At 67.5% G+C, this 115,343-nt stretch carries 98 protein-coding genes and 3 tRNA genes (1 of these 101 cut by a window edge); 36 read left to right on the forward strand and 65 right to left on the reverse strand.

The window, feature by feature from the left end:
- From AC5P98_RS02770 to AC5P98_RS02880, 23 genes are all read right to left on the reverse strand, one after another.
- On the reverse strand, positions 1–375 hold the start of the coding sequence (locus AC5P98_RS02770; protein ID WP_014646488.1) for a hypothetical protein. Its footprint begins 495 nt before the window's first position; 375 of the gene's 870 nt are visible here — the first part of the coding sequence; it begins with the start codon at positions 373–375; its stop codon lies off the left edge, out of view.
- Between the two features lie 64 nt (positions 376–439).
- Positions 440–4,030: a DNA polymerase III subunit alpha gene (dnaE, locus tag AC5P98_RS02775; RefSeq protein ID WP_049405357.1), complete on the reverse strand. Its 3,591-nt coding sequence runs from the start codon at positions 4,028–4,030 to the stop codon at positions 440–442.
- Between the two features lie 237 nt (positions 4,031–4,267).
- Positions 4,268–4,927 carry a ribonuclease HII gene (rnhB, locus tag AC5P98_RS02780; protein WP_014646490.1) on the reverse strand — a complete coding sequence of 220 codons (660 nt, stop codon included), beginning with the start codon at positions 4,925–4,927 and terminating at the stop codon, positions 4,268–4,270.
- Positions 4,924–6,126 carry a lipid-A-disaccharide synthase gene (lpxB, locus tag AC5P98_RS02785; RefSeq protein ID WP_134967132.1) on the reverse strand — a complete coding sequence of 401 codons (1,203 nt, stop codon included), beginning with the start codon at positions 6,124–6,126 and terminating at the stop codon, positions 4,924–4,926. Before lpxB ends, rnhB begins: the two co-directional genes overlap by 4 nt.
- 53 nt (positions 6,127–6,179) lie before the next feature.
- Complete coding sequence (lpxA, locus tag AC5P98_RS02790; protein WP_014646492.1) at positions 6,180–6,971, reverse strand: acyl-ACP--UDP-N-acetylglucosamine O-acyltransferase; 792 nt, start codon at positions 6,969–6,971, stop codon at positions 6,180–6,182.
- A gap of 16 nt (positions 6,972–6,987) precedes the next feature.
- The gene (gene fabZ / locus AC5P98_RS02795) at positions 6,988–7,446 is read right to left on the reverse strand and encodes a 3-hydroxyacyl-ACP dehydratase FabZ (protein ID WP_005415845.1); all 459 of its coding nucleotides are present in this window, start codon (positions 7,444–7,446) and stop codon (positions 6,988–6,990) included.
- Positions 7,443–8,465 (reverse strand): UDP-3-O-(3-hydroxymyristoyl)glucosamine N-acyltransferase, encoded by a 1,023-nt coding sequence (gene lpxD, locus AC5P98_RS02800; protein ID WP_014646493.1) that lies wholly within the window; start codon positions 8,463–8,465, stop codon positions 7,443–7,445. Before lpxD ends, fabZ begins: the two co-directional genes overlap by 4 nt.
- 381 nt (positions 8,466–8,846) lie before the next feature.
- The gene (gene bamA / locus AC5P98_RS02805) at positions 8,847–11,210 is read right to left on the reverse strand and encodes an outer membrane protein assembly factor BamA (RefSeq protein ID WP_032956838.1); all 2,364 of its coding nucleotides are present in this window, start codon (positions 11,208–11,210) and stop codon (positions 8,847–8,849) included.
- A 74-nt stretch (positions 11,211–11,284) separates the two neighbouring features.
- Entirely contained in the window at positions 11,285–12,643 is a 1,359-nt protein-coding gene (rseP, locus tag AC5P98_RS02810) for an RIP metalloprotease RseP (protein ID WP_495229844.1), read from the reverse strand.
- A gap of 55 nt (positions 12,644–12,698) precedes the next feature.
- Positions 12,699–13,889 (reverse strand): 1-deoxy-D-xylulose-5-phosphate reductoisomerase, encoded by a 1,191-nt coding sequence (locus tag AC5P98_RS02815; protein WP_049403801.1) that lies wholly within the window; start codon positions 13,887–13,889, stop codon positions 12,699–12,701.
- Between the two features lie 2 nt (positions 13,890–13,891).
- Entirely contained in the window at positions 13,892–14,728 is an 837-nt protein-coding gene (locus tag AC5P98_RS02820; protein WP_049403803.1) for a phosphatidate cytidylyltransferase, read from the reverse strand.
- Entirely contained in the window at positions 14,725–15,492 is a 768-nt protein-coding gene (gene uppS, locus AC5P98_RS02825; RefSeq protein WP_032956844.1) for a polyprenyl diphosphate synthase, read from the reverse strand. Before uppS ends, AC5P98_RS02820 begins: the two co-directional genes overlap by 4 nt.
- A 5-nt stretch (positions 15,493–15,497) precedes the next feature.
- Entirely contained in the window at positions 15,498–16,052 is a 555-nt protein-coding gene (gene frr / locus AC5P98_RS02830; RefSeq protein ID WP_014646499.1) for a ribosome recycling factor, read from the reverse strand.
- Positions 16,053–16,148: 96 nt separating this feature from the next.
- Positions 16,149–16,877, reverse strand: a complete 729-nt coding sequence (gene pyrH / locus AC5P98_RS02835) for a UMP kinase (RefSeq protein ID WP_014646500.1) — start codon at positions 16,875–16,877, stop codon at positions 16,149–16,151.
- A gap of 121 nt (positions 16,878–16,998) precedes the next feature.
- Positions 16,999–18,537 carry a GGDEF domain-containing protein gene (locus tag AC5P98_RS02840; RefSeq protein ID WP_046429719.1) on the reverse strand — a complete coding sequence of 513 codons (1,539 nt, stop codon included), beginning with the start codon at positions 18,535–18,537 and terminating at the stop codon, positions 16,999–17,001.
- Positions 18,538–18,795: 258 nt separating this feature from the next.
- Entirely contained in the window at positions 18,796–19,671 is an 876-nt protein-coding gene (tsf, locus tag AC5P98_RS02845; protein WP_032956847.1) for a translation elongation factor Ts, read from the reverse strand.
- A gap of 125 nt (positions 19,672–19,796) precedes the next feature.
- A complete protein-coding gene (gene rpsB / locus AC5P98_RS02850) occupies positions 19,797–20,603 on the reverse strand; it encodes a 30S ribosomal protein S2 (RefSeq protein WP_005408748.1) in 807 nt (268 codons plus the stop codon).
- Between the two features lie 220 nt (positions 20,604–20,823).
- Positions 20,824–21,522, reverse strand: coding sequence for a fimbrial biogenesis chaperone (locus AC5P98_RS02855; protein WP_049403809.1), 699 nt, complete (start codon positions 21,520–21,522; stop codon positions 20,824–20,826).
- Positions 21,522–21,737, reverse strand: a complete 216-nt coding sequence (locus AC5P98_RS02860; protein ID WP_049403811.1) for a hypothetical protein — start codon at positions 21,735–21,737, stop codon at positions 21,522–21,524. The genes AC5P98_RS02855 and AC5P98_RS02860 overlap by 1 nt, the downstream gene beginning before the upstream one ends.
- Positions 21,738–21,889: 152 nt before the next feature.
- Positions 21,890–22,927, reverse strand: a complete 1,038-nt coding sequence (locus tag AC5P98_RS02865; protein WP_049403814.1) for a Csu type fimbrial protein — start codon at positions 22,925–22,927, stop codon at positions 21,890–21,892.
- Entirely contained in the window at positions 22,924–25,293 is a 2,370-nt protein-coding gene (locus AC5P98_RS02870; protein ID WP_049403816.1) for a fimbria/pilus outer membrane usher protein, read from the reverse strand. Before AC5P98_RS02870 ends, AC5P98_RS02865 begins: the two co-directional genes overlap by 4 nt.
- A 7-nt stretch (positions 25,294–25,300) precedes the next feature.
- Positions 25,301–26,050: a fimbrial biogenesis chaperone gene (locus AC5P98_RS02875; protein ID WP_049403820.1), complete on the reverse strand. Its 750-nt coding sequence runs from the start codon at positions 26,048–26,050 to the stop codon at positions 25,301–25,303.
- Positions 26,050–26,580 (reverse strand): Csu type fimbrial protein, encoded by a 531-nt coding sequence (locus tag AC5P98_RS02880; protein ID WP_495229845.1) that lies wholly within the window; start codon positions 26,578–26,580, stop codon positions 26,050–26,052. The genes AC5P98_RS02875 and AC5P98_RS02880 overlap by 1 nt, the downstream gene beginning before the upstream one ends.
- A gap of 230 nt (positions 26,581–26,810) precedes the next feature.
- Here AC5P98_RS02880 and map point away from each other — a divergent pair, with 230 nt between their 5' ends.
- The 6 genes from map to dapE are packed head-to-tail and all read left to right on the forward strand — an operon-like array spanning position 26,811 to position 33,701.
- Positions 26,811–27,596 (forward strand): type I methionyl aminopeptidase, encoded by a 786-nt coding sequence (map, locus tag AC5P98_RS02885; protein WP_005412748.1) that lies wholly within the window; start codon positions 26,811–26,813, stop codon positions 27,594–27,596.
- 20 nt (positions 27,597–27,616) lie between these two features.
- Positions 27,617–30,226, forward strand: a complete 2,610-nt coding sequence (locus AC5P98_RS02890; protein ID WP_478433960.1) for a [protein-PII] uridylyltransferase — start codon at positions 27,617–27,619, stop codon at positions 30,224–30,226.
- Complete coding sequence (dapD, locus tag AC5P98_RS02895) at positions 30,226–31,305, forward strand: 2,3,4,5-tetrahydropyridine-2,6-dicarboxylate N-succinyltransferase (protein WP_049403826.1); 1,080 nt, start codon at positions 30,226–30,228, stop codon at positions 31,303–31,305. Before AC5P98_RS02890 ends, dapD begins: the two co-directional genes overlap by 1 nt.
- 2 nt (positions 31,306–31,307) lie before the next feature.
- Positions 31,308–32,174, forward strand: a complete 867-nt coding sequence (locus tag AC5P98_RS02900; protein WP_495229846.1) for a hypothetical protein — start codon at positions 31,308–31,310, stop codon at positions 32,172–32,174.
- 31 nt (positions 32,175–32,205) lie between these two features.
- Positions 32,206–32,577: an arsenate reductase gene (locus tag AC5P98_RS02905; protein ID WP_014646513.1), complete on the forward strand. Its 372-nt coding sequence runs from the start codon at positions 32,206–32,208 to the stop codon at positions 32,575–32,577.
- Positions 32,574–33,701 carry a succinyl-diaminopimelate desuccinylase gene (dapE, locus tag AC5P98_RS02910; RefSeq protein WP_049403828.1) on the forward strand — a complete coding sequence of 376 codons (1,128 nt, stop codon included), beginning with the start codon at positions 32,574–32,576 and terminating at the stop codon, positions 33,699–33,701. Before AC5P98_RS02905 ends, dapE begins: the two co-directional genes overlap by 4 nt.
- Before the next feature lie 120 nt (positions 33,702–33,821).
- Here dapE and AC5P98_RS02915 read toward each other — a convergent pair whose 3' ends face one another.
- Positions 33,822–34,700, reverse strand: coding sequence for a tetratricopeptide repeat protein (locus AC5P98_RS02915; protein ID WP_049403838.1), 879 nt, complete (start codon positions 34,698–34,700; stop codon positions 33,822–33,824).
- Between the two features lie 338 nt (positions 34,701–35,038).
- On the opposite strand from AC5P98_RS02915, the gene asnB reads away from it, so the two are divergent.
- Positions 35,039–36,730 carry an asparagine synthase B gene (asnB, locus tag AC5P98_RS02920; protein WP_014646516.1) on the forward strand — a complete coding sequence of 564 codons (1,692 nt, stop codon included), beginning with the start codon at positions 35,039–35,041 and terminating at the stop codon, positions 36,728–36,730.
- A gap of 101 nt (positions 36,731–36,831) precedes the next feature.
- Positions 36,832–38,220 carry a cation:proton antiporter domain-containing protein gene (locus tag AC5P98_RS02925; protein ID WP_049403830.1) on the forward strand — a complete coding sequence of 463 codons (1,389 nt, stop codon included), beginning with the start codon at positions 36,832–36,834 and terminating at the stop codon, positions 38,218–38,220.
- Positions 38,221–38,302: 82 nt separating this feature from the next.
- On the opposite strand, the gene AC5P98_RS02930 is transcribed toward AC5P98_RS02925, so the two are convergent.
- Entirely contained in the window at positions 38,303–40,630 is a 2,328-nt protein-coding gene (locus AC5P98_RS02930) for a penicillin acylase family protein (protein ID WP_046429734.1), read from the reverse strand.
- A 123-nt stretch (positions 40,631–40,753) separates the two neighbouring features.
- On the opposite strand from AC5P98_RS02930, the gene bfr reads away from it, so the two are divergent.
- Complete coding sequence (gene bfr / locus AC5P98_RS02935) at positions 40,754–41,242, forward strand: bacterioferritin (protein ID WP_005408763.1); 489 nt, start codon at positions 40,754–40,756, stop codon at positions 41,240–41,242.
- A gap of 282 nt (positions 41,243–41,524) precedes the next feature.
- Here the strand turns inward: bfr and parC are convergent, their stop codons facing one another.
- Complete coding sequence (gene parC, locus AC5P98_RS02940; protein WP_049403834.1) at positions 41,525–43,768, reverse strand: DNA topoisomerase IV subunit A; 2,244 nt, start codon at positions 43,766–43,768, stop codon at positions 41,525–41,527.
- A gap of 60 nt (positions 43,769–43,828) precedes the next feature.
- On the reverse strand, positions 43,829–44,710 hold the full coding sequence (locus AC5P98_RS02945) for a helix-turn-helix domain-containing protein (RefSeq protein WP_046429737.1): 882 nt from the start codon (positions 44,708–44,710) through the stop codon (positions 43,829–43,831).
- 172 nt (positions 44,711–44,882) lie between these two features.
- Here AC5P98_RS02945 and emrR point away from each other — a divergent pair, with 172 nt between their 5' ends.
- The 4 genes from emrR to emrB are packed head-to-tail and all read left to right on the forward strand — an operon-like array spanning position 44,883 to position 49,603.
- The gene (emrR, locus tag AC5P98_RS02950) at positions 44,883–45,326 is read left to right on the forward strand and encodes a multidrug efflux system transcriptional regulator EmrR (RefSeq protein WP_014646521.1); all 444 of its coding nucleotides are present in this window, start codon (positions 44,883–44,885) and stop codon (positions 45,324–45,326) included.
- Positions 45,323–46,816, forward strand: coding sequence for a multidrug efflux transporter outer membrane subunit EmrC (emrC, locus tag AC5P98_RS02955; protein ID WP_014646522.1), 1,494 nt, complete (start codon positions 45,323–45,325; stop codon positions 46,814–46,816). The genes emrR and emrC overlap by 4 nt, the downstream gene beginning before the upstream one ends.
- An 11-nt stretch (positions 46,817–46,827) precedes the next feature.
- Positions 46,828–48,009 carry a multidrug efflux MFS transporter periplasmic adaptor subunit EmrA gene (gene emrA / locus AC5P98_RS02960; protein ID WP_032956867.1) on the forward strand — a complete coding sequence of 394 codons (1,182 nt, stop codon included), beginning with the start codon at positions 46,828–46,830 and terminating at the stop codon, positions 48,007–48,009.
- 7 nt (positions 48,010–48,016) lie between these two features.
- Positions 48,017–49,603, forward strand: coding sequence for a multidrug efflux MFS transporter permease subunit EmrB (gene emrB / locus AC5P98_RS02965; RefSeq protein WP_005408769.1), 1,587 nt, complete (start codon positions 48,017–48,019; stop codon positions 49,601–49,603).
- A gap of 153 nt (positions 49,604–49,756) precedes the next feature.
- On the opposite strand, the gene AC5P98_RS02970 is transcribed toward emrB, so the two are convergent.
- A tRNA-Leu gene (locus AC5P98_RS02970) sits at positions 49,757–49,841 on the reverse strand.
- Between the two features lie 50 nt (positions 49,842–49,891).
- On the reverse strand, positions 49,892–50,791 hold the full coding sequence (locus AC5P98_RS02975; RefSeq protein ID WP_049405483.1) for a LysR family transcriptional regulator: 900 nt from the start codon (positions 50,789–50,791) through the stop codon (positions 49,892–49,894).
- A 98-nt stretch (positions 50,792–50,889) separates the two neighbouring features.
- Here AC5P98_RS02975 and AC5P98_RS02980 point away from each other — a divergent pair, with 98 nt between their 5' ends.
- Positions 50,890–51,636: a sulfite exporter TauE/SafE family protein gene (locus AC5P98_RS02980; RefSeq protein WP_049405481.1), complete on the forward strand. Its 747-nt coding sequence runs from the start codon at positions 50,890–50,892 to the stop codon at positions 51,634–51,636.
- A gap of 56 nt (positions 51,637–51,692) precedes the next feature.
- On the opposite strand, the gene AC5P98_RS02985 is transcribed toward AC5P98_RS02980, so the two are convergent.
- Positions 51,693–51,777, reverse strand: a tRNA-Leu gene (locus AC5P98_RS02985).
- A gap of 207 nt (positions 51,778–51,984) precedes the next feature.
- A tRNA-Leu gene (locus tag AC5P98_RS02990) sits at positions 51,985–52,069 on the reverse strand.
- Between the two features lie 128 nt (positions 52,070–52,197).
- Here AC5P98_RS02990 and rnr point away from each other — a divergent pair.
- The 3 genes from rnr (at position 52,198) to rlmB (ending at position 56,129) form a co-directional block, all read left to right on the forward strand.
- Positions 52,198–54,657, forward strand: a complete 2,460-nt coding sequence (gene rnr, locus AC5P98_RS02995; RefSeq protein ID WP_049407967.1) for a ribonuclease R — start codon at positions 52,198–52,200, stop codon at positions 54,655–54,657.
- 84 nt (positions 54,658–54,741) lie between these two features.
- Complete coding sequence (locus AC5P98_RS03000) at positions 54,742–55,224, forward strand: GFA family protein (protein WP_014646528.1); 483 nt, start codon at positions 54,742–54,744, stop codon at positions 55,222–55,224.
- 161 nt (positions 55,225–55,385) lie between these two features.
- Positions 55,386–56,129, forward strand: a complete 744-nt coding sequence (gene rlmB, locus AC5P98_RS03005; RefSeq protein ID WP_005408775.1) for a 23S rRNA (guanosine(2251)-2'-O)-methyltransferase RlmB — start codon at positions 55,386–55,388, stop codon at positions 56,127–56,129.
- Positions 56,130–56,206: 77 nt separating this feature from the next.
- Here the strand turns inward: rlmB and AC5P98_RS03010 are convergent, their stop codons facing one another.
- The 3 genes from AC5P98_RS03010 to AC5P98_RS03020 are packed head-to-tail and all read right to left on the reverse strand — an operon-like array spanning position 56,207 to position 60,839.
- Positions 56,207–57,646: an efflux transporter outer membrane subunit gene (locus tag AC5P98_RS03010; protein WP_049407969.1), complete on the reverse strand. Its 1,440-nt coding sequence runs from the start codon at positions 57,644–57,646 to the stop codon at positions 56,207–56,209.
- The gene (locus tag AC5P98_RS03015) at positions 57,643–59,601 is read right to left on the reverse strand and encodes a MacB family efflux pump subunit (RefSeq protein WP_014646530.1); all 1,959 of its coding nucleotides are present in this window, start codon (positions 59,599–59,601) and stop codon (positions 57,643–57,645) included. The genes AC5P98_RS03010 and AC5P98_RS03015 overlap by 4 nt, the downstream gene beginning before the upstream one ends.
- Positions 59,598–60,839: an efflux RND transporter periplasmic adaptor subunit gene (locus tag AC5P98_RS03020; RefSeq protein ID WP_014646531.1), complete on the reverse strand. Its 1,242-nt coding sequence runs from the start codon at positions 60,837–60,839 to the stop codon at positions 59,598–59,600. Before AC5P98_RS03020 ends, AC5P98_RS03015 begins: the two co-directional genes overlap by 4 nt.
- A gap of 204 nt (positions 60,840–61,043) precedes the next feature.
- On the opposite strand from AC5P98_RS03020, the gene AC5P98_RS03025 reads away from it, so the two are divergent.
- From AC5P98_RS03025 to AC5P98_RS03035, 3 genes are all read left to right on the forward strand, one after another.
- Positions 61,044–61,772, forward strand: a complete 729-nt coding sequence (locus AC5P98_RS03025) for a response regulator (RefSeq protein ID WP_041863210.1) — start codon at positions 61,044–61,046, stop codon at positions 61,770–61,772.
- A 6-nt stretch (positions 61,773–61,778) separates the two neighbouring features.
- Positions 61,779–63,188 carry an ATP-binding protein gene (locus AC5P98_RS03030; protein ID WP_049407970.1) on the forward strand — a complete coding sequence of 470 codons (1,410 nt, stop codon included), beginning with the start codon at positions 61,779–61,781 and terminating at the stop codon, positions 63,186–63,188.
- Between the two features lie 176 nt (positions 63,189–63,364).
- Entirely contained in the window at positions 63,365–66,220 is a 2,856-nt protein-coding gene (locus tag AC5P98_RS03035) for a two-component regulator propeller domain-containing protein (protein WP_495229847.1), read from the forward strand.
- A gap of 161 nt (positions 66,221–66,381) precedes the next feature.
- Here the strand turns inward: AC5P98_RS03035 and rnt are convergent, their stop codons facing one another.
- From rnt to pstS (AC5P98_RS03090), 11 genes are all read right to left on the reverse strand, one after another.
- Positions 66,382–67,032, reverse strand: a complete 651-nt coding sequence (rnt, locus tag AC5P98_RS03040; RefSeq protein WP_049407974.1) for a ribonuclease T — start codon at positions 67,030–67,032, stop codon at positions 66,382–66,384.
- A 131-nt stretch (positions 67,033–67,163) separates the two neighbouring features.
- On the reverse strand, positions 67,164–67,685 hold the full coding sequence (locus AC5P98_RS03045; protein WP_014646534.1) for an HvfX family Cu-binding RiPP maturation protein: 522 nt from the start codon (positions 67,683–67,685) through the stop codon (positions 67,164–67,166).
- A 24-nt stretch (positions 67,686–67,709) separates the two neighbouring features.
- Positions 67,710–68,465: an HvfC family RiPP maturation protein gene (locus tag AC5P98_RS03050; RefSeq protein ID WP_049407976.1), complete on the reverse strand. Its 756-nt coding sequence runs from the start codon at positions 68,463–68,465 to the stop codon at positions 67,710–67,712.
- Complete coding sequence (locus AC5P98_RS03055) at positions 68,458–69,333, reverse strand: HvfB family MNIO-type RiPP peptide maturase (RefSeq protein WP_041863215.1); 876 nt, start codon at positions 69,331–69,333, stop codon at positions 68,458–68,460. Before AC5P98_RS03055 ends, AC5P98_RS03050 begins: the two co-directional genes overlap by 8 nt.
- Positions 69,320–69,673, reverse strand: coding sequence for an HvfA family oxazolone/thioamide-modified RiPP metallophore (locus AC5P98_RS03060; RefSeq protein WP_014646537.1), 354 nt, complete (start codon positions 69,671–69,673; stop codon positions 69,320–69,322). The genes AC5P98_RS03055 and AC5P98_RS03060 overlap by 14 nt, the downstream gene beginning before the upstream one ends.
- A gap of 237 nt (positions 69,674–69,910) precedes the next feature.
- Positions 69,911–70,618 (reverse strand): phosphate signaling complex protein PhoU, encoded by a 708-nt coding sequence (phoU, locus tag AC5P98_RS03065; protein ID WP_005408787.1) that lies wholly within the window; start codon positions 70,616–70,618, stop codon positions 69,911–69,913.
- Between the two features lie 76 nt (positions 70,619–70,694).
- On the reverse strand, positions 70,695–71,525 hold the full coding sequence (gene pstB / locus AC5P98_RS03070; protein WP_495229848.1) for a phosphate ABC transporter ATP-binding protein PstB: 831 nt from the start codon (positions 71,523–71,525) through the stop codon (positions 70,695–70,697).
- Between the two features lie 19 nt (positions 71,526–71,544).
- Positions 71,545–72,408: a phosphate ABC transporter permease PstA gene (gene pstA / locus AC5P98_RS03075; RefSeq protein WP_014646538.1), complete on the reverse strand. Its 864-nt coding sequence runs from the start codon at positions 72,406–72,408 to the stop codon at positions 71,545–71,547.
- On the reverse strand, positions 72,408–73,376 hold the full coding sequence (pstC, locus tag AC5P98_RS03080; RefSeq protein WP_005412771.1) for a phosphate ABC transporter permease subunit PstC: 969 nt from the start codon (positions 73,374–73,376) through the stop codon (positions 72,408–72,410). The genes pstA and pstC overlap by 1 nt, the downstream gene beginning before the upstream one ends.
- Before the next feature lie 79 nt (positions 73,377–73,455).
- Entirely contained in the window at positions 73,456–74,544 is a 1,089-nt protein-coding gene (pstS, locus tag AC5P98_RS03085; protein WP_014646539.1) for a phosphate ABC transporter substrate-binding protein PstS, read from the reverse strand.
- Between the two features lie 416 nt (positions 74,545–74,960).
- Positions 74,961–75,977 (reverse strand): phosphate ABC transporter substrate-binding protein PstS, encoded by a 1,017-nt coding sequence (gene pstS, locus AC5P98_RS03090; protein ID WP_049405778.1) that lies wholly within the window; start codon positions 75,975–75,977, stop codon positions 74,961–74,963.
- A 554-nt stretch (positions 75,978–76,531) separates the two neighbouring features.
- Here pstS (AC5P98_RS03090) and AC5P98_RS03095 point away from each other — a divergent pair.
- Positions 76,532–77,764 carry a porin gene (locus tag AC5P98_RS03095; RefSeq protein WP_014646541.1) on the forward strand — a complete coding sequence of 411 codons (1,233 nt, stop codon included), beginning with the start codon at positions 76,532–76,534 and terminating at the stop codon, positions 77,762–77,764.
- An 81-nt stretch (positions 77,765–77,845) separates the two neighbouring features.
- Here the strand turns inward: AC5P98_RS03095 and nth are convergent, their stop codons facing one another.
- The 3 genes from nth to AC5P98_RS03110 are packed head-to-tail and all read right to left on the reverse strand — an operon-like array spanning position 77,846 to position 79,678.
- The gene (gene nth, locus AC5P98_RS03100; RefSeq protein WP_049477322.1) at positions 77,846–78,538 is read right to left on the reverse strand and encodes an endonuclease III; all 693 of its coding nucleotides are present in this window, start codon (positions 78,536–78,538) and stop codon (positions 77,846–77,848) included.
- Positions 78,538–78,891 (reverse strand): hypothetical protein, encoded by a 354-nt coding sequence (locus AC5P98_RS03105; RefSeq protein ID WP_049407490.1) that lies wholly within the window; start codon positions 78,889–78,891, stop codon positions 78,538–78,540. Before AC5P98_RS03105 ends, nth begins: the two co-directional genes overlap by 1 nt.
- A 4-nt stretch (positions 78,892–78,895) precedes the next feature.
- The gene (locus tag AC5P98_RS03110; protein ID WP_049407492.1) at positions 78,896–79,678 is read right to left on the reverse strand and encodes an enoyl-CoA hydratase/isomerase family protein; all 783 of its coding nucleotides are present in this window, start codon (positions 79,676–79,678) and stop codon (positions 78,896–78,898) included.
- Positions 79,679–79,845: 167 nt separating this feature from the next.
- On the opposite strand from AC5P98_RS03110, the gene AC5P98_RS03115 reads away from it, so the two are divergent.
- The 3 genes from AC5P98_RS03115 (at position 79,846) to AC5P98_RS03125 (ending at position 82,427) form a co-directional block, all read left to right on the forward strand.
- Positions 79,846–80,547, forward strand: a complete 702-nt coding sequence (locus tag AC5P98_RS03115) for an FKBP-type peptidyl-prolyl cis-trans isomerase (RefSeq protein ID WP_014646545.1) — start codon at positions 79,846–79,848, stop codon at positions 80,545–80,547.
- Between the two features lie 177 nt (positions 80,548–80,724).
- Entirely contained in the window at positions 80,725–81,528 is an 804-nt protein-coding gene (locus tag AC5P98_RS03120) for a CoA pyrophosphatase (RefSeq protein WP_495229849.1), read from the forward strand.
- Positions 81,525–82,427 (forward strand): sulfurtransferase, encoded by a 903-nt coding sequence (locus AC5P98_RS03125; protein ID WP_049407495.1) that lies wholly within the window; start codon positions 81,525–81,527, stop codon positions 82,425–82,427. Before AC5P98_RS03120 ends, AC5P98_RS03125 begins: the two co-directional genes overlap by 4 nt.
- A gap of 250 nt (positions 82,428–82,677) precedes the next feature.
- On the opposite strand, the gene AC5P98_RS03130 is transcribed toward AC5P98_RS03125, so the two are convergent.
- Entirely contained in the window at positions 82,678–83,244 is a 567-nt protein-coding gene (locus AC5P98_RS03130) for an N-acetylmuramoyl-L-alanine amidase (RefSeq protein WP_049405919.1), read from the reverse strand.
- A 72-nt stretch (positions 83,245–83,316) separates the two neighbouring features.
- Between AC5P98_RS03130 and AC5P98_RS03135 the strand changes: the two genes are divergently transcribed.
- Positions 83,317–83,844 carry an alpha/beta hydrolase gene (locus tag AC5P98_RS03135; protein WP_032961606.1) on the forward strand — a complete coding sequence of 176 codons (528 nt, stop codon included), beginning with the start codon at positions 83,317–83,319 and terminating at the stop codon, positions 83,842–83,844.
- Positions 83,845–83,989: 145 nt separating this feature from the next.
- Entirely contained in the window at positions 83,990–86,128 is a 2,139-nt protein-coding gene (gene rlmKL, locus AC5P98_RS03140; protein WP_049405921.1) for a bifunctional 23S rRNA (guanine(2069)-N(7))-methyltransferase RlmK/23S rRNA (guanine(2445)-N(2))-methyltransferase RlmL, read from the forward strand.
- A 120-nt stretch (positions 86,129–86,248) separates the two neighbouring features.
- On the opposite strand, the gene AC5P98_RS03145 is transcribed toward rlmKL, so the two are convergent.
- The 6 genes from AC5P98_RS03145 to aptA all read right to left on the reverse strand — a co-directional run bounded on the left by AC5P98_RS03145 (position 86,249) and on the right by aptA (position 92,469).
- The gene (locus tag AC5P98_RS03145) at positions 86,249–86,578 is read right to left on the reverse strand and encodes a DUF3325 domain-containing protein (RefSeq protein ID WP_032961601.1); all 330 of its coding nucleotides are present in this window, start codon (positions 86,576–86,578) and stop codon (positions 86,249–86,251) included.
- A complete protein-coding gene (locus AC5P98_RS03150; RefSeq protein ID WP_049405924.1) occupies positions 86,575–88,212 on the reverse strand; it encodes a PepSY-associated TM helix domain-containing protein in 1,638 nt (545 codons plus the stop codon). Before AC5P98_RS03150 ends, AC5P98_RS03145 begins: the two co-directional genes overlap by 4 nt.
- Entirely contained in the window at positions 88,209–88,523 is a 315-nt protein-coding gene (locus AC5P98_RS03155) for a DUF3649 domain-containing protein (RefSeq protein ID WP_046429774.1), read from the reverse strand. Before AC5P98_RS03155 ends, AC5P98_RS03150 begins: the two co-directional genes overlap by 4 nt.
- Before the next feature lie 246 nt (positions 88,524–88,769).
- The gene (locus tag AC5P98_RS03160) at positions 88,770–90,056 is read right to left on the reverse strand and encodes a DUF445 domain-containing protein (RefSeq protein ID WP_049405926.1); all 1,287 of its coding nucleotides are present in this window, start codon (positions 90,054–90,056) and stop codon (positions 88,770–88,772) included.
- 118 nt (positions 90,057–90,174) lie between these two features.
- On the reverse strand, positions 90,175–91,053 hold the full coding sequence (locus AC5P98_RS03165; RefSeq protein ID WP_049419089.1) for a ParB N-terminal domain-containing protein: 879 nt from the start codon (positions 91,051–91,053) through the stop codon (positions 90,175–90,177).
- Between the two features lie 63 nt (positions 91,054–91,116).
- Positions 91,117–92,469, reverse strand: a complete 1,353-nt coding sequence (aptA, locus tag AC5P98_RS03170; protein WP_014646556.1) for an omega-aminotransferase AptA — start codon at positions 92,467–92,469, stop codon at positions 91,117–91,119.
- 103 nt (positions 92,470–92,572) lie between these two features.
- On the opposite strand from aptA, the gene AC5P98_RS03175 reads away from it, so the two are divergent.
- Complete coding sequence (locus AC5P98_RS03175; RefSeq protein ID WP_049405528.1) at positions 92,573–94,069, forward strand: aldehyde dehydrogenase; 1,497 nt, start codon at positions 92,573–92,575, stop codon at positions 94,067–94,069.
- 199 nt (positions 94,070–94,268) lie between these two features.
- A complete protein-coding gene (locus tag AC5P98_RS03180) occupies positions 94,269–95,570 on the forward strand; it encodes an MFS transporter (RefSeq protein WP_049405530.1) in 1,302 nt (433 codons plus the stop codon).
- On the opposite strand, the gene AC5P98_RS03185 is transcribed toward AC5P98_RS03180, so the two are convergent.
- The 4 genes from AC5P98_RS03185 to AC5P98_RS03200 form a co-directional block, all read right to left on the reverse strand.
- Complete coding sequence (locus AC5P98_RS03185) at positions 95,551–96,012, reverse strand: bacteriohemerythrin (RefSeq protein ID WP_004151683.1); 462 nt, start codon at positions 96,010–96,012, stop codon at positions 95,551–95,553. The genes AC5P98_RS03180 and AC5P98_RS03185 overlap by 20 nt on opposite strands.
- 85 nt (positions 96,013–96,097) lie before the next feature.
- Entirely contained in the window at positions 96,098–97,441 is a 1,344-nt protein-coding gene (locus AC5P98_RS03190) for a diguanylate cyclase (protein ID WP_049405533.1), read from the reverse strand.
- Positions 97,442–97,537: 96 nt separating this feature from the next.
- A complete protein-coding gene (locus tag AC5P98_RS03195) occupies positions 97,538–99,100 on the reverse strand; it encodes an MASE1 domain-containing protein (protein WP_049405535.1) in 1,563 nt (520 codons plus the stop codon).
- Positions 99,101–99,234: 134 nt separating this feature from the next.
- On the reverse strand, positions 99,235–99,402 hold the full coding sequence (locus tag AC5P98_RS03200) for a hypothetical protein (protein WP_154583325.1): 168 nt from the start codon (positions 99,400–99,402) through the stop codon (positions 99,235–99,237).
- Positions 99,403–99,589: 187 nt separating this feature from the next.
- On the opposite strand from AC5P98_RS03200, the gene AC5P98_RS03205 reads away from it, so the two are divergent.
- On the forward strand, positions 99,590–100,048 hold the full coding sequence (locus AC5P98_RS03205) for a hypothetical protein (protein WP_229767378.1): 459 nt from the start codon (positions 99,590–99,592) through the stop codon (positions 100,046–100,048).
- A gap of 158 nt (positions 100,049–100,206) precedes the next feature.
- Here the strand turns inward: AC5P98_RS03205 and AC5P98_RS03210 are convergent, their stop codons facing one another.
- Both AC5P98_RS03210 and AC5P98_RS03215 read right to left on the reverse strand, forming a co-directional pair.
- Complete coding sequence (locus AC5P98_RS03210; RefSeq protein WP_049405548.1) at positions 100,207–101,799, reverse strand: MASE1 domain-containing protein; 1,593 nt, start codon at positions 101,797–101,799, stop codon at positions 100,207–100,209.
- 225 nt (positions 101,800–102,024) lie between these two features.
- Positions 102,025–103,302 carry an NAD(P)/FAD-dependent oxidoreductase gene (locus tag AC5P98_RS03215; RefSeq protein ID WP_414934984.1) on the reverse strand — a complete coding sequence of 426 codons (1,278 nt, stop codon included), beginning with the start codon at positions 103,300–103,302 and terminating at the stop codon, positions 102,025–102,027.
- Between the two features lie 161 nt (positions 103,303–103,463).
- Between AC5P98_RS03215 and AC5P98_RS03220 the strand changes: the two genes are divergently transcribed.
- The 7 genes from AC5P98_RS03220 (at position 103,464) to AC5P98_RS03250 (ending at position 111,363) form a co-directional block, all read left to right on the forward strand.
- Entirely contained in the window at positions 103,464–104,225 is a 762-nt protein-coding gene (locus tag AC5P98_RS03220; protein WP_014646563.1) for a gamma-glutamyl-gamma-aminobutyrate hydrolase family protein, read from the forward strand.
- Positions 104,222–105,619 (forward strand): glutamine synthetase family protein, encoded by a 1,398-nt coding sequence (locus AC5P98_RS03225; protein ID WP_032960938.1) that lies wholly within the window; start codon positions 104,222–104,224, stop codon positions 105,617–105,619. The genes AC5P98_RS03220 and AC5P98_RS03225 overlap by 4 nt, the downstream gene beginning before the upstream one ends.
- Positions 105,620–105,711: 92 nt before the next feature.
- Positions 105,712–106,821, forward strand: coding sequence for a polyamine ABC transporter substrate-binding protein (locus AC5P98_RS03230; protein ID WP_014036578.1), 1,110 nt, complete (start codon positions 105,712–105,714; stop codon positions 106,819–106,821).
- A 189-nt stretch (positions 106,822–107,010) separates the two neighbouring features.
- The gene (locus AC5P98_RS03235; protein WP_032960935.1) at positions 107,011–108,147 is read left to right on the forward strand and encodes an ABC transporter ATP-binding protein; all 1,137 of its coding nucleotides are present in this window, start codon (positions 107,011–107,013) and stop codon (positions 108,145–108,147) included.
- Entirely contained in the window at positions 108,144–109,076 is a 933-nt protein-coding gene (locus AC5P98_RS03240) for an ABC transporter permease subunit (RefSeq protein WP_049408077.1), read from the forward strand. The genes AC5P98_RS03235 and AC5P98_RS03240 overlap by 4 nt, the downstream gene beginning before the upstream one ends.
- Complete coding sequence (locus AC5P98_RS03245; protein WP_005415928.1) at positions 109,073–109,915, forward strand: ABC transporter permease subunit; 843 nt, start codon at positions 109,073–109,075, stop codon at positions 109,913–109,915. The genes AC5P98_RS03240 and AC5P98_RS03245 overlap by 4 nt, the downstream gene beginning before the upstream one ends.
- Positions 109,916–109,998: 83 nt before the next feature.
- Positions 109,999–111,363 (forward strand): NAD-dependent succinate-semialdehyde dehydrogenase, encoded by a 1,365-nt coding sequence (locus tag AC5P98_RS03250; protein WP_049408076.1) that lies wholly within the window; start codon positions 109,999–110,001, stop codon positions 111,361–111,363.
- A 166-nt stretch (positions 111,364–111,529) separates the two neighbouring features.
- Here AC5P98_RS03250 and AC5P98_RS03255 read toward each other — a convergent pair whose 3' ends face one another.
- The 4 genes from AC5P98_RS03255 to AC5P98_RS03270 all read right to left on the reverse strand — a co-directional run bounded on the left by AC5P98_RS03255 (position 111,530) and on the right by AC5P98_RS03270 (position 115,327).
- A complete protein-coding gene (locus AC5P98_RS03255; RefSeq protein WP_014646569.1) occupies positions 111,530–112,552 on the reverse strand; it encodes a magnesium and cobalt transport protein CorA in 1,023 nt (340 codons plus the stop codon).
- A gap of 6 nt (positions 112,553–112,558) precedes the next feature.
- Entirely contained in the window at positions 112,559–113,818 is a 1,260-nt protein-coding gene (locus tag AC5P98_RS03260; protein ID WP_049408075.1) for a lipoprotein N-acyltransferase Lnb domain-containing protein, read from the reverse strand.
- Positions 113,815–114,696, reverse strand: coding sequence for a CorC family transporter (locus AC5P98_RS03265; protein ID WP_014036584.1), 882 nt, complete (start codon positions 114,694–114,696; stop codon positions 113,815–113,817). Before AC5P98_RS03265 ends, AC5P98_RS03260 begins: the two co-directional genes overlap by 4 nt.
- Positions 114,697–114,760: 64 nt before the next feature.
- Complete coding sequence (locus AC5P98_RS03270) at positions 114,761–115,327, reverse strand: hypothetical protein (protein ID WP_014646571.1); 567 nt, start codon at positions 115,325–115,327, stop codon at positions 114,761–114,763.
- Between the last annotated feature and the right edge of the window lie 16 nt (positions 115,328–115,343).

Below are 115,343 nucleotides of genomic sequence, written 5' to 3' on the forward strand. Positions count from 1 at the left end.
GAACGGGCCTTCGAAGTCGACGCCGCCGAGCTGGATACCGCTGTTGCCGACGCCGAAGTTCTTCACCTTGCTCTCGTCGGTGACGTAGATCTCGCGGGCGATCACATACTCGCTGAGGGTCGGATTGATCAGCCCGCCACGACCGTCGACGTAGACGATGAAGCGCACATCACCGAGCTTGTCGGTATGCAGGCGATGCTCGCCGACAGCGAGCGAGACCGGGCGCGAGCCCTGTGCGGCCACCGGCAGGTCCTGGCCGTCGATGCTCAACGCCAGCGGCGTGTCGGTCGGGTTGTCGATCTGGAACTCGATCTTCGACGGGGAGCAGGCGGCCAGGGCCAGTGCGGCAGCGAACGGGAACAGCAGGGTCTTCATCGGCAATCGTCCTTGATACTTGGAACGGGGAAACAGGGGAGACAGGACAGTGAGGGAGCCAGCCTCAGCTGGCCCATGGCGGGCTGTAGCGCACCTTCAGCGTGCGCACGGCCGGGTCGGCGCGCAGCGCCTCCATCAGCTTGGAATCGATGCGTACCGCGCTCTGCCCGGACACATCGAGCATGCCGGCGACGCCGCCGTGCGGCCCCTTCAGCAGCAGGTCCAGGCGCAGTGGCGTCCGTCCCGGGCGATGGCGGTCGAGCAGCGCATCGATGCGCTCCCAGACCGGGCGCTGCTGGCGCAGGTCCAGGCGCAGCGACAGCCGCGTGGCGTAGTTGGCGCAGACCTCATCGAAGTCCCAGCACTGGCGGATGCGCAGCGCGAAGCCGCCATTGAACTCGTCCTCGCGCAGGCCGCCCTTGACCACCAGGATGCGGTCCTTGGTCATCAGGTGGCCGAACTCGGCCATCGCGTCGGAGAACGCGCTGCACTCGACGCGGCCACGTCCGTCCTCAAGCTGGATGAAGATCTGGCTCTCGCCCTTGCGGCGCACGCCGACCACCTGGCCGGCCAGCACCGTCTGCACTTCCGGGCGCCAGCGCTTTTCGCCGCCGGCGCCACCACCGCTGTTGGCGCTCCAGATCTTCTCCACCGAACCCAGGTCGTTGCCGACCAGATCGCGCACATCGTCGCGCCAGGGATCGAACGGGTGGCCACTGAGATAGAAGCCCAGCGTGTCGCGCTCGCCGTTCAGGCGCTGCAGCAGCGGCCACTCCTCGGCTTCGGGCAGGTCCAGCTGGATCGTGGTCGCGCTCGGGTCCGGGCCACCGAACAACGAGTTCTGTCCCGAAGCCCGCTCGCGGGCCATCTGGTCGGTAGCCTTGATCACCTCCGGCAGCTGCAGCATCAGCGAGGCACGGTTGCGGCCGAGCTCGTCCAACGCACCACAGTTGATCATCGCTTCCAGCGTGCGCCTGTTGAGCTTGGCCGAACCAACGCGCGTGCAGAAGTCGAGCAGGTCCTTGAACGGGCCGCCCTTCAGCCGCTCCTCGACCACCGCCTCGCAGGCACCCTGGCCGACGCCCTTGATCGCCCCAAGGCCGTACTGGATGGTGTCCGGCGTCACCGCTTCGAACATGAAGGCCGACTGGTTCACCTTGGGCGGCAGCACGGTCAGGCCGAGGTTGCGCACCTCGTCGAGGAAGCCGACCACTTTGTCGGTGTTGTCCAGATCGGACGACAGCGTGGCCGCCATGAACTCAGCCGGGTAATGGCGTTTCAGCCAGGCGGTCTGGTAGCTGACCAGCGCGTAGGCAGCGGCGTGCGACTTGTTGAAGCCGTAGCCGGCGAACTTCTCCATCAGGTCGAAGATTTCGTCGGCCTTGGGGCCATCGACGCCGCCCTTGGCTGCACCTTCGCGGAAGATCTCGCGGTGCTTGGCCATTTCGGCCGGTACCTTCTTGCCCATCGCGCGGCGCAGCAGGTCGGCGCCGCCCAGCGAGTAGCCGCCGACGATCTGCGCCATCTGCATGACCTGCTCCTGGTACACCATGATGCCGTAGGTGTCCTTCAGGATGGCTTCGGTGCGCGGATCGGGATAGATGATCTCTTCCTGGCCGTGCTTACGCGCATTGAAGGAGGGAATCAGGTCCATCGGGCCGGGGCGGTACAGCGACACCAGCGCGATCAGGTCTTCGAAACGGTCGGGGCGCGCGTCCTTCAGCAGGCGGCGCATGCCCGAGGATTCGAACTGGAACACCGCGCCGGTATTGCCGTTGGCGAAGATGTCCCTGTAGGTGGGCGTGTCGTCCAGCGGGATCGCGGCGATGTCCACCGGCGGGATGCCGGCGCGCTCATGGCGCTTGTTGATCGCCTTCACCGCCCAGTCGATGATGGTCAGCGTGCGCAGGCCCAGGAAGTCGAACTTCACCAGGCCCACTTCTTCCACGTCGTTCTTGTCGAACTGGGTGACCGGATTCTTGCCGAGGCCGTTCTCGTCGTGTTCGGCGTACAGCGGGCAGAACTCGCTCAGCGGCTCGGGCCCGATCACCACGCCACCGGCGTGCTTGCCGGCGTTGCGGGTCAGGTCTTCCAGCTGCAGCGCCAGGTCGATCAGGTCGCGGACATCGTCCTCGGTCTCGTAGCGCTGGATCAGTTCGGCCGACGCCATCTCAGAGCTCGGGCCTTCCTTGCCCTTGCCCAGCGCATCCTTCAGGTGGATGCCCAGAATGTTCGGAATCAGCTTGGAGACGCCGTCGACCAGGCCGTACGGGAAGCCGAGCACGCGGCCGGAGTCGCGCACCACCGCCTTGGCGGCCATGGTGCCGTAGGTGATGATCTGGCTGACGCGCTCGCGCCCGTACTTGCGGGCGACGTAGTCGATCACCTCGTCGCGGCGGTCCATGCAGAAGTCGATGTCGAAGTCGGGCATCGACACGCGTTCCGGGTTCAGGAAGCGCTCGAACAGCAGGTTGTACGGCAGCGGGTCCAGATCGGTGATCTTCAGCGCCCACGCCACCAGCGAACCGGCACCCGAACCACGGCCGGGGCCGATCGGAATACCCTGGTTCTTGCCCCACTGGATGAAGTCGGCCACGATCAGGAAGTAGCCCGGGAAGCCCATCTTGATGATGGTGTTGAGCTCGAATTCCAGGCGCTCGAAATACTCTTCGCGGGTCTTGCCCGGCGCCAGCGGATTCTTCTCCAGGCGCTCTTCCAGGCCATCGCGCGACATCTTCTGGATCCAGGTGTCCAGCGTCTCGTCGTCCGGCACCGGGTAGTTGGGCAGGAAGTAGGTGCCCAGCCGCATCTCGATGTTGCAGCGCTCGGCCAGCGCCAGCGTGTTGTCGATCGCATCGGGGATGTCGGCGAACAGCGCGCACATCTCCTCGGCCGACTTCAGGTACTGCTGGTCGCTGTATTCGCGCGGGCGCTTGGGGTCGTCCAGCACGCGGCCGGTGGAAATGCACACGCGCGCTTCGTGCGCGCTGAAGTCCGACGGCGACAGGAAGCGCACGTCGTTGCTGGCCACCACCGGCAGGCCACGCTGGCCGGCGGCCATCAGCGCGAACTGGTTGAAGGTTTCCTCGCCCTCGCGGCCGGTGCGGGTCAGCTCCAGGTGCAGGCCATCGCCGAACACGCGCTGCCAGTCGGCCAGCTGCTGCTCGGCCAGTTCATGCTTGCCGTCCAGCGCCAGGCGCCCGGCCAGGCTCTGCCGCCCGGCCAATGCGAACAGGTTGGCGTTGCCGGCCTTCAGCCAGTCCGGGTGCACGGCCACGCCGCCCTCGGGGCGATGGCCTTCCATCCAGGCGCGGGTCAGCAGCCGCGACAGGCTCAGGTAACCCTCGCGGTCGCGGCACAGCAGGGTCATCCGCCACGGGTCCTGGCCTTCCTCGGCGATCAGCACGTCGGCACCGGCGATCGGCTTGATGCCCACGCCTTCGGCGGCCTTGTAGAACTTGACCAGGGCGAACAGGTTGTTGAGGTCGGTCACCGCCAGCGCGGGCAGGCCGAGTTCGACCGAGCGCGACAGCAGGTTGGCCTGCTTGGCCTTCTTCGGGTCCGCCTGGTCCGGTTTGGCCGGCACACGGATGGTGGAGTCCGCCAGCGAGAACTCGGTGTGGACGTGGAGATGTACGAAGCGGGAGTTGGACATGCCGGACCAGGTTGGAGCGCGCGGGCCCCGGGTGCTGACGGACGATCGTCGCCGGGGTCGGGAAGCGCTGGAATGCCCGGTCAGGGTAGCGAGGGCAGGGGGTTGCCACAAGGCTTGACAGGGGCACGGCGTGGCGCCGGATTCAGGCGTGCGGGAGGCCGCCTTCTGTAGAGCCGAGCCCATGCTCGGCTGTCCACAGCAGCCGAGCACGGGCTCGGCTCTACAACTCCAGCAGGCTCAGGCGATGGCCGCCGCCTGCGTCAGGCCCAGGCACTCACGCACCGGGGCGAAGCTGCGCCGGTGCTCCATGCAGGGGCCGTGCTCGCGCAGGGCGGCCAGGTGGGCCGGGGTGCCATAGCCCTTGTGCTGTTCGAAGCCGTACTGCGGGTGGCGGGTATGCACGTCCTGCATGTAACGGTCGCGCGAAACCTTGGCCAGGATCGAGGCGGCCATGATCGCGCGGTCGATGCCATCGCCGCCGACCAGCGCCTGCGCCGGCAGCACCAGGCCCTTGGGCACCACGTTGCCATCGATGCGGGCGAAGCCGGCCACATGGGCAACCGCTGCAACGACGTCACGCATGCCCTGCAGGGTGGCCTGGTAGATGTTCAGGCGGTCGATGGTGTCCACGTCCACCAGCACCACGTGCCAGGCCAGGGCACGCTCGATGATGCGGTCATGCAGCTGCTCGCGGCGGGCCGCCGTCAACTGCTTGGAATCGTCCAGGCCGTTGATGCGTGGCCGTGACGGATCGAATACCACCGCCGCCACTGCCACCGGCCCGGCCAGCGGGCCACGTCCGGCCTCGTCGACGCCAGCGACCAGGCGTTCCGGCTCGACCACCGTCGCGCCGTCGAACAGGGCCAGGCTGGCCGCTGCGGCGTGACGGCGGCTCATGCCTGCGCCTGGTCGCGCATCAGCAGTTCGCCGACGGCATCGGCGGCACGCGCCGAAGCATTGCGGCGCAGGCGCTCGTGCAGTCGCACGTACGTGTCCTGCAGGTCGATCACCCGCTGCGGGTGGTCGAACCATTGCTGGATGGCCGCGGCCAGCCTGTCCGGCGTGCAGTCGTGCTGCATCAGCTCCGGCGCCAGGTCCTGGCCGGCCAGGATGTTGGGCAGGGCGAAGCGGTCGACCTTGATCAGGCCCAGCGCCTTGACCAGGCGATAGGTCAGTTCGTTGACGCGGTAACCGACGACCATCGGCCGCTTCACCAGCATGGCTTCCAGGGTCGCGGTGCCGGAGGCCAGCACCACCACGTCGGCGGCGATCATCGCGTTGCGCGCCTGGCCATCCAGCACGTGCGAGTAGGCGACCGGCAATGCCGAGCGCGACAGCTGTTCTTCGATCAGCTGCCGGCAGGCCGGGTTGGCGGCAGGCACCACCACATGCAGGCCCGGAATGCGTTCAGAGACCTGCCAGGCGGCTTCGAAGAAGGGTTCGCCCAGGCGCGAGATCTCGCCCAGGCGGCTGCCCGGCAACACCGCCAGCACCTTGGCCGAGGTCGGCAGCCCGAGCGCGGCACGGGCTTCCTCGCGGTTGCCCTGCAGCGGAATGTCATCGGCCATCGGGTGGCCGACGAAGCGTGCGTCGATGCCGTGCCTGGCATAGATCGGCGGTTCCATCGGGAACAGGCACAGCACCAGGTCCGCGCTGCTGCCGATCTTCTCGGCGCGCTTCTCGCGCCAGGCCCAGACCGAGGGACTGACGTAATGCACGGTGCGCACGCCGCGTTGCTTCAGCCAGCGCTCGATGCCCAGGTTGAAGTCGGGTGCGTCGATGCCGATGAACACGTCCGGCTGCCATTCCAGGGCGCGCTGGCGGAACGCCGAGCGCAGCTTGAGCAGCCGCGGCAGGTGGCGCAGCACTTCGGTCAGGCCCATCACCGCCAGCTCGCTGGCATCGTGCCAGGTCTGGCAGCCGGCGCTGCGCATGGCATCGCCGCCAATGCCGGCGAACTCGGCATTCGGGAAGCGCGCCTTCAGTTCACGCACCAGGCCCGCACCGAGCAGGTCGCCGGACGCTTCGCCGGCAACCAGCGCGATCCGCAACGGGCGCTCGCTGAGCACCCGCTGTGCGGGAACGCTGCCGGCCATCGAGGCCAACGGAATCACCGCGGCGCCGGCCGCCGCCTGGCCGGTCGTGCTGCTCATCGCAGCAAGGGCCTCTCGGCGTGCTCGATGAAGTCCAGCATGGCCTTCACGTCATTGCTGTCACGCGCCTGTTCGGTCAGCTGCTGCTTGGCTTCGGCCAACGGCAGGCCGGCCACGTACAGCGTGCGGTAGGCCCGCTTGATGGCCGAGATGCGGTCGGCGTCGAAGCCGCGGCGCTTCAGGCCTTCGCTGTTGATGCCGCGCGGGCGGCCCAGCGAATCGGTACCGACCATGGTGAACGGCGGTACATCGCCATTGGTCAGCGCGCCCATGCCGAGGAAGGCATGCGCACCGATGCGGCAGAACTGGTGGGCACCGGCGAAGCCGCTGATGATCACGTAGTCGCCCACGGTCACGTGGCCGGCCAGGGTGGTGTTGTTGGAGAACACGCAGAAATTGCCGACATGGCAGTCGTGCGCCACGTGCGTGTAGGCCAGCATCCAGTTGTCGTTGCCGATGGTGGTGATGCCGCCGCCGCCGCCGGTGCCACGGTTGAGCGTGACGAACTCGCGGAACACGTTGCGGTCGCCGATCACCAGTTCGGTGCGCTCACCGGCGAACTTCTTGTCCTGCGGCTCGCCACCGATCGCGGCATGACCGACGAAGCGGTTGTCGCGGCCGATCCGGGTCGGGCCGTGGATGCTGCAATGGGGGCCCACCACCGTGCCGGCGCCGATTTCAACATCGGGGCCGATCAGGGTGAAGGCGCCCACCTGCACATCGTCGGCCAGGCGCGCGGCCGGATCGATGACGGCGGTGGGGTGGATCCGCGGTGCGTTGTCAGTCATTGCTGCCTCCAGTGGATCAGCCCTTGGCGCCGGCGCACATGACCTCGGCCGACGCGACGACTTCGCCGTTGACCTTGGCTTCGCCGTAGTACCAGCCCATGTTGCGGATCAGGCGCTTCATCTGCACGTCCAGCATCAGCACGTCGCCGGGCACGACCTGCTTGTTGAAGCGGGCGTTTTCCACCTTGACCATGTAGAACAGCTTGGACTGCGCATCGCGGCCGAGCGTGAGCTGGGTCATGACGCCGCCGGCCTGCGCCAGCGCTTCGATGATCAGCACGCCGGGCATGATTGGGCGGCCCGGGAAGTGGCCCTGGAAGAACGGCTCGTTGATGCTGACGTTCTTCTGCGCCAGGATGCGCTTGGCCTCGACGTCGAGTTCAAGCACCCGGTCCACCAGCAGGAACGGGTAGCGGTGCGGAAGCAGTTCCTGGATCTGGCAGACATCGATCGGAAGCTGCAGCGAATCGTTCATTCTTTCTCCTTGCCAGCAGCCAGGACGCGGCGAGCCAATGCGTCCAGCTGCTTGAAGCGCGCGGCGTTCTTGCGCCACGTGCGGTTGTCGGTCAACGGGGTGCCGGACGAGTACTCGCCTGGCTCATGGATGGAGTTGCGGACCACCGACTTGCCGGTGATCACGACCTTGTCACAGATTTCGAGGTGGCCGACCACGCCAACGTGGCCGCCAAGCAGGCAGTAGCGGCCGATCTTGGCGCTGCCGGCGATGCCGGTGCAGCCGGCGATGGCCGAATGCGCGCCGATCTGCACGTTGTGGGCGATCTGCACCAGGTTGTCCAGGCGCACATCCTCGTCCAGCACGGTGTCTTCCAGCGCGCCGCGGTCGACGCAGGTATTGGCGCCGATCTCGCAATCGTCGCCGATGCGGACGCCGCCGAGCTGCGGCACCTTGATCCACTTGCCAGCGTCCATCGCCAGGCCGAAACCGTCGGCGCCGAGCACGGCACCGGGATGCACGCGCACGCGCTTGCCCAACGTGACCCGGGTGACCAGGGTCACGCGGGCGATCAGTTCACAGCCGGCGTCCAGGCTGCAGTCCTCGCCGATCACGCTGCCGGTGCCGATGATGCAGTTCTCGCCGACCACGCTGCGCGCACCGACCGAAACGAACGGGCCGATATGGGCGCTGGCGGCCACCTGGGCGCTGGGGTCGATGACTGCGCTTGGGTGGATGCCCGGTGGGCGGGTCGGCGCGATGTCGAACAGCGCGGCGATCTTGGCGAACGCGGTGTACGGGTCCTTGGCGACGAGCGCAGTGCCCGGGGCGGCCTCGGCGTCGTCGGCACGCAGGACCACCAGCGAGGCCTGGCTGTCGGCCAGCTGGGCGCGGTAGCGCGGGTTGGCAAGGAAGGTCAGCTGGCCAGGGCCGGCATGGGCGAGGGTGGCCACGCCATGGATGGCGGTGGCGGGGTCGCCATGGACCTGCAGGCCGAACTGCTCGGCGAGTTGCTGGGCGGTGTAGGTGGGAGTATTCACGGCGGGAGTTTAACGTGTGGCGCCATTTCGGTCATGCGGGGGCAGGGCTTGGCGCCTGCCTGGTACGGGCGGGAGGCGGCGGGTGGCCCTGGCCAGGACACGCAAAACCCCCTCCATGGTGCTCGATGGCGCCATCCATGGCGCCAACGGTCCTGTCCAGGGCCACCCGCCGCCTCTGGACAATTTCCCGCGAGCGCGGCCAAAAGCCCGTGCCGTGCAGTGTCATCTGCAAAACGAAAACGCCGGGCAATGCCCGGCGCTTCGCACCCCGTCTGGTGGAGAGCCCCCCTTTGTTAAGGGGGGCGCGCCAGCGGCGCGGGGGATAGGTGAAATGCGCGGGCAATTCACCGGAGGTGGATCAGTTCTGGGGAACAACGTTCCTCAGAACTGGCCACCGAACGTGAATTGCAGACGCTCGATCTTGTCATCGTCTTCCTTCTTCAGCGGGAAGGCGTAGCTGATCGAGATCGGGCCGACCGGGGCGCGCCACAGCAGGGCCACGCCGGTGGACACGCGCAGCTCGTTGGCCTTGAAGTTCTGGGTGCCATTGTAGACGTTGCCGAAGTCGACGAAGGCCGACACGCGTGCCGACGGGCTGTCGAACAGGCGCGGGAAGTAGGCTTCGACCGAACCGACGGTCTTCAGCGAACCACCCAGCGGCTGGCCTTCCGGATAACCGGTGGTGACTTCGCGCGGGCCGAGGGTGTTGTCCTCGAAGCCGCGCACCGAGTTGGTGCCACCGGCGTAGAAGTTCTCGAAGAACGGCAGGCCGCTGGCGGTGACGGTGCGGGTGGTGCCATCCGGATTGGTCAGCGTACGGGTGTAGTCGTTGCCGTAGGCATCGCCGTAGCCGATTTCCGCGCGGGTGTTGATCACCAGCGACGGCATGATCGGCCAGTACTTGCTGATCTGGTAGTTCAGCTTGTAGTACTCGATGGTCGAACCCGGCAGCGTGGTTTCCAGGCCGATGCGCTGGTAGGTGCCGCGCGTCGGCATGAAGTAGTCGTTGCGCGAGTCGCGCGCCCAGCCCAGCTCGGTGCGCCAAGCGTGGAAGGTGCGCTTACCGACCGCGTTGATGTAGTCGATGATCGACTGCGGGGTCGAGCCCTGGTAGGTGGTGATCTGGTTGCTGTCGATGCCGAACATCAGCGAGACGGTATCGGTCTCGGTCAGCGGCACGCCGAACACCACCTGCGCCGAACCATTGGTGCTGTTGTACTGCGCGGTATTGAAGTCGGAGTAGTCCAGTTCGCGCCAGGACAGGTTATAGCCCAGCGACACGCCGTCATCGGTGAAGTACGGGTTGGTGTAGCTGAAGCCGTAGCGCTGCAGGTAGCTGCTGCGCGAGGCTTCGACCGACACGCGGTTGCCGCCGCCAAGGAAGTTGTTCTGCGACAGCTGCACCGAGGTGGTCATGCCGTAGGACTGCGAGTAGCCCAGGCCGAACACGAAGCTGCCCGAGGTGGTTTCCTTGACGTTGTAGACGACGTCGACCTGGTCGTTGCTGCCGCTGACGGCCGGGGTCTCCACTTCCACCGATTCGAAGTAGCCCAGGCGCTGCAGGCGGATCTTGGAGCGGTCGATCGCGGCCTGCGAGTACCAGCTGTTCTCGAACTGGCGCATTTCGCGGCGCATCACCTCATCGGAGGTGCGGGTATTGCCACGGAACAGGATGCGGCGCACCGACACGCGCGGGCCGGGCACGACCTGCATGTTGATGGCGACGGTCTGCTCGGCGCGGTTGGTGGTCGGGATCGGGTTCACCTTGGCGAACGCGTAGCCGATGTTGGACAGCGAATTGGTGATGGTGTCCGAGCTGAATTCCAGCAGGGCACGCGAGAACGTGTCGCCGGACTTCTGGATCACCATGCGCTCGACGTCCTCCTGCGGGAGGATGGTGTCGCCGCTGACCTTGATCTCGGAGATCTTGTACTGCGCACCCTCGGTCACGCCCGCGGTCAGGAACATGTCGCGCTTGTCGGGGCTGATCGAGACCTGGGTGGAATCGATGCTGAAATCGACGTAGCCGCGGTCCAGGTACCAGGAGTTGAGCTTTTCCAGGTCACCGGACAGCTTTTCCTTGGAGTACTGGTCGTCACGGCGGTACCACGACGCCCAGTTGTGCTCCTTGGACTCCCAGGTCTCCAGGATGTCCTTGCTCTCGAACTTTTCGGTGCCGACCAGGTTGACGTGGCGGATCTTGGCCGCCTTGCCTTCCTTGATGGCGATGGCGATGTCCACGCGGTTGCGGTCCAGCGGGCTCACCGTCGGGGTGATGTCGACGTTGTATTTGCCACGGTCGTTGTACTGGCGGCGCAGTTCCTGGGTCACGCGGTCCAGGCTCAGGCGATCGAAGGTGCCGCCCTCGGTCAGGCCGATGTCGGACAGGCCCTTGAGCAGCTGGTCGGACTTGATGTCCTTGTTGCCGGTCACGGTCAGCTTGTTGATCGCCGGACGTTCCTTGACGGTCACCACCAGGATCGTGCCCTGGCGGTCCAACTGCACGTCTTCGAAGAAGCCGGTCTTGTACAGGGCGCGGATCGTCTCGCCGACCTTGTTGTCGGTAACCGTCTCGCCACGTTCCACCGGCAGGTAGGTGAATACCGTGCCCGAGCTGATGCGCTGCAGGCCATCGACGCGGATGTCGCTGACAGTGAAGGGCTCGGCTGCCTGGGCCAGGGCGGGAGCGCCGGTGACGGCGGCGAGGGCGAGGGCCAGCAGGCGGCGATTGGGGAGTCGCGTCATGTCACGTCCGGTAGGAAGGTCGATTTCATTGGTGCGGGATGCCGACGCTGTAGACGGCAACAACATGGAAAAGTTCATCGCGGGACCAGGCCGAGGATGTCGTTGTAGAACGCCAACCCCATCAGCCCGGCCAGCAACGCCAGGCCGATGTATTGGCCGGCGGCGATGGCACGCTCGCTCAGCGGGCTGCCCTTGACCAACTCGATAAGGTAATACAGCAGGTGGCCGCCGTCCAAGATCGGGATCGGCAGCAGGTTGATGATGCACAGGCTGAGGGACAGCAGGGCAAGGAACTGCAGGAACCAGTCGAGGCCGCGCTTGGCCGAGACATTGGCCACGCGGGCGATGGTGACCGGCCCGGAAACGTTCTGCAGCGAGGCCTTGCCGGTGACGATGCGGCCCATCATGCCCAGCGAGTCGGCCGCCAGGCGCCCGGTTTCGCGTACCGCGACGGTGACCGAGTCCAGGGGGCCGTAGCGCAGGAGGGTGTCGTAGGGGGGGCTGAACTTGGTCGGGAACTGAACGCCGATCTGCCACGTGGGGCCGCCCTTGGCGTCCTGGCCCTTGCGTGGCGTCACTTCCAGCGCCAGGCGCTCGCCGCCACGCAGGACCTCGATCATGCCCGGCCCACCGGCACGGCCCAGCGCCTGGATCTCGCCGATCACCTGGTCGGCGCCGTCGATGCGCTGGCCGTCAATGGCCACGATCAGGTCGCCCGGCTGCAGTTGCCCGGCCACCACGGAGTCCGCGGTGAGCGACTCGACCAGCGCGGGCTGCAGCCACGACTGCCAGTACATGCCAGCCAGGAGCGGCACCCGCCGCTCATCGAAACCCGCCGGCAGCTGCGACAGCGGCAGGGTGCGCGTGCGCACCTGGTCGGCCGTATCCAGCACTTCCAGCTTCACGTCGCGGCGGTCCATCGCAGCCGCGGTCAATGCCATGCTGGCCTCGCCGAGGGTGACCACCTGACGGTCGTCCACGCGCAGCACGCGGTCGCCGCTGGCCAGGCCGGCACTGGCGGCGATGCCGCTGACGCGGCCGACGGTGGGCGAGTAATCCTGCTTGCCGATCACGAACATCGCCCACAGCAGGAGGATGCACAGCAGCAGGTTGGCGATCGGGCCGGCGGCAACGATCGCGATGCGCTGCCAGACCGTCTTGTGGTTGAAGGCCTGGCCGCGCTCGTGCGGGTGGACTTCGACCTCGCGTTCGTCGAGGAACTTCACGTAGCCACCCAGCGGAATGGCGGCGATGGCGAACTCGGTACCATGCCGGTCGCGGCGCGACCACAGCGGCCGGCCGAAGCCGACCGAGAAACGCAGGATCTTGACCCCGCACAGGCGCCCGACCCAGTAATGCCCGAACTCGTGGAACGTGACCAGCAGCCCGAGGCTGACAATCATCCACCAGACCGATCCGATGAAGTCAGTCATGCAGGCTCACAGTGGCGGGCAGGGGCGGCGGCGTCATGCTGGGCGAGGCGGTCGTTCAGGCGGCGTCGATGGCGTTCAGGGTGAGCTGGCGTGCCCGCTGGTCGGCGGACAACAGGACCTCCAGTGTATCGGCTGCTTGCGTCGGCAGTGTTGAAAGAGCGTTAGCAACCAGCGCCGGGATCGTCAGGAAACCGATCCGGCCCTGAAGAAACGCTGAAACCGCCTCCTCGTTGGCAGCATTCAGCACCGCCGGTGCGGTGCCGCCGGCCTGCATGGCCTGCCAGGCCAGGGCCAGGCAGGGGAAGGCGTCGGTGTCCGGGGCCTCGAAATCCAGCCGGCCCTGGGCCAGCAGGTCCAGCCCGGCCACGCCCGATTCGATGCGCTGTGGCCAGCCCAGGCCAACGGCGAGGGTGGTGCGCATGTCCGGCAGGCCCATCTGCGCCAGGGTCGAGCCGTCGACGAACTCGACCAGCGAATGGACCAGGCTCTGCGGGTGCACCAGCACTTCGATGCGTTCACCGGGCACGCCGAACAGGTGGTGGGCCTCGATGACTTCCAGGCCCTTGTTCATCAACGTCGCCGAATCGACCGAGATCTTCGGTCCCATCGACCACTTCGGGTGGGCAACGGCCTGGGCCGGGGTGACCTGGGCCAGTTCGGCGCGGCTGCGGCCACGGAACGGGCCGCCGGAGGCGGTCAGCAGGATCCGGCGCACGCCGGCGCCGTCGACGCTGGCGTCGCGCGAGCGCAGGCACTGGAAGATCGCGCTGTGTTCGCTGTCGATCGGGATGATTTCGGCGCCGGCACGTTCGGCGGTACGGGTCAGCAGTTCGCCGGCCAGCACCAGCGATTCCTTGTTGGCCAGCAGGATGCGCTTGCCGGCGGCGGCCGCGGCCAGGGTCGAGGACAGGCCGGCAGCGCCGACGATGGCCGCGACCACGGTATCGCAGGCGTCGCTGGCGGCCAGCTGGTCCAGCGCGGCATGGCCGGCATGGGCTTCGGTGGCCAGTCCGGCGTCGCGCAGGCCGTCACGCAGTTCGGCGAACAGCGATTCGTCGGCGATCACCGCGTGCGCGGGTTTGTGCTGGCGGCACAACGCCAGCAGCCCCTGCACCTGGCGTCCGGCGGCGAGCACGGTCGCCTGGTAGCGCTGCGGGTGGCGGGCGATCACGTCCAGCGTGGAGGCACCGATCGAGCCGGTGGCGCCGAATACGGCGACCCGGCGCAGGTCTGCAGCAGCATTCATGGTCAGAACCCGAAGATTTCCTTGCCCAGCGCGAACACCGGGACGGCGGCGAGGACGCCGTCGACCCGGTCGAGCACGCCGCCATGGCCCGGGATCAGGTGGCCCGAATCCTTGGCGCCCGCGTGGCGCTTGATGAGGCTCTCGAACAGGTCACCCAGCACCGAGGCGAACACGGCCACGACCGCAGTGATCAGCAGGCCCGGCAGGTGTGCGGTATCGATCCCGGCCAGCCAGCCCAGGCCGACGGCCACGGCGACACCGGCCAGCAGGCCGCCGAACAGGCCTTCCCAGGTCTTGTTGGGGCTGATCCGCGGGGCCAGCTTGTGCTTGCCGAAATGGCGGCCGGCGAAGTAGGCGCCCGAGTCGGCCGCCCACACCAGTGCCAGTGCAGCCAGCAGCCACAGATGGCCCTGCTTGCCCGGCGGATCGCCACCGGCATGGATCAGCACCAGCGCGGCCCAGGCGGGCACGATGGCAAGCGTGCCGGCCAGCATCTTCAGAATGCGCGAGGGCGCCGACGGCTGTGCACCGAAATTGAAGAAGCGCAGCCAGACCAGCGCGGCCAGCCACCAGGCAACGCCGGCCAGCGTGGTTATCTGGAACAGCACCAGCGTACTGCCATCGGCCCAGACCAGCAGCACCATCAGCAGCAGGTTCAGCACCAGAAGTACGGTGCGTGCCAGGGTGTCTTCGATACCGGCCAGCTTCAGCCATTCCCACAGGCCGATCAGCAGCACCGCAGCGGCGGCGGCGGCCAGCCATTGCGTGGGCAGCAGCAGGATCGCCGCAATGGCAATCGGCGCCATGATCAGCGCGGCGAGGACTCGGGTCTTGGTCATGGGCTGGAAGTCTCGGTGGCCAGTGCGGCAATCTGGGCGCTGGTCAGGCCGAAACGACGCTCGCGGCCGGCATAGGCGTCCAGCGCCTGCTGCAGCTGCCCGGCATCGAAGTCCGGCCACAGGGCCTCGGTGAACCACAGCTCGGTGTAGGCCAGCTGCCACAGCAGGAAGTTGCTGATGCGGGTGTCGCCGCCGGTGCGGATGAACAGGTCCGGCGGCGGCAGGTCGGCAAGGGCGACCTGGCTGCCCAGCAGCGATTCGTCGATCTGCTCGGGCAACAGGCGACCGGCCGCCACTTCGACGGCCAGGGCTCGCGCAGCGCGGGCGATGTCCTGGCGGCCGCCATAGCTGGCCGCGATCGACAGGGTCAGGGTGGTGTTGTCGGCGGTGCGCTGTTCGGCCAGCTGCATGCGGCTGACCAGCCCGGCACCGAAGCGCTCGCGTTCGCCGATGAAGCGTACGCGCACGCCGCGCCGGTGCAGCTCGTCCACCTCGCGGTCGAGCGCGCCGAGGAACAGCTTCATCAACGCATCCACTTCCTCCTGCGGCCGGCCCCAGTTCTCGCTGGAGAAGGCGAACAGGGTCAGCGCCGGAATGCCCAGTTCAAGGCAGCGCTCGATGGTGCGGTTGACCGCGCGCGCGCCGGCACGGTGGCCGATCACGCGGGGGCGACGGCGCTGCTGTGCCCAGCGCCCATTGCCATCCATGATGATGGCAATGTGGCGGGGCAGGGCGGCCGGTAACGGAGGCGGGGCTGAAGGCATCGACTTCAGACCGACAGCAGTTCTTTTTCCTTGTCGGCGACGACCTTGTCGACGTCCTTGATGTTGGCGTCGGTCAGCTTCTGGATGTCGTCTTCGCCGCGCTTCTTCTCGTCTTCGCTGATCGCCTTGTCCTTGACCAGCTTGGCGATTTCCTTGTTCGCGTCCTGACGGATGTTGCGGATCGCGATCTTGGCGCCTTCACCTTCCTTCTGCACCTGCTTGGCCAGCTCCTTGCGGCGCTCTTCGGTCGGCGGCGGCATGTTGATGCGGATCGCGGTGCCGAGGGTGTTCGGGGTGAACTCGGCGTTGTAGAGACCCTTTTCGATCTCCTTGATCATGCCCTTGTCGAACGGCGTGACCAGCAGCGAGTGCGCGTCGGCGTTGGAGATCGAGGCAACCTGGTTCAGCGGGGTGCTGGCGTTGCCATAGGCACTGACCGTCACGCGGTCCAGCAGGGCAGGCGTGGCACGCCCGGTCCGGATGGAGGTGAGGGTGTGCTTCAGAGCGTCGATGCTCTTGGCCATGCGCGTCTGCGCGTTGTTCTTGATGTCGTTGAGCATCGCCCGGTCCTGGATGTATCTGGAATCGGGCGATTATAGGCGAATACGGGACGCTGCCGGGCCTGAATCGGCCCGATCGCCGCTTCGCGCTCAGGCTCAGGCCGGGTCGCGGCCCTGGACCAGGGTGCCGATGTTCGCGCCGTTGAGGATCTTCAGCAGCTCGCCCGGCTGGCCCATGTCGAACACGCGCATCGGCAGGTCGCTGTCGCGGGCCAATGCGAAGGCCGCCGTGTCCATCACTTCCAGGCCGCGGCGGATCACTTCGTCGTAGCTCAGGCTGTCGAAGCGGACCGCATCGCTGTGCTTGTTCGGGTCCTTGTCGTACACGCCATCGACCTTGGTGGCCTTCAGCAGCAGGTCGGCGCCGATCTCGATCGCGCGCAGGGCGGCGCCGGAATCGGTGGTGAAGAACGGGCTGCCGACGCCGGCGGCGAAGATCACCAGGCGGCCCTTTTCCAGGTGGCGGATGGCGCGGCGGCGGATGTAGTCCTCGCACACGTCGTTGATCTTGATCGCGCTCATCACGCGGGCCTTGGCGCCCAGCTTCTCGAGGGCATCCTGCATGGCCAGGGCGTTGATGACCGTGGCCAGCATGCCCATCTGGTCGCCGGTGACCCGGTCCATGCCGCCGGCGGCCAGGCCGGCGCCGCGGAAGATGTTGCCGCCGCCGATCACCAGCGCCACTTCGGCACCGGCCTGCTGGGCTTCGATGACCTCGCGGGCCAGGCGATTGATGACCTTCGGGTCGATGCCGTAGTCCTCGTCTCCCATCAGCGCCTCCCCGGACAGTTTCAGAAGGATGCGGCGATAGGCGAGCTTGGACATGAGGACCTCGGGTGCGTGGAAATCGCGGGCGATTCTACGCGCATGCGGCGTCGTGCCAAAGTGTTTTGTGCACTGCGGCGCAGAATCCGGTCGTTCGCCCTGGTCAAACGGGGCTTCCCGTTCAGCCCAGCTCGGCGCCAGCGGTGGCCGACAGCTCGTCATGGCCGAGGGCACCTGGCGAGCGGGCGATCACCCGGTTGCGGCCCAGGTTCTTGGAGCGGTACAGCACGTCGTCGGCTGCGCGCAGCAGGTCCTGCACGTCGGCGAAGCGCTCGTAGCCACCCTGGGTGGCCACGCCGGCGGAGAAGGTGACGAACAGCGGCCCGCCCTCCAGCTCGGCCATCGGCGTGGCGACGATATTGGCCAGCACCCGGCGGATCACGTCCAGGGCCACGCTTTCGCTGGTGTTTGGCAGCAGCGCGACGAATTCCTCGCCGCCGAAGCGGGCGACGGTGTCACTGTTGCGCAGCTGGCCCTGCAGCTTGCCGGCGAAGGCGCGCAGTACCTCGTCGCCGGTCAGGTGGCCGTGGGCGTCGTTGATCTTCTTGAAGTCGTCCAGGTCGATGAAGGCCACCGACAACGGCCAGCCCTGGCGGCCGGCGCGCAGGAATTCCTGCTCCAGCACCGCTTCCAGCTGGCGGCGGTTGAGCACGCCGGTCAACGCGTCACGATGGGCCTGGTCGGCGAGGCGCTTGGCGCGCGCCTCGAACTCGTCGGCGCGGCGTCGTGCCTGGTCGGCGTCCTGCAGTTCGCGCAGGTTGCGCAGCGTGGCCAGCTCCTGCGCGTGATCGATCAGCTCGCGCACCCGCGCCGGTGAATTGAGGCCGGCATCAAACAGGCTGGCGATGTCGGGCAGGGCTTCACTGATGCGGGCGAGGACCTGGTCGAAGCGCGCGCTGTCCAGCTCCAGGCGGTCGTGCACCTGCTGCAGGGCGCGCTCACGCGCGGCGTCGGCGTCGCTGTCCAGCCAGATGTCGGCCACCGCGCCGGACAGCTGCACGCAGGCCTGGAACGGCGATTCGGCGGCGTCCTCGTCCTCGCTGTGGCTGATGCTCTCCACCAGGTAGCGGGGCAGGCCCCATTGCTCGGCCACCCACGCGCCGACCTCGGCATGGCTGCAGCCCAGTTCCTCGCGTTCGCGGGCGACCAGGTCGATGTTGTCGCGTGCCTCGCGCAGCAGCGGCAGGTAGCGCTCCGACTCGGCCTGGGCCAGGCACAGTACGCCCAGGTCCTGCAGCAGGCCGGCCAGCATCAGTTCTTCCAGCCGGCGCAGGCCGCGCGCCTGGCCCAGCTGGCTGGCAGCCAGGGCGCTGAGGATGCTGCGCTTCCACGCGCGCTGGCGCAGGTCGTGGTCGGCGCCGGTGCCGCCGGTCAGGCCCTGGGTGACGGTGAAGCCGAGGGCGAGGCTGATCGTGGCGTTCAGGCCCAGCATGGTCAGCGCCTGGCCGAGGTTCTCGATCCGGCGGCGGCTGGCGTACAGCGGCGAATTGGCGATGCGCAGCATGCGAGCGCTCAGCGCCATGTCGATGGCGATGATGTCGGCAGCGGTGGCGATGTCCGCTTCCGGGTCCTGGGCCAGTTCGATGATGCGCAGGGCAATACCGGGTGGCGAAGGCAGGTTGCGGCAGAGCGCCAGGGCAGCTGTCAGCTCGGGAGGCATGTCGGGTCGTTCAATTCCATTAGGACAAGAATACCTAGGAATGCATCACAGTCCGCGATTTTCGTTCCTGCTAAATGACTGTGGATTCCCTGCGCCGAGTATCGGCTTGATTCGCGCGCAACGCAAAGGTGCCGGGTGTGCGCACCAACGGTGCGCACCCACCGGTGGGCCATGGGTTGATCCCTGGGCCCATGCATAAAAAAAGAGCCGCGGTTTCCCGCGGCTCCTTCTGGTCGCTTCACAGCCGGAAGGCTGGAATCAGACCTGCATCGCCTTGGCAACTTCGGCGGCGTAGTCTTCCACCACCTTCTCGATGCCTTCGCCGACGATCAGCAGCTTGAAGCCTGCCACGTCGGCGCCGGCGGCCTTGACCACCTGCTCGACGGTGGTGTCGCCCAGCACGTAGGTCTGGCCGTACAGGGTCACGTCGCTGACGATCTTGTTGATCTTGCCGCTGATGATCTTTTCCAGGATGTCGGCCGGCTTGGCCTTGTCCTTATCGGTCATCTTGGCCAGCTCGATTTCCTTTTCCTTCTCGACGAACTCGGCCGGGACGTCCGCAGCCTTGTTGTGCGGCGGCTTCAGCGCGGCCACGTGCATGGCCAGGCCACGGGCCAGCTCGACGTCGCCGCCGATCAGGTCGACCAGCACGCCGACCTTGCCGTTGGTGTGGACGTAGGCGCCGATGTTGCCGGTGGTGTCGACCTTGACCATGCGGCGGATCTGGATGTTCTCACCCAGGGTCTGCACGGCGGTGGCGCGGGCTTCCTCGACGGTACGGCCGTCGGCCAGCGTGGCGGCCTTCACGGCTTCGACGTCGTTGGCGCCCGATGCCAGGGCAGCAGCGGCGACGGCGTTGACGAAGGACTTGAAGTTGTCATCGTTGGCGACGAAGTCGGTTTCCGAATTGACTTCGACCAGCACGGCCTTGCCGCCGTCCTGGGCCAGGCCCAGGCGGCCTTCGGCGGCCACGCGGTCAGCCTTCTTGTCGGCCTTGGCGGCGCCGGACTTGCGCATGGCTTCAGCAGCGGCGTTGATGTCGCCGTTGGCTTCGGTAAGCGCCTTCTTGCATTCCATCATGCCGGCGCCGGTGCGCTCGCGCAGTTCCTTGACCAGGGAAGCAGTGATTTCCACGGGATTACCTCACGAAAGAAAGGGGTTGGGCCGGCATGGTGGCCGGCCCGTGTGACACGGTCCTGTCACGCGCCGATGGCTGCGTGCAGGGAGGGTGGACGCCGGGCGTCCACCCGGGGCCTGGATCAGGCCTGGGCGTCGTCGCCCTTCTTGGCAGCCTTCTTGGCCGGAGCGCGGCGGGCCGGCTTCTCTTCGCCTTCAGCAGCGGCTTCAGCGAATTCTTCCTCGCGCACCGAAGCGGCGTGCGGGGCAGCCGCCTTGCCTTCCAGCACGGCGTCGGCAGCGGCGCGGGCGTACAGCTGCACAGCGCGGATGGCGTCGTCGTTGCCCGGGATGGCGTAATCAACCAGTTCCGGGTTGTAGTTGGTGTCGACCACGGCGATGACCGGGATGCCCAGCTTCTTGGCTTCCTTGATCGCGATGTCTTCGTGGCCGATGTCGATCACGAAGATGGCGTCCGGCAGGCGGTTCATGTCCTTGATGCCGCCCAGCGAGGCTTCCAGCTTGTCGCGCTCGCGACGCAGGCCCAGCACTTCGTGCTTGACCAGCTTCTCGAAGGTGCCGTCGGTTTCACCGGCTTCCAGTTCCTTCAGGCGGGCAACCGACTGCTTGACGGTACGGAAGTTGGTCAGGGTGCCGCCCAGCCAACGCTGGTTCATGAACGGCATGCCGCAACGCTCGGCTTCTTCCTTGATGGTTTCGCGGGCGCTGCGCTTGGTGCCCAGGAACAGGACGGTGCCGCGCTTCTGGGCAACCGACGAGATGAAGTTCATCGCGTCGTTGAACAGCGGGACGGTCTTTTCCAGGTTGATGATGTGGATCTTGCCGCGGGCGCCGAAGATGTACGGAGCCATCTTCGGGTTCCAGTAGCGGGTCTGGTGGCCGAAGTGGACGCCGGCTTCCAGCATCTGACGCATGGTGACCTGGGGCATTGCAATACTCCTGATATGGAACCAGCGATTCCGCCCGCGGGGATAGGTATGCGGGACGCGTGGAAGCGCGATCGGTTCCGGGGTTGGGCTTCCCTGTTGCCTCCGTGGCCGAACTCCTTGCGGAGCACCCCGGCACGGATGGGGGCAGCAGGTGTGGATTCACCGGTGACGTCCGGTGTGGACGGGTTCGCGCGCACGCTGGCGGCAGGAATCCGGTCGATTATAGCCCGCTGGGGGCGCTTGCTGCAATTGCAGGGTCAGTTGCGGCCAGATCGACCTCGCGGCCGTCCTGCAGGCGTGCCTGGAAGCGGCCGCCTGCATAGCCATCGGCGCGGGCAGGCAGGGGCCAGCGGCGTTCATGGCCCGCCAGAATGTAGCCGGCCAGGCCAGCCGTCAGCAGCGTTGCCTGGCCGTCCGCCGTGATGAAGCGCAGATCGTGCAGGCGGCCGTGCAGGGTACCGGCATTGCTGAGTCGCAGTACGGCCAGAGACCCGTGGGCCTCGACGCGGCCCAGCAGCCGGGCCTGCAGTGCTGGCCCCGCTGGGCCGCGGAACAGCGGCAGCGAATAGCGCGGCAACCCCGGCAACGTCGGTGCCAGTACGACCCGATAGGCCTGTTCAGCGGCCGCCGCTGGCGGATCGCCTGGCAACAGCCAGACGCGCTGGGTGCTGCCGGGGGCCAGGTCCAGCCGCGCCGGGCTGACCCGGATCTGGTCGCTGGGGTGCAGTCGTTCGGCGTCCAGCTGCTGATCCCACGCCAGCACCTGCACCTGGCCCTGCCAGCGGCCGGGCCCGGGGTTGTGCAACCACAGTTCGGCGCTGCCGCCCTGGGCCGGCAGCTGCAGGGTGGTCGGCAACAGCTCCAGCGCTGCGGCAGGCAGTGCCAGCAGCAGTGCCAGCAGGATCAGCAACGCGCGCATCAGTAGATGAGGGTCACGGAGGGTGTTGCGTTCCCGTCCGTCGCCGGTGGTGCGAGCTCGCGGACCTGGGGCGGCGCCTGGGGTGCGTCACTGCGCTGGTGCGGTGCCGGGCAGCGGATGCCGCCGCCATCGTCGCTGCAGGATTCAACCACGGTCAGCCGGATCTGCAGGGGGCTGCTGGGTTCGGCCCATGCCGGCAGGCTGGCGACCAGCATCGCCCCGATCAGGAATGTGCGAACCACCTGCCATCCACCATGCTGAAAGACTTGCTGCGCGGTATCGGCGGGATGTGCCGGAACTGTAGCGCCGAGCCGGCGCTCGGCACGGCCTTCGTCCGGTGGGTGCCGACCGCTGGTCGGCACGCCGGTCAGTAGGTGATCGTCACCGTCACCTGGTCGTTGTAGGTGCCGGCCGGCGGCTGGCCGCTGACCGGTGGCACCCGGCCATGGATGGTCAATTGCTGCGCGCTGCCGGTACCGGTGCCGCTGGCCGTGTCGACGGTCAGGGTATTGCCCCAGCGCAGGCTCCGCGCCGAGTCCCGGTAGAGCTCGTAGGCGAGGTAATAGGTGCTTCCGCCGAGGGTGGTGGCCATGCGCCGGGTGGTGGTGGCGGTGGGATTGTTCTGGCCGTTGTTGAGGCCGACCTGGAAGGCAGTGTTCTTCAGGCAGGTCAGGGTGAGGGTGGCGGTCCGGTCGATGTTGGCCGGAATGCCGCCGGTGACGTTGCCGAAGTCCATGGTGGTGGTGACGTAGCTGCCACATTGCGGCAGCACGTTGGCGGTGGCGGTGAAGCTGAAGGCTGCACTGGCGCTGTTGGTGCCGGTGGCGCCGCCATTGCAGGTGGCGGGCACGGTGGCGGTACCGAGCAGGACTTCGTTCCAGGCCCAGGTCAGGACCACGTTGGCCCCGCTGAAGGTGCTGCTGTACGCGCCGGAGGCCAGGATCTGGTTGGCCGGGATCTGCCCGAACAGCTGTATGGACTGCGCACCGCTGCCGCCCGTCACCAGCGGCACGTTGTAGGTCATGGTCAGTTCCTGCGCAGGTGGCGTGCCGCGCGGCACCAGTCCGGTGACCTGGCCGAAGCTGGCGTTGTTGTACAGCTGGAAATTCAGGGTGTCACTGCTGGAGGTGGCCATCGTGCGGAAGGTGGAACTGCTGCCGCCGCCACTGCCTGCGCCGATGCCAACGCAGACGCGCACGCCGGTGGTGGCCAGCAGGCTCAGCGCGGCGGTGGTGCAGGTCACCGTGATGTTGAGGTTGGCCGTACTCGGGCCGGGTGCATTGCTGTTGATGTTGCCGAACGGCAGGGTCGGATTGGCGACCGCCGTGCAAACCGCGGTGGCACCGGCGGGCGCCGCTGCCAGCAGGCCGACGCAGAGCAGCAGGACGAGCAGCAGCACCCTCATGGCGCCACCTCCGGGATGCACTGCTGCGGCGCCGGCTTCGGCCGCGCGCCGGACGCCACCACCTTGGGCAGGTCCGGCACTTTCACGCGGCAGGGGCCGCGGCTGGTGGTGACGTACAGCACGCTGCCGGCGGCAACGTCTTCCAGATAGAGCAGGCCGTCGTAGCCGACCGTGGCCTGGCGGCCATCGGGCAACCGCACCTCGCTGCCGACCTCCAGAGGCTGGCCGTCCATTGCCAGCAGGGTCAGGCTCAGTGACGGCCGCGAGCGCAGCTGGAAGGTCACGCGGGTGCCGGCGCGCTGGCGCGGGGTCACCCAGTCCTCGATGCGGTCGGCGCGCATGTCTTCTGGCAGGTCCAGGGTATCGATCGAGACCCGGTTGCGCTGCCAGGACAGCAACGGACTGACCAGCAGCAGGCCGCGATCATCGGTGACGCCGATCAGGCGGTTCTCCAGCCGCACCGGGACGCCGCCGACCCCATTGGTGCTGATCACCGCGAACGCATCGGACACCTCGCGCGTGGCGAAGGTGTGCCCGCCCATCCACACCAGGCTGCCGCTGGCGCTGGCGTAGGCATAGTTGAGTCCACCCTGGCGCGAGGCGCCGAACGAGTAGCGACCGACATCGTTGAGGATGCCGACCTCGGCCAGGCCGCCGTTGCCGTCCTCGCCGTGGCGCAGCTGCGCGCGCCAGCCGACGCCGCCGGCGCTGCCATCGCCCGGCACTGGCTGGGTCACGTCCGCCACCCAGCTCTGGCTGTCGCCGTTGCGCTGGCTCGAAAGGCTGGCCTGGCGGTTGTTGCCCAGGCTGGAAGTCACCGACAGGTAGATGCTGCGGTCGTCGCTGCGGTCCAGGTTCTGGTTTACCGAAAGATAGGCCGACCAGCGCTGGCTCCAGGTACGTGACCAGAACAGGCTGGCATAGCGGTTGTCGTCTCCATCCGGGTAGCGCAGGCGCAGATAGCTGGCGCTGAGCGTGCCCAGCCGCAGCAGGTCCAGACCGAGCGTGGCCTGCTCGCTGATGCTCGGCGGCAGGTTGCCCTGCAGCGCGCCGAGGTCGCGGTAGTCGCCGTGGCTGCGTACGCTGCGCAGATTGATGTTGAAGCGACGGTTGTTCCAGCTGTAGCCCAGTGCCCATTGCCCACCCTGCAGGCCGTGGTAGCCGCTGTGCGCATAGGCGGCATTGAACACGCCAGCGGCGCCGAGCAGCCACCAGCCACCGACACCGGCCTGGGCCAGGCCGCCGCCGCCTTCGGCATGCGCCTCGCCAGTGAAGGTATCGCTGATGCCTCCGCGCCAGCTGGCACTGGCCACGGTGCGATCGTCGTAGGCGAAGGAGCGCTGGCCGAAGTCCTCGCGCAGGTGGCCGACGCCGGCCGACCAGTCCGAAAGGCCCTTGGCCAGCAGCTGCTGGGTGCCATAGAAACTGAAATCCAGCGTCTGCATGCGGCCGAACGCATCGGTCACCACCACCTGCGCGTTACCGGTGCCGCTGATGCCGGGCTGCGCCGCCAGCTGGAAGGGCCCGACCGGCACCTGGCCGCTGTACTGGCGCAGGCCATCGACATACAGCTCGACCGTGGAGGGCACCACCGCCTGGCCGAGGAAGCTGGGCGTGGGCGTGAGCACGCGGTAGGGCTGCAGCCCGTAGTTGCGGCCGATCTGCAGGCCGCCCAGGCGAACCGGGCGGGTCCAGTCGACGAAGCCGCTGTAGAAGTCACCGACCTCCAGCGTGGTTGCACTGTCCGGGAAATCCAGGCTCCAGCGTGTGTCCAGGCGCACGCTCTCGCCGCGCCAATGGCGGTCGCCGGGTTGCTGGTAGCGGCGGCTGATGGCGGTGTTTTCGAAGGTGCCGTTGCCGATACCGAACACGCGCAGCTCCGCGCTCAGGCTGAGGTTGCCGAGCGTGTCCACCCGGCTGCCGTAGACGTCGTAGTTGAGCAGCGCGCCGGGCGAGGCGTTGCCGGTGGGCGCGCGCGTCTGCGGGCGGCTGAGCACGGTGGTGGGCAGGATGAGCTGGTCCAGCGGCACATCCAGCGCCAGGGTCTGCATGTGCGCGTCGTAGCGCACCACCGCGCCGCTGATCTGGTCCAGGTAGACCGGCGCGTCGCCGCTGGCGTTGAAGCCAAGCTGGCGCAGCACTTCGGGGCTGGCCTGCAGCCGGCCGCGGTTCTCGGTGAATGGCAGCAGGCCGCGCGGGGTGCTGTTGAGCGACACATCCAGGTACAGCGCCTGGCTGGCGGTCAGCGGGGTCGGGGGAGGCAGGATGGCATCGGCCGACACGCCGGATACATCAACGGCCGCCACGCCGGACACATCGGCGGCCTCGGTCGCCGCGGGAGCCAGGGCCGCCAACAGCGCGCCCATCAACGCCTCAGCGAGCCGGTGGGGGCGACAGTGGCGTCTGTTCCGACTCGCCATTGAGCTTGGCCGTGATCTGGTCGTTGTCGCGGTCGATCGCCGTGCGTTCGATCGGCCAGCGCATCACCTGGCCCGGCAGCACGTAGCCCAGCAGCCCGGGATGGACAATGCGCGGGCGCGCGGCGCTGCCCAGCGCAAGATCGGCGATCTGTGCGTAGCTGTCGCCCGTATTGGCGACTTCCACGCCATTGCGGCCGTCCGCCAGTTTCACCAGGTGCGCCTGCAGTCGTGGGGCCAGGCGGCCGGCCGAAGGCTGCACGAACACCGGGATCGAATAGCGCAGCACGAACTGCATGCCCTCGGCACGGGTGGCCAGGTCGGGTACCTCGTCCACGATCAGCCGGTAGTGCCGCTGTGCAGGCGGTGGCTCGCTGTCCGGACGCATCACCCGCACCAGCTGCTGCTGGCCGGCGGCCAGTTCCTGCATCGGCGGCGTGGCCATCACTTCATCGGTGGGCAGCAGCTGTTCCTGGCCGTCCTGCTGCACCCAGCGGAACACGCGCACCTGCAGCGTCACCGGTGAGGTGCCGCTGTTGGTCAGCCACAGCTCGCCGGCACGCTGGCGGGCTTCCAGCTGCAGGCTGGTCGGGGCGACCTGCAGGCTGGTGGCGCCGGCACCGGCGGGGGCCAGCAGGTACAGGGCGAGCAGCGCCACGCCGGTGGCGCGCCACGGGCGGGGTCCGGCCATGCGGGCGTGCTCCATCAATAGGTGATCGTGGCGGTAACCGTATCCAGGTAGTTACCGGTGGCCGGGTTGTTGGTGCTCAGGTTCAGGATCTGGCCATAGACGATGTAGGGCACGGCCAGGCCAGTGCCGATGCCGGCCTGGGTATTGGTGCCGGTTGTGGCGCCCCAGACCAGGGTATGTGCGGCATCCTGGTAGAGCTGGTAGCCGACATAGTTGTTGGCGGTCACCGCGGCATTGGTGTTCTTCATGCGCCGGGTGGTGACGTCGTTGGCGGTGCCGGCGTTGGCGCCCGCGTTCAGCGCAATCGTGTAGGGCGTCAGTGCCGAGCACTGCGCGGTCACCGTACCCTGGCCCAGGGTGGGCGTGGCGGTGGTCGAGGCCGCCGTGCCGAAGTCGACGTTGGTGGCGGCCGCCGCCGTGATGGTGCAGGCCTTGGTGACCACCAGGGTGACGTTGAAGGTGGTGATGTCGGCGGCCAGCGCAGGGCTGGAAAGCAGCAGCCCGGCCATGACCCATGTCAGCGGGGATCGAACTGGGGATCGCATGGACAACCTCCCTGACCCGAAGGTCCGTTGAACAAGGCGAAGACGGCACGTTCGGCGCCGCTTTGACGACAGTGGGTCCAGCTTAGGAGGCGTAAGTGTCTGTAATCCGTGATAAATAGGCAGGCGCAAGAGTGGAGGCCATCACGCTTTCACTTTCCTTGCCGGAATCGTGCATGGCCCGGATCGCCAGTTGGGCGGCGTTCGTTCAGATTGCGGCCGGATCGGCGATAATGGGTGCCATGAGCGTGAATCTGAAAACCCCGCAGGAAATCGAGATGATGCGCATCGCCGGCCGCCTGGCCAGCGAAGTGCTCGACATCGTCACCCCCCACGTCAAGCCCGGTGTCACCACCGAGGAACTGGACCGCATCTGCCACGACCACATCGTGAACGTGCAGGGTGCCATTCCGGCCAACGTCGGCTACCGCGGCTTCCCGAAGACCGTGTGCACCTCGGTCAACAATGTCATCTGCCACGGCATCCCCAGTGAAGGGAAGGTGCTCAAGGATGGCGACATCATCAATATCGACGTCACCGTCATCAAGGACGGCTGGCACGGCGACACCAGCCGCATGTACTTCGTCGGCACCCCGTCGGTGATGGCCCGCCGCCTGGTGGAAACCACTTACGAAGCGATGTGGCGCGGCATCCGTGCGGTGCGTCCGGGCGCCACCCTGGGCGACATCGGCCATGCCATCCAGAGCTACGCCGAAGGCGAGCGTTTCAGCGTGGTGCGCGAGTACTGCGGCCACGGCATCGGCAAGGTCTACCACGACGAGCCGCAGGTGGTGCATTACGGCCGCCCGGGCCAGGGCCTGGTGCTGCAGCCCGGCATGACCTTCACCATCGAGCCGATGATCAACGAGGGCACCCGCTACAACAAGGTGCTGCCGGATGGCTGGACCGTGGTGACCAAGGACCGCAAGCTGTCGGCGCAGTGGGAGCACATGATCGCGGTCACCGAGACCGGCGTGGACGTGCTGACCCTGTCGCCAGGCGAGTCGCAGGTTTCCTGAAGATGCTGCCGGCGAGTTCGCTGCTGGACACGCCGGCCGCGTCGCTCAACGACCCGGATTGGGCTGCTGCCGCGCGCCAGGCGCTGCAGCAGGCCGACGCGCGCCTGTACCGCCGCTTCGACCAGGGCGACAACATCGAGCGCCTGCTGGCGTTGCGCGCGCGCGCTGCCGACCATCTGATCCGCCTGGCCTGGCAGCGCTGCCTGCCGGCCGACAGCGGCCTGTCGCTGTTCGCGGTCGGCGGCTATGGCCGCGGTGAACTGTTCCCGCGTTCGGACATCGACCTGCTGGTGTTCGGCGATCCGCCGGCACAACTGGCGCACGAGGCGGCATTGGCGCGCCTGTTCGCGCTGCTGTGGGACTGCGGATTGGCTGTCAGCCATGCGGTGCGTTCTGCATCGCAGTGCCGGGAGGCGGCGGCTGACCAGACCGTGCTGACCGCGCTGATCGAGGCGCGCCCGATCCTGGCCGATGATGCTGCGCGCCGCGCGCTGCGCGAGACGATCGACGACCGCGAACTGTGGCCGGCACGCGCCTTCTTCCTGGCCAAGCTGGAAGAGCTGCGCAACCGCCACCAGCGCTTCGGCGATACCGCCGACAACCTGGAGCCGGACCTGAAGGATGGCCCCGGTGGCCTGCGCGATCTCAATACGCTGGGCTGGATGGCGTTGCGTGCCTTCGGCGTGCGCGACCTGGAGGCCCTGGTCGGGCTCGGCCACCTGGGCGCCGACGAAGCCGCGGCGTTGAAGCGCGAACGTGCAGTGCTGGCGCGGTTGCGCTTCGGTCTGCACCTGGTCGCGCGCCGTCCGGAAGAGCGCCTGCGTTTCGATTACCAGAAGACCCTGGCCGCGCGGCTGGGCTTCGAAGACGATGCCGAGAACCTCGGCGTCGAGAAGATGATGCAGGGCTTCTACCGCGCCGCGCTGGTGGTGCGCCGGATCAGCGACCGGCTGCTGCAGCGCTTCGAGGAACAGTTCGACGGCGAGGCCCAGCCGGAGCCGCTGACCGTGGGTTTTTCCCTGCGCCGTGGTTACCTGGCCGCCAACGAGGCCGACTGGCCACGCGGCGACATCGGCCAGGTGTTCGCCCTGTTTTCCAGCTGGGCCAACAACCCGCAGGTACGCGGCCTGCATTCGCTCACTGCGCGTGCACTGGCCGAGTCGCTGCCGCTGCTGCCGGCCTATGACCAGGCCGATGCCGATGCACGCGAGCAGTTCCTGGCCCTGCTGCGCGGCCAGCGTCCGGTCGATACGCTTTCGCGCATGGCGCGGCTGGGCGTGCTTGGCCAGTGGATTCCCGCGTTTGCCCAGGTCAGCGGGCGCATGCAGTTCGACCTGTTCCATGTCTATACGGTCGACCAGCACACGCTGATGGTCCTGCGCAACATCGGCCAGTTCGCCAGCAGCCGCGCCGACGAGCGCTTCTCGATCGCGCACGAAGTGTGGCCGCGCCTGCGCAAGCCGGAACTGCTGCTGCTGGCCGGCCTGTTCCATGACATCGCCAAGGGCCGCGGCGGCGACCACTCGGAGCTGGGCGCGGTGGACGCGCGCGCGTTCTGCCAGGCGCATGCGCTCAGTGGCACCGATACCGAGCTGGTGGCATGGCTGGTCGAACAGCACCTGCGCATGTCGGTGACCGCGCAGAAGCAGGACATCGCCGATCCGGTGGTGATCCATCGCTTCGCCACCCTGGTCGGCAGCCGCGACCGCCTGGATTACCTGTACCTGCTGACCTGTGCCGACATCGCCGGCACCAGCCCGAAACTGTGGAATGCCTGGAAGGACCGCCTGCTGGCCGATCTGTACTTTGCCACCCGGCGCGCGCTGCGCGAGGGGCTGGAGCACCCGGTACCGGCCGCCGAGCGCGTGGCCGAGGCACGTGACAGCGTGCGTGCACTGGTGCGCGAGCAGGGTTACGACGATGCCACCATCGACCGCCAGTTCGCGGTGATGCCGGATGAGGGCTTCATCCGCCTGCGCCCCGAGCAGCTGGCCTGGCAGGCCGCCGCACTGGTGCCGGTGAAGCAGGGCCAGGCGCTGGTGAAGGTGCGCCGGATCAGCGTCGACGACCCGGCGCTGGAAGTGTTCGTGCACTCGCCCGACCGTGATGGCCTGTTTGCCGCGATCGTGATGACCCTGGACCGCAAGGGCTACGGCATCCATCGCGCGCGCGTGCTGGACGGTCCGGCCGACACCATCTTCGATACCTTCGAAGTGAACCCGGCCGACACCTTTGCCGATGGCAGCAGTGCCAACCTGGAAGCGGCACTGCGCGAGGCACTCAGCGGTGACCTGTCGCGCCTGCGGCCGTCGCGCCGGGTGGTACCGCGGCAGCTGCGGCACTTCCGCTTCGCCCCGCGCATCGAGTTCCGCGATGAACCGGGCGCAACCCGTTTTGCCCTGGTCGCACCCGACCGTCCCGGCCTGCTGGCCGATGTGGCGTTCGTGCTGCGCAACCAAGGCCTGCGCGTGCATGATGCGCGCATTGCCACGTTCGGCGAACGCGCCGAAGACACCTTCGTGATCAGTGACGAACACGACCTCCCCCTGACTGAACCTGCCCGGCAGCAGCTGCATGACGCGATGCTGGCCTGCCTGGACCCTGATCGAAACGCCGGAGACCCCGCCTGATGGCCACCAAGCCCGCCAAGAAGACCGCCGCGACCCCCAAGAGCGCAGCGGCCCGGAAACCCGCTGCTGCCGCACCGGCCGCGAAGAAGACCCCTGCGCCGAAGAAGGCCGCTGCGGTGAAGGCCCCGGCGAAGAAAACGGCTGCAGTGAAGCGTGCTGTGAAGAAGCCGGCCCCGGCCAAGAGCGCCGAAGCCGTCCGCGCCGAAACCATCGCCCGCAAGTCGCTGCGCAAGCCGTCGGCACCAGGCGTGGAAGAACTCAAGTTCGGCATCGAGAGCGCCTTCGAGCGCCGCGCCACCTTGACCCTGCACGAGCTGGAAGGGTCGACCAAGCCGCTGGTCAACCGCGTGATCGACGGCCTGGAGAGCGGTGAGTTCCGCGTCGCCGAGCCGGACGGCCAGGGCGGCTGGAAGGTCAATGAGTGGCTGAAGAAAGCCGTGCTGCTGTATTTCCGCGTCAACGACATGGCGGTGGTCGATGCACGCCCGGCGCCGTTCTGGGACAAGGTCGAATCGCGCTTCGCCGGCTATGACGAAGCGAAGTTCCGCCGTGGTGGCGTGCGCGTGGTGCCAGGCGCGATCGCCCGCCGCGGTACCTACTTCGGCAAGGACGTGGTGCTGATGCCGAGCTTCACCAACATCGGCGCCCATGTCGGCGAAGGCACCATGGTCGACACCTGGGCCACCGTCGGTTCCTGCGCGCAGATCGGCCAGCACTGCCATCTGTCCGGCGGCGCCGGCATCGGTGGCGTGCTGGAGCCGCTGCAGGCCAGCCCGACCATCATCGAGGACCACTGCTTCATCGGTGCGCGTTCGGAAGTGGTGGAAGGCGTGGTGGTCGGCCACCACAGCGTGATCGGCATGGGCGTGTTCCTCAGCCAGAGCACCCGCATCTACAACCGTGCCACTGGCGAGGTCACCTACGGCTACATTCCGCCGTACAGCGTGGTGGTGTCCGGCTCGCTGCCGAGCAAGGACGGTACCCATTCGCTGTATTGCGCGGTGATCGTCAAGCAGGTTGATGCCAAGACCCGCAGCAAGACCAGCGTCAACGACCTGCTGCGCGGCCTGGCTGACTGAAGATGACGGCGCCGGAGGATCTGGCGCAGTCCGCGATCTACCAGCATCCGTCCGACACCCTGTTCGGGAGGATGCTGCCGCGCCTGCTGCACGCTCCACGCTGGACCCGGCTGCGCCGCGCGCTGTCGCGGCGCTGGCCGATGCCGGCGCTGGTAAGCGATGTGCGCGACGTGGTCTACGTGAGCTGGTGGGTCGACGTACGCCAAGCGCCGATGCCACCACCAGGCCATCACTACGTGGTCCATGTCGGACGCACGCCCTACACCATCCTCAGCTACCGGCACGGCCACTTCGGGCCCGCGCTGGCCGGGCCGCTGCGCTCGCTGATGCCGTCTCCCCGGCAGAGCAACTGGCGCTGGTACCTGCGTCGTGACGACGATCGGGACGGGACGCCGGTGGTGCTGTTTGATCGCAACGTGATGGACCAGCTGGCCTTCGTCGCCGGCGCGCGCGCTTTCAGCGATGCCATGCAGCCGCATCTGTCGGTGCGCTTCGCGCACGTGGTGCGCGCCGATGGCGGTGGGTACACCCTGATCGAGGGCGGGCAGGGCAGTGCGCCGGCGATGCACCTGCAGTGGCAGGGCGCTGCGGGCTGGGACGATGCCGGGTGGGCGGCGGCCTTCGGCGGCCACCAGGCCCTGCTGCGCTTGCTGACCTGCCAGGACGAGGCCATCGCCCGCACCTGCGACCAGCGCTGGGCCAGCACCCGCATTGCTCTGCCGGTGGACATCGCGCAGCTGCAACCGCTGCAGCTGGAAGGCGAACAGCAGTGCCCGCGCCTGCAGGCGATGGGCGTGGCGCTGCACGAGGGGCTGGCCTTCCAGCTGCCAAGGGTACCTTTCCGGGTCGTGTCCGAGCGCCTGTTGTGAGATTCTGGCCCTCTGTTTTCCAGCATCACAGATGGCCATGAGCACCACTGTCTACGGTTTGAAGAACTGCGATACCTGCAAGAAGGCGACCAGGTGGCTGGACCGCTTCGGCGTGCCGTACACCTTCGTCGACTACCGCGACAACAAACCCAGCCCGGAAATGCTGTTGGCGTGGGCCGCGCAGCTGGGTGGCCTGGCCGCGATGGTCAACAGGTCCTCCACCACCTGGCGGCAGCTGCCGGACAACCGCAAGGCCGCCGATTCCGAGGCCGAATGGAAGCTGCTGCTGCGCGAGTACCCGCAGCTGATCAAGCGCCCGCTGGTGGTCACGGCCGATGGCACGGTCAGCCAGGGCTTCAGTGACAACGGCTTCAAGGCCCGCTTCGGCGTGGGTGACGCATGAGCGCGGTGCTTGACCTGACCTGCGAGCTGATCGCGCGGCCCTCGGTGACGCCCGATGATGCCGGTTGCCAGGCGCTGCTGGCGGCACGCCTGAAGCAGGCCGGGTTCCAGTGCGATCACCTGCGGCTGGGTGAGGTCGACAACCTGTGGGCGACCCACGGCCAGGGCGCGCCGGTACTGGTGCTGCTGGGCCATACCGACGTGGTGCCGACGGGCCCGCGTGAGGCCTGGGCCAGCGATCCGTTCAGCCCGCAGATCCGCGATGGCGTGCTGTATGGCCGTGGCGCCGCCGACATGAAGGGCAGCGTGGCGGCGTTCGTGGTGGCCGCCGAGCAGTTCGTTGCAGCGCATCCTGATCATCCCGGCACGCTGGCGGTGCTGCTGACCAGCGACGAGGAAGGCGACGCCATCGATGGCGTGCGCCACGTCGCACGCCTGTTCGCCGAACGCGGCCAGCGCATCGACTGGTGCATCACCGGCGAGCCGTCCTCGACTGCGACGCTGGGTGACCTGCTGCGCGTGGGGCGTCGCGGCAGCCTGTCGGCCAAGCTGCGCGTGCAGGGCGTGCAGGGCCACGTGGCGTATCCGGAGAAGGCACGCAACCCGATCCACCAGGCGGCGCCGGCACTGGCCGAGCTGAGTGCGCGGCGCTGGGATGACGGCTACGAAAGTTTCCCGCCGACCAGCCTGCAGGTCTCCAACATCCATGCCGGTACCGGTGCCAACAACGTGATTCCCGGCGAGCTCGAGGTGGATTTCAACATCCGCTACAACCCGCACTGGGATGCACCGAAGCTGGAAGCGGAGATCACCGCGCTGCTGGAACGGCATGGCCTGCAGTACACGCTGAAGTGGCACCGCAGCGGCGAGCCGTTCTACACCCCGGAGGGCACGCTGCGCGCCACCGCGCGTGCGGTGCTGGCCGAGCACATCGGCCGTGCACCGGAAGAAAGCACCGGCGGCGGCACCTCCGATGCCCGCTTCATCGCGCCCTTGGGCGCGCAGTGCATCGAAGTGGGGCCGGTCAACGCCAGCATCCACCAGGTGGACGAGAACGTGCGCGTGGCCGATCTGGAGGCATTGCCGGGGCTGTACCAGCGGCTGGTGGAGCGGCTGCTGGCGTGAACCTGCGACGCTGGGTGCCGACCGATGGTCGGCACGCCTTTCGCCGGCATTGCTTTCCTGTAGGGCCGAGCCATGCTCGGCTGCTTCTGCAGGGAATGCCCAGCCGAGCGTGGCTCGGCTCTACTCAGAAAAAATGAAGAACGGCGGCTCGACCGCTTTTTCCCAGTAGCTCGGCGCCGCCATGTAGAAGTGCTGCGCCTCGGCCCGGGCGAACCAGCGTGCGGCTGCGTCGGTGTCCTTCTCCACGCCCGGTGCACCGCGGCCCAGCAGCAGTCCGGCGAAGTACTGGCCGAACACATTGCCCTTCTCGCCGGCACGCTGGTACAGCTGCAGCGCACGTGCGGGATCGCGCGGCAGTCCCATGCCCTTTTCCAGCAGCGCGCCCAGGTCTACCTGCGCTTCGGCATCGCCACGCTCGGCGCGGCGCTGGATCTGCGCAACCAGTGGATGCACGGTGCCATCCTGTGCGGCCACCGCATCCGGTAGCCGTGACGATGAACTCGGGTAGCGCTCGTAGATCATTCCGCGCAGGTCCCAGCGCAGCGCCTGTTGCGCGTCGCCTCGCTGACGATAGGCCTTGGCGAGTTCGTAGAACGCATAGGGATTGCCGTGGTAGGCCGCCGCCAGGTAGGCGCGTTCTCCGCGTCGCCAGGACGCACGCAGCACCGGCGCCGGATTGATGTGGGGGCTGTCGGCATGCCGCAGCGTGCCGGAGATCCAGATCCTGCCCAGTGCTTCTTCCGCCTTGGTGTTGTGGAAGGTCCAGGGTGTGACCGCGGCGGCGCGCTCGTAGTAGGCGATGGCGCGCGGATCGTTGAAGCGTTCGAAGGTGTCCGCGGTATCGAAGGCACCCTTGAAGCTGCCGTCGGTGCCGCGTTGTTCCAGGCCCTGCAGCTGGGCCGGCGGCAGGGGCGAGGGTGGGGCCAGGGTCTGGCAGGCGGCCAGGCCCAGGCAGAACAGGGCGGCCAGCGCCGCGTTGCGTCCAGTGCGGTGTTGCATTTCCATTACACGTTTCACGGCCGGCCATTATGCGCGCCGGGGAGTGGTTGCCAACGCAACGGTTGCACCATGCCGGAAACCGGGGTAGGGTCAATGCCATGTCGATCCGCCTGGCCACCGCCGTCAATAGCAACAACCGCAATAATCTGCGCGCGAATAATCGTGCGCGGCCGATGCGGGACTGCGCCCTGGGTAGATAGACAGCAACACACGCCCGGACACCAGAAAACCCGCATCGGTCGATGCGGGTTTTTTTGTGCCCGGGCGTAGTCCCACCCGGGCCTGGATGGCCGGTCGAACACCCTCCCACCCGTGAAATCCCCAACAGGAGCTCCCCCATGTGTTCGATCTTCGGAATCTTCGGCCTGCAGGCCGGTGACGATCTTCCCGCCCTGCGCCGGCACGCGCTGGAACTGTCGCAACGCCAGCGCCACCGTGGCCCGGACTGGAGCGGCGTGTACCTCGACGAAGGTGCGCTGCTGGTCCATGAACGGCTGGCCATCGTCGATCCGGCCGGTGGTTCGCAGCCGCTGCTGTCGGCCGATGGCCAGCTGGCGCTGGCGGTGAACGGCGAGATCTACAACCACCAGGCGTTGAAGGCGGCGCTGACCACCACCTACGACTTCCAGACCGGCTCGGACTGCGAGGTGATCAACGCGCTCTACCGCCAGGGCGGCGCGCCGGCGCAGTGGCTGGAACAGCTCAACGGCATCTTCGCCTTCGCGCTGTGGGACCGTGACAGTGGACGCGTGCTGGTGGCGCGCGACCCGGTGGGCGTGGTGCCGCTGTACTGGGGCCACGATGCCCAGGGGCGCTTGCGCGTGGCCTCGGAAATGAAGGCGCTGGTCGATACCTGTGCCGATGTCGCGCAGTTCCCGCCGGGCCACTATTTCGACAGTGCCAGCGGTGAGCTGGTGCGCTACTACCAGCAACCGTGGCGCGACTACGCCGACGTGCAGGGCCGCCAGGCCGATCTGGCTGAACTGCGCCAGGCGTTCGAGCATGCGGTGGAGCGCCAGCTGATGAGCGATGTGCCTTATGGCGTGCTGCTGTCCGGTGGCCTGGACTCGTCGCTGGTGGCGGCGGTGGCCGCGCGCTATGCACGTCGTCGCATCGAGGATGGGGGACAGACCGAAGCCTGGTGGCCGCGCCTGCACTCGTTCGCGATCGGCTTGAAGGGCTCGCCCGATCTGGCCGCCGCAGCGATCGCCGCCGAAGCGCTGGGCACCGTGCATCACGGTTTCGAGTACACGTTCGAGGAAGGCCTCGATGCGCTGCCGGAGGTGATCCGCCACATCGAGACCTACGACGTCACCACCATCCGCGCATCGACGCCGATGTTCCTGCTGGCGCGGCGGATCAAGGCGATGGGCGTGAAAATGGTGCTCTCCGGCGAGGGCAGCGACGAGATCTTCGGTGGCTACCTGTACTTCCACAAGGCACCGGATGCGCGTGAATTCCACGACGAGCTGGTACGCAAGCTCGACGCCCTGCACAACTACGACTGCCTGCGCGCCAACAAGTCGATGATGGCCTGGGGCGTGGAGCCGCGCGTGCCGTTCCTCGACCGTGAGTTCCTCGATGTGGCGATGCGCTTCGATGCCGCACACAAGATGGTCGGTGCCGGTTTTGGCGGCCGCCGTATCGAGAAGGCCGTGTTGCGCGAGGCGTTCGACGGCTACCTGCCGGACAGCATCCTGTGGCGGCAGAAGGAACAGTTCAGCGATGGCGTGGGCTATGGCTGGATCGATGGGCTGAAGGCACATGCCGAGGCGCAGGTGAGCGACCGTGTACTGGCGGCCGCCGACAAGCGCTTCCCGCACAACCCGCCGCAGACCAAGGAGGCGTACTACTACCGCCACCTGTTCGAGCAGTTCTTCCCGAGCCGGGCAGCGGCCGAGACCGTGCCGGGAGGCAAGTCGATCGCCTGTTCGTCGCCCGCGGCCATCGCCTGGGACGCCAGCTTCGCCGCGGCGGCAGATCCCTCCGGTCGCGCGATCGCCGGCGTGCACGAGCAGGCACTGGCCTGAGCACCCCCAAAAGGGGACGGAGGGGATTAAGTCGTTTGTGCCATTAACGCCTTAATCCCCTCCGTCCCCTTTTTGTATGATCGCCCCCTGCACATTGGGGAATGTTCATGGACGTACAGGCAGGCGGCAACGCGCCGCACACGAAATGGGGATGGCGCTACCTGGCCTGGGCCGGGGTTCCGTTGCTGGCTGGCGTGCTGCTGGCGCGGTATGCCGGGCCGGCGGCGCCCGAGGCGGTTGCCCGTGCCTCCGTCGCCGCCGAAGGCGGCTGGGTGCAGCATCTGGCGTCTCCGCTGGGCCTGTTCCTGCTGCAGCTGCTGGTACTGCTGCTGGTGGCCAAGGGCGCGGGGGCGCTGCTCAAGCGCATGGGACAGCCGGCGGTGATCGGCGAAATGGCCGCTGGCCTGATGATGGGGCCGCTGGTGCTTGGCAGCCTGCTGCCGCAGCTGCATGGTGCGCTGTTCCCGGCCAGTTCGCTGGGCCCGCTGGGCATGCTCAGCCAGCTGGGCGTGCTGATGTTCCTGCTGGTGGCCGGTGCCGAACTGGACCTGGCGGCGCTGCGTGGCCGCCGGCGTTTCGCCTTTACCGTCAGCCATGCCGGCATTGCAGTGCCGTTCGTGCTCGGCGTCGCCTTGGCGATCTGGCTGTATCCGCAGCACGGCCCACAGGGTGTGGGCTTCACCGCATTCGCACTTTTCGTAGGCATCTCGATGAGCATCACGGCCTTCCCCGTGCTGCTGCGCATCCTGGCCGACCGCGGGATCACACAGACGCCGCTGGGGCAGACCGCGATCGCCTGCGCCGCCTTGGGCGATGCCACCGCGTGGTGCCTGCTGGCGCTGATCGTGGCTGCCGCCCAGGCCAGCGGCTGGTTGCCGGCCAGCCTCAACCTGGTGTGCGTGGTCGCGTTCGTGGCGCTGATGCTGGGGCTGGTGAAGCCGTGGTTCGCGCGCCGGCAGATTGCGCCGGGCCGTGAGGGGCGCTGGCTGCTCGGCATCCTGCTGCTGTCGCTGGGCAGTGCGCTGGTCACCGAGATGCTGGGCATCCACGCGCTGTTCGGCGCGTTCGCTGCGGGTGTCGCGGTATCGTCCAACGCGCAGCTGCGTGACCTGCTGATGGCCCGTGTCGAGCCGTTCGCGGTCACGCTGCTGCTGCCGTTGTTCTTCGCCATGACCGGGCTGCGCATGCGCGCCGATGCGCTGCAGGCCAGCGACATCGTGCTGTGCGTGGTGGTGATCGCGGTGGCCACGACGGGCAAGCTGCTGGGCACCTTCAGTGCCGCGCGCAGTGCCGGCATGCCCACGCGCGAAGCGTGGCGGCTGGGCGCGCTGATGAACACCCGCGGCCTGATGGAGCTGATCGTGCTCAACCTGGGGTATGAGCTGGGCCTGCTCGGTGACCGCCTGTTCGCGGTGCTGGTGATCATGGCACTGGTGACCACGGCGATGACCGGGCCGCTGCTGAACCTGATCGAACGGCGCAGGGCCTGAACGTTGAACGGTAGTGCCGGCCGCTGGCCGGCAACCTGATGATGCTGGACACACCTGCATGGATGCCGGCCAGCGGCCGGCACTACCGCGCTGGCACCAGTGTCATCACGTGCTGCGTCTTGCCCGGCAGGAACGGTGTCGGGCGCCCATGCACCCAGTCCTCGTGGCCGGCACCCCAGTACGGTGACAGCGGATGGCCGCTCTGGCCGCCGGGCATGTGCACGATGCCGTCGGCCTCGTGGCCGGGCGAGACCACCATGCGCTCGGAGGCGCCGAAGTTCGGCGTCTGCACGCGCGGCATGTCCCGGTCGCCGGGCAGGCGGTCGGCGGGCATGCACAGCCAGCGCTTGGCGATGTCCGGCAGCGCCCGTGCGATGGGGTGGCAGATCGCCGCGGTATTGCGTTCACCCCAGCTGCGCTTGGCCAGCGGCCCCTGCTTGGCCAGCTCACCCTCGGTACGGCGGGCGGCGTCGATCAGCAGCGCATCCCAGCTGTCGAAGGCCGGTGGCAGCAGGTTGGCCGGGCGCTGTTCCAGCATCGGCCAGGCCACGCCTTCCAGCTGTGCCAGGCGTGGGTCCAGGTAGGCATCGCCCAGCTGCGCGTTGGCCGGGGCCAGCAGTGCATCGGACAGCGTGGCCATGACCTGCGTGCGGAATTCACGCACCACCCGGTAGCTGACCGAACTGGCCGAGGCGCGCCCGCCCCATTGATGGCTGGCCTCCTTCAAACGCTTCAGCGCAGGGTCGTCACTGCGTTCGATGACGTCGTGCAGCAGAGCCCACCAGCGCTGCAGGAACACCGCGCGGTCGTCGAGCTGGATCGCCAGAAGGTCGTGCTCGTCGAAGCGCTCCTGGATCGCCAGCAGGTCGCGGATCTGCCGCGCCCGCGCACCCAGGTCATAGCCGCCGTTGCCGACGCTGGCGAGTGCCTCGCCGTCGAGGACGCGTCCATTGGCGGTCCACAGGCGATGGTTGGGGGGATCGATCAATGCCGGCGAGGCATCGCTGCGGATCGGCCACGGCGCGCAGCCCTGGTTGCTGGCGGCATTGAAGCCGGCCGGTGCACAGCCGGGGCCGCGGTCCGGGCGAGCGCCGATCAGGCGCCAGGCAATGCGCCCGCTGCGATCACCGACCACCAGGTTCTGTGCGGGGATGCCGGCACGGTCGGCGAAGTGCAGTGCACCGTCGAGGTCACCGGCGCGGGCCAGGTCAGCGAAATCCAGGCGTACGGCACCGGGCAGGTGTGCGACCCAGCGCAGGGCGTCGCCACTGCCATCGGCATGGGTATGCAGGATCGGCCCCCAGTCGGTTTCGCGCACCGCGAACAGCACGTCGGCCTGGCCGGCCACGGCGATGCGCTCTTCGTGCACGGTCACGGCGGCGTTGGCCGGTTCCGTGCGATAGTCCGCCGTGTCGATGTAGCTGTTGGTGAAGCCCCAGGCGACGTGCCCGTTGCTGCCGACGATCACCGCCGGCAGGCCCGGCAGGGAGAAGCCGGTGACATCGACCTGGCCGCCGGCGGCCTGCGGGTCGGGGTAGCGCAGGCGCACGCGGAACCACAGGCCGGGTGCACGCAGGCCCAGGTGCATGTCGTCGGCAACGATGGCGCGGCCGTCGGCGGTAAGCGCGCCGGCCACCGCGAAGTTGTTGCTGCCGATGACGTCGCCCTCTTCCTGCTCAGTGCCCGTTTTTCCCTTCAATGTGCGCAGGTCCAGCTGGCTGGCATCGGGCAGGGCGGCGTTGCCGGTGGGTTCGCCAAACAGCGGCGCATCCCATTCGGTGCCGTCATGGGCGATCAGCGCGTACAGCGCCGGCGGCACCACTGCGCGGATGCGGCTGAGCGCAAGCTCGGTCTGGTTGCCGGGGTCCTGCAGGTCGGCATACATGGCCAGCCCGGTCAGCACGCTGTCGCTGGCCTGCCACGGTTGTGGTGATTGCCGCAGCAGCAGGTAGGCCCACGGGCGCACGGAGAGATCGGCCAGGCCCTCGTTGACGCCATCTACGTAGGCGCGCACGGCCGTGCCGTTGTCGCCCAGTGCGGCCTGCAGATTCGCCTCGGTGCGTGCACGCAGCCGATGCACGCGCATGCGCTTGTCGGCGTCGATGGCCTTCGGCCCGAACAGCGCCGACAGCTCGCCAGCGGCACTGCGGCGCATCAGGTCCATCTCGAAATAACGTTCCTGCGCGTGTACGCGGCCGAGCGCACGCATCGCGTCGGCCTGGCTGCCGGCAGTGATGGTGACCACGCCCAGCCCATCGCGCTCGATGGTGACCGGCTTGGCCAGCCCCGGCAGCGCATGCTCGCCGTCCAGGTCGGCCAGGCTGCCGCGCAGCAGCAGCCACAGCACCAGTGCGGTGACCAGCACGATGGCGATCAACACGCCCAGCACCCAACGCCATGTACGTCGCATCGCACGTCCTTTCCGAACTCGTGGGCCGATTGTAGCCGCAGGCGCAACTGCGACTGATTCCGATTAGATCACCGTATTTTGAAATGCGGCACCCTATGCCGCATCGATTCACAGGAGCCCCCCATGAAAGGCAACCCGGACGTCATCGCCTGCCTGAAGGAACTGCTGCGCGGCGAGCTTGCTGCGCGCGACCAGTACTTCATCCATTCCCGCCGCTACGAGGACCAGGGCCTGTTCGCGCTGTACGAACGCCTGAACCACGAGATGGAAGAGGAAACCCAGCATGCCGATGCGCTGCTGCGCCGGATCCTGTTCCTGGGTGGCGACCCGGACATGCGCCCGCATGCCACCGAGCCGGGCAAGACCGTGGAGGAGATGCTGCAGAAGGATCTCGATACTGAATACGCCGTTCGGAACAATCTCGCCGCCGGCATGAAGCTGTGCGAGGAGAAGGGCGATTACGTGAGCCGCGACATCCTGCTGGCGCAGCTGAAGGACACCGAGGAAGACCACGCCTGGTGGCTGGAGCAGCAGCTGGGCCTGATCAAGCGCATCGGCCTGGAGCTGTACCAGCTGAGCAAGATCGACGGCAACGGCGCCCCGGCGCACTGAGCGGGCATCGTTTTTTGTAGAGCCGAGCCAATGCTCGGCTGCCTTCCGGTAGAGCCGACCGCTGGTCGGCTGCTCTGCAGAAAGCAGCCGACCAGCGGTCGGCTCTACCAGCAGCACAGCGTTCTGTCGCCCGCCAGCACCGGAGCACCGCCAGCCAGCCTTCGCCCGCCAGCCGCTCCACCGCCCGCCAGCCGACAACGAAAAAGCCGGGGCATTCCCCGGCTTTTTCGTGCCTGGGGTCAGAGCCCTTTCCCATGGAAAGGGATCCGACCCCCGTACCTCTTATTCCACCGACAGCCCTTCCACCTTCTGCCAGCCGCGCGGCAGCAGGTGGCCGCGGGTGGCACGGGCGCCGAGGTAGGCGTCGAGCTCGTTGAACTTCAGGCCCATGGTGCGCTGGCCGCTGCGCACCTGCAGGGTCTGCCCCGGACTGATCGCCACGATGGCGACCACGCGTTCGGTGGCGAGCTTGGCCTTCGGGATCTCGATGATCTTGTTGCCCTTGCCCTTGTCCAGTTCCGGCAGGTCGTTGGCGGCGATCGCCAGCAGGTTGCCGGAGCTGGTCACCGCCACGATGCGGTCGGTGGCCACGTTGGCGACCATCGACGGGGTGAGCACCGACGAGCCGGACGACAGGTTCAGCATCGCCTTGCCGGCCTTGTTGCGGCCGATCAGGTTCTCGAAGCGGGTGACGAAGCCATAGCCATGACTGGAGGCCAGCACGAAGCGGGCATCCGGCTCGGCACTGGCCAAGGTCACGAAGCTGGTACCGGGAGCCGGCGAGAAGCGGCCGGTCAGCGGTTCGCCATTGCCACGCGCGGAGGGCAGGGTATGCACCGGCGTCGAGTAGGCGCGGCCTTCGCTGTCGAGGAACGCGACCTGCTGGGTGCTGCGCGCACGCACTGCGCCCTGCAGGGCGTCGCCGTCGCGGTAGGACAGGGCGGACGCATCGACGTCGTGGCCCTTGGCCGCTCGGATCCAGCCCTTCTCCGACAGCACCACGGTCATCGGCTCGCTCGGCACCAGCTCGGTCTCGTCGATGGCCTGCGCGGCCTGGCGCTGCACCAGCGGCGAGCGGCGTGCGTCGCCGAACTTCCTGGCGTCGGCGGTCAGTTCGTCGCGGATCAGCTTCTTCAGCTTGGCCTTGCTGTCGAGGATGCCGAGGATCTTCTCGCGCTCCTTGGCCAGCTCGTCCTGCTCGCCACGGATCTTCATCTCTTCCAGGCGGGCCAGCTGCTTCAGCTTGGTTTCCAGGATGTACTCGGCCTGTTCCTCGGACAGGCCGAAGCGCGCGATCAGCGCCGCCTTCGGTTCGTCCTCGGTACGGATGATGTGGATCACCTCGTCCAGGTTGAGGAAGGCGACCAGCAGGCCTTCCAGCAGGTGCAGGCGGCGCTCGACCTTCTGCAGGCGGTGCTGCAGGCGGCGGGTGACGGTGTTGCTGCGGAAGGTCAGCCATTCGCTGAGCAGCATCTTCAGGTTCTTCACCTGCGGACGGCCGTCCAGCCCGATCACGTTGAGGTTGACGCGGTAGCTGCGCTCCAGGTCCGTGGTCGCGAACAGGTGGCCCATCAGCTGGTCCGCGTCGACGCGGTTGGAACGTGGCACCAGCACCACGCGCACCGGGTTGGCGTGGTCGGATTCGTCGCGGATGTCTTCCAGCCACGGCAGCTTCTTGGCGCGCATCTGCGCGGCGATCTGCTCGATCACCTTCGACGGCGACACCTGGAACGGCAGCGCCGTCACCACGATGTTGCTGGCCTCCTTGGTGAAGGTCGCACGTGCACGCACGCTGCCGTTGCCGGTCTCGTAGATGTTCCGCAGGTCGTTGGCCGAGGTGATGATCTCGGCGCTGGACGGATAGTCCGGGCCCTGCACGTGCTCGCACAGGTCGCGCACGCTGGCATCGGGGTTGTCCAGCAGGTGCAGCAGTGCGCTGACGATCTCGTTGAGATTGTGCGGCGGCACGTCGGTGGCCATGCCCACGGCGATGCCGGTGGTGCCGTTGAGCAGCAGGTGCGGCAGCCGTGCCGGCATCCAGGTCGGCTCCTGCAGGGTGCCGTCGAAGTTCGGTGCCCAGTCGGTGGTGCCCTGGCCCAGTTCGCCCAGCAGCACTTCGGCGATCGGGGTCAGCTTGGATTCGGTGTAACGCATCGCCGCGAACGACTTCGGGTCGTCGCTGGAGCCGAAGTTGCCCTGGCCCTCGATCAGCGGATAGCGGTACGAGAACGGCTGTGCCATCAGCACCAGGGCCTCGTAGCACGCGCTGTCGCCGTGCGGGTGGTACTTACCGATGACGTCACCGACGGTGCGCGCGGACTTCTTCGGTTTGGACGCGGCATTCAGGCCCAGCTCGCTCATCGAATAGATGATGCGGCGCTGCACCGGCTTCAGGCCGTCGCCGATGAACGGCAGGGCGCGGTCCAGGACCACATACATCGAGTAGTCGAGGTAGGCGCGTTCGGCGTACTCGCGCAGCGGCAGTTGTTCGAATCCGTGGAACACGGGGCGGGCAAGTTCGGTCATGCGGCGTTGTTACCTGTTGTCGGGAGGCGGCGACGGCGGTCGCCGCTCGCAATCCTGTGATTATCCGGATGCGGCGGGGGATGCCAAGCCGCGCGCAGGGTCCAGCCCGGTTTCCAGGCCGTGCCCGGCCCGTGCCAGGTAGCGACCGGGCGGCAGCCCGAAGTGGCGGCGGAACACGGTAACGAACGCGCTGGCGCTGCTGAAGCCCAGCGCGTGGGCGATGTCGGCCACGCTGCGGCCGTCGGTCAGCTGGCGCAGGGCCTCTGACAGGCGCGCCTGCTGCCGCCACTGGGCGAAGCTGAGCGTGGTCTCGTCGCGGAAGTGACGGGTCAGGCTGCGCGGTGACAGACCGGCCCAATGCGCCCATTCGGCCAGGCTGCGTTCGTCGGAGGGGTCGGCCAGCAACTGCGAGGCGATCTTCAGCAGGCGCCGGTCGTGCGGCATCGGCAGGTGCATGCGCTGCCGCGGCGCGGTGCGGATCTCGTCCAGCAGCACGTCGATGATGTGCTGGCGCTCGGGCGTGGTGTCATGGCCGAGCGGCCATTCGCAGATGCGGTCGGCCAGCGCCTGCGCCAGCTTGGACAGGCCCAGCACGCAGGGGTCGGCGGGCAGGGTGGCGCAGGCCGGTGCAGCCAGTGCCATGCCCCAGCCGCGCAACGGGCCGTCGAGGGTGACGGTGTGCGGTTCCAGCGGCGGCATCCAGCCGGCCGAGCCCGGCGCCAGCGACCACGTGCCATGCGAGGTGCGGGTGGTCAGCAGGCCGCGTTCGACGCAGATCAACTGGGCACGCTGGTGGTGGTGCCAGTCGACCTCGCGGGCCAGGCCCTGCTGGCTGTCGAAGCGGAAGGCGATGACCGGCGGGCCGTCGTTGCGCTCGAACCAGTCCAGTGCCTCATCTCTGAGTAGGCGTTTGGGAACCTGAATTTCTGCCTTGTTCATCATGTCCGCTGGCTGAAATGTGACATCCATTGGCTGGATTGTACTACCGGGCCACCTGACCAGATCATTAAGGTAGGCGCCTTCACTGATCGAGCCCGCTGCTGCAACACAGCATTCGATGCCAGATCGAATATTTCCATTGAGAAATATTTTTTTTGGAAGAGAATGCTCCCCCATGATCTGTCCTGCAACCACTCCCCCCAGCTTCGGCCTGCTGCTGCGCCAGGTGCGCGACGGCCTGGTGCGCCAACTCGACGCGTCCATGGCGGAAGAAGATCTGGGAATCGGCTTCACCCATTACATCGGGTTGAAGGTGCTTTCCCACATGGCGCCCTGCACCGCCAACGAACTGGCCCAGGCCATCGACCAGGTGCCCAGCGCGGTCACCCGCCTGCTGGACAAGCTGGAGGCGCTGGGCTGCGTCCGCCGCGAGGCGCATGCGCAGGACCGGCGGGCACTGCAGATCGTGCTGACCGACGAAGGCCGTGCGTTGTGGGCGCGGCTGAAGCTGCGCGGCGACGCGGTGATGGATTACGCGCTGCGTGATCTTTCCGCCGACGAGCGCACGCTGCTGCTGTCCCTCCTTACCCGAATCCGCGATTCACTGACGACCCCATGAACCCGATCCCGCATTCCACTCTCCGCCGGTCCGGGCGCGCGCTGCTGGTGTCAGCGCTGGCGCTGGCCCTGGCCGCCTGCGCCAGCAGTCGTGGCCTCAACCCGCAGGGCCACGTGCTTGACGTGGACAGCCTGCACAGCGAACGCACCCTGGCTGACACCGACCTGAGCGCCGCCGGCTTCCCGGCGCAGGACTGGTGGAAGGCACTGGGCGATGCGCAGCTGGACGCACTGGTCGCCGAGGGCCTGGCCGGCCACCCGAGCCTGGACGCCGCCGACGCGCGCCTGCGCCAGGCCCAGGCCCAGGTCGGTACCGCGCGCGCCGACGAGCTGCCCAGCCTGTCGGTGTCCGGCGGCTACACCGGCCTGCGCCTGCCCGAGTCGATGGTCGGCAGCGAGATGGGCGGCCGCTATGGCGGCAGCAGCCAGGTCGCCTTCGATTTCAGCTACGGCGTGGACCTGTGGGGCGGCAAGCGCGCCGCCTGGGAAGCGGCGGTGGATGGCGCGCATGCCGCCACCGTTGAAGCCCAGGCCGCACGCCTGAACCTGTCCACCGGCATTGCCCAGGCCTATGCCGACCTGGCCTACGCGTGGCAGCTCAACGACGTGGCCGAGGAAGAACTGACCCGCTCGCAGAAATCGCTGCAGCTGACCCGCCAGCGCCGCAGCGCCGGCATCGACAGCGATCTGCAGGTGCGCCAGGCCGAGGCCCGCGTGCCGGCCGCGCAGCAGCAGGTGCTGGCCGCGCAGCAGCGCATCGACGCCGCCCGCACCGCGCTGGCTGCACTGGTCGGCAAGGGGCCGGACCGTGGCCTGTCGATCCAGCGCCCGCAGCCGTTGAACCCGATGGCACTGCAGCTGCCGGGCGTACTGCCCAGCGAACTGCTCGGCCGTCGCCCCGACATCGTGGCTGCGCGCTGGCGCGTGGAAGCGGCCGACAAGCAGATCAAGGTCGCCAAGACCAAGTTCTACCCGAGCTTCAACCTGACCGCGCTGGCCGGCGTGGTCGCCCCGAACGTGGGTGACCTGCTGAAGAGCAGCTCGACCTTCGCCTACATCGGCCCGGCGTTGAGCCTGCCGATCTTCGAAGGCGGCAAGCTGCGCGCCAACCTGGCCAACACCGACGCGCAGTACGACCTGGCGGTGGCCAACTACAACCAGGCCGTGCTCGATGCACTGCGCGACGTCGCCGACCAGGTCAACGCGGTGCGCTCGCTGGCGCAGCAGGCGCACGCGCAGCAGCAGGCAGTGGACACCGCACGCTCGGCCTTCGACCTGGCCCAGCAGCGCTACCGCGCCGGCATCGGCAGCTACCTGGACGTGCTGACCGCGCAGTCCACCCTGCTGCAGTCGCAGCAGCAGCTGGCCGGCCTGCAGTCGCAGCAGGTGCAGACCTCGGTGCGCCTGAGCAAGGCGCTGGGCGGTGGTTTGCAGCCCGCCGACACCGACCGCGCACCGATCGCCTCCCATTCCGATTCCTCGCATTCCTGAAGACGCCCGCCATGAGCCAGACCCAAGACACCGCGGCCCCGGCCGCCCCCAACCGCCGCGGCAACCTGCTGCGCGGCCTGTTCGTGATCGTCGTGCTGCTGCTTGCCGCCCTGGCGCTGTGGTACTTCATGTTCGGCCGTTGGTTCGAAGAGACCGACGATGCCTACGTGCAGGGCAACCAGGTGCAGATCACCCCGCTGGTGGCCGGTACCGTGGTCGCCATCAATGCCGATGACGGCATGCGCGTGGAGCGCGGCCAGCTGCTGGTGCAGCTGGACCCGTCCGACACTTCGGTGGCGCTGCAGCAGGCCGAAGCCAACCTGGCCAAGACCGTGCGCCAGACCCGTGGCCTGTACCGCAGCGTGGAAGGCGCGCAGGCGGACCTGAACGCCCGCCAGGTGACCCTGAAGCGCGTGCGCGAGGACTTCGCCCGCCGCAAGGATCTGGCCGCCACTGGCGCCATTTCCAACGAAGAACTGGCCCACGCCCGCGACGAGCTGGCGGCGGCCGAAGCGGCCGTGGCCGGTTCGCGCGAGACCGTCGAGCGCAACCGCGCGCTGGTCGACGACACCGTGATCGCCACCCAGCCGGACGTGCAGGCCGCCGCCGCGCAGCTGCGCCAGGCGTTCCTCAACAACGCCCGCGCCGGCATCGTCGCGCCGGTCACCGGCTACGTTGCCCGTCGTTCGGTGCAGGTGGGCCAGCGTGTGCAGCCGGGCAATGCCCTGATGGCCGTGGTGCCGACCGAGCAGATGTGGGTCGAGGCCAACTTCAAGGAAACCCAGCTGCGCCATATGCGCCTGGGCCAGGAAGTGGAGCTGAAGTCGGACCTGTATGCCGGTGACGTGAAGTACAAGGGCCGCATCCAGAGCCTGGGCCTGGGTACCGGCTCGGCGTTCTCGCTGTTGCCGGCGCAGAACGCCAGCGGCAACTGGATCAAGATCGTGCAGCGCGTGCCGGTGCGCATCGCCATCGATGCCAAGCAGCTGGCCGAACACCCGCTGCGCATCGGCCTGTCGATGAAGGCCGAAGTGAGCCTGCGCGACCAGAAGGGTGAAGTACTGCCGAGCACCCCGGCCAAGGGCACCGTGTTCGACACCGACGTATATGCCAAGCAGCTGCATGATGCCGATGAGGTGATCCACACGATCATCCAGGGTAACCTGCCGCAGCAACAGGCAAAGGTGGGCTGAGGTCGCCATGTCCGCACAAGCTCCAGCCGCACCCGGCGCTCCGGGTGCACCGGCGGCGCCGGGTGCGGCCTCCGGGTTCCTGCCACCCAGCGTCGCCCTGTGCACCGTGGGCCTGGCGATGGCGTCGTTCATGCAGGTGCTCGACACCACCATCGCCAACGTTTCACTGCCGACCATCGCCGGTAATCTCGGCGCCAGCTCGCAGCAGGCGACCTGGGTCATCACTTCGTTCGCGGTCAGCACGGCCATCGCGCTGCCGCTGACCGGCTGGCTCAGCCGTCGCTTCGGGGAGCGCAAGCTGTTCGTCTGGGCCACGCTGGCCTTCGTCATCACCTCGCTGCTGTGCGGCCTGGCGCAGAGCATGGGCATGCTGGTGCTGTCGCGTGCGCTGCAGGGTTTCGTGGCCGGCCCGATGTACCCGATCACGCAGTCGCTGCTGGTCTCGATCTATCCGCGCGAGAAACGCGGACAGGCATTGGCGCTGCTGGCGATGATCACGGTGGTGGCGCCCATCTGCGGTCCGATCCTCGGTGGTTGGATCACCGACAACTACAGCTGGGAATGGATCTTCCTGATCAACGTGCCACTGGGCATCTTCGCCGCGCTGGTGGTGGGCAACCAGCTGAAGGGACGCCCGGAGCAGATCGAGAAGCCGAAGATGGACTACGTCGGCCTGGTCACCCTGGTGATCGGTGTCGGTGCCCTGCAGCTGGTGCTCGACCTGGGCAACGACGAGGACTGGTTCTCGTCGATGAAGATCGTGGTGCTGGCCTGCGTGGCGGTGGTGACGCTGACGGTGTTCCTGATCTGGGAGCTGACCGACAAGGATCCGATCGTCGACCTGAAGCTGTTCCGGCACCGCAACTTCCGCGCCGGCACGCTGGCGATGGTGGTGGCCTACGCGGCGTTCTTCAGCGTGGCGCTGCTGATCCCGCAGTGGCTGCAGCGTGACATGGGCTACACCGCGATCTGGGCAGGCCTGGCGACCGCGCCGATCGGCATCCTGCCGGTGATCATGACGCCATTCGTCGGCAAGTACGCATCGCGCTTCGACATGCGCATGCTGGCCACGGTCGCCTTCATCGTGCTGTCGATGACCAGCTTCCTGCGTTCGAACTTCAACCTGCAGGTGGACTACATGCACGTGGCCGGCGTGCAGCTGATCATGGGCATCGGCGTCGCGCTGTTCTTCATGCCGGTGCTGCAGATCCTGCTGTCGGACCTGGATGGGCGCGAGATCGCGGCGGGCTCCGGCCTGGCCACGTTCCTGCGTACGCTGGGTGGCAGCTTCGCGGCGTCACTGACGACGTGGCTGTGGGCGCGGCGTACCCAGGTGCACCATGCCGACCTGACCGAGCACATCTCGGCCTATCAGCCCGGCATGCAGGACCAGGTGACGGCGATGGGGCAGGGCGACCTGCAACACGGTGCAGCGGTACTGAACAACATGATCAACCACCAGGCATCGCAGATGGGCTTCAACGACATCTTCTTCCTGCTGGGCTGGATCTTCCTGGCGATCATCACGTTCCTGTGGCTGGCCAAGCCGCCGTTCGGCGCGGGTGCAGGTGCTGCCGCCGGTGGCGGGCACTGACCGTTCATTGCTGTTGAAACGCAGAAACCCCGCCGCAAGGCGGGGTTTTTCTTTTGGTGGATCCACGCCACGCATGGGTGGATCTCGGGGCGTGAATTCCCAGACCCCGGAAACGAAAAAACCCGCTTTCGCGGGTTTGATCATCTTGAGTCGTGGTGCCCAGGAGAGGACTCGAACCTCCACGGTTTTACCCGCTAGTACCTGAAACTAGTGCGTCTACCAATTCCGCCACCTGGGCGACTCAGGAGATGAATTATGGGGAGCGACAGAAGATGTGTCAACAACATTTCACACTTTTTTCTGGGGCTGCACGCCCAGGTGATGCAGCAGGCTGCGCATCGCCGGTGACAGTCGTGTCCACTCGGCAAAGCACGCGCACAGGCGTCGTTGCGCCCACGCATTGGCGAGCGGTACGGCGACGGTGTGCGTGCTGCGCCGATGCTGGCGCGCGATGGTCCGCGGCACGATGCCGACGCCGATGCCGTGGCCGACCATGATGCACACGCCTTCGAAGGTCTTCATGCGGATGCGTACATCCAGGCGGCGCCCGATGTCGCGCGCCTGGTCCTCGATGTAGGTCTGCAGTGCATTGCCATCGGCCAGGGCAACGAAGGTCTCTCCGGCAGCCTCGGCAAAAGCCAGGCTGCGCCGGGTCGCGAAGCGGTGGTCGGCCGGCAGCAGCATCACCAGGGGATCTTCGGCGACCACATGCTGCTGCAGGCCGGCAGCGTCGACCGCATCACTGATGATGCCGGCCTCGGCCTGGCCCGCATTGATCGCACGCACGACCTCGGGGCTGGTGCGCTCCAGCAGTTCCACATGCAGGCGTGGGCGTTCGGCCAGCCACGGCGCGAGCCGCGAGGGCAGGTAGTTGGTCAGCGCGGCGGTGTTGGCATACAGGTGCAGGGTGCCGCGCGCACCCTGCGCGAACGCTTGTAGTTCGCCACGCAGCTGTGCCTGCTGCTGCAGGATCAGGCGTGCGTGGTGGGCGAGGGCGGCGCCGGCCTCGGTCAGGCTGACGCCGCGTGGGTGCCGGTGCAACAGCGCGGTGCCGGCATCGGCTTCGATCGTGCGCAGGCGCTCGCTGGCTGAACCCAATGCCAGGTTTGCCTGTGCCGCGCCGGCGGTGATGCTGCCGGCTTCGGCGATTGCCAGGAACAGGCGCAGGTCGGCGATGTCCATCCGCATGTCGTGCCTCATTGCTGATCCGGCGCCTTCGGGTCAGCCGAAGGCTGGGCCGGGAAGACCGCATTGTGCGCCTGGCGAGGGCCCGGTCCAATGAAGCCATGCATGAATCGACATACTTCTATTTGCTGCTGGTGGTGGTGTTCGTGCTGGCCGGCGTGGTCAAGGGCGTGACAGGGATGGGGTTGCCGACGGTGGCGATGGGCCTGCTGGGCAGCACCCTGTCACCGGTGGCGGCGGCGTCGATGCTGTTCATTCCAACCTTCGTCACCAATGCGTGGCAACTGCTGTCCGGGCCGTCGCTGGGCCACATCGTGCGGCGTTTGTGGCCGATGATGCTTGCCGTGGTGGTGGTGACGCTGGGTTCGGCCGCACTGCTGGTGCGGGTCGATCGCACCTGGTCGCGCGTTGCGCTGGGCGTGGCATTGGTGGTCTATGCCGCCTATGCGTTGCTCGCGCCGGTGTTCCGCGTGCCGCAGCGGCGCGAGCGCTGGCTGGGGCCGCTGGTGGGTGCGCTGTCCGGCGTGGTGACGGGGGCGACGGGTGTGTTCGTGATGCCGGCGGTGCCGTACCTGCAGTCGCTGGGATTGCAGCGCGAGGAGCTGGTGCAGGCGCTCGGGCTGGCGTTCACCGTGTCGACGATTTCGCTGGCCACCGGTCTGGTGCTGCACGGTGCGTTCGGCATCCAGCAGCTGGGGTTGAGTGCGCTGGCGGTGCTGCCGGCGCTGCTGGGCATGTGGCTGGGCCAGATGATCCGGCAGCGCATCAGTGCCCGCGTGTTCCGCGCCTGCTTCCTGGGGTTCCTGCTGCTGCTCGGGCTGGAACTGGTGCTGCGGCCGTTGTTCTGATGCCGGATCCGGGGCATGAAAAAACCCGCTTTCGCGGGTTTTTCTCATTCTCGACGTGGTGCCCAGGAGAGGACTCGAACCTCCACGGTTTTACCCGCTAGTACCTGAAACTAGTGCGTCTACCAATTCCGCCACCTGGGCGTCGAGGAGCGAGATTATGGGGTGCCGTGATGGGGGTGTCAACACTTTTTGCTGATCCCGGGTCGGTTGCCGTTGCGCATGCGAAACGGGCTCTGCCCCCCATCTCACTCGCTTGGGGCCAGAGCCCTTTCCTCTGGAAAGGAATCCGACCCCGGCTGCCGGATCACAGGCAAAAAAAATCCCCGCCGAAGCGAGGAGTTTTTTCGTTGGTGCCCAGGAGAGGACTCGAACCTCCACGGTTTTACCCGCTAGTACCTGAAACTAGTGCGTCTACCAATTCCGCCACCTGGGCGTTCCAGAGGCGCAATTGTGAAGATGAATCCGCAGGCTGTCAACGACTTCCTGAATATTTTTGACGCGATCGCTTGAAGGCGACCGCTGACCCGTTCTGCACGCCGCCAGCGGCTACCATGTAGGGCGATGACTATCAAAAAACCAAGCAAGGGCGGGAGCAAGTCCCGCAGCCAGGCCCCGAACAAGGGCGCCAAGGCGGGTGCAGCCCGCACCACCAAGCCGGGCAAGCCGCTGCCGGGCTGGTTCCCCGAATTGAATGAAGGCGGTGCACCGCCACGCGGCCGCAAGGTCCGCAGTACCGATGCACCGGGCCCGGCCCCGGGCCGCAAGCTGCCGCCGGCCGGCAAGGTGATCGACGATCCCTATGCCGCCCGCGAAGCGGAGAAGTACGAACAGCCCATCGCCAGCCGCGAGGCCATCCTGGCCCTGCTGGAGCGCTGCGAAGGGCCGCAGACCGCCGAGGAACTGGGCGCGCGCCTGGGCCTGACCGCTCCGGACCGGGCCGAGGCGCTGTCGCGCCGGCTCGGTGCGATGGTCCGCGACGGCCAGCTGGTGCAGAACCGTCGCGGCGGTTTCGCCCCGATCCAGACCCTGAACCTGGTCACCGGTGTGGTGATCGCCAACCCGGAAGGGTTCGGCTTCCTGCGCCCGGTCGAGGGCGGCGACGACCTGTTCCTGCCGCCTTATGAAATGCGCAAGGTCATGCACGGCGACAAGGTGCTGGCCCGCGTGACCGGCATCGATCACCGTGGCCGTCGCGAAGGCAGCATCGCCCGCGTGCTGGAGCGCGGCATGACCCGCCTGATCGGCCGCTTCAGCATCGAGATGGGCATCAACTACGTGGTGCCCGACGACAAGCGCGTGCAGCGCAACGTGCAGGTGCCGCCGGACCAGACCGGTGGTGCGCGCGACGGCCAGCTGGTGGTCTGTGAACTGACCCAGGCGCCGGACAGCCGCCGCCCGCCGATCGGCCGCATCATCGCGGTGCTCGGCGACAAGCTGACCGCGTCGCTGGTGGTGGAGACCGCCATCCATGGCCACGAGCTGCCGTTCGAGTTCCCGCAGGAGGTGCTGGACGAAGCGGCCTCGGTGCCGCTGGTGGTCGAGCCGGCGATGATTGGCGACCGTGTCGACCTGCGCAGCACGCCGCTGGTCACCATCGATGGCGAGGATGCCAAGGACTTCGACGACGCGGTGTACTGCGAGCCGAATGCCGAGGGTTTCCGCCTGGTGGTGGCGATTGCCGACGTCTCGAATTACGTTCGCCCTGGTACGCCGCTGGATGAAGAGGCGCAGAAGCGTGCGACGTCGGTGTACTTCCCGGGCTTCGTGGTGCCGATGCTGCCGGAGACACTGTCCAACGGCATCTGCTCGCTGATGCCGAAGGTCGACCGCATGTGCTTTGTCTGCGACATGCAGATCGACCGCGATGGCCTGGTCACGCATTCGCGCTTCTACGAGGCGGTGATGAACTCGCATGCGCGCCTGACCTACACCCAGGTGTGGAAGGCGGTGGGCGAGGACGATGCCGATACCAAGGCCTGGATGGGCGACCTGCTGCCGCAGGTGCAGCGCCTGCACCAGCTGTACAAGGTGCTGTCCAAGGCACGCGCCAAGCGCGGTGCCATCGAATTCGAAAGCAGTGAAGTGCGCTTCGTGCTGGACAACCGTGGTGAAGTGACCCAGGCCGGCATGCTGGTGCGCAACGACGCGCACAAGCTGATCGAGGAGTGCATGATCGCGGCCAACGTCGAGGCCGCCAGGTACCTGCTGTCGCGCCATGTGCCGGCGCCGTACCGCATCCACGAGAAGCCGCCGGAAACCAAGTACGCCGACCTGCTGGAATTCCTCAAGGAGTTCAAGCTGAGCCTGCCGCCGTGGTCGAAGGTGCGCCCGGGCGATTACACCAAGCTGCTGAAGAAGATCCGCGACCGCCCCGATGCCACGCTGCTAGAATCGGTGTTGCTGCGCAGCCAGAGCCTGGCGATCTACAGCCCGGAGAATCACGGCCACTTCGGCCTGGCGCTGGAGGCGTACGCGCACTTCACCTCGCCGATCCGCCGTTACCCCGACCTGCTGGTGCACCGTGCGATCAAGCATGCGTTGTCCGGCAAGCCGCTGGACAAGTTCACCTACAACGCGCGCGAAATGGCGGCCCTGGCGCTGCAGTGTTCCGAGCGCGAGCGCCGTGCCGACGAAGCCGAGCGCGAGGTCGACGAGCGTTACCGCGCGGCGTGGATGGAAAAGCACGTGGGCGGCCAGTTCGACGGCGTGATCAGCGGCGTGACCAGCTTCGGCCTGTTCGTGGAACTGGACGAGTCCAAGGTGCAGGGCCTGGTGCATGTGACCCAGCTGCCGCAGGACTATTACAAGTTCGACGCCACCCGCAAAACGCTGACCGGCGAACGCCGCGGCAGCAGCTACCGGCTGGGTGACCGCGTGCGGATCCTGGTGCTGAAGGCCAGCATGGAAGAGCGCAAGATCGACTTCCGCCTGGTCGAGCACAAGGGCGAGGACGAGGGCGATGGCCTGCCGCCGCCGCCCGAGCGGGGCAAGCCGGCCAAGCGCACCAAGAAGAAGTATTGAAAGGTGTGCCGACCAACGGTCGGCACCTACCTCAACTGGTAGGTGCCAACCTTGGTTGGCACGACGTTCCGGAGGAACCCCAGCATGCAAGGCCAACCCGAATACAGTGGCGGCTGCCAGTGCGGCGCGGTCCGCTTCCAAGCGCGTGGCGAGCTCACCGACAGCTCGATCTGCCATTGCCGGATGTGCCAGAAGGCGTTCGGTGCCTATTACGCGCCGCTGGTATCCGTGCGCGGCGTGCAGTTCAGCTGGACCCGCGGCCAGCCGCGCTATTTCCAGTCGTCCAACGTGGTGCGGCGTGGTTTCTGCGCCGACTGCGGTACACCCCTGACCTATGAAGCCCCGGATGGCGTGGCCGTGGCTGCCGGCGCCTTCGATGAGCCGGAACGCCTGCCACCGACGATCCAGTACGGGGTGGAGCGCAAGCTGCCGTTCGTCGACAGCCTGTCCGGCCTGCCGGCGCGGCGCACCGAGGACGACGTCGCCGCGCTGGAGTTCCTGGCCACCATCGTCTCCCACCAGCACCCCGACCACGACACCCCGCACTGGCCGCCGCGCAGTCGGTAACGCCCCTCTAGCGCCGAGCCCACGCTCGGCTGCTCCGGGTTCAGGCTTCATCGGCCCCCCGCCAGCCGAGCATGGGCTCGGCGCTACAGAGGGGCGGCCGGTCGCAGCGCCCGGCCTGCCGATGCTCTACCATAGCCACCCCCTTTCCGGTCCCCGCCCGCATGAGCAAGAACAGCCAGTGGATTGTCGGCGTCAACGCCGTCGCCTCCTCCATCGAGAACGACGCCGAGAACGTCCGCGAAGTGCTGGTCGAGGCCGGTGCGAAGAACCCGCGCCTGACCGAGATCGAAGAGAACGCCCGCCGCAAGGGCATCGATGTGCGCAAGGTGAACAGCCAGGCGCTGGACGGTGTTGGCGGTTCGGTGCGCCACCAGGGCGTGGCCGCGCGCTACGCCGCCGCCCGTACCTACAGCGAGAACGAGCTGGAAGGGCTGGTCACCGCGGCCGAGGGCAAGGCCCTGCTGCTGGTGCTCGACGAGGTGCAGGACCCGCACAACCTCGGCGCCTGCCTGCGCTCGGCCGCTGCCGCCGGGGCGACCGCGGTGATCATCCCGAAGGACAAGTCGGCCACGGTCAATGCCACTGTGCGCAAGACTTCGGCCGGTGCCGCCGACCTGATCCCGGTGGTGGCGGTGACCAACCTCTCGCGCTGCCTGAAGGACCTGCAGAAGCAGGGCGTGTGGATCTACGGCCTGGCCGGTGAAGCCACGGCCTCGCTGTACCAGCTGGACCTGAAGGGCAACATCGCGCTGGTGCTGGGCGGCGAAGCCGATGGCCTGCGCCGCCTGACCCGCGAGAACTGCGATGGCCTGGTCAAGATCCCGATGCCGGGCGAGATCGAGAGCCTGAACGTCTCCGTCGCCGCCGGCGTCAGCCTGTTCGAGGCCGTGCGCCAGCGCGGTTGATCGGCCAGCGCGATGTGATCGGGGTCAGATCCCTTTTCCAATGGGAAAAGGGATCTGACCCCGTTTCATGTCCCGCCTCACCCCGCGCTGCCGCCCAACGCCTTGAACAGCGTCACGTCGTTGTTGAGCTGGCCCTGGCGCGCACGTGCCAGCGACAGTTCGGCATCACGCCGGGTCTGCTGCGCTTCCAGCCAGGTGCGCAGATCGGTGGCACCCACGCGGTAACGCACTTCCTGCGCGCGTTCCACTTCCACCGCTTCGTCGTATGAAGCCTGCGAGGCCGCCACCTGGCGCGCCAGCTGCTCGCGCGCCGACAGTGCGTTGTCCACTTCCGAGAGCGCGGTATACAGCGTCTTGCGGAAGTTGCTGGCGGCGATCTGGTAGGTGGTGCCGGCGATATCGGTATCCAGCTGCGCACGCTGCAGGTTGAGGAACGGCAGCGACAGGCCGGCGCCCAGCGTGGCCACCGGGTTGCGCAGCACATCGCCCAGCGAGGTCGCGCTGGAACCGAGGCTGCCGGTCAGGCTCAGCGCAGGGTAGTACTGGGTGGCGGTGACCTTGATGGTCTTCAGACTGTTGCGCAGGCGAAGTTCGGCCGCGCGCAGATCGGGGCGGCGGCCGAGCAGATCGGTCGGCAGGCCTTCGCTGATGGCTGGGCTGCGTGCGCCCAGCAGGTCCTGTGGTTCGTCCTGCTGGGGCCAGGGCGTGCCGTCCAGCAGCACGGTCAGCGCGTTGCGCACCTCCACCCGCTGCTGTTCCAGCGCGCTCTGCAAGGACCGCTGCGACTGCAGGTTCTGCAGTGCCTGGCGCACTTCCAGGCGCGATACCGCACCGGCGTCGAAGCGGGCCTGCACCAGTTCGCGGGTGCGTTCCAGGCGCTCCAGGTTGGCCTGGCCGGTGGCGATCGACTGGTTGAGGTAGGCCAGGTTCCAGTACTGGGTGATGGTGTCGCTGATCACCAGCAGCGCGGTGTTCTGCCGATCTTCCTCGCTGGCCTCGGCTTCCCAGCGGGCGATGTCGCGCTGGGTGCGCAGGCGGCCCCACAGGTCCACTTCCCAACCCAGCGAGACGCCGGTGGAATAGCTGCGGCGCCAATCATCAGACTGGTCGGTGGCGCGGCTGGCGCTGCCGCTCACGCCGGATGACGAGGGCTGCGGCCACAGTGCGTTGCTGGCCAGGCCGGCCTGCAGGCGTGAACGCTGCACGGCCAGGCCGGCGGCGGCCAGATCGCTGTTGGCGGCCAGCGCCTGCGCCACCAGGCGGTCCAGGCGTTCATCGCCGAAGCCGGTCCACCAGGTGTCCTGGCGGATGTCGCGGCCCGGTGTATCCAGGCTGCTGCGCGGGTCATCGGCTGGCGCGTTGAGGGTGGCATCGCCACGTCCATACTGCGCCGCCACGGCCGGGTCGTGCACCGGGTAGCGGCCGACCGACGCGCAGCCGGACAGGGCGAGTAGAACGGCACCGGCCAGCAGCAGGTGCCGGGGAGCGGGGAAGGGCAGTCGGGTCATCATCTTCATTCGCGGGCCAGGGCCTCCACCGGGTCGAGCTGCGCGGCGTTGCGCGCTGGCAGGAAGCCGAACGCAACGCCGATCAGGGTCGAGCAGGCAAACGCGGCGACGATCGAGGCGGTGGAGAACAGCACCTGGAAGTCGCTGGCGAAGCGGCCGATCATCGAGCCCAGCAGCAGGGCCAGGCCGATACCGAGCACGCCGCCGAGCAGGCAGACCAGCACCGCTTCAATCAGGAACTGCTGGCGGATATCACTCTGCCGTGCACCGACGGCCATGCGCACCCCGATCTCGCGGGTGCGCTCGGTCACCGATACCAGCATGATGTTCATCACGCCGATGCCACCGACCAGCAACGCGATGGCGGCGATGGCACCGATCAGCAGGGTCATCGTGCGCGTGGTCTGCTCGATGGTCTCGCGGATCTCGGCGCTGTTGCTGAGGAAGAAATCCTCGGTGCCATGGCGCAGGGTCAGCAGGCGGGTGATCGCTTCCTGCGCGGCGTCCATCGGCGTGTCATCGTCCACGCGCACGGTGATGCTGGACACGTGGCTCTGGCCGAGCATGCGCGACATCACCGTGGTGTACGGCACCCACACGCTGAGGCTGGTGCTGCCGCCGAAGCCGAAACTCTGCCGCTTGGCCACGCCGACCACGCGCGCCGGCACGTTGCCGAGCAGGATCACCTGGCCGACCGGGTCGACATCGGGAAAGAACTGGGACTGGGTGTTCTCGTCGATCACCGCCACCTGGCCCAGGCCCTTGACCGCATCGGCATCGAAGAAGCTGCCGCTGAGCAGGGTCACGCCCTTGACCCGGAAGAACTGCTCGCCAACGCCGCTGACCTGGGCGGTGGACGACTGGTTGCGGTAACGCGCGGTGACCGAAGTCGATACGCTGGGGGTGGCGCTGTCCACGTAGCTCTGCCTTGCCAGTGCATCGGCATCGCTGGCCTTGAGCGTCTGTACGCGCGCCGAGCGCATGTCGCCGAAACCGCGGCCGGGATAGACGTCGATGGTATTGGTGCCGAGCGCGCTGATGTTCTGCAGGATCTGCTGCTGGGAGCCATTGCCCAGCGCCACCACCGAGACCACCGAGGCGATGCCGATGATGATGCCGAGCATGGTCAGGAAGGTTCGCAGCCGATGTGCGTTCATCGCCAGCAGCGCCATGCGGAACGCTTCGGTGAAGCGGTCGCGCGCGGCCCGCCAGCTGTTGCCGCGGGCGACGCCGGTACTGGCCTCGCGCTGCGCACGGTAGGTCGGCGCATTCGGGTTGGCGCGGTCGGCGATGATCTCGCCATCGCGGATTTCGATGATGCGCTGCGCGTGCTCGGCCACGCTCATGTCGTGGGTGACGATGATGATGGTGTGGCCTTCGGCATGCAGTTCGCCGAGGATCGCCATCACTTCCTCGCCGGATTTCGTGTCCAGCGCGCCGGTCGGTTCGTCGGCCAGGATCACCTCGCCGCCGTTCATCAGGGCGCGTGCGATCGACACGCGCTGCTGCTGGCCACCGGACAGCTGGCCCGGCTTGTGATGCATGCGGTCGCTCAGGCCCAGCCGCTGCAGCAGTTGCTCGGCACGCGCGTTGCGCACCGGGCCGGGGCTGCCGGCGTACACCGCCGGCACTTCCACGTTGCCGCGCGCATCCAGGTCGCCGAGCAGGTGGTAGCGCTGGAAGATGAAACCGAAATGCTCGCGGCGCAGTTCGGCCAGTTCGTCCGGTTGCATCTTCCCGGTTTCGCGGCTGGCCACCTGGTAGCTGCCACGGGTGGGACGATCGAGGCAGCCGAGGATGTTCATCAGCGTCGACTTGCCCGAGCCGGACTGGCCGACGATGGCCACCATCTCACCGGCATGGATGTCGAGATTGACGTCGCGCAGCACGGCGATCACATCATCGCCGGCCGGGAATTCACGTCGCAGGTCGCGCAGGCGCAGCAGCGGCGCCGTCGTGCTCATCGGCGCCCCATGCCCGGGCCGCCAACCCGCATCTGCATGCCGCCGCGGTTGCCGCCGCCGGCGCTGGCACCGGCCGCACCCGCTTCGCCAACCACCACGCGCTCGCCTTCCTTCAGCCCGGACAGGATCTCGGCCGAGGCGCCATTGTTGATGCCCACCGTGACCTTGCGCGGCTGCGGCTGGCCCTTGTCGTCCAGCACCCGCACCATGCGCTCGTCGCCACGGCGCTTCGGCCCCAGCGCCACTGCCGGCACCATCAGCACGCCCTTGGCCTGCTTGAGCAGCACCGAGACCTGCGCGGTCATGTCGATGCGCAGCGTGCCGTCCGGGTTCTCCACGTCGAACAGCGCGTTGTAGTAGACCGCGCTGCTGGAACTGGAACTGGAGGAGCTGCTGGAGCTGGATGAATTCTCGTTGGCGATCGAGGCTGGCGCCGGATTGATCTGGCGCAGCGTGGCGTGGTACTTGCGGTCCGGGTCGCCGAGCGTGGTGAAGTACACCGGCATGCCGGCCTTGATCTTGACCACGTCGGCCTCGGAGATCTCCGCATTGACGGTGACCACGTCCAGCCGCGCCAGCATGACGATGGTCGGCGCGGTCTGGTTGGCGTTCACCGTGCGGCCTTCCTCGGCCACCACCGCCACCACGGTGCCGTCCATCGGCGCGGTGATGCGGGTGTAGGCCAGGTTGGCGCGGGCGGTGCCCAGCTCGGTTTCGCGGCCCTTGATCTGCGCCTCGTAGGACTGCAGCTGGGCACGGGCGGTCTTCAGCTGCGCCTCGGCGGCATCGTATTCCTGGCGCGAGGTGGCCTCGGCGGCCAGCATCTGCTGCTGGCGCGCGAATTCCAGTTCGGCCTGGCGCAGGGTGGCCTGCTGGACGGCGCGCTGGGCGGTGACCTGGTCCAGCGAGGCCTGCGCGTTGAGCACCTGGTTCTGCTGGGTGGTGGCGTCGATCTCGGCAATCAGGTCGCCTTCCTTCACGGTGTCGCCCAGCTGCACCTTCAGCGACTTGATCTGGCCCGAGGCCTGCGCACCGACGCTGACCAGCTTGTAGGCATCGATCACGCCGGTGGCGTCCACCGTCTGCTCGATGTCACCGCGGCTGACCGGCGAGGTGGCCACCGCCGGCGCGGCGGGCTTGCGCAGCAGCCACCAGGCGGTCGCGGCGACGATCAGGGCAAGCAGGGCGATCAGTATCAGGCGACTCCGGCGGGTCGCGGGCAGCAGGCGGAACGTCACGTCGTGGCTTCACTCTCGGGGCCGCGCGTGCGGCGTTGGCGGGCATTGTGAAGACCGGGCGATGGACGGCTCAATCCTCGGGGTATGTCTGTATGTAACACTGTCGGTGAATACGCGTAACCACAGGTATCCCGCCCGTGGGTGGATACACTGGTACGCATTGCCCCGGATGCGGTTCAGCTGCCGACACGGGATGATCGCGACATGGAGACTGAAAACCCGATGCATCGACTGCTGATCGTCGACGACGACAACGACATCCGCACGCTGCTGGCCGAGCAGCTCGGCCGCGCCGGTTACCTGGTGAGCACGGCGGCCGATGGCACCGCCATGCGCCAGCTGCTGGACCGCGAGCACGTGGACCTGATCGTGCTCGACCTCAACCTGCCGCGCGAGGATGGCCTGACCCTGTGCCGTGACCTGCGTGCGCGTTCGAACACGCCGGTGATCATGCTGACCGCTCGCGCCGAGCCGATCGATCGCGTGCTGGGCCTGGAAATGGGCGCCGATGACTACCTGGCCAAGCCGTTCGAACCGCGCGAGCTGCTGGCACGCATCCGCAACGTGCTGCGCCGGACCGAGGCGCTGCCGGCCAACCTGGAGCCGCTGGCGGTGCGCCGTGCGCGCTTCTCGCGCTGGGTGTTCGACCTGGAGCATCGCCACCTGGTCGATCCGGATGACCGCGTGGTGGTGCTGTCCGGCGCCGAGTTCCGCCTGCTGCGGGTGTTCATCGCGCACGCCAACAAGGTGCTGTCGCGCGAGCAGCTGGTCGCGCTCAGCAGTGGCCGCAACTACGAGGCACAGGACCGCGCGATCGACCTGCAGGTCAGCCGCCTGCGCAACAAGCTGGGCGACGACGGTGGCCCGGACGGACTGATCAAGACCGTGCGCAACGAGGGCTACGTGCTGGCCTCCGCGGTCAACCTGGAATAAGCCGCGATGAAGCGCCTGCGCCATTTCCTGTCCTCGATGGTCGGGCGGTTGTTCGTGATCCTGCTGCTGGGCATGGCGGTGGCTGCGATCGGCGCGACCATGCTGGCCACTTCCAAGCGCCAGCAGGAGTTCGAGCGGCAGAACCTGAACCGCATCGCCGACCGCCTGCAGGGCTACGTCAACCTGCTGGACGGCAATCCGGAGCTGCGCGAGCGCCTGCTGGCGATCGGCGGGCCGAGCGTGCGCGCGCTGCAGCCCGGAGCCCGCCTCGGGCGTGCCGACACGGCGCTGATGGAAGTGCTGGAAGACCGCCCCGGACCGGTGTCGCGCGCGCATGTGCACTTCGCTTCGTTCCGCTCCTGCATTCCCAAGCTGCAGGACCTGCTGCCGCCGCCACCGCCGGGTCACCGGCGGCCGCCGCGCGAACGCGACCCGGCGTTCATCCCGCCCAAGTGCCGCGCGGTGGACGTGACCCTCAACGACGGCACGCTGCTGAAACTGGCGCTGGACTCGCCGGCGGTGGCGCACAACGGCATCCTCGCCGTGGACCCGTGGTTCCTGACCCTGCTGGTGCTGGCGATTGCCGTGCTGGCCTATATCGTTGCGCGCATGGCCAGTGCGCCACTGCAGGAACTGGCCGCCGCTGCCGAGGATCTCGGCGACGATCTGCAGCGCGACCCGTTGCCACTGCGCGGGCCGCGTGAAGTGCAGCGCGCCGCCGAAGCCTTCAACGCCATGCAGCATCGCCTGCAGCGGCACCTGGCCGAACGCACGCAGATGCTGGCGGCGATCACCCATGACCTGCAGACGCCGCTGACCCGGTTGCGCCTGCGCCTGGAGAATGTCAGCGACGAAGCCCTGCGCGAGCGCCTGGTCGGTGACCTGGCGGCGATGCAGGCGCTGGTGCGCGAGGGCCTGGAACTGGCCCGCAGTGCCGAGAGTGCCGAGCAGCGCGCCGCACTCGACCTGGATTCACTGCTGGAGAGCATCGTCGAGGACACCGCCGAAGGCGGCGCCGACGTGGTCTTCGAGGGGGGCAGTGGTTCGGTGCTGATGCTGCGTCCGCTGGCCATGCACCGCCTGTTCTCCAACCTGGTGGACAACGCGGTGATGTACGCGCAGCGGGCGCGGGTACGGGTCGAGCGCAGCGGCGGTGCGATCACCGTAGTGGTGGCCGATGACGGTCCCGGCCTGGCCGAAGAGCAGCTGGAGGCGGTGTTCGATCCGTTCGTGCGGGTGGAAACCTCGCGTTCGCGCCAGACCGGCGGGGCCGGCCTGGGCCTGACCATCGCCCGCGCCCTGGCCGAGAAGGACGGCGCGCGGCTGTGGCTGCGCAACCGGGCCGAAGGTGGCCTGGAGGCGGTGGTGCAGTGGCCGGCCAGTGCCCAGGTGGTGGCGCCCGGCCGCGCCGGCTGAGCCGGCGGGCCGCGGACGGTGACGCCGGGGCCGGGGTTTGGCCTATCATCTGCCCATCTCCCCAGTCTCCCCTCGATGAGCCAGCCCGTTCCCGCCGGCATGCCAGTGCGCGCTGCCCGGCTGTTCCCGCACGCTGCCGCGCCCTGCAGCCGCACCTGGCCGCCGCTGCTGCGGTGATGGGCGGGCAGGGGGACCAGGGGCGCTGGGTGGAGCGCCGCGCATCAGGATTCAGGCGGGCACTGCGGCAGGGCCTGCTGTGGTTGCTGCTGGCCCTCGCGCTGCCGCTGGCGGCACAGGAGGGCGCGCCCCCGCTGCGCGACAACGGCATCGGCGCACTGTTCGTCGACCGCCAGGGCGGGCTGTGGATCAGCGATTCGCGCGGCAACGTCAGCCACCGCGGCAGCGACGGCCAATGGCGGGTCTGGGAGCACCAGGCCGGTACACCGCAGGTGCTGATCCAGTCCATGCAGATGGACAGCCAGGGCCGGCTGTGGCTGCTGTACGAAGGCAAGGGCATCGGCTACCTGACGCCGGATGCCGGCATCGTCTACCAGGCACCGGCGGCGGACCTGCCGATGGCAATGAGCTTCACCAAGCTGGTGGTCGATGCACAGGACCGGGTATGGGTCGGCACGCTCGACGGGCTGGTGCTGCGCGACAACGACGGCGTGCTCAAGCGCGCGCCCGCCGCGTGGGGGCTGGGCGCCGGCAGCGGCCTGTCGTGGCCGTACCGGGCACCGGATGGCGCGCTGTGGATCGTCGCCGGCGAGCGCCTGTACCGGGTGGAGGACGACCAGCTGGTGCTGGTGCACCGCCTGCCGGGCCAGCTGCACATGACCTCGATGCTGCAGGACCGGCATGGCGATCTGTGGCTGGGTACCGAGAACCAGGGCCTGCTGCGCATTTCCGCCCATGGCCTGGAGCGGCTGCCGGCCGGCCTGAACCTGCCGGGCGGACGCGTGGTCAGCCTGCGCGAGGATGCCGAAGGCAGCATCTGGGTGGGAGCCAATGGGGGCCTGTACCGCCTGCGCGAAACACTGTTCAGCAGCTTCACCGAGCGCGATGGGCTCAGTGGCGACTACGTGCGCACGGTGTTCGAGGATCGCGACCGCCAACTGTGGGTCGGCAGCGCCAGCGGCCTTGACCTCCAGACCCGCGACGGTCGTTTCCGCGCGGTACCGCTGCACAACCGCGGCGGCAAGGCGCCCTCGGTACTGAGCCTGGCACAGGGGCCGGACGGTGACCTGTGGGTGGGAACCTTCGGCGACGGCGTTTACCGGCTGGGTCGCGATGGGGGCCTGCGCCACAACTATGCGGCGACTGACGGCATGCCGGGCGGCAACATCCGTGCGATCACCGTTGACCCGCAGGGCGTGGTCTGGGCCGGCACGCAGAAGGGCGTGGTGCGCATCGACGGCGACCGGGTGCAGGTCTCGAACGTGCCGGGTATGCCCGGCGGCCTGATCACCGCGCTCGAGCATGACCACCAGGGCAACCTGTGGATCGGCACCATCGAAGGCATCCGCGTGCTGCGTGGCGACCACGTGCAGTCGATCGACCTGGCCCCGCTGGGGGGCGGCCGCAGCGTGTTCGGTTTCCACCAGCTGGGCGATGCGATGTGGATCAGCAGTGATCGTGGCCTGTACCGCTGGCGCAACGGTGCGCTGGCGCGGGTCGGCCTGGAGCAGGGCATGCCGGTGGACGCGGTGTTCCAGCTGGTGCCGGACCGCCTCGGCAATGTCTGGATCAGCAGCAACCGTGGTGTGCTGCGCACCGACATGGCCACCCTCAATGCGGTGGCCGATGGCCGCACGCCGCGGGTGGTGCTGGAGCGCTACAACGAGATCGACGGCATGGCCAATGCACAGGCCAATGGCAGCTCCAGTCCATCGGCGATCCTGCGCCAGGATGGCACGTTCTGGGTGGTCACCGCCGGTGGCCTGAGCACGGTCGACCCGCAACGCCTGCAGCGTTTCCGCGAGCGGCCATCGCCGCCGGCGGCGATCGAGAGCGTGCAGGTGGATGGTGCGCCGGTGCACTGGGAGGGACCGGATCGCAATTACATTCCCGGTGGCCGCCGGTTGGCGGTGAGCTATGTCGGCCTGAGCTACCTGATGTCCGACCGGATCCGCTACCGCACGCGGCTGGACGGCCTCGATGCCGGCTGGGTCGAGCGTGGCCCGCAGCGCAGCGTCGAGTTCGTTGGCCTGCCGCCGGGCGACTACACCCTGCATGTGGCTGCGGCGCATCCGGGCGGCAGCTGGGGCCAACAGGAGGCGGTGTGGAGCTTCAGCGTCGAGCCGTTCTGGTGGCAGCGGCGCAGCGTGCAGGCGCTGGGCGGGCTGTTGCTGCTGGCCGGCCTGGTGGCACTGTACCGCCTGCTGCTGCAGCAGCTGAAGGCCAGCAACCTGCGCCTGGCGCGGCGGGTGGACGACGCGACCTTCGACCTGCAGGCCAAGACCGTGCACCTGCAGGCGCTGAACCAGGAAAAGACCGAGCTGGCCGAGCGCCTGGCGCGCCAGGCCGAAGCCTTCGAGCGCCAGGCCCGCGAGGATGCGCTGACCGGGCTGGCCAACCGCCGCGGCTTCGACGAGACGCTGGCGCGTGACTTCGCCCGTTCGCAGCGCAGTGGTCATCCACTGTGCCTGGTGGTGCTGGACATCGACCATTTCAAGGACGTCAACGACCGCCACAGCCACAGCATCGGCGATGCCGTGCTGGTGCAGGTGGCGACGCTGATCGCAGCCGCCAGCCGCGACTCCGACCTGCCGGCGCGCACCGGCGGCGAAGAGTTCGCGCTGCTGCTCAACGACACCCGCCTGGAGGAAGCCGCGCAGCTGTGCGCGCGCCTGCGTGGCCTGTTCCATGACCACCCCGACTGGGCCGGTGTGGAAGGCCTGCGCGTGACCTTCAGTGCGGGGCTGGTGGAGCTGGATGCCGACGACCGCACCCCGGCGCTGCTGTACCAGCGCGCAGACCGCGCGCTGTACCGCGCCAAGAGCGACGGCCGCGATCGCACGAGCATTGGTTGATCGCATCCACGCATGGCGTGGATCTACTGTGCGGCGATGATTCGCCACCATGCATCGATGGAACGACGTCGGCCTGTAGAGTCGAGCCGTGCTCGACTACCGCGCGACAGCGCGGAAAAAGGTGCAGCCGAGCATGGCCCGGCTCTACAGAAAGCGCTGTCTTACCGCGGCCAGGCGTTGGCGATGGTGCAGAACAGCCGCGCGGTCTGCTCGGTGTCATATACCGCGCTGTGCGCTTCATTCGCATCCCAACCCAGCCCGGCGGCAGTGGCCGCACGCGCCAGCACGGTCTGGCCGTAGGCGATACCGGCCAGGGTGACCGTGTCGAACACGCTGAACGGATGGAACGGGTTGCGCTTGTGGCCCGTCCGCGCCACGGCCGCGTTGACGAAGCCGAGGTCGAAATGGGCATTGTGGCCAACCAGGATCGCGCGCTGGCAGCCGTACTTCTTCATCGCCGCACGCACCGGAGTGAAGATGTGGTCCAACGCTGCTTTTTCTTCCTTGGCCAGCCGGAACGGATGGTCGAGGATGATGCCGGTCACTTCCAGCGACTTCGGGTCGATCTCCAGGCCCTCGGCCGGGACCACGTGGGCACTGGCGGTCTGGCCGGGGTAGAGCAGGCCGTTCTCGTCCATCTCGATCGGCACCGCAGCGATTTCCAGCAGCGCATTGCGCTGGCTGTCGAAGCCGCCGGTTTCCACATCCACCACCACCGGCAGGAAGCCGCGGAAGCGTTGTGACATCGCGCGCTGCGCCTGGGGAACTGCGGAATCGGGAACGGCGGCAGGTGCGGGGATGGGGTCATTCATGCGTGAATTCTATCAGAGCGGCCCTGAGCGCCCGGCCACGCAGCCCATGCCAGCCACCGTGGTGGCACGAACGCAGAACCCGGTAGGTGCCAACCTTGGTTGGCACACGACGCGCCGACCAAGGTCGGCATCTACCGAACCGCTGGCCGCGCAGGTGTGGCCGAGGGAGACCACCGCGCCAGCCACGCATCCACGCTCAGCTTGCCGGCGCCGGTGAAGATCAGCGGCAGCAGCATGGCCATGAACAGCACCGGCAGCTTGAAGTTGCCGAAGCCCTGGTCGCTGATCGCATAGCCCATGGCCAGGTCGGCCAGCGAGTTCCACTCCATCGGCCAATGCACCGCATAGGTGGCCACCACGGTCAGCACCAGCAGGCTCGCGGCGGCGAAACGGGTGCCGAAACCGAACAGCAGGCAGGCCGCCCCGAGCAGTTCGAACCAGGTCGCCAGTTGCCAGTTCAGGGTGGCCGGCAACTGGTCGAACGGGAATGGAAAGGCGTCCTGCAGGTCGGCGAACCAGTTCTGGCCGCGCAGCTTCTCGCGGCCGGATTCGAAGAATTCCCAGGCCAGCAGCAGGCGCAGGCCGAGCGGGGCCAACCAGGGGGCGAGACGGTCCAGCTGGCCACGCGCGGCGGCCAGGGTCGGAAGGTTCATCAGGGGATCTCCGCAAATGGGGTGTCAGGGCGGGGTGGTGAGCGGGCCGATCACGCCGGCCTGCAGGAACTGCCGCAGCAGCGCGGCACCGGGGCCGGCCAGCGCGTCTTCGGCCAGCCCATGCGTGGTGGCGAGGCGTTGCAGGTACGTACGGCCTTCCAGCCCAGGCTGTTCACCGATGCTGGACAGCAGGTGCACCGCCAAGGGGCTGAGCGCGGCGAATCGCACTTCACCGTCGGCTTCGCGGCGGACCAGCAGGCCGGTGGGTTCTGGGAGGGGCTGGGTCGGCGCATCCTCTGCACCGAGACGGTGCACCGGCCACTGGTACAGCAGCGGCCACGCCAGCGGCGAACGCTGCAGCGGCACCCGCAGCGGATCGACATCGCCAGGCGCAGGAAGTGGCTCGGCCTGCAACTGGTACAGCGCGGTTTCCACCCACTCGTAGTGGGCCAGTTCGGCCAGCGCCGGGTGCGGCAGCTGCGGCTGTGCCTGCAGCCACTGCACGAACTCGGCGGCCAGCTCGGTGAACAGGGGGGTCTGGCAGCGATGGGTGGCGAAGTAGTGGCGCACCAGCGCGCTCCATGCCGGTTCGCCGAGCAGGCGGACGCAGACCGGGAAACCGTTGCTCAGGAGCCCGAGCAGGTTGTTGAACAGCAGGTGCTGGTACACCGCCAACCGGCGTGCATCCAGGCCGGCCGGTGCCGGCACCGCCTGTGGATCGCGCAGGTGCGCGGTGAACGCGTGCTGCTGCGCGCGCAGGGTGTCGATAGCGTCAGCCATGTGCAGCCCCGGCGTGTGCGGCCTGCAGGCGGCGGATGGTCTGCAGTTCGCCCTGCAGTTCCGCATAGGGCGGGAAATTGAAATCGCGTTCGAGCAGGGTGGGGCGTGGGCCGATGCGAGCATAGGTACGCGCCAGCAACTCCCAGACCGGATCAATCACCGCGCTGCCATGGGTATCGATCTTCAGGTCGGGTGCCTCGTCCAGGTGCCCGGCCACGTGCAGGCAGACGATGCGCTGCGCGGGCAGGCCGGCGATGAAGGCATCGGCATCGTAGCCGTGGTTGCAGGCGTTGACGTAGACGTTGTTGACGTCCAGCAGCAGGTCGCAGTCGGCTTCGGCGAGCACCGCATTGGTGAACGCCAGCTCGTCCATCGCCGGTTCCGGCGCCAGGTAGTAGGACACGTTCTCCACCGCGATGCGCCGGCCGAGCAGGTCCTGCACGCGGCGGATGCGCTGCGCGGTATGGCGCACGGCTTCGTCGGTGAAGGGGATCGGCAGCAGGTCGTACAGGTGGCCGTCGTCGCTGCAGTAGCTCAGGTGCTCGCTGTACAGCGGCACGCGGTGCTTTTCGAGGAACCGGCCGACCTGCTCCAGCAGCTGGGTGTCCAGGGCGGCACTGCCGCCCAGCGACAGCGACAGGCCGTGGCAGCTCAGCGGATGGCGGTGTGCCAGTTCGGCCAGGGCATCACCGGCCGGGCCGCCGACATGGATCCAGTTCTCCGGCGCGCATTCCAGGAAGTCGAAGTCGCCTGCCGGAGCGTCACGCAGATCCTGCAGCAGCGCCCGGCGCAGGCCCAACCCTGCAGCCGCCGCGCGAAGCGGCGACTGCGGGTGGACGAGGCTGGCGCGGACGTCAGTGCTTGCCACCGCACTTGCCTTCGCCGCACTTGCCTTCAGCCGACTTCGTGTCGCCGGTCTTGGCCTTGGCGCCCGCTGCGCCGGCAGCCTTGCCCTTGTCGGCACCGCACTTGCCTTCGCCGGTCTTGCCGTCGGCACCACACTTGCCTTCGGCGTGCTTGGTCGCGTCGGCTGCCATCTTGGTATCGGCGGCCTTGGCATCGGTGCTGGCCTTGGCTGCCTGGCCGGCCACCAGGTAGCCCTGGGCGAGGTCGCTCATGCTCAGCGCCGAGGCGCTGGCGGTCATGCCCAGGCCGGCGGCCAGGGCGGTAGCGGTCAGCAGGGACAGGGTCTTGTTGGAACTGCTCATCGGTCTTACTCCTGGGTGGTGGGCAGGTGCCCGGGGTGAATCGATGGTGCAGCGATCCTACTCAACGAATCCTCGCCAAGAACTCAAATTTTCGTGAGATCTGTTACAGAAGCATCCGGCAGGTCCGCACCGGGCACGCGTGGCGCCCACAATGCGGATGAAACACCCCAAAAAAGAAGGCCGCTGTCACCAGGACAGCGGCCACCTTGGAGTCGACTCCGGTGTTGCAGTGCAGCGTCAGGGCTGGCCGGTGCTGGAGGTCTCGTCGCGCTTTTCACGCGGTGGCAGCGGCTGCTCGCCATGCACCAGGAACCATACGTTCTCGGCGATGTTGGTGGCGTGGTCGCCCACGCGCTCCAGGTTCTTGGCCATGAACAGCAGGTGCGTGCACGGGGTGATGTTGCGCGGGTCTTCCATCATGTAGGTCAGCAGCTCGCGGAACAGCGCGGTGTACTGCGCGTCCAGGCGGGCGTCGTCCTCACGCAGTTCCAGCGCGGCATCAGCATCGTTGTCGCGGTAGGCGGCAATGGCACGCCGGACCTGCTGCGCGGCCAGGCGGCCCAGTGCACGCAGGCCCTGGATCTGCGGCAGCGGCGGCACCTTGCCCAGCGCGATCGAGCGCTTGGCGACGTTGGCAGCGTAGTCACCGATGCGCTCGATGTCGGCCGGAATGCGCAGGCCGGCAAGGATCTCGCGCAGGTCGCGCGCCATCGGGCCACGCAGCGCCAGGCGCATCACGTCGTGGCTGATCTGCTGTTCCAGCGCATCGATCGCTTCGTCGTTGGCGATGATGCGATGGGCAGCGTTCTCGTCGCGCTTCTCGATCACGTCCATCGACGCTTCGAGCTGGGCGACGGCCATCTCGCCCATGCGCACGATCTCGGCCACCAGGCGCTGCTGCTCTTCGTCGTAGCTCTTGACGATGTGGTCGTTGGGAAGGTTCATGGTTGTTCCACTCTGTAGAGTCGAGCCACGCTCGACTGATGGTGTCTGCAGGGTCGAGCCGTGCTCGACTGACGTTTCAGCCGAAGCGGCCGGTGATGTAGTCCTCGGTCTGCCGCTGTGACGGCTGCGAGAAGATCACTTCGGTGCGGTCGTGCTCGATCAGGTCGCCCAGGTACATGAAGGCGGTGTAGTCGGACACGCGTGCGGCCTGCTGCATGTTGTGGGTGACGATCACGATGGTGTACTCGTGCTTGAGTTCTTCCACCAGCTGCTCGATGCGGCTGGTCGAGATCGGATCCAGCGCCGAGGTCGGCTCGTCCAGCAGCAGCACCGACGGGCGCAGGGCCACGGCACGGGCGATGCACAGGCGCTGCTGCTGGCCGCCGGACAGGCCCAGTGCGCTCTGCCCCAGCTTGTCCTTCACTTCGTCCCACAGCGCGCCCTGGCGCAGCGCCTGCTCGACGCGGTCGGCCATGTCGGCCTTGCTCAGCTTCTCGTGGTGGCGGATGCCGTAGGCCACGTTCTCGAAGATGGTCATCGGGAACGGCACCGGCTTCTGGAACACCATGCCGACCTTGCTGCGCAGGCGGTTCATCGGGTACTTCGGCGACAGGATGTTCTCGCCGTCCAGCAGCACTTCACCGCGCGCTTCCAGCTTCGGGTACAGCGCGTAGATGCGGTTGAAGATGCGCAGCAGGGTCGACTTGCCGCAACCGGAAGGACCGATCAGCGCGGTCACGCGCTTTTCCGGGATTTCCAGGTTGATGCCCTTCAGGGCGTAGAACTTGTCGTAGTAGAAGTCCAGTCCACGCGCAGCCAGCTTCACCGGCGACGGCGTGTGCAGGCTCTCGTGCGAGGACGGCACGGCGATGCGCTGCATCGGCACGGCGTTGGAAAGGTCGTTCATGGCGTTATCCACGGAAAGGTCAGTCATGGGAGATACGGTTGCGCAGCAGGATGCCGCGGGCGGCAAGGCTGACCAGCAACACGAAGACAGTCAGCACCAGGGCACCGGCCCATGCCAGCACCTGCCAGGATTCATACGGGCTGCCGGCGAACTGGTTCATCACCACCGGCACCGAGGCCATCGGCTGGAAGATGTTGTTGTTCCAGTACTGGTTGCCGAAGGCGGTGAACAGCAGCGGTGCGGTCTCGCCGGAGATGCGGGCCAGTGCCAGCAGGATGCCGGTGATGATGCCGGCCGAGGCACTGCGGTAGAGCACCTGCACGATCACCTTCCACTGCGGGATGCCCAGCGACAGGGCCGCTTCGCGCATCTGCGAGGGCACCAGGCGCAGCATCTCGTCGGTGGTGCGTACCACCACCGGCAGCACGATGAAGGCCAGCGACAGCGCACCGGCGAACGCCGAGAAGTTGCCGCCGGTCTGCATCACGTACAGGGTGTAGACGAACAGGCCGAGCACGATGGACGGGGCCGACAGCAGGATGTCGTTGACGAAGCGGACCACGGTGCCGGCCTTGCGGGCGTTGCCGTACTCGGCCAGCCAGGTGCCCGCCAATACGCCCAGCGGGGTGCCGATGCCGATGGCCAGCGCACACATCACGGCGCTGCCGAAGAACGCGTTGGCGAGGCCGCCTTCCTGCATCGGCGGCGGCGTCATCTTGGTGAACAGATCCAGGTTGATGCCGGCCAGGCCCTTGGAGGCCAGGGTGAACAGGATCCAGCCCAGGAAGAACAAACCGAACAGCGCGGTGGCGCAGGAGGCGGTGATCGCAACGACATTGCCGATGCGGCGGCGCAGGTACAGGGAGTCAGCGGTGCTGGACATCAGTTGCCCTCCTTGCGGGACAGGCGCATCAGCATCAGGCGGGCGATGGCGAGCACCACGAAGGTGACGATGAAGAGGACGAAGCCGAGCAGCAGCAGGGCCGAACGGTAGGTTTCAGTGGCTTCACCGAAATCGTTGGCGATCAGCGCAGCAATGGTGGTGCCCGGTTCCAGCAGCGACGGCGACAGGCGCACGCTGTTGCCGATCACGAAGGCCACCGCCATCGTCTCGCCGAGGGCGCGGCCGAGGCCGAGGAAGATGCCGCCGATCACCGCCGAGCGGGTGTAGGGCAGCACGATGTCCCAGCTCACTTCCCACTTGGTGGAGCCCAGCGCATAGGCCGATTCCTTCAGGCGGGTCGGCACGGTCAGGAACACTTCGCGCATCACCGAGGAGATGAACGGAATGACCATGATCGCCAGCACGAAACCGGCGGTGAGCATGCCGATGCCCAGCGGCGGGCCCTGGAACATCGGGCCGATGATCGGCCATTCGCCCAGGGTCTCGTTGAGGAACGGCGTGACGTACTCGGTCATCACCGGCACCAGCACGAACAGGCCCCACATGCCGTAGATGATCGAGGGAATGCCGGCCAGCAGTTCGATGGCTGTGCCGACCGGGCCACGCAGCCAGCGTGGCGCGACTTCGGTGAGGAAGAAGGCGATGCCGAAGCTGACCGGCACGGCGATGACCATCGCGATGACGGCGGTGACCAGGGTGCCGTAGATCGGGGCGAGCGCGCCGAACTTGTTTTCGACCGGATTCCAGTCGGCGGAGAAGAAGAAGCTCAGGCCCTGCATCTGCAGGGCATGGCGGCCGCCCCACAGCATCGACAGCGCGGCGCAGGCCAGGGCGATCAGGACGAAGATGACGGTGCCGACCAGCACCCATCGGAACAGTTTGTCGTTGCGGGCATCACGCGCATCACGCGTGGACGGGGCGGCTACAGGCTGGGCGATGGCATTCATGGGGACGGCAGGGCCAGGAAGGGGCGGGGCGGCACGGCGTGGAAGCGGTGCCCGCGCGGGGCGGGCACCGTCGAGTCCGTCACTTCAGGTCGGTCGCCCAGTAGGCCTCGATCTGCTTGACCAGTTCGGCCGGCAGCGGCACGTAGTGCAGCTCGTTGGCCTGGGCTTGGCCGTTCTCGAAGGCCCACTTGAAGAAGGCCAGGGTGTCCTGGTTGCGCTTGGCGTCCTTCGGCTGCTTCTGCATCAGCATGAAGTTGGTGGCGGTGATCGGCCACGCCTGCTCGCCCGGGGCGTTGGTGATGACCAGGTTGAAGTCCTTGGCGCTGGCCCAGTCGGCGCTGGCGGCCGCCGCGGCGAAGGTTTCCGCGCTGGGCTCGACCCAGTTGCCGGCGGCGTTCTGCATGGCGGTGTACGGCATGCCGTTCTGCAGCGCGTAGGCCAGCTCGACGTAGCCGATGGAGCCCTTGATCTGCTTCACGTACGAAGCGACGCCTTCATTGCCCTTGCCACCGACGCCGTCCGGCCACTGCACCGAGGTGCCTTCGCCGACCTTGCTCTTCCACTCCGGGCTGACCTTGGACAGGTAGTTGGAGAAGTTGAAGGTGGTGCCCGAACCGTCCGAACGGTGGACCAGGGTGATCTTGCCGTCCGGCAGCTTCACGCCCGGGTTGGCGGCGACGATGGCCGGATCGTTCCAGGTCTTGACCTTGCCCAGGAAGATGTCGGCCAGCAGGGCGCCGCTCAGGCGCAGCTTGCCGGCTTCCAGGCCTTCGATGTTGACCACCGGCACCACGCCGCCGATGGCCGACGGGAACTGGGCCAGGCCGGCCTGTGCCAGCTCTTCGCTGCTCAGCGGCTTGTCGGAGGAGCCGAAGTCGACGGTGCCGGCCTTGATCTGGGCGATGCCGCCGCCGGAGCCGATCGACTGGTAGTTGATCTTGGCCCCGGTGGTGGCGTTGTAGTCGGCCGACCACTTGGAGACCAGCGGGAAGATGAAGGACGCGCCCGCGCCGGACACTTCGGCGGTCACCTTGGCACCGGCAGCGGCCGGGGCAGCGGCACCGTCGGCCGCCGGCTGCTGCGCGGCCTGCTTGTCGCCACCGCAGGCCGACAGGCCCAGGGCGATGGCCAGGGAAAGGGCGGCAAGGCCGGCCGAGTGCAGTTTCATGGTCACTCCATAGCGGGGAAGAGCCGACGTGGTCGGCGGATGCGGCTATGAAATGATGTTTTTGTTACAGCCGTATTACGACCATGACAGAGGTGTCCTGGATCACGTTCTGACAAGGGTTTCACCGGGTTGGCCCCCATCCGGCAGAGCCCCGGAGACCCCGGATCTGCGCACCGGTATGGCGGCCGGTTGGCCCGTGTGGAGTCAAGCCATGTTCGACGGCTCCTTGCCCTCGGTAGGTGCGGACCGTCGGTCCGCACGCTCCAGCACCCAGCCGAGCGTGGGCTCGGCGCTGCAGAGGCAGATGCATGCATCCCCGAAAACAAGAAGAGCGCGAGATCTCGAGGATCTCGCGCCCGGTTGGGGCCGGCGGGGGAGAGAGGACCCGCCGGCCCCGTTCCTGCGGGGGAACGTGCTTACTTCAGGTTCTGCGACCAGTAGGTCTCGATCTGGCGGACCAGGCTGTCCGGCAGCGGCACGTAGTCCAGCTGGCGGGCCTGGGCGTCGCCGCTCTTGTAGACCCAGCGGAAGAACTCCTGGGTGGCCTTGCCGTTGGCAGCGTTCTTCGGCTTCTTGTGCACCAGGATGAAGTTGGTGGCGGTGATCGGCCAGGACTCGGCGCCCGGGGCGTTGGTCATCACCAGGTAGAAGTCCTTGGCGCTGGCCCAGTCGGCGCTGGCGGCAGCGGCGGCGAACGATGCATCGCTCGGCTGCACGAACCTGCCGGCAGCGTTCTTCATCGCCGTGTACGACAGCTTGTTCTGCAGTGCGTAGGACAGTTCGACGTAGCCGATGCCGCCCTTGATCTGCTTCACGTAGGCAGCAACGCCTTCGTTGCCCTTGCCGCCGATGCCGGCCGGCCACTGGACCGAGGTGCCTTCACCGACCGAGCTCTTCCACTCCGGGCTGACCTTGGACAGGTAGTTGACGAAGTTGAAGGTGGTGCCCGAACCATCCGAGCGGTGCACGACGGTGATCTTGGCGCTCGGCAGGGTCACGCCCGGGTTCAGCGCGGCGATGGCCGGGTCGTTCCAGGTCTTGATCTTGCCCAGGAAGATGTTGGCCAGCACGGTGCCGTCCAGCTTGAGTGCGCCCGGGCCAATGCCGGCCACGTTGACCACCGGCACCACGCCGCCGATCACCGACGGGAACTGGGCCAGGCCCGAGGCGGCCAGTTCTTCCGGCTTCAGCGGTGCATCGGAAGAGCCGAAATCAACGGTCTTGGCCTTGATCTGCGCAATGCCGCCGCCGGAACCGATCGACTGGTAGTTGACCTTGTTGCTGGTGGCAGCGTTGTAGTCGGCCGACCACTTCGACATCACCGGGTAGATGAACGAGGCGCCCGCGCCGGTGATTTCAGCGGCGTTGGCGGCGAACACGGACGACGCTGCGAAGACGGCAACGGCAACGCGCGACTTGAAGGCGTGGATCACGGGGTGGCTCCTGGGTTGATTGGAATGCGGGGTTACCCGCCCGGCGCACATTCCATAACGGTTCGATGACAGCGCGGGGACCGTTGTATGACGCATCCGTTACAGCGCTGGCTGGCGCTTGCGCAGCGCGGGCCGTGAAGGTTTCGCGCAGCGGCTGAGGCGGTCGTGCGGGCACAAGGGAGGTGCGCCGGCGCCGGTTGCGGTCACCTTGCATAGGTGGCCGATGAGGTGACGGCTGCCTCCCTTCGCGCGGTCTGCGCCTGGCGTTGCGCAGGGATTCCGCGTCATCCGCGCGAAGCCGGGCGGTGCGGACCAGGGTGACCCGGCGGCTTGCCCGCGTGTCGGTGCCGATACACCACGCCATGGGGCGCAAGGGATCGATAAGCATGTGCGCGCAAATGAGTCGTACGCATGACCGCACGAAGAAATCTGGGGTTGGTGCTCAATCTGTCATTCGGCTGTCATGGTTTTAACGGAACGTTCGCAAAACGCTTGACCGGCCTGCCGGCGTGGCGTTCTGCCCAAGCCATTCCAACCCTCTGGAGAAATCCAAAATGCGTTCCCATTTGCTCGCCGCCGCGGTCGTTGCAAGCCTCGGTCTGGTTTCCGCCGACGCCTTCGCAGCCCCCGCCAGCTCGGGCGTGTCCCAGGCACAGTTGCAGCAGCTGCAGGCACAGATCGCTGCGCTGCAGGCCCAGGTCCAGCAGTTGCAGAACGATTCGCAGGCGCTGCAGGCGCAGTCCGACGCGCAGTCCGAAGTGAACATCACCCAGGCGCAGGCCTTGGAAGGTGCGCAGAAGACCCAGACCAGCGTCGACAAGCTGGCCAAGCTGGTCAATGACAACAAGATTGGCGGTCGCATGTTCTTCGACCTGACCAACATCGACAAGACCAGCAACGGCAAGGACACCGCCGCCAGCGGCACCGGCCTGGACGTCAAGCGCTTCTACCTGACCGTCGACCACAAGTTCAACGACATCTGGTCGGCCAACCTGACCACCGACTTCCAGTACAGCTCGGCCATCGGCAACACCGAACTGTTCGTCAAGAAGGCCTACGTGCAGGGCAGCTTCGACCCGGCCTTCAACCTGCGCGTCGGTGCCGCCGACATGCCGTGGATCCCGTACGTCGAGAAGTTCTACGGCATGCGCTATGTCGAGAACACCCTGACCGACCGCCTGAAGTACGGCAACTCGTCCGACTGGGGCCTGCATGGCTTCGGCAACCTGGGCAACAACTTCAACTACGCCGTCTCGGTCGTGTCCGGCGCCGGCTACAAGAACCCGACCCGCAGCAAGGGCATGGACGTGGAAGGCCGCGTGGCCTACACCCCGAACGAGAACTTCGTGGTCGCCGTCGGCGGCTACAGCGGCAAGCTGGGCAAGGAAACCGACATCCAGAGCGCCGAGAACACCTACACCCGCGCCAACGCGATGGTGGCCTACGCCGACAGCAACTTCCGCGTCGGCGGCGAGTACTTCCAGGCCAAGAACCTCAACAACGTGCTGACCGTTGCCACCGACAAGACCAGTGGCTGGTCGGTGTGGGGCAGCGTGCGCGTGACCGACGGCGGCATCAACGTGTTCGGTCGTTACGATGACACCGACGTCAGCAAGACCCTGGACCCGACCCTGAGCGACAAGTACTGGAACGTCGGCGTCGAGTTCCCGGTCATGAAGAACCTCAAGCTGTCGACCGTGTACAAGTACACGCACCTGGCCAACGCCAGCGACAAGAAGAACGACAAGACCAAGGAATTCGGCGTCTGGGGCGACCTGTCGTTCTGATCTCCTGAAGCACCCTTGTCCATACACGCGGACGGCGGGCCTGGTGCCCGCCGTCTTCGTTTCGTCACAACACGATCCGCGTCACGTCTCGGCTGTGGTCTTTTCCTTGAACCGGCACAGGTCGGCGATCACGCAGCCCGGGCAATCCGGCTTGCGCGCCTTGCACACGTAGCGGCCATGCAGGATCAGCCAATGGTGCGCGTCGAGCAGGAACTCGGCCGGAATCACCTTCACCAGCGTGTCCTCCACTTCGCGCACGTTCTTGCCGGGGGCCAGGCCGGTACGGTTGGAGACGCGGAAGATATGCGTATCCACCGCCATCACCGGCTCGCCGAAGGCGGTGTTGAGCACCACGTTGGCGGTCTTGCGGCCCACACCGGGCAGCGCTTCCAGCGCTTCGCGGTCGCGCGGCACTTCGCCGCCGTACTTCTGCAGCAGGATCGCGCAGGTGGCGATCACGTTCTTCGCCTTGGCGTTGAACAGCCCGATGGTGGCGATGTACGGCTTCAGGCCATCCTCACCGAGCGCGAAGATCTCCGCCGGCGTGTTGGCGACCGGGAACAGGCGGCGGGTGGCCTTGTTGACGCCGACGTCGGTGGCCTGGGCGGACAGCGCCACGGCCACCAGCAGTTCGAACGGCGAGCTGTACTCAAGCTCGGTCTTCGGGTGCGGGTTGAGCTCGCGCAGGCGGGCGAACATTTCCACCACGTCGGCGCGCGGCATGCGGCCGCCGCGCCGCGCCGGTGCGCGGGCAGTCTTCTTCGCGGTGGCCATTACGGCTCCTTGCCGGTGACGCGGGCCTTGGCCCGGGCGAGAATCGCGGCCGCCGCGGCGGGCAGGGGGGGCTTCACGTCCGGCGCCGGGGGCGGGGTGCGACGTGCATCGCGCTCGGCTTCGCGGCGGGCCAGGCGCACCGCGCGGGCGCGATAGCGTTCGCGTGCGGCCCAAGCCGTACGCAGTTGCTGCTGGGCCTGCTGCAGCCGCTGCGGAAGGTCCGGGTGGCCAGGCAGCAGCTGTTCGTCGCCGGCTCGGGCGACGTAGTCCATCAGCCCCGCCTGCAGGGCGCCATCGAGATCGCCTGCCTGGACCCGGGCGAACAACTGCGCGGGGTTGGGTCGGGATGCCATGGCGTCAGCGGTTCTGGAAGGCCGGCGGGCGGCGCTGCAGGAAGGCACTGGTGCCTTCACGCATGTCCTCGGTGGCGAACAGCAGGCCGAACTGCGCACTTTCGTATTCCAGCCCGGCCTCCAGGCTGCACTCGCCGCCCACGTGCACCGCGTCGAGCAGGCCACGCAGGGCCAGCGGCGCTGAGCGTGCCAGCTGGCGGGCGACGTCCTGTACACGGTTGTCCAGCGCGTCGGCCGGCACGACTTCGTTGACGATGCCCAGTTCCAGCGCACGCGCGGCGTTGATCGGCGCCCCCAGCAGGCACAGCTCCAGGGTGGCGGCGCGGCCACACAGGCGCAGCAGGCGCTGGCTGCCGCCGAAGCCTGGAATCAGGCCGAGATTGATTTCCGGTTGGCCGACCTTGGCGGTATCGGCGGCGATGCGCAGGTGGCACGCCATCGCCAGCTCAAGCCCGCCGCCCAGCGCGAAACCGTTCACGCGTGCGATGACCGGCTTGGGCATGCGTTCGATCTGGCGCATCAGGGCCTGGCCCAGCAGCGAGAAATCACGTCCCTGAACGGCGCTGAGGGTGTTCATTTCCGCGATGTCGGCACCGGCCACGAAGGCCTTCGGGCCCGCTCCGGTCAACACCACCACGCGCACCTCCGGATCGGCAGCGGCGTCCCTGAAGGCATCGGCCAGCGCCTGCAGGGTCGCGGCGTTCAGGGCATTGAGCTTGTCCGGGCGCTGGACGGTCACGGTGCGGATGGCGCCTTCGTCGGCAACAGCGATCAGGGCATCGGCCACGGGGAAACTCCTGGAACGTTAAAAAAAAGTGATATTGAACTCTGCAAACGCAGACGGGTCATAGCCTGCATCGTGAGTAGCGGTTACACGTTGCGCCCGTTATCCTAACCCGTCGCCTCAGGGCGGCGAAGAACGTCCCTGAGTTACCACCCCTGGAGAACTGTTTGATGAAGTTGCGTTCTATCGCGGTCGCCGTCGCGGCCCTGGCCCTGACGGGCAATGCCTTCGCCCAGGACATCGCGTCCGAGAAGGGCAAGCTGAGTTATTACTTCGGTTACGACTACGGCAACAACCTGGCGGAGCTGACCGGTCGCGGTGAGCAGCTGGACATCAACTCGGTGGTGAAGGGCCTGCAGGATGCCTACGCCAAGAAGCAGCCGGCGATCACCGCCGAGCAGCTGAAGCCGGCCGTTGAAGCGTTCCAGAAGCGCGAGCAGGGCCGTGCCCAGGCTGCCAAGGCCGAGTACGAAAAGGCGGCTGCCGAAAACAAGACCAAGAGCGATCAGTTCATCGCGGCGAACAAGGCCAAGGCCGGCGTGCAGTCCCTGCCGAGCGGCGTCCAGTACCGCGTGATCGAAGCCGGCAAGGGCGCCAAGCCGACCCAGGCCAGCACCGTGCAGCTGGAAGTGGCCGGTCCGTTCCCGTACGGCCAGCGCCCGACCGAAGCCCGCCCGGCCCAGCAGATCCCGTCGATCAAGGTCAGCGAAGTTGAAATGAAGGCCATGCGCGAGACCCTGCTGCAGATGCCGGCCGGCTCGAAGTGGGAAGTCACCCTGCCGCCGGACCAGGCCTACGGTGCCGACCCGCGCACCCCGTTCCCGCCGAACGTGGCTGTGCAGTTCGAGATCAAGCTGGTCAGCGTCAAGTAAATCGAAACAGCAAACGAAACGCGCCGGTGATCCCACCGGCGCGTTTCTGTTTGTGCAGCCCCTGGCGGTGAAACGCCCGCGCTGCGCGCGAGCGTCGACTGACAGTCGACTCTACCGTTGGGCCGGGCCACCCGCGCAAATTCAGCCCGATCGCGCTACTGTTGCCGGGTGCAAACAATGGAAGAAACGGCGCGTGTTGTCGCAAGTCCCTGCATCGGAGTGTGCACGCTGGATCCGCACCGGCAATGCACCGGCTGCGCGCGGCATATCGATGAGATCGCGCGGTGGTCGTCGATGAGCAACGAGGAACGCAGCCGCATCCTGCACCGCGTGCAGCCCCTGCGCGAACAACTGCAGCAATCGCTGCGTGGCTCGCTGGCCGACCACGAGCGACTGATGCGCGCGCTGCACCCCTTGGCCCAACCGCCGGCCGGCGACGGCTGGAACCGCAGTGAGCTGATCGACCTGCTGCCGCCCGGGCCTCCGGTGGAGGCTGCGGTGCTGGCCGGCATCGTCCCGCGCGCCAACGGCGCACAGGTGATCCTGACCCGCCGCACCGAAACCCTGCGCACGCACGGGGGCCAGGTCGGATTTCCCGGCGGCCGCACCGAGCCCGATGACCGCGACGCATTGGCGGCCGCGCTGCGCGAGAGCCAGGAAGAAATCGCATTGGCGCACGGCGAGGTGCAGGCGCTGGGGTATCTCGATCCCTTCGTCACCATCACCGGCTACCGGGTCACGCCGGTGGTGGCGGTGGTGGATCCGGATTTCGTGCCGGTGCCGCAGCCCAGCGAAGTGGCCGAAGTGTTCGAGGTGCCGCTGGATTATCTGATGGCGCCCGACAGCCTGCGCCAGGTCGAAATCACTCATCGCGGCCGGGTCCGCCACGTCCTGGAGTATGACTGGCCGGGCCAGCGCATCTGGGGCGCGACCGCCGCCATTCTCTACAACCTGCGTCGTCGCCTGGAGCAAGTGCAATGAAGCCGATCGATCCGCCGTGGACCACCCTGGTCGATGTCGCCACCCTTGCCGCTGCGCTGGGCGCAGGCGTGCGCGTCGTCGACGCGCGTGCCACCGCCAGCACCGCCGTGCGCGTGGTCGATGCGCGTGCTTCGCTGGCCGATCCGCAGGCGGCGGGCGGCCAGTATCTGGCAGGGCACATACCGACTGCGGTGCATGCCGATCTCAACCGTGATCTGTCGGATCTGACCCGAAGCGGCCATGGCCGGCACCCGCTGCCGGACAGCGATGCGTTCGCCGCGAAGCTCGGTACGTGGGGCATCGGTCCCGAAACCCAGGTGGTGGTCTACGACGGCAGCGACGGCAGCATGGCCGCCTCGCGCCTGTGGTGGCTGCTGCGGCTGATCGGGCACACCCGGGTGGCCGTGCTCGACGGCGGTATTGCCGCCTGGCAGGCCGCCGGTCACGCGCTGGCGAGCGGGCCGACTGAAGTGACGGCGTTACCTGCCTACCCGGGCCGTTTCGACACCACCCAGATCGCCAACGCCGATGAAATCAGCGCACGGCTGAAGCACGCGCCGGGCTGGTTGGTCGACGCGCGCGCGGGTGAGCGCTTCCGCGGTGACGTCGAGCCGCTGGACCCGGTCGCCGGCCACGTGCCGGGCGCGGTCAACCGCCCGTTCGCCTTGAACGTACTCGATGGCCACCTGCGCGACCCACAGGCGCTGCGCGCCGAACTGCAGGGCGTGATCGGCAACCGCGATCCGCAGCAGGTGGTGCTGATGTGCGGCTCCGGCGTGACCGCCTGCCATCTGCTGCTGGCGATGGAAACGGCGGGCCTGTCCGGCGCGCGCATCTACGCCGACTCCTGGAGCGGGTGGGTCAGCGACAGCAGCCGCCCGGTGGCGACCGGCGCCTGAGCCGCGCGGGGTCGGATCCGTTTTCCAACGGAGAACGGTTCTGACCCCATCAACCGAAAATCGGGTCAGAGCCCGTTGCGTAGCAACGGGATCCAACCCCGTGTCGATTCGAAGGATCGCGGAGAACTGTCGAAGGCGGGGTGGGGCCGGTTGCGGGGGTGTCCGCAACCGGACCCACCCCGCCATCCCACGGAATGCCAGCGTTTGCCGTTGCCGTTGCCTCTGCGGGTGCAGGGCGCAGCCCTGCCGCTTACCCAACCGGCTGCAACGGCACCTTCGCCAGCACCCGCGCCCACGGGAACAGCGGCCCCGGATCGCGCTTGCGCGCCACCGTCAACGTCGCATCGTCGCTGGCCGGCACCCGTTCCAGGTCCAGCTGGTCATGCCCGGCAATCCGTCGCAGCGACGGGTAGTGCGCCACCAGCGCCAGCAGCAGCTGTTCCAGCGCCTGCAGCTGTGCCTCGGTGTAGGCCTCGTCCATCGCCTGGTGGCGGCTGTCGAACCAGTCCGGATAGCGCCCGGTATTGACCAGCTCGATGCCCAGCGTATGCGCGTTCATGCCGCGCACGTGATGGGCCACGCGTTCCGGTGCCACGTACTGCACCACGCTGCCATCGCGGTCGATGTAGAAGTGCCCGCTGTTGCCGGCACCGCTGTCGTACAGCACACGCTCGCCGTACTCGCGGGCCATCGCCAGATCGGGCAGCTCGGTGCAGTGGATCACCACCATCTCCAGCGTGGCCGGGTCGCGCAGCGGCAGTCGGTCGTGGTAGGGCAGGGGCTGCAGCTGCAGGCCGGGCAGGAGCGGGTTGGGCATCCGGCGATGCTAGCATTGCGGCATGAACCTGCCTTCTCTTTCCTCGTTGGCCCGCTCGCACGGAGCACGTGCATGAGCCGCGGCCACTGCATCCTGTCGCATGGCTTCGAGAGCGGCCCGGAAGCGACCAAGGTCACCGCGCTTGCCGACGTGGCGCAGCGCCTGGGCTGGACCCATGAGCGCCCGGACTACACCGATCTGGACGCGATGAGCGAGGTCAGCCGGGTAGGCGACGTGCCGACCCGCCTGCGCCGCCTGGTCGAGCGCGCCGCCATCGCGGCCCGGCAGGGGCCGGTGGTGCTGGCCGGCTCCAGCCTGGGCGCCTACATTTCCGCCATCGCCTCGTTGCAGGTACCGGTGGCCGGCCTGTTCCTGATGGTGCCGCCGACCACGATGGGCCCGATGCCGGCGCTGGACGCCGCCGCCGTGCCGACCACCGTGGTCCAGGCCTGGCATGACGACGTGGTGCCAGCAGCGGGAGTGATCGCGTGGGCGCAGGCGCGCTCGGCGCAGCTGCTGCTGGTCGACGACGGCCACCGCCTCGAGCGCCACGTGGAGGCTTCCGCGCAGGCCTTCGAGCGCCTGCTGCGGCAACTGTGAAGCCCGGGCGCACGGCGCGCCCGCCCGCATTGACTACAATGGCAGCCCCGCCGCCCCCGGCGCGGGCCTGCCGGCCGTGCCTACGGCCCTCCTTTCCGACCGGCCCGGCCCCTGTGCCGCGCCCGACCACCTGCGAACCGATCCCGTGAAATTCTTCGTCTCCTGCGCCAAGGGCCTGGAATACCTGCTTGCCGATGAACTGTCGGCCCTGGGCCTTGGCAAGGCCACTGCCACCATTGCCGGCGTCAACGCCGAGGGCGAACTGGCGCAGGCGCTGCGGATCGTGATGTGGTCGCGCCTGGCCAGCCGCGTGCTGTGGCCCATCGACGAGTTCGAGTGCCCGGATGAGCAGGCCCTGTACGACGGCGTGCGTGCGCTGCCGTGGCACGAGCACATCACGCCGGAGATGACCCTGGCGGTGGACGCGCACGTGTCCGGCGACAAGATCACCCACGCCCGCTTCGCCGCGCAGCGGATCAAGGACGCCATCGTCGACCGCATGCGCGATGAAGGCCTGGAACGCCCCTCGGTCAACACCGATCTGCCCGACGTGCGCGTCAACCTGTCGCTGCGCAAGGGCCGTGCCTCGTTGTCGATCGATCTCGGCGGCGGCCCGCTGCATCGCCGTGGCTGGCGTGGTGCTGCCCACGAGGCACCGCTGAAGGAAAACCTGGCCGCCGCGCTGCTGCTGCGCGCGCAATGGCCGCGCCTGCACGCTGCCGGTGGTGGCCTGCTGGATCCGATGTGCGGCAGCGGTACCCTGCTGATCGAAGGTGCGCTGATGGCCGCCGACGTCGCTCCCGGCCTGATGCGGCATGGCAGCCTGCCGCCGAGCCGCTGGCTGGGCTTCGACAAGGCCGCCTGGAAGTCCATCCAGAGCGAAGCACGTGAGCGCGAAGCGGCCGGCCTGGCCGCGCTGAAGCCAGTCATCCACGGCAGCGACATCGATCCGACCGCGATCCAGGCGGCACGCGAGAACGCCGAGGTCGCGGGCGTCGCCCACGCGATCCGCTTCACCCGCGCCGACGTGGCCGACCTGGCCGCGCCGGAACAGGAGATCGGTGCGGTGGTCTGCAACCCGCCGTACGACGAACGCCTGGCCGCCGATCCGGCGCTGTACCGCGCGCTGGGCAACGCCCTGCAGAAGGCGGTGCCGCAGTGGCGCGCCAGCCTGCTGTGCGGCAACGACGAACTGGCCTTCGCCACCGGCCTGCGCGCCGGCAAGAAGTACCAGATGTTCAATGGTGCGCTGGAGTGTGCGCTGATCGTCTGCGACCCGATCGCCGTGCCGGGCCGTGATCCGGCACAGCCGCGCGAGCTGAGCGAAGGCGCGCAGATGGTGGCCAACCGCCTGCGCAAGAACCTGAAGAAGTTCAAGAGCTGGCGTGCCCGCGAAGACATCACCTGCTTCCGCGCCTATGACGCCGACCTGCCGGAGTACGCGGCCGCCATCGACGTCTACGAGGAAGACGGCGGCAAGCGCCGTACCTTCCTGCACGTGCAGGAATACGCCGCACCGGCTGCCATTCCCGAGAACGACGTGCGCCGCCGCCGCAACGAGCTGCTGGCCGCTGCGCGCGAAGTGTTCGGCGTGCCGCCCGAGCAGGTCTCGATGAAGTCGCGCGAGCGCGGCAAGGGCGGCAGCAAGTACGGCCGCTTCGAGCAGCGTGACGAATTCATCGTGGTGCGCGAGAACAATGCACTGCTGCAGGTGAATCTGTTCGACTACCTGGACACCGGCCTGTTCCTCGACCACCGCCCGCTGCGCCGGATGATGGCCGAGCAGGTACGTGGCAAGCGCTTCCTCAACCTGTTCTGCTACACCGGCGTGGCCAGCGTGCAGGCGGCGGTGGCCGGTGCCGCCAGCACCACCAGCGTCGATCTGTCGGCGACCTACCTGCAGTGGTGCTACGACAACCTGGCGTTGAACGGGCAGGGCGGCAACCAGCACCTGCTGGTGCAGGCCGACGCGATGGCGTGGCTGGAGGGCGACCGTGGCCAGTACGACGTGATCTTCTGTGACCCGCCGACCTTCTCTAACTCCGCGCGCGCCGATGACTTCGACGTGCAGCGCGAGCAGATCAAGCTGCTGCGTGCAGCCGTGGCGCGGCTGGCGCCGGGCGGCGTGCTGTACTTCTCCAACAATTTCCGCCGCTTCAAGCTGGAAGAGAACGCCATCGCCGAATTCGCCCAGTGCCGCGAGATCACCGCGCGCACCATCGGCCCGGACTTCGAGCGCAACGCGCGCATCCACCGCGCGTGGGAATTGAAGCGGTTGGGGTAACGCGACGCCCGGGGTCGGATCCCCTGCGCGAAGCGCAGGGGCTCTGACCCCATCCGGATCTACGCACCAGGGGTCAGAGCCCTTGCGCTTCGCGAAAGGGATCCGACCCCGGTGGCCCGGCTACAGCACCGCCACCACCAGCCCCAGCACCGGCAGCACGATCGCCAACGCCGCGATCCACTTCGGCCGGTACGGGTACAGCCCGAACGACAGCGCCAGACCGCCCAGTGTCATCGTGCCCAGCCACAGCACCGGGCCCATCGCCCAGCCGTGGTCGATCACGCACAGCGCGAACGCCACCGTCAGCAGGGCCCAGCCCAGCACGCGCCACTGGGTGCGCCGTGCGGGCGTGGCTGCGGCCCTGCCGTGCAGGTCGTGCTGGTGCTTTTCCATCGCCAGCGACAACGCGGTGAACGCGGAGAACGACAGGGCCAGTGCCAGCAGCATCATGCGCTGGCCTCCGCTTCGGCGGTTTCCGCAGCGTCCACCGGGGCCCTGGGTGCTGCTGCGGCGGCGGCGCGCTTCTTCTTCTCGGCCGCGCTCAGCGGTGGCGTCCAGCGCTGCATGCGCCAGCCGCACAGCGCCAGCATCGCACCGAACGCAATCATCGACAGATCGACGCCAGCCAGTACCCAGTCACCGCTGCGCAATGTGATGCCAAGATGCGCGTGCGTGGTCAGCGCGTTGACCACCGGTACCAGCGCGAACGCAGCCGCACCCAGGTACAGCTGCCACGCCCACATCATCCGCTTCGGCCAGATGAAGGCGGCCAGCAGCGCGCCGCCCCAGGCGTAGAAGAACACGTTGGCCTCCGCACTCGCGCGCTCGGCGATGTCCAGCGGCAGCAGGCGGTTGCCCCAAAAGTAGGCCGCGAAAGCGATCGGCAGGCCGGCCACGGTGCCGATGTTCAGCGCATCGACCAGGCGCAGGCCGAAGCCGGTGCGCCCACTCTTGGCATGCTTCGGCCGTTCCTTCACCGCCCACAGCACCACGCCGCTGGCCACCATCAGGCAGCCGACCAGGCCGGACAGGAAGAACAGTGCACGCAGGCCCCAATCGGCGAAGCGCGCCAGGTGCAGGCCGTACAGCACGCCACGGGTGGCGGTAGCGCCGCCGGATGGAGGCGTTTCTTCCAGCAACGTGCCGTTGACCATGTCGTAGCGAACGGCGGGAGTGTCGGTGGACAGGCGCTTGCCGTCGCGTTGGCGGATGTCGATCACCGCATTGGCCGCCCCCGGGTTGGACACGGTGAAGCCGGCCACTTCCACGCCGTGCCAGTGCGCACGTGCGCTGTCCAGCAGCTGCGCGATCGGCAGCGGCGTGGCGCGTCCTTCGGCCGGCGCGGTCACCTCCGGCATGCCGCCGAAGGCTTCGCTGAAGAACTTGTCTTCGTCCTGCGGGTAGGCGACTTTCACCCCCCACGGCAGGTACATGATCATCAGGGTGACGATGCCGGTGTAGGTGATCATCGCGTGGTAGGGCAGGGCCATCACCGCGCTGACGTTGTGGAAATCGAGCCAGGAACGCAGGCCCTTGTCCTTGCGGAACGTGAAGAAGTCCTTGAAGATTTTCTTGTGGGTGATGACGCCGGTGATGATCGCCACCAGCATGAACATCGCGCAGAAGCCGACCAGGTAGCGCGCCCACAGCACCGGGATGTAGTGCAGGTCGAAATGCAGGCGGTAGAAGAAATCACCGCCCCGCGTTTCGCGTGCCTTCAGTGCCTGGCCGGTATTCGGGTCCAGCGTGGCTTCGCCGAAGCCACCGCGACGGCCGCGACTGGGATCGGCCAGCTCCGGTGGCAACCGCCAGAACATCTGCATGGCCGGGTTGCGCGGCTGCGGCAGGGTGACGAACCAGTTCCCGGCCTGCGCCGCATTGGCCTGCAGGTAATCCACGGCGCGCTGCGCGGCGACATCGATGCTGACCTGGCTGGACGGAAGTTCCGGTCGCATCCAGCGGCTGATTTCCTCGCGATAGTAGCTGGCGGTGCCGGCCATGAAGATCAGCAGCAGCAACCAGCCGACCAGCAGGCCGGTCCAGGTGTGCAGCCAGGCCATCGACTGGCGGAAGCCGTTCTTCATGCCCAGGCCCCCAGCAGGCGCGCAATGGCGGCCATCAGCAGCGCGGGCGCGAGGATGCCCACCCAGGCGCGCAGCGCGCTGCGGGTCGCGAACGCCCACAGCGCTGCGCAGGCGGCCACCAGGATGGCCAGCAGCATGCCGGTCAGCACGGCCTGGCCGCGCGCACCGGGCAGCGCCACCGCGCAGAACACGCTGGTGGCCGAAGCCAGCGCGTAGCCGCCGAAGATCGCGGCCAGCGAGCGTGACAGCACGCCCCAGCGTGGATTGGAGAAGAAGGTGCGGGGGCTGGCGGTTGCGGGCGAGCGGTCCACGGCGTTCCTGCAGGTAGGGGAGGGGATGGAACGCGTCCGCGGCCCCCTTGCGCCCTGCGCATGTCGCCCAGCGTGTCCCATCGACGAAGCACTGCCCGCGCAGGCGGGCAATCCAGAGGTCGGGGATGTACACGGGCGATGGGCGCGTCTTCCGCGCCCGCTTGGCTAAGCGTACAAACCGATCAGTAAATGATAGGCATTCGCATTTTATGAATCAAGCATGATGATCCGGGGGCGCACCGAGGCCTAGAACCTGAACACCACTGTCGCCGCATGCAGCAACAGGCCGATCAGCCCACCCACCAGCGTGCCGTTGAAGCGGATGAACTGCAGGTCGCGGCCCACGCTCAGTTCCAGCTGTTCGACCAGATGCCGCTCGTCCCAGCCCTTCACGGTCTGCGCGATATGCGTGGTCACACCCTCGCGCAGACGGCCGGTCAGGCGTTGCGCACCTTCCAGCAGGTGCTGGTTGAGGGCCTCGCGCAGGGCCGGGTCGGCCTGCAGGCTGGCGCCCAGTGAGGCGAGGCTGCGCTGCAGGTGTCCGACCAGCGCCGAGTCCTCGCGCTGCAGGTCGTCACGCAGGCTGGCGTGGATGCGCGCCCACAGCCCTTGCACATAGTCCTGCAGGGCGGGGTGGTCGATCATTTCCTGCTTGAGCTGTTCGATGCGCTCGGCCAGGGCCGGGTCCTCGCGCAGGCGCTGCACGTAGTTCTGCAGCCAGGTCTCGTAGTCCTGGCGCAGCGGATGCTGCGGCTCGGCCAGTACCTGCTGCAGTTCTTCCAGCACCGCCCGCGCCAGGCGCTCGGCCAGGCTGTCGCCGATCTCATCGATCGGCTTCACCCAGTTCACCGTGCTCGAGAGCGTCGGCCATTCGCGCTGGATGTAGCGCACGATCAGCTGCGAGGCGCGTTCCTTCACTTCTGGCTGTTCCAGCCAGCGGCCGAGCCGCTGCAGGCCCTCGTCCAGCACGCGCTGGTGGCGCCCGTCGGCGGTCAGCAGGGCCAGCAGCTCACCGGCGGTGGCGGCGGCATTCCACTGCCGCAGCTGCTGCACCACGAACGCATGCAGCTGCCGGCGCACCGCTGTCTCGTCGAAGAAGTCCAGTGCCTGCAGGGCCCAGCCGCGTGCCATGTCGGCCAGCATCCGCGAGCGCGCCGGGTCGGCCAGCCAACTGCCGAGGCGGCTGGCCGGATCGAACACCTGCAGCTTGGCCAGCAGCACCTGCGGTTCCAGGAACTGGTCACGCACGAACAGGGCGAGGCTGTCGCCGATGCGTTCCTTGCTGCGCGGGATGATCGCAGTGTGCGGAATCGGCAGGCCCATCGGGCGCCGGAACAGCGCGACGACGGCGAACCAGTCGGCCAGTGCGCCCACGGCTGCGGCCTCGCAGAACGCCGAGACCCACGCCCAGATACCGCGTTCGCCCTGCCAGTGGCTGACCGCGAATCCGGCCAGCATCAACAGCAGCAGGCCCAGTGCGAGGGCTTTCAGGCGTCGCAGCTGAGCGCGGCGCGGATCGTGGGCAGGCGTCATGCCGGAAGTCTAACCGGCACGGCATGAGCATCTGGTAGTGCCGGCCGCTGGCCGGCATCCGGCACGCACGCGGAACGTTCATGGGGTTGCCGGCCAGCGGCCGGCACTACCCGCTGGTTCAGAGCGCTTCCAGTTGCTTGCGCAACGCAGCCAGCTGCGCGCGCAGGGTGTCGTTCTCGCGGGTCAGCGCGACGACGCGGCGGCGCAGTGCCGGGGCATCCTCGCCCAGTTGTTCCAGCGCCGACAGCACCTCGGCGTCGCGGCTGGCGATCTGCTCCTCGTCCGGTTCCTCGAAGTCCATCTCGGCCGCTTCCGGCTTCGGTGCGCGCGGCTTGCGCTTGGACTCGCGCACGCGCTTGGCGGCCTGCTTCAGCTCGTCCTTGCCACCGGCGGCGGCGGCGCGCTGCTCTTCTTCCGGCAGGTCGGCCACGGCTGCGGCGGCGCTGATCGAGATCACGCCGGCCTTGACCGCTTCCACCACCTCGGCGGCGGCCTGGGCGTGGATGCGCTCGATCATGCCGACCTGGCTGGTGCTCAGCTTGGCTTCGCGCGCCAGCTCGGCGCGGCTGATCTTCGGTGCCGGTTCCCACGGCGGGCTGTCTTCACTGGTCTCATCGGCGACGTCGGCGGTGCCATCGCTCTCGCGCTGCAGCTGCGCCTGCTCGACCTGCTTGCGGGCGGCCAGGATGTCGCGCTTGCGCAGCGCCAGCACGCCGCGCTGGAAGTCGGACACGCTGCGGCGGCCCAGATGCTGTTCGATCATCCACAGGTGCACGTCTTCCATGCTCTGGAAGCGGGTGTTCTGCACGGTATTGAAGGGCAGGCCATGCTTCTGGCAGATGCCGAAACGGTTATGGCCATCGACCAGTACATTCCCCCACAACACCAGCGCATCGCGGCAGCCTTCGGCCAGGATGCTGCGCTCCAGCGCGTCATGTTCGTCCGCGGTCAGCGGGTCGATGTAGGCCTTGAGTTCTTCTTTGACGACGATATCCATGGGCACGGCAGCGAGCAGGAGCGGAACCGCCCATTGTACCCGCTCGCCACCACCGGCCCGGGCTCAGGCGGTGGCCCGGATCATCTCGCCCAGGGTGCCGGTGATCTGGTCGATCTGCGCCTTGTCCACGATCAGCGGCGGCGACAGCGCGATGATGTCGCCGGTGCAGCGCACCAGCAGTCGGCCGTCGTGGAAGCAGCGCCGGTAGACCTCGTAGCCCCGGCTGCCCGGCGCATCGCGGCGAGGCGCCAGCTCAACCGCGCCGACCAGGCCGAAGTTGCGGATGTCGATCACGTTGGGCAGGCCCTGCAGCGCATGCAGTCGTTCCTGCCAGTATTCGCCCAGCTCGATGGCGCGCTCGAACAGACGCTCCTCGGCATAGACCTCCAGCGTCGCCAGCGCCGCGGCGCAGGCCAGCGGGTGCCCCGAACAGGTATAGCCATGGAAAAGCTCGATGGCCTGTGGTGGTGCCTGCATCAGGGTTGCATGCACGGCGTCGCTGGCCAGCACGCCACCCAGCGGTACCGCGCCGTTGCTGACCGCCTTGGCGAAGGTCAGCAGGTCCGGGGTGACCCCGAAGCGCTGCGCGGCGAAGGGCATCCCAACCCGGCCGAAACCGGTGATGACCTCGTCGAACACCAGCAGGATGCCGTGCTGGTCGCACAGTTCGCGCAGGCGCTGCAGGTAACCCGGTGCGGGCAGGATCACCCCGGCTGAGCCGGCAATGGGTTCAACGAATACGGCGGCAATCGTCGAGGCATCATGCAGCGCGATCAGCCGTTCCAGGTCATCGGCCAGCTCCGCGCCCTGGCGTGGCAGGCCCCTGCTGAACGCATTGCGCGGCAGGTCCAGGGTGTGGCGCAGGTAGTCGACGCCGCCCAGCTGCAGGCCGAACGGCTTGCGGTTGTTGGGCAGCCCGCCCAGCGCCATGCCGCCGAAACCCACCCCGTGGTAGGCCTTCTCGCGGCTGATGAAGCGGGTGCGCTGGCCCTCGCCGCGCTGGCGGTGGTAGGCCAGCACGATCTTCATCGCGGTATCCACCGCCTCGGAACCGGAGCTGGTGAAGAACACATGGTTGAGCGGGCCCGGCGCCAAGGCGGCCAGCCGCTGCGCCAGCGCGAAGGCCGGCGGCGAGCCCATCTGGAAGGCCGGCGAATAGTCGAGCGTGCGCGCCTGCTCGACGATGGCCTCGACGATGCGCGGCCGTGCATGGCCCGCGTTGCAGCACCAGAGGCCGGCGGTGCCATCGAGGATCTGGCGGCCGTCGACATCCTCGTAGTGCATGCCCTCGGCACGCACCAGCACACGCGGCGCGGCCTTGAACTGGCGGTTGGCGGTGAACGGCATCCAGTACGCCTCCAATGACTCCGGGCGTCGGGTGGCCAGATCGTGCAGGTCGCTCGCGGAACGCTTCATGCCAGCTCCATCGGGTCCGATGGGGGAAATGTAGCGCAGCCACGTCACGGTGGAGTCGCGGCCGCGTCGGTATAACCGGGGAAACTGTTCCGAGGAGCTCGACATGGCCGACTTTCCCGACCGCAGCCACTGGCAGGCGCTGGCCCAGCAGCTTTCGATACCCGGACAGGCCTTTATCGAGGGTCGTTACACCGACGCTGCCAGCGGCGCGCGCTTCGACTGCATCAGCCCGATTGATGGTCGCGTGCTGGGGGTGGTCGCCGACTGCGATGCACAGGACGTGGAGCGCGCAGTGGGCGCGGCGCGGCGTGCCTTCGATGCGGGCCACTGGTCACAGGCCAGCCCGGCCCATCGCAAGCGCGTGCTGCTGGCGTTGGCGGCGTTGGTGGAAAAACACGCGGATGAGCTGGCCCTGCTGGAAACCCTGGACATGGGCAAGCCGGTGCGTGATGCGCGTCGTATCGACCTGCCCGGCGTGGTGCGCTGCCTGCGCTGGACGGCCGAAGCGGTGGACAAGCTGTACGGTGAGGTCGCGCCCACCGGCCCGCATGAGCTGGGCCTGGTCACGCGCGAGCCCGCCGGCGTGGTGGCGGCGATCGTGCCGTGGAATTTCCCGTTGCTGATGGCGTGCTGGAAGATCGCGCCTGCATTGGCCATGGGCAACTCGGTGGTGCTCAAGCCTTCCGAGCGCTCGCCCCTGAGTGCGTTGCGGCTGGCGGCGCTGGCCGCCGAAGCGGGCCTGCCGGAGGGCGTGCTGAACGTGCTGCCGGGCCACGGTGCGCGCGTCGGTGAGCCGTTGGCCCTGCACATGGATGTGGACGTGCTGGCGTTCACCGGCTCCACGGCCACCGGCGCGCGGCTGCTGCAGTATTCAGGGCGGTCCAACCTCAAGCGGGTCTGGCTGGAGTGTGGTGGCAAGAGCCCGCACGTGGTGTTTGCCGATGCCCCCGATCTGGATGCCGCTGCGAAGGCGGTGGCACGGGGCATCTTCTTCAACCAGGGCGAGGTCTGTACTGCCGGGTCACGGCTGCTGGTGCAGCGCTCGATCCGCGAGGATTTCGTGCACCAGGTGGTTGCCTACGGCCAGCACATGCAGCCGCGCCACCCGCTTGACGCCGACGCACCGATGGGCGCGCTGGTGGATGCCGCGCATCTGGACAAGGTGATGGGGGATATCGTGCGTGCCGAAAGCGAGGGCGCCCGCCTGCTGCTGGGCGGTCATCGCGCCGATGTCGAGGCGGGCGGTTGTTATGTGCAGCCCACGGTGTTCGATCAGGTGAGCCCCGACCAGGCATTGGCGCGCGAGGAAGTATTCGGGCCGGTGCTGGCGGTGCTCGGCTTTGACGACGAAGCCGAAGCGGTGCGCCTGGCCAATGACAGCCGCTACGGCCTCGCCGCCGGCCTGTGGACGCGCGATCTGGGCCGCGCCCACCGCGTCGCACGCCAGCTGCGCGCCGGCAGCGTCTGGGTGAACGGCTGGGATGGCGGTGACATGACCGCCCCGTTCGGTGGCTACAAGCAGTCCGGCAATGGGCGCGACAAATCGCTGCATGCGTTCGACAAGTACAGCGAGATCAAGGCCACCTGGATCCAGCTGTAACGGCGTCGGGGCTTGCGCCCACATGTAGAGCCGAGCCGATGCTCGGCTGCATTTCGTGGAATGTGGTCGAGCAGGGGCGAGAACCTGCAGAACATGGCGCCTGCCACCCTCGTTGGCATCGGTGTCGGCTGAAACCATCGTCCCGTGCGGCCACCGGCCCGTGGCAGAATCGGGCGATCCGCCGTTACCCGTGTTGCCGATGTCGACGATCACCGCTGCCGCACCGCCCGTGAACTCTCCCCGCCGCGTCCTGTTGGCCAGCCTGATCGGCACCACCATCGAATTCTTCGATTTCTACATCTACGCCACGGCCGCAGTGCTGGTGTTCCCGCACCTGTTCTTCCCGGACAGCAGCGAACAGGCGGCGCTGTTGCAGTCACTGGCGACCTTCGCGGTGGCGTTCATCGCACGGCCGGTCGGCTCGGCGGTGTTCGGCCATTTCGGCGACCGCATCGGCCGCAAGGCCACCCTGGTCGCCGCGTTGCTGACCATGGGCCTGTCCACGGTGCTGATCGGTCTGCTGCCGACCCACGCGCAGATTGGCCTGTGGGCGCCCGCGCTGCTGGCGCTGTGCCGCTTCGGCCAGGGCCTGGGGCTGGGCGGCGAGTGGGGTGGGGCGGTGCTGCTGGCCACCGAGAACGCGCCGCCGGGCAAGCGCGCCTGGTACGGCATGTTCCCGCAGCTGGGCGCGCCGATCGGTTTCCTGTTGTCGGCGGGCATTTTCCTGGTGCTCGGCCGCTGCCTGAGCCAGGACGACTTCCTGCAGTGGGGCTGGCGTATTCCGTTCGTGGCCAGCGCGCTGCTGGTCGGCCTGGGCCTGTGGGTGCGCCTGAACATCCATGAGACGCCCGACTTCAAGCAGGCACTGGAGCGCAAGGCGCCGGTGCGGCTGCCGATGTGGACGGTGCTGCGTGACCATCCGGTGGCGATGCTGCTGGGCACGCTGGGGGCGTTCGCCACCTTCGTGCTGTTCTACCTGATGACCGTGTTCAGCCTCGGCCATGGCACCGCCGTGCTGGGCTACAGCCGCGAGCAGTTCCTGCTGATGCAGATGGCCGGCATGCTGTTCTTCGCGCTGGGCATCCCGTTGTCGGCGCGCTATGGCGACCGCTGGGGCACGCGTCGCACGATGATCGTGGCCAGCGTGCTGATCATCGGCTTCGGCGTACTGTTCGCGCCGTTGTTCCAGCCGCACAGTCCCTGGCTGGTCACGGCGTTCCTGTGCCTGGGCCTGTTCCTGATGGGGCTGACCTACGGCCCCTGCGGCACCTTCCTGGCCGAGATCTACCCGGTGGAAGTGCGCTACACCGGCGCCTCGCTCTCATTCAACCTGGCCGGCATTCTGGGTGCGGCGCCGGCGCCGTACCTGGCCACCTGGCTGGCCGAACGCTTCGGCCTGGTCGCGGTCGGCTACTACCTGTGCCTGACTGCGGCAGCGACCCTGTGCGCGCTGGTGGCCCTGCACCGGCGCGCGCTGCGGCTCAGCCAAAGAAGCGCTTGAGCGTGCGCCCCAGCCAACCGCCGCCCTGGTGTTCGCGGGCGAACTGGTTCAAGTGCGCCTTGACCTGTTCGGCGTAGGCCTGGTCATCGCCGCGGATGTGGTTGAACAACCAGCGCGAGAGCATGGTGCGCAGTTCATCGCTGATGTCCTCGCCGGCCTGGAAGCGCATGCGGTACTCCGATACCCGCTTGATGAAGACTTCATGCACGCGCTTGTGCGCGGCACAGAACGGATAGCCCGCTTCCTCCATCAGTTCTTCCTCGAACGCGAAGTGCGACATGGTGTAGTCCACCACTTCGTCGATCACCTCGCCCACTGCCGCACGCTGCATGCTGGCCTGGGCCACGTGCAAATGGTTGAGCATCTCGATGATGCGGCGGTGTTGTTGGTCGATCACATCGATGCCGATGTTCAGATCGTCCTGCCAGACCAGTAGTGCCATCCCCGGCTCCCCTTCATGCGTATGTCGGGGCTGACTGTAGAGCTGCCGCGCTGGCGCGGCGTTGATCTGGATCAAGGCTGCCCGGTCAGGTCAGCGCGGGCTCGCGCGGGCGCAGCGGGCTGGCCACCGTGGTGCAGCTGACCCGGTTGCGGCCGCCGGCCTTGGCCAGGTACAGCTGGCGGTCGGCTTCGGAGATCAGCCGATGCAGTGCATCGCGCTGCGGGCGCAGGCAGCACAGGCCGATGCTCACCGTCATGCGCAGGCTGGCGGTGCCGATGTCCACTTCCAGCGCGGCGATGCGCTGGCGCAGTTCCTCGAAGTACAGCAGGGCCTCGTCCTGCTCCATGTCCGGCACCAGCAGGCAGAACTCCTCGCCGCCGAAGCGGGCGGTCAGGTCGTGGCTGCGGGCATGCGCGGCCACCGCACCGGCCACCGCGCGCAGCGCGTCATCGCCGGCTTCGTGACCGTAGGTGTCGTTGATGTGCTTGAAGTGGTCGATGTCGATCATTGCCACCGCCACGCACTGACCATGCAGCTGCAGTTGCGGCAGCTGGCGCTGGCTCTGTTCCAGGAAGCAGCGACGGTTGGGCAGGCCGGTGAGGAAGTCGCGGGTGGCCAGGTCCTGCAGCGTGCCGATCAGCTCCAGCTGATCCACGTTCTGCGAGACCCGGCAGAAGAACTCCTCGCGCGAGAACGGCTTGCGCAGGAAGTCGTTGGCGCCGTTCTTCAGGAAGCGCGGGATCAGCGAGGCATCGGCATTGCCGGAAATGCCGATCACCGCCACCTTGTCGCGCGAGCGCAGGGTGCGCAGGCGGCGGGTGAACTCCACGCCCTGCATGCCCGGCATTTCCTGGTCGACCACGGCCAGGCGGATCGCAGGATGCGCCTCGATCGCGGCCAGGCCCTCGTTGCCGTCAGCGGCCTCGTGCACCTCGTGGCCATACATGCGCAGCAGGGCGGCGGCATAGCCGCGCGCGGACGGCGAGTCGTCCACCACCAGTGCCGCAATGCGCCGGTTGCGCTCCAGGCGCTGCACCAGCCACACCAGGTAGTCGATGCTGCCCGGCGTGTTCTTCAGCACGTAGTCGATGATCTGCTGCTGCAGTACGCGCTTGCGCAGATCCTCGTCGTAGACGCTGCTGACCACCACGGTGGGCAGGCCGCGCCTGAGGAAGAACTCGACCACCGCGTCGCGGTCGCCGTCGGCCAGCACCAGCCCGGTCAGTACCAGGAACCAGCCCCCATCCTCGCTCAGCAGGCGATCGGCCTCGGCCAGGGTGGAAGCGATCACCACCGGCAGTTCCAGGCGCTGCTCGATGGCCTCGCGCAGCATGCCGGTGAACGCACGGGAGTTTTCGACCAGCAGGATCCGTTGCGGCAGCGGATCGGCCAGGTCGCCATCGACGGCGGCCTGCGGCAGGACGGGCATGATGCGGTGGCTCACGAGGGAGGGACTCGGCACGGATAGCGGCGGTTTCGGGTGCAACTTTAGCCGGAGCAGCGTGCCCTGCGCGTCGTTCACCGATCAGGCAGGCGATGCGAATGCCGCCGCTGTACCCGCAAGCGATTCGTGCAGGACGAGCCGGAGCCGGTTGCCACGGCAATGCACCGTGCCGCCGTAGGCCATTATCCGGCCGGCCAGACGCTCGATGGCCTGCTGAACGGTCCGGTTCGACAGCGTGCGACCGCGGTCAAGCAGGCCAACGACCACCACGATGCCGCGCCGGTCGCCCGCCTGGCCGCTCCGGGCGCGCACGCTGACCTGTCCCGACTCCAGTTCCAGCAGCAGCGACACCGCCTCGATCAGCGAGCGATAGATGGCGAGCTGCAGGTCGACAGTCAGCAGGCAGGGGTTGCCCTCCAGCCGGGGCGGAATCACGCGATGGGAGTTGTCCCAGCTTTCGCATGCGCCGCTAACCCGCAGCGCGATATACAGCCCAACCTGCTCCAGCCCCGTGGGGTAGACCAGACTGGCCTGTTCACGGAACAGCCGCGAGTGCACGGATGAGGCGTGCTGCAGGCTGTTGGCCACCGCATGATGCCCCTGCGCCTTCAGCCAGCTGACCATCTCGCCGAGCGAGCTGTCCATGCCTTCGCCGAGTTGCTTGAGATGGGAGGCGCGCTCGCGAAGCTCACGCTCACGGGTCTGGTGCGAACTACGTGCCAGGCGCAACGTGGTTTCCTCTGCCAGTCCACGGCACCGTGCACGCTCATGGTGATAGCTGATGCTGGACCCCAGGGCGAGCAGTGCGACACTCATCACGGCCATGTTCTGCTGGGTGGCGAAGGTGCCCAGGTCGAACGAGCACTGTAGGCCGGTGCTGGGTGTGGCGAAATGGAGTGGAAGGTTCAACAGCGGAATCGCGATGGCAGCGCCACGCCACCCATGCATGAAGGTCAGGGCGATCGCTGGGAGGGAGGACAGCAGTACCAGGTGGGTGCGTGTGGTGTGGGCGCTGATGGCCGTAAGCTGCATGCACAGGCCCAGGACCAGCATCACCAGGATGGCCGTGACCGTAGGCGCAGCAAAGCGGCGCGTCCAATTGGGGGCCGCGTGTCGTCGCGACCAGAGGAATGCCAACGGCACGAGGGTGATGATGGCGGCGAAGTGGCCAAAGATCGTGCGATCAACTGCGCTAAGCAGGTTGCTCGGCGGTGGGTTCGACCACAGAGCAAATGAAATGCCCATATTGAGAGCCGGGACGAACAACGCCATGCAGAAGGTCAACGACAGCAACCAGAGGCCGGTGGCGGACTCCGATGGCATTCTAATGCGATGCAGGTAGACCACCAGCATCGCCACCGGCATCAGCAGCGTCGAGGCCAGGATGACCCAGGCCAGGCCGTAGCTGTCGATCATGGGAATGCGCAAGGTTGCGAAGTACGCGTACTCGCCAAGCAGCAGGTAGGGCCACAGGCGGGTCGGGACGATCAGTAGTGCCGCTGCCCGGATGCCCGCGGGCAGGAAGAACTGATCCAGCGAGAACTGACGCGAGGCAAGGCAGCCCAGGGCGTAGACGGCCGCGAGTGCGATTCCGACGGGTCGGATCCGGAAGCTCAGTTCAATTGCTTCTTTGAATCGGTCCAAGCCCGCGCCTCTCATCTCCTGGCCAATGATGACTGACCACTTCCGCAGACACTATCGACAGTTGGAGATGGGTGCAATCGAGGTGTCTGGCCTCCCTTTGCGCTGCAATCGGCGGCTTCCCACGCTTCGAGGCCCTACATGCCCGGCAGTGCGGCGGCATAGCCACCAGAGAACGGTGAATCATCCACAATCAGTGCGCCCATGTGTCGATCGCGTTTCAGCCGTTGCACCCGCCACATTCGGCGGTTGATGCTGTCCGCTGTGTTCGCCGTCACACAATCGACGACATCCTGCTGTTGCACGCGCCTGTCCAGGGCCTTGTCGCAGATGCCGCTGACCCGCACCGTGCGCGGGTTTCGCCGCGGGTATTGGCGATTTCGGAGGCAGCTTCGGCGTGGCATGGGTTTGCATCGATCCAGTGGATTATCTCCGACAGGCACTGCGGAGTCCGCCCGGTATATGCTGATGCGATTGGCGGTAGCATCCTTCTTGATCCGTATTGCATCCAACCTGGAGGTCAGTGTGAGAAGTTTCCGAATTCATGCATTTGCTGGTGCATTGATGTTGGTGCCGGTATCCGTTTTTGCTTTTGCCCCGAGTGACGACCATGGAATCAAGTTGGCCGGCCAAGGACTCGGCCAGTCGATTCCGCAGGCACAAGACCTCAGCGTGGATCCCGGCTGGTTGGTCTATGGGTTCGAGCGCGATGGCATGGATTATTTCCAGGTAAACGATCTCGCAGGGCACGTGCACATCGTGATCGGCAATGCTGCCGGCACGTTCTGGGTGCTGCCGGCAGGTGACCCGTCTGCGAAGGTGTCGTTGCCGGAGCAGCGCCTGCCTGTTCCCGCCAAGGCCACCAGAACGGTTGTCTATCGGGCCCCCGCATTCACGCTGGTCAGATATGCAAGCGGAGCTGATGTGTTGTGGGCAGTAGAGGCACCCTGATACTGACAGTTGCCGGGATATCGGCCAGCTTCAGTATCAGACTGCATGGGCACCCGGTGTTCGCCGGGTGCCCATGACGCCCTGGGCCAGGGGGACGAGCGGGACGTTATGCGATTCTGCTGTGTTGGTTCGATCCGGTCGCTTGACTGTGAAATGCACTACTGCAGCGCAGAGGGTGCGGGGCAGCCGTACCGCGATGGAGTACTGGCTACTGCCTCCAGTCTGGTTTCGCGGTCGAGGAACAGAATCCTGACCCGGTTGCGATAGCAGTCAACGGTCCCGTCATAGGGGAGGGTTCGCCCGGTCAGTCGCTCGAACGCTGCCATCGTTGTCTGCTTGGAAAGGCGTCTGCGCTGTTCCAGCAGTGACACGACCATGAGGATTCCGCGCCTGGAGCCCATTCTGCCGCACCTTGCACGAATGCGAATCTGACCACCTTCATGCTTGAGAAGAATGGAGACCGCGTCAATCAGTGTCCGGTAAGCGGCCAATTGCAGTTCCACGCTCAGGTTGCAGGGGTCGCCTTTCAGATCCGGGCGGAGAACGCGCTCCGTCAGCTTCCACGACTCACGGATGCCACCCGCCTGCAGGGCCACGTAAAGCCCAAGATGCTCCAGGCCCGAGGGATAGACCATGCTTGTCTGTTCGCGAAAGAGCCGCGAATGTACATTCGAGGTATGCAGAAGGCTGTTGGCCACTGCGTGATGTCCCTGGGCCTTGAGCCATTCGGCCAGCTCAACCAGCGACGTATCAATGCCGTCGCCGAGCTTGCGAAGGTGCAGGGCACGTTCACGCAGCTCCATCTCGCTGGCCAATTGCGAGCTCCTCGCCAGATGGATGGCGTCCCTTTCCCCCATCTCGCGCAGCCTGTAACGGTGGTAGAAGTGGGTGATGCGTGATCCGAGCAGCAGCAATACGATGCCGCTGATCGCCATGATCTGCTGGGTGATGAAGGCCGCGGGATCGAATGCGGTGGGATGGGTGTTGGGCGTGGTCAGGCCGATGACCATGTTGAGCACCGGCACTGCAAGGGCAGCCCCCTTCCAGCCATACAGGCAGGTAAGCGCGGCCGCGGGGAGTGCCAACAGCAGCAGGAACGTTGCCTTCAATGCAATCCAGTCTGCGGGCAGTTGAGTCGCTGCTATCCCGATCAGCAGCATCGATGAAAGTGCTGCCAGCATCGGGGTCTTTCGTCGAGCGTTCCACTCCTGCCCCACGTCCTGCCGCGCCCACAGCATGGCGATGGGGGCCACCGTCAGAATGCCGATGAAATCACCCACGCTGAAGCGCGCGGCATTGGTCAGGAAGGGTGTGGAAGGAGGTGTTGGCCAGAGCAGATGGGAAAAGCTGAGGTTGAGCAGAGTAATAACGACGCTGGAAGCGGCGGCAATCAACAAGAGGCCGATCGTCTGCGACTCCGCCATCAGTCGCCGTTGCAGCTTCACAATCAGCATCACCGCTGGCATGAGGAATGCGGAGGCAACAATGACCCATGTCAGGCCGTACTTCTCGATCATCGGCACGCGGGACTGTGCAAAGTACGCATATTCGCCCAGCAGCAGGTAGGGCCACAGGCGCGGCGGGCACAACAGCACGGCTGCCACCCGGATGCCGGCTGGCAAATAGAACTGATCCAGCGACAGCTGTCGGGTTGCCCAATAGGCAACTGCATAAAGCAAGGCAATCATCAGGCCAGCCGGACGAATGCGCACCTTCAGCAACAATCCTTCTTTCCACCAGTCCAATCGCACGTCCCCCTCTCCTACGTGTCCCCTGTCAGCATCCATTCGCCGCGGGGCCCGGTTTCTCAGGACGGTATCGGTCTGCGAACGATTATGCAATTGCATAGCTGCGCATTTAGGAAATTGTCCAGCCATCCATCACAGATGTCGCGTGAAAATCTGTGACGTGTGCAGCACGATCAGCGCTGCGGTACGTTTGTCAGAACGTTCAATACAGGTGGAGATGCAGAATCTTCACCACAATGCATCCCGCAGCTTGTACCAGGACATCGCCGCCACCAGCAGCGGCGTGCGCAGCAGCCGGCCGCCGGGGAAGGGCGCATGCCGAAGGCGCTGGAACACGTCCAGGCGCTCGCTCTGGCCGGCAATGGCGGCGGCGATCACCTCGCCGGCCAGCCCGGCGGCGGCCACCCCATGGCCGGAGAAGCCCTGCGCGAAGTACAGATTGCCGTCCAGCCGGCCCCAGTGCGGGGCGCGGTTGCGGGTGATGTCCACGTAGCCGCCCCAGACCTGGTCCAGGGCCACGTCGGCCAGCTGTGGGAACACCTGGTGCATGCGCCGCTGCATCACCCTGCGCAGACCGGGCGGTGGCAGCGCCGAATAGCTGGCACGGCCACCGAACAGCAGCCGGTGGTCGTGGCTGAGGCGGAAGTAGTCCAGTGCCCAGGCGGTATCGGCCACCGCCATGTTGTTGCCGATCAGCGCCCGGGCACGCTCGGCCCCGATTGGCTCACTGGCACCGATATAGGTGCCGACCGGCATGATCCGCCGTTCCAGCTCCGGTAGCAGGCCCTGCAGCCAGGCGTTGCCGGCCACCACCAGATGTGCGGCGCGCACGCTGCCCTGCGCGGTGTGCAGGGCAGGCTGCGGCCCACGCTGCACGCGGGTTACCGCCGAATGCTCGTGGATCACCACGCCGGCTGCGCGCGCGGCGTCGGCCAGGCCACGCGCATAGGCCAGCGGATGCAGGTGCGCGCTGAGCGGATCGAACATCGCGGCGCGGTAGCGCGGGCTGTCCAGCTGCGCGCGCAGGGCATCCCGCTCCCACCACTGCATGGGGTAGTCGTAATGGCGTTGCAGGTGCTCGCAGTTGGCCCGCAGGTCGCGCTCATGGCGCTCGCGGATGGCGACGCTGGCGTGGCCCTCCACCCAGTGGCAGTCGATACCGTGGCGATCGATACGGGTGCGCATCGCCTGCACCGCGTCGCGCGACCAGTCGAACAGGTGGCGCGCATCTTCACGGCCGAGCTGACGCTCCAGTTCGTCCACCTCGCAGCCGTAGCCGACCAGCGCCTGGCCACCATTGCGGCCGGACGCGCCCCAGCCGATCCGCTGCGCTTCCAGCAACACGACGCGCTGGCCACGCGCGGCCAGTTCCAGGGCTGCGGTCAGGCCGGTATAGCCGGCACCGAGCACCGCAACGTCGGCCTGCACATTCCCCTGCAGCGGGGGCAGTGCGGGCGGTTCGGGCAGGCTGGCGGCGTACCAGCTGGGCGGGAACGCGGCACTCACCGCAGGCCTCGCGGGCGCAGTGCGGGAAGGCGAAGCGGAGGAGGACGATCAGCATTCACCCCTCTAGTTTCGCCGATGCGTGACAGCCATGGCGTGACGGCGACGACTTGCCGCCTTCGCCGGACGCCAGGTAACGTGTCGGCACGCCAAGGAGTGTTCCCATGCGCCGCCTGCCCTGGGTGGGCCTGCCCACCGACAGCACCGTGCTCGGCCATCACCGTTTCGCGGTGGCCGGCGAGAAGTACGTGCGCGCGCTGGCCGAGGCGGCCGAGGTGACTCCGGTAGTGTTGCCGAGCCTGCAGCCACCGCTGCCGGCCGGCGACTGGCTGCAGGGGCTGGATGGCCTGCTGCTGACCGGCGCGGTCAGCAATATCGAACCGCAGCACTACGAAGGTGGCCGCAGCTGGCCAGGCAATCCACATGACCCGGCCCGCGATGCCAATGCCTTTGCGTTGCTGCACGAGGCACTGGCGCTGGACCTGCCGGTGCTGGCGATCTGCCGCGGCTTCCAGGAGTTGAACGTCGCGCTGGGCGGCAGCCTGCATCCGCAGGTGCACGCGGTGCCTGGCCTGGCCGACCATCGCGAAGAACCGCAGGCGCCGGTGGAGGTGCAGTATGGGCCGGCGCACGCGGTCACGCTGGCTGCCGATGGCTGGCTGGCGCAGTGGCACGGCAGTGGCCGCGCGCAGGTCAATTCGGTACACGGGCAGGGTGTCGCCCGCCTGGCGCAGGGGCTGCAGGTCGAGGCCGTGGCCGACGATGGGCTGGTCGAAGCGGCACGCAGCCTGCACCATCGTTTCGTGCTCGGCGTACAGTGGCACCCGGAGTGGCGTGTCATGCAGGCGCCGTTCTATCACGCTATTTTCCGTGCGTTCGGCCAGGCTTGCCGGCAGCACCAACAGAACCGACTGGATTCCCGATGAGTTCCCGAACGCGCCCGCGCAAGACGGCCACGCCCCCCGCACCGCAGGAAAGCACGCTGCTGCGCTGGCTGAAGGAGCGGCGCATCACCGAGGTGGAATGCCTGGTGCCGGACATCACCGGCAACGCGCGCGGCAAGATCATTCCCGCCGACAAGTTCTCGCACGACTACGGCACGCGCCTGCCTGAGGGCATCTTCGCCACCACCGTCACCGGCGAGTTCCCTGACGATTATTACGAGCTGACCTCGCCGTCCGACTCGGACATGATGCTGCGCCCCGATCCGGACACGGTGCGCATGGTGCCGTGGGCGGCCGACGCCACCGCGCAGGTCATCCACGATTGCTACACCAAGAGCGGTGAGCCGCACGAACTGGCGCCGCGCAACGTGCTGCGCCGCGTGCTGGCAGCCTACGCCGAGCTGGGCCTGCGCCCGGTGGTGGCGCCGGAACTGGAGTTCTTCCTGGTGCAGAAGAACACCGACCCGGACTTCCCGCTGCTGCCACCGGCCGGCCGCTCCGGGCGCCCGGAGACCGCGCGGCAGTCGTACTCGATCGATGCGGTCAACGAGTTCGACCCGATCCTCGACCTGATGTACGACTACGCCGATGCGATGAAGCTGGACGTGGACACGCTGATCCACGAGTCCGGCGCGGCGCAGCTGGAGGTCAACTTCACCCATGCCGATGCGATGGACCTGGCCGATCAGGTGTTCCTGTTCAAGCGCACCATGCGCGAAGCGGCGATGCGCCACGGGGTGTATGCCACGTTCCTGGCCAAGCCGATGGAAAACGAGCCGGGCAGTGCCATGCACATCCACCAGAGCCTGGTGCGGGTGAGCGATGGCAGCAACGTGTTCGCCGGCGAGACCGATGCCGAGGGCGAGTTCAGCCCGGTGTTCGGCCACTACCTGGGCGGCCTGCAGAAGTACGCACCGCAGGCGATGGCGTTCTTCGCGCCGAACGTGAACTCCTACCGCCGGCTGGTGTTCGGCGAAGTCTCGCCGAGCAACGTCCACTGGGGCTTCGACAACCGCACCTGCGGCCTGCGCGTGCCGCTGGATACGCCGGAGAACATGCGCGTGGAGAGCCGTTTCGCCGGGTCCGATGCCAATCCCTACCTGGCGATGGCCGCGACCCTGGCCTGCGGCCTGTTGGGCATCCGCGAGCGGCTGGCACCGGATGCGCCGGTGACCGGCAGCGCCAAGGAACTGGGCTACAACCTGCCGCGCTCGCTGGGCGAGGCGCTGGACGGGCTGGAGCGGTGCAGCGAGCTGCAGGCCCTGCTGGGCGAGCGCTTCTGCCGGGCCTACATCTCGGTCAAGCGCAAGGAATACGAGACCTTTTTCCGCGTCATCAGCTCGTGGGAGCGCGAGTTCCTGCTGCTGAACGTCTGAGCATCCGGAATAGAAAAATCCGCCGCCGGGGGGTAGGCTGGCACCCGTCGCCGGCCCCGCCGGCCCCCCCTTCCCGCATTCTGGAGCACCCGATGAAGCTGCGTATCCTCACGCTCGGCCTGGCCTCCGCCATGCTCGCCGCCTGCAGCGGTGGCAACGGCGGCGCGCAGGACAGCCAGGTCCTGAACGTCTACAACTACAGCGATTACATCGCCGAGGACACCATTCCGACCTTCGAGAAGGAGAGCGGGATCAAGGTGACCTACGATGTGTTCGACAGTGACGAGATGGTCGAGACCAAACTGCTGGCCGGCAACAGCGGCTATGACGTGGTGGTGCCGACCCTGAACTTCTTCGGTCGCCAGATCCAGGCCGGTGTGTTCCTGCCGCTGGACAAGAGCAAGATCCCGAACCTGGCCAACCTCGATCCGGCGGTGATGAAGCGCATCGCCACCCAGGACCCGGGCAACCAGTACGGCGTGCCGTACATGATCGGCACCACCGGCATCGGCTACAACGTGGACATGCTGAAGCAGCGCTTCGGCGGCAGCGCCGACATCGCCAACAGCTGGGACCTGGTGTTCAAGCCGGAGAACATCAGCAAGATGAAGGACTGCGGCGTGACCATCCTGGACACGCCGGCGGACATGATCCCGATCGCACTGCATTACCTGGGCCTGGACCCGCACAGCGGCGACCCGGCCGAGCTGCAGAAGGCCGCCGACCTGCTGAAGTCGATCCGCCCGTACGTGCAGAACTTCCACTCCTCGCAGTACGTGGGTTCGCTGGCCAACGGCGGTACCTGCCTGGTGGTCGGCTGGTCGGGTGACATCATCCAGGCCCGCGACCGCGCCGAGGAAGCCAGCAATGGCGTGCACGTGGCCTATTCGATCCCGAAGGAAGGCGCACCGCAGTGGTTCGACATGCTGGCGATCCCGAAGGACGCCAAGCATCCGGAAGCCGCGTACGCCTTCATCAACTACCTGCTGCAGCCGAAGGTTGCCGCGGCCAACACCAACTTCATCCACTACGCCAACCCGGTGCCGACCGCGACCCCGCTGGTGGACGAGGCGATCCGTACCGACCCGACCATCTACCCGCCGGCCGACGTGGCCGAGAAGATGTTCACCTACTCGATCAACACGCCGGAGACCGACAAGCTCTACACCCGGCTGTGGACCGAGGTGAAGACCGGGCGCTAAGGGCTGGCTGGCAGGTGGGTGCCGACCGTTGGTCGGCATGCTTTTCCGGCAGGGCCGACCAACGGTCGGCCCCCACCAGATCTGCAGATCCCCCCGGCCCGGTGGGTGCCACCCGTCGCCGTCATATCCCCTGCAGCCCCCGGCCGTTAGAATGGCGGCCGCTGTCCACCGCCCGCTCCCGGAGCCCCCATGCCCGTTGAAGCCCAGCCGGTAGCCGCCGTCGTCGACACGACCGGTGCGCCCGGCTATCTCTCCATTCGTGATTTGCGCAAGGAATTCGACGGTTTCGTGGCCGTCGACGACGTCAATCTGGACGTGCGCAAGGGCGAGATCTTTGCCCTGCTCGGAGGCTCCGGCAGCGGCAAATCGACCCTGCTGCGCTGCCTGGGCGGCTTCGAGACGCCCACCAAGGGCAGCATCACCGTCGATGGCCAGCGCCTGGACGCGCTGCCGCCGTACCAGCGGCCGGTCAACATGATGTTCCAGTCCTATGCCCTGTTCCCGCACATGACGGTCGAACAGAACATTGCCTTCGGCCTGAAGCAGGATGGCCTGGGCAAGGACGCGATCAGCAAGCGCGTCGGCGAGATGCTCGACCTGGTGCAGATGGGCCACCTGGGCAAGCGCAAGCCGCACCAGCTGTCCGGTGGCCAGCAGCAGCGCGTGGCGCTGGCGCGGTCGCTGGCCAAGGGGCCGAAGCTGCTGCTGCTGGACGAGCCGATGGGCGCACTGGACAAGAAGCTGCGCTCGCAGATGCAGCTGGAACTGGTCAGCATCATCGAGTCGTCGGGCGTGACCTGCGTGATGGTCACCCACGACCAGGAAGAAGCGATGACCATGGCTACCCGCATCGCGGTGATGGATGCCGGCTGGATCCAGCAGGTCGGCAAGCCGGACGAGGTCTACGAGCAGCCGGCCAACCGCTTCGTCGCCGAGTTCATCGGCTCGGTCAACCTGTTCGACGGGGTGATCGACGAGGACCTGCCCGAGTACGTGACCGTGCGCTCGCCGCTGTTCCCGGCACCGATCTACATCGCCCATGGCATCACCTGTTACGAAGGGCAGCCGGTCGCATTCGCGCTGCGCCCGGAGAAGGTGATGATCGGCAAGGACGAGCCGGATGGGCACACCAACAAAGCGCAGGGCGTGATCGAGGACATCGCCTATTTCGGCAGCCATTCGGTCTACCACGTGCGGCTGCCCAGCGGCGCCAAGGTGCTGGCCAACTTCGCCAACTCGCAGCGCTGGGCCAGCGACGGCCTGACCTGGGGTGACAGCGTATGGGTGCACTGGCGTGACAACGACGGCGTGGTGCTGACCTCATGAGCGTCGCCGGCCTGAAGCGCTGGCTGCCGGGGCTGCGTGCCACGGTGATCGGCATTCCGTACCTGTGGCTGCTGCTGTTCTTCGCAGTGCCGTTCCTGATCGTGCTGATGATCAGCTTCTCGCTCAGCCGGGTCGGCTCGCCGCCGTATACCTGGCTGCTGCAGTACGCCGACGGCGGCTTCTCGCTGAAGCTGAACCTGGAGAACTACCTGGCGCTGTTCCGCGATTCGATCTATGCGCAGGCGTTCCTGAGCTCGATCAAGATCGCGGCGATCTCCACCTTCTTCACCCTGCTGATCGGCTATCCGATGGCCTATGCCATCGCGCGCCTGTCGCCGGCCGCACGCAACGTGGCGATGATGCTGGTGGTGCTGCCGTCGTGGACCTCGTTCCTGATCCGCGTGTATGCGTGGAAGGCAATCCTGGACCGCAATGGCCTGCTCGACCAGTTCCTGCAGTTCACTGGCCTGCAGACGCTGATGACGTCGATGGGGCTGCCGAAACTGCAGCTGATCGATACGCCGACCGCCGCCTACATCGGCATCGTCTACTGCTACCTGCCGTTCATGGTGCTGCCGCTGTACGCCAACCTGGTCAAGCATGACCACCGCCTGCTGGAAGCGGCCTACGACCTCGGCGCCAAGCCGTGGCAGGCGTTCCTGCGCATCACGTTGCCCTTGTCCAGGGCCGGCATCATCGCTGGCTGCATGCTGGTGATGATCCCGGCGGTGGGTGAGTTCGTGATCCCGGAAATGCTCGGTGGTTCGGAGACGCTGATGGTGGGCCGCCAGTTGTGGAACGAGTTCTTCAACAATCGCAACTGGCCGGGCGCTTCGGCGATGGCGGTGGCGATGATCCTGTTGCTGCTGGTGCCGATCCTGCTGTTCAACCGTTCCCAGCAGCGCCTGCTGGAAGGGAAGCAGGCATGAGCCCGCGTACCGCCAAGGGCCTGGGGCTGGGCGTGCTGCTGCTCGGCTTCGCCTTCCTGTACCTGCCGATCCTGTTGTTGATGTTCTACTCGTTCAACAGCTCGCGGCTGGCGATGGTCTGGGCCGGGTTCTCCACCCGCGCCTACAGCGACCTGTTCGCCGACCGCGCGCTGATGGACGCGATGTGGACCAGCCTGGTGGTGGCGTTCTGGACCGCCTGTACCGCCACCGTGCTGGGTACGCTGGCGGCGATGGTGATGACCCGCTTCAAGCGATTCCGTGGCAAGCCACTGTTCGGCGCGCTGGTGACCGCGCCGCTGGTGATGCCGGACGTGATCCTGGGCTTCTCGCTGATGGCGCTGCTGGCATCGATGGGCGCGATTCCCGGCTTCCCGGCGCGTGGCCTGGCCACCATCTGGATCGCGCACGTGACCTTCACCCTCTGCTTCGTCACCGTAGTGGTGTCCTCGCGCCTGCAGGAAATGGACCTGTCGCTGGAAGAAGCGGCGATGGACCTGGGCGCCAGCCGGTTGACCGTGTTCACCCGCATCACCCTGCCCATCATCGCGCCGGCGCTGGTGGCGGGTTGGCTGCTGGCCTTCACCCTGTCGCTGGATGACGTGGTGGTGGCCAGCTTCGTGGCCACGCCGGGCTCGACCACGCTGCCGATGAAGGTGTTCGCTTCGGTGCGCATGGGCATCAGTCCGAAGATCAACGCGTTGGCCACGCTGCTGGTGTCGGCGGTGTCGATCGCTGCGGTGATCGGCTGGTACATCAATGCCCGCGCCGAGAAACGGCGCCAGCGCGACCTGCAGCTGGCGCGGCAGGACAACGGCTGAGCACACGGCCTGTCGACAGCGCCGGCAACACCCGGCTCACGGACAGCGGCGCACAATGGGGGTCTTCCAGATGGAGATCCCCCATGACCGTCGAGATAATCGACCCGGCCACCGGCCAGGTGACCTACCGCCATGAACTGATGGGCGCTGCTGACATCGAGCAGCGCCTGCAGGCCGCCGCCGATGCCTTCCCCGGCTGGGCCGATCGCTCGCTGCAGGATCGCGGCGCCGTCCTTCGCCAGATCGCCGCGCAGCTGCGCACGCGTCGCGACGACCTGCAGCAGGCGATGACCCATGAGATGGGCAAGCTCAAGGCCGAGGCGCTGGCCGAGGTCGACAAGTGCGCTGCCGCCTGCGAGTACTACGCCGACCACGCAGCCGACTATCTCAAGCCGCAGCTGATCGACACCGAAGCCCAGCGCAGCTACGTGCGTTACGAGCCGATCGGCTGCGTGTTCGCGGTGATGCCATGGAATTTCCCGGTCTGGCAGGTGTTCCGTTTCCTGGCACCGGCGTTCATGGCCGGCAACGTGGCCCTGCTCAAGCACGCCAGCAACGTGCCGCAGTGCGCCGACCTGATCCTGGCGGTGTGTCGTGACGGAGGCCTGCCTGAGGGCGTGTTCGACGTGCTGCACATCGACAACGACCAGGCTGCCGAGGTGCTGCGCGACGCACGGGTGAAGGCGGTGACGCTGACCGGCAGCGAACGGGCAGGGCGCTCGATCGCCTCCAATGCCGGCAGCCAGCTGAAGAAGTCGGTGATGGAGCTGGGTGGCAGCGATGCCTTCGTGGTACTCGACGATGCCGACCTCGACAAGGCCGTGGCGGCGGCGGTGAAGTCGCGTTTCGACAACAGCGGGCAGACCTGCATTGCGGCCAAGCGCTTCATCGTGGTCGATGCGGTGGCCGATGACTTCACCCGACGCTTCGTTGAAGCCGCGGGCCAGCGCCAGTATGGCGATCCCAGTGAGCGTGGCACCACGCTGGCGCCGATGGCCCGTGCCGATCTGCGCGACGAACTGCACAAGCAGGTGCAGGCCAGCGTCGCCAAGGGCGCGCGCGTTCTGGTCGGCGGCGAGCCCATTGCCGGCACCCATGCGGGCTATCCGGCGACCGTGCTCGATCAGGTCGGCCCAGGCATGCCTGCCTACGACGAGGAGCTGTTCGGGCCGGTGGCTGCGGTGATCCGGGTCAAGGATGAGGCCGAGGCGCTGCGCGTGGCCAACGACACCCGCTTCGGCCTGGGCGGCAGCGTGTGGACGCGCGACCCGGTGCGCGGCGAAGCCTTCGCGCAGCGCATGGAATGCGGCGCCGCGTTCGTCAACGCCATCGTCAAGAGCGACGCTCGGCTGCCGTTCGGTGGCAGCAAGCAGTCCGGCTTCGGCCGGGAGCTGGCCGACCACGGCATCCACGAGTTCATGAACATCAAGACCGTCTACGTGGCTTGATGCCGAACGGTAGTGCCGGCCACTGGCCGGCATTGCCCTGGTTGCCGGCCAGCGGCCGGCACTACCAGAAGCGGGGCATGTGCCACGACCAACGGTCGCGGCCTACCGGATTGCCGGGTATCGACACCCCCGTGCATGGTGGGTATCGACCGTTGGTCGATACGCGCTACAACCACTTCGCGCGCTTGAACAACCGGTACAGGCCCACGCACACACCGCCCACGCCGACAATCATCAGCGGATACGACCACGGCTGGCTCAGCTCGGGCATGTGGCTGAAGTTCATGCCGTACCAGCTGGTGATCAGCGTCGGCGCTGCCAGCAGTGCGGCCCATGCACCCAGGCGCTTGACCGTCTCGCCCTGCGCCAGCGTCACCAGCGACAGGTTCACGCTCAGTGCGGTGCCCAGCATCTCGCGCAGGGTGTCGATCACATCGCTGATGCGTACCGCGTGGTCATGCACGTCGCGCACGTAGAGCTTCACTTCATCGGGAATCAGGTCACCCTGGTAGCGGCGCAGCTGCGCCAGCACATCCTGCAGCGGTGCCACCGCCATCCGCATCTTGTTCAGTTCGCGCTTGAGCTCGTAAAGCCGTACCACCGTGCTGCGCTTGTAGCTGTCGGCAAAGATGTCCTTTTCCAGCAGGTCCAGGGTGTCGCGGAAGCGGTGCACGATCGGCAGGTAGTTGTCGACCACGAAGTCGGTCACCGCGTACAGGCAGTACGACGGGCCCATCTTCAGCAGCTGCGGTTCACGCTCGACCCGTGCACGCACCGGGGCGTAGGACAGCGAGGCGCCGTGGCGCACCGTCACCAGGAAACGCGGGCCGAGGAAGGCGTGGGTTTCGCCGTACTGGATGCGTTCGTCCACCATCTGCGCGGTGGTCACCACCACGAACAGCGAATTGCCGTAGGTCTCGACCTTGGGCCGCTGGTGCGCATTGCGCGCGTCCTCGATGGCCAGGTCGTGCAGGCAGAACTCTTCCTGCAGTTTCAGCAGCACATCGTCGTTGGGGTCGTACAGGCCGACCCAGACGAAGCCGTTGCCACTGGCAATGACATCGCTGATGGCATCCAGGCTGATGTCGTGGCGTTTGCCGTCGTCATCGTAGTGGACGCAGTTGATGACGCAGGCGGGGTTGGCCGAGGCAGGGGCGGAAGCGGAGGCGGGCAATGACATGCCCGCCATCGTGCGTCAGTGCCGTGTTTCGGACAAGTGAGGACGGCGCCCCAGTACCCATGCCAGCGCGACGTGGACGGGCAGCAGAAGCACGATCCACTGCACGTTGTACTGCGCCTGCAGGCTCAGCCAGTGCAGCACCAGCGCCGCCACGGCCTGCACCGCCAGCAGCCACAGCACGACCCTGAACATGCGGCCCGGCGCGCGCCGGCGCAGCAGCGCGATCGCGCCTGGCAGCAACAGCACGGCTAGTGGCGAAAGCAGCAGCAGGTTGCGGTTGGCCCAGGCGGCGTAGTGGGTGCTGAAGCCCCACAGGAACACCAGCAGGCTGCCGGCGATGGCACACAGCAGCCAGAACGGCAGGGCCAGCCCGGCAAGCAGGCGCGGCCGGCTGCGCAGCGCCAGTATGCCGGCGGCGATCACCAGGCCACACAGCAGCCACGGCCACCAGCGGCGCGCGAACTCCTTCGGCTCCGGGTCGATGCGGTGCGGCAGCAGTTCCTGTTCGGACTGCACCAGCGGCCGGCCGTCGCTGTTGCGCGCCTGGCGCAGCGCGTCGGCCAGGCGCATCGGCACGAAGGCTTCCTGCCAGCGCGACAGCGGCTGGTCGGCGAACGGACCGAGGCCGACATCGAAGCCCAGCCACATCCACGGTGCCGGCGAGGCCAGGCGCACCGATTCACTGCGGTAGGTATTGCCGCGCGAGCGCCCCGACAGCTGCGACTGCAGGCCGCCATCCAGCGCCTTGTTCACCGTGTCGCGTACCATCGTGGCGCAGTTGGCGGTGTAGTAGTCGTAGTGGTAGCGCGCGTTTTCCGGCTTGGCGCGCTCGGCCAGGTCGGCGGCCAGTGCACGTGCCTGCTCCGGGCGCAGGTCCAGCCACTGCACGCTGGCGCCGCGGCCGGTCTCGTCGTAGTACGACAGGTCCTGCTGCAGCGGCAGCGCCACCAGGTAATACATCATGTCGCCGCGCACGAAGCGGCTGATGAAGTCGTCCTCGGACGGATCGAAGTAGCCGAAGTTGTACGAGGTCGCTTCGCCGCTGAGCGGATCGATAACGACGATGGCGTCGTGGCCGAAGCGCTCGAAGAACACCGTGCCCGGCTGCATGGTCACCACCCCGATGCGCGGGGCGGGAGCCTCGGCGCTGGCGGCGGGTGCAGCAGGAGCGGGTGCCGCCGGCTGCGCGAAGGCGGCCAGCGGCAGGGCCGTGGCCAGCACGCACAGTGCCAGCCACAGCCTCAGGCGCAGTGCCAGGAGGGCGCCGCGCTTCAAGCGTCGTCCTGCGCGTCCGGCGGCAGCACGGTCACGTGGAAGGCCTGGACCCGGCGCGCATCGGCGCGGGCCACGCGGAACATGAAGCGGTCCAGCGCCAGCTCGTCACCGACTTCCGGCAGGTGGCCCACGGCCTCGGTGACCAGGCCACCGATGGTGTCGTAGTCCTCGTCGGAGAAGGTAGCGCCGAAGCGTTCGTTGAAGTCGCCGATCGGGGTCAGCGCGTCGACCACGTACTGGCCGTCGGACTGGATGGCGATCTGCGCCGACGGATCCTCGGCCTCGTCATGCTCGTCGTCGATCTCGCCGACGATCTGTTCCAGCACGTCCTCGATGGTGACCAGGCCGGCGACACCGCCGTACTCGTCGACCACGATGGCCATGTGGTTGCGTGACAGGCGGAATTCCTTCAGCAGCACGTTGAGCTTCTTCGCCTCCGGGATCAGCACTGCCGGGCGCAGCAGCTCGCGCACGTTGGCCGGGCCGTTGTCGGCGACCACGCCGCGCAGCAGGTCCTTGGCCAGCAGGATGCCAAGGATGTCGTCCTTGTTCTCGCCGTGCACCGGGAAGCGCGAATGGCCGGATTCGACCACCTGCTTCATCAGTTCCAGGAAGGGCGCTTCGACCGGCAGCGAAACCATCTGCGAGCGCGAGATCATCACGTCGCCCACGGTCAACTCGGCCACCGAAATGGCGCCTTCCATCATCTTCAGGGTATCGGCGGCGATCAGGCCCTCTTCCTGCGCGGTGTGCAGGACAGCGACCAGCTCGTCGCGGGTATGGGGTTCGCCGGAGAAGGCGGAGGTCAGGCGTTCAAGCCAGCCGCGCTTCTTTTCACTGGGCTCCTGTGCGGAGCTACTACTGTCGTCTTCTGACATCTCTGGAAAAAGGGCACCCGGCAAGCCGGGCGTTGGCCCAAGTCTAGCAGGATGTGGCGGCCTGTCAGTGACCGTCGCTGCCCGGTCCGGTGATCGGCGGCGGGGCCAGTTCAGGCCGGGCGGGGGCTTCTTCCTCGGGCAGGTCCAGGCTGTAGGTGCAGCCGGCCAGGGTTTTGCCGGGATGGGAGGCCACGGTGGAGACGCTGAGGATGATCGACTCGATCCGGGCCTCGCCGGTCTTCGGATCGGTCACGTCGCGGCTGACCAGCTCGCGGCCGGCCATGAACTTGCCGTCCTGGTCGTAGCCGGTCTCCAGCCCCAGCTGCCTGGCCAGCGGCCGCGGATCGGCCTGGTCGAGGATCGCCATGACGCTGGACCCGGCCACGGCGACCCGTTCGGTGCGGGCGCCGAACACGCTGATCGGCTGGGCCAGCCGGTACTCGCTCATGAACTGGTTGCCCTGCGGCAGCGGCTGCAGGCCGTGGGCGACGGCTTTCAGTGGATCAGCCAGCAGGGGCGCCAACGCGGCCTGCTCGGCCACGCCCTGGCGGCATTCGATCAGCGCCGGCAGGTCCAGGGCAGCGGCCGGGGCGGACACGGCGAGCAGCAGGGGCAGGGCAATACGCAGCACGGGCACGGGATCCGCA

The organism is Stenotrophomonas sp. YJH_SMC_135, from assembly GCF_059372355.1.

Coding starts and splice junctions, on each gene's coding strand:
- dnaE (WP_049405357.1), bottom strand. CDS start 4,030: ATGTCCAACTCCCGCTTCGTACATCTCCACGTCCACACCGAGTTCTCG.
- rnhB (WP_014646490.1), bottom strand. CDS start 4,927: ATGAGCCGCCGTCACGCCGCAGCGGCCAGCCTGGCCCTGTTCGACGGC.
- lpxB (WP_134967132.1), bottom strand. CDS start 6,126: ATGGCCGGCAGCGTTCCCGCACAGCGGGTGCTCAGCGAGCGCCCGTTG.
- lpxA (WP_014646492.1), bottom strand. CDS start 6,971: ATGACTGACAACGCACCGCGGATCCACCCCACCGCCGTCATCGATCCG.
- fabZ (WP_005415845.1), bottom strand. CDS start 7,446: ATGAACGATTCGCTGCAGCTTCCGATCGATGTCTGCCAGATCCAGGAA.
- bamA (WP_032956838.1), bottom strand. CDS start 11,210: ATGACGCGACTCCCCAATCGCCGCCTGCTGGCCCTCGCCCTCGCCGCC.
- rseP (WP_495229844.1), bottom strand. CDS start 12,643: ATGACTGACTTCATCGGATCGGTCTGGTGGATGATTGTCAGCCTCGGG.
- AC5P98_RS02815 (WP_049403801.1), bottom strand. CDS start 13,889: ATGAATGCTGCTGCAGACCTGCGCCGGGTCGCCGTATTCGGCGCCACC.
- AC5P98_RS02820 (WP_049403803.1), bottom strand. CDS start 14,728: ATGACCAAGACCCGAGTCCTCGCCGCGCTGATCATGGCGCCGATTGCC.
- uppS (WP_032956844.1), bottom strand. CDS start 15,492: ATGCCTTCAGCCCCGCCTCCGTTACCGGCCGCCCTGCCCCGCCACATT.
- frr (WP_014646499.1), bottom strand. CDS start 16,052: ATGCTCAACGACATCAAGAACAACGCGCAGACGCGCATGGCCAAGAGC.
- pyrH (WP_014646500.1), bottom strand. CDS start 16,877: ATGTCCAAGCTCGCCTATCGCCGCATCCTTCTGAAACTGTCCGGGGAG.
- AC5P98_RS02840 (WP_046429719.1), bottom strand. CDS start 18,537: ATGCCTCCCGAGCTGACAGCTGCCCTGGCGCTCTGCCGCAACCTGCCT.
- rpsB (WP_005408748.1), bottom strand. CDS start 20,603: ATGCCCCAGGTCACCATGCGTCAGATGCTGGAAGCCGGCGTCCACTTC.
- AC5P98_RS02855 (WP_049403809.1), bottom strand. CDS start 21,522: ATGCGCGCGTTGCTGATCCTGCTGGCACTGCTGCTGGCACTGCCTGCC.
- AC5P98_RS02860 (WP_049403811.1), bottom strand. CDS start 21,737: ATGCTGGTCGCCAGCCTGCCGGCATGGGCCGAACCCAGCAGCCCCCTG.
- AC5P98_RS02865 (WP_049403814.1), bottom strand. CDS start 22,927: ATGAGGGTGCTGCTGCTCGTCCTGCTGCTCTGCGTCGGCCTGCTGGCA.
- AC5P98_RS02870 (WP_049403816.1), bottom strand. CDS start 25,293: ATGGGCGCGCTGTTGGCGGCCCTGGCTCCCGCGGCGACCGAGGCCGCC.
- AC5P98_RS02875 (WP_049403820.1), bottom strand. CDS start 26,050: ATGGAGCACGCCCGCATGGCCGGACCCCGCCCGTGGCGCGCCACCGGC.
- AC5P98_RS02880 (WP_495229845.1), bottom strand. CDS start 26,580: ATGCGATCCCCAGTTCGATCCCCGCTGACATGGGTCATGGCCGGGCTG.
- map (WP_005412748.1), top strand. CDS start 26,811: ATGGGTGCCATGAGCGTGAATCTGAAAACCCCGCAGGAAATCGAGATG.
- dapD (WP_049403826.1), top strand. CDS start 30,226: ATGGCCACCAAGCCCGCCAAGAAGACCGCCGCGACCCCCAAGAGCGCA.
- AC5P98_RS02900 (WP_495229846.1), top strand. CDS start 31,308: ATGACGGCGCCGGAGGATCTGGCGCAGTCCGCGATCTACCAGCATCCG.
- AC5P98_RS02905 (WP_014646513.1), top strand. CDS start 32,206: ATGGCCATGAGCACCACTGTCTACGGTTTGAAGAACTGCGATACCTGC.
- dapE (WP_049403828.1), top strand. CDS start 32,574: ATGAGCGCGGTGCTTGACCTGACCTGCGAGCTGATCGCGCGGCCCTCG.
- AC5P98_RS02915 (WP_049403838.1), bottom strand. CDS start 34,700: ATGCAACACCGCACTGGACGCAACGCGGCGCTGGCCGCCCTGTTCTGC.
- asnB (WP_014646516.1), top strand. CDS start 35,039: ATGTGTTCGATCTTCGGAATCTTCGGCCTGCAGGCCGGTGACGATCTT.
- AC5P98_RS02925 (WP_049403830.1), top strand. CDS start 36,832: ATGTTCATGGACGTACAGGCAGGCGGCAACGCGCCGCACACGAAATGG.
- AC5P98_RS02930 (WP_046429734.1), bottom strand. CDS start 40,630: ATGCGACGTACATGGCGTTGGGTGCTGGGCGTGTTGATCGCCATCGTG.
- bfr (WP_005408763.1), top strand. CDS start 40,754: ATGAAAGGCAACCCGGACGTCATCGCCTGCCTGAAGGAACTGCTGCGC.
- parC (WP_049403834.1), bottom strand. CDS start 43,768: ATGACCGAACTTGCCCGCCCCGTGTTCCACGGATTCGAACAACTGCCG.
- AC5P98_RS02945 (WP_046429737.1), bottom strand. CDS start 44,710: ATGATGAACAAGGCAGAAATTCAGGTTCCCAAACGCCTACTCAGAGAT.
- emrR (WP_014646521.1), top strand. CDS start 44,883: ATGATCTGTCCTGCAACCACTCCCCCCAGCTTCGGCCTGCTGCTGCGC.
- emrC (WP_014646522.1), top strand. CDS start 45,323: ATGAACCCGATCCCGCATTCCACTCTCCGCCGGTCCGGGCGCGCGCTG.
- emrA (WP_032956867.1), top strand. CDS start 46,828: ATGAGCCAGACCCAAGACACCGCGGCCCCGGCCGCCCCCAACCGCCGC.
- emrB (WP_005408769.1), top strand. CDS start 48,017: ATGTCCGCACAAGCTCCAGCCGCACCCGGCGCTCCGGGTGCACCGGCG.
- AC5P98_RS02975 (WP_049405483.1), bottom strand. CDS start 50,791: ATGCGGATGGACATCGCCGACCTGCGCCTGTTCCTGGCAATCGCCGAA.
- AC5P98_RS02980 (WP_049405481.1), top strand. CDS start 50,890: ATGCATGAATCGACATACTTCTATTTGCTGCTGGTGGTGGTGTTCGTG.
- rnr (WP_049407967.1), top strand. CDS start 52,198: ATGACTATCAAAAAACCAAGCAAGGGCGGGAGCAAGTCCCGCAGCCAG.
- AC5P98_RS03000 (WP_014646528.1), top strand. CDS start 54,742: ATGCAAGGCCAACCCGAATACAGTGGCGGCTGCCAGTGCGGCGCGGTC.
- rlmB (WP_005408775.1), top strand. CDS start 55,386: ATGAGCAAGAACAGCCAGTGGATTGTCGGCGTCAACGCCGTCGCCTCC.
- AC5P98_RS03010 (WP_049407969.1), bottom strand. CDS start 57,646: ATGAAGATGATGACCCGACTGCCCTTCCCCGCTCCCCGGCACCTGCTG.
- AC5P98_RS03015 (WP_014646530.1), bottom strand. CDS start 59,601: ATGAGCACGACGGCGCCGCTGCTGCGCCTGCGCGACCTGCGACGTGAA.
- AC5P98_RS03025 (WP_041863210.1), top strand. CDS start 61,044: ATGGAGACTGAAAACCCGATGCATCGACTGCTGATCGTCGACGACGAC.
- AC5P98_RS03030 (WP_049407970.1), top strand. CDS start 61,779: ATGAAGCGCCTGCGCCATTTCCTGTCCTCGATGGTCGGGCGGTTGTTC.
- AC5P98_RS03035 (WP_495229847.1), top strand. CDS start 63,365: ATGGGCGGGCAGGGGGACCAGGGGCGCTGGGTGGAGCGCCGCGCATCA.
- rnt (WP_049407974.1), bottom strand. CDS start 67,032: ATGAATGACCCCATCCCCGCACCTGCCGCCGTTCCCGATTCCGCAGTT.
- AC5P98_RS03045 (WP_014646534.1), bottom strand. CDS start 67,685: ATGAACCTTCCGACCCTGGCCGCCGCGCGTGGCCAGCTGGACCGTCTC.
- AC5P98_RS03050 (WP_049407976.1), bottom strand. CDS start 68,465: ATGGCTGACGCTATCGACACCCTGCGCGCGCAGCAGCACGCGTTCACC.
- AC5P98_RS03060 (WP_014646537.1), bottom strand. CDS start 69,673: ATGAGCAGTTCCAACAAGACCCTGTCCCTGCTGACCGCTACCGCCCTG.
- phoU (WP_005408787.1), bottom strand. CDS start 70,618: ATGAACCTTCCCAACGACCACATCGTCAAGAGCTACGACGAAGAGCAG.
- pstB (WP_495229848.1), bottom strand. CDS start 71,525: ATGAACGACCTTTCCAACGCCGTGCCGATGCAGCGCATCGCCGTGCCG.
- pstA (WP_014646538.1), bottom strand. CDS start 72,408: ATGTCCAGCACCGCTGACTCCCTGTACCTGCGCCGCCGCATCGGCAAT.
- pstC (WP_005412771.1), bottom strand. CDS start 73,376: ATGAATGCCATCGCCCAGCCTGTAGCCGCCCCGTCCACGCGTGATGCG.
- pstS (WP_014646539.1), bottom strand. CDS start 74,544: ATGAAACTGCACTCGGCCGGCCTTGCCGCCCTTTCCCTGGCCATCGCC.
- AC5P98_RS03095 (WP_014646541.1), top strand. CDS start 76,532: ATGCGTTCCCATTTGCTCGCCGCCGCGGTCGTTGCAAGCCTCGGTCTG.
- nth (WP_049477322.1), bottom strand. CDS start 78,538: ATGGCCACCGCGAAGAAGACTGCCCGCGCACCGGCGCGGCGCGGCGGC.
- AC5P98_RS03105 (WP_049407490.1), bottom strand. CDS start 78,891: ATGGCATCCCGACCCAACCCCGCGCAGTTGTTCGCCCGGGTCCAGGCA.
- AC5P98_RS03115 (WP_014646545.1), top strand. CDS start 79,846: ATGAAGTTGCGTTCTATCGCGGTCGCCGTCGCGGCCCTGGCCCTGACG.
- AC5P98_RS03120 (WP_495229849.1), top strand. CDS start 80,725: ATGGAAGAAACGGCGCGTGTTGTCGCAAGTCCCTGCATCGGAGTGTGC.
- AC5P98_RS03125 (WP_049407495.1), top strand. CDS start 81,525: ATGAAGCCGATCGATCCGCCGTGGACCACCCTGGTCGATGTCGCCACC.
- AC5P98_RS03130 (WP_049405919.1), bottom strand. CDS start 83,244: ATGCCCAACCCGCTCCTGCCCGGCCTGCAGCTGCAGCCCCTGCCCTAC.
- AC5P98_RS03135 (WP_032961606.1), top strand. CDS start 83,317: ATGAGCCGCGGCCACTGCATCCTGTCGCATGGCTTCGAGAGCGGCCCG.
- AC5P98_RS03145 (WP_032961601.1), bottom strand. CDS start 86,578: ATGATGCTGCTGGCACTGGCCCTGTCGTTCTCCGCGTTCACCGCGTTG.
- AC5P98_RS03150 (WP_049405924.1), bottom strand. CDS start 88,212: ATGAAGAACGGCTTCCGCCAGTCGATGGCCTGGCTGCACACCTGGACC.
- AC5P98_RS03160 (WP_049405926.1), bottom strand. CDS start 90,056: ATGACGCCTGCCCACGATCCGCGCCGCGCTCAGCTGCGACGCCTGAAA.
- AC5P98_RS03165 (WP_049419089.1), bottom strand. CDS start 91,053: ATGGATATCGTCGTCAAAGAAGAACTCAAGGCCTACATCGACCCGCTG.
- aptA (WP_014646556.1), bottom strand. CDS start 92,469: ATGAAGCGTTCCGCGAGCGACCTGCACGATCTGGCCACCCGACGCCCG.
- AC5P98_RS03175 (WP_049405528.1), top strand. CDS start 92,573: ATGGCCGACTTTCCCGACCGCAGCCACTGGCAGGCGCTGGCCCAGCAG.
- AC5P98_RS03180 (WP_049405530.1), top strand. CDS start 94,269: ATGTCGACGATCACCGCTGCCGCACCGCCCGTGAACTCTCCCCGCCGC.
- AC5P98_RS03185 (WP_004151683.1), bottom strand. CDS start 96,012: ATGGCACTACTGGTCTGGCAGGACGATCTGAACATCGGCATCGATGTG.
- AC5P98_RS03190 (WP_049405533.1), bottom strand. CDS start 97,441: ATGCCCGTCCTGCCGCAGGCCGCCGTCGATGGCGACCTGGCCGATCCG.
- AC5P98_RS03220 (WP_014646563.1), top strand. CDS start 103,464: ATGCGCCGCCTGCCCTGGGTGGGCCTGCCCACCGACAGCACCGTGCTC.
- AC5P98_RS03225 (WP_032960938.1), top strand. CDS start 104,222: ATGAGTTCCCGAACGCGCCCGCGCAAGACGGCCACGCCCCCCGCACCG.
- AC5P98_RS03230 (WP_014036578.1), top strand. CDS start 105,712: ATGAAGCTGCGTATCCTCACGCTCGGCCTGGCCTCCGCCATGCTCGCC.
- AC5P98_RS03235 (WP_032960935.1), top strand. CDS start 107,011: ATGCCCGTTGAAGCCCAGCCGGTAGCCGCCGTCGTCGACACGACCGGT.
- AC5P98_RS03240 (WP_049408077.1), top strand. CDS start 108,144: ATGAGCGTCGCCGGCCTGAAGCGCTGGCTGCCGGGGCTGCGTGCCACG.
- AC5P98_RS03245 (WP_005415928.1), top strand. CDS start 109,073: ATGAGCCCGCGTACCGCCAAGGGCCTGGGGCTGGGCGTGCTGCTGCTC.
- AC5P98_RS03250 (WP_049408076.1), top strand. CDS start 109,999: ATGACCGTCGAGATAATCGACCCGGCCACCGGCCAGGTGACCTACCGC.
- AC5P98_RS03255 (WP_014646569.1), bottom strand. CDS start 112,552: ATGGCGGGCATGTCATTGCCCGCCTCCGCTTCCGCCCCTGCCTCGGCC.
- AC5P98_RS03265 (WP_014036584.1), bottom strand. CDS start 114,696: ATGTCAGAAGACGACAGTAGTAGCTCCGCACAGGAGCCCAGTGAAAAG.